Source organism: Yersinia proxima (assembly GCF_902170785.1).
GTDB classification, from domain to species: domain Bacteria; phylum Pseudomonadota; class Gammaproteobacteria; order Enterobacterales; family Enterobacteriaceae; genus Yersinia; species Yersinia proxima.
In genome coordinates, this window is sequence record NZ_CABHYG010000001.1 from 230687 (window position 1) to 333744 (window position 103058).

Genomic DNA, 103058 nt, shown 5'->3' on the forward strand with positions numbered 1-103058 from the left:
AACGAACATAAAAAGCTGATCACTTTTTCAGACTCCGTGCAAGACGCAGCCCACCGCGCCAGTTTCTTTACTGCCCGTACGTGGCCATTAATGGTGCGTGGGCAGATTGCCCGTTTACTCAATGTGGGTGAAACCTTAAGGCTGGACGAATTCGCCCAGAAAGTTTGCCAGCAAACTCGTGAGTCTTCGACCGATGACGCACATTTCGTGGCGAATTTCATCGCGCCAAATATGCAGTGGCTCAACGATTATCAGACATTAAAAATCGAAGGCCAGCTGACTGAAAATTCGGATCTTCCGGAGTTGGTTCGGTTACGTCTCGACTGGGAAGTGTGGAGCGAGTTTACCCTTCGCGCCAGCATCGGGCGAACGTTAGAAACCACGGGGTTTGCTGCTACCGGTGTGGATACTGAACGGCTTAATCCGGCTATCAAAGCGCTACATCAGCAGCTTTGCGAAGAGCTGGGTGACCTGATGAATGGCGTGACGGTTGAGCAAGTCACACATCTGGCTTTAGGGGTTTTGTGGTATCAGCGCCATGCTGGTGCGGTGATGCACCCGGCATTTGAAAGTTATCGCCGGGATGGCACGACCTTTATGATGACGCAAAAAGAGCGTACATCACGCTACATGCCATCTATCGGCCCGAAAACGCGTAAACCCGTTTACGCCTCATTTGAAAAAATCACCGGCTTCCACCGCCTTATCGGCTCTAAAGACAACCCAAGCTGGTATCAGCGTTGGTTAACCCGCTCGTTAAACAGCGGCGATAATATTTTCATCAGTAGTACTTCGGAAACGATACTGCGGTTGCTTTATACGGCGCTGCAACGTGCAGGAATGGTGACATCTTTCGATACCAAAGGCCGTGAAGCCTGGGGATTGAGTACTTCGGCACTGGTTGTTAGCCGCGATGTCACCCAGCTCAACTGCACGTGCTGCCGGGAAATCGTTTGCGCTCCAACCGAACAGGCGTGGCTTTGGGAAAATGCGCCCTGTATGTCACTGCGCTGTGATGAAGGTCGCTACCAGATTACAGATAGCAAGCCGACGCTGCGTTGGGACAATATGGATATTGCTCGCGTCATGGGGGCTGAGCATACCGGCTTGCTGACCCGCGAAGATCGCGAGGCAACGGAAAAATCGTTCTATCGCGGCACTAAGCCCTGGAACATCAATTTATTATCAGCGACCCCTACGCTGGAGATGGGGATCGATGTTGGCGATCTTTCTTCGGTTCTACTTTGTTCCGTACCCCCGGCTCAGGCTAACTATTTACAGCGTATCGGGCGTGCCGGTCGTAAAGACGGGAATGCATTAAACATTACTGTTGCCGAAGGAAATCCACACGACCAGTTCTTCTTTGAAGAACCGCTGGAGATGATGCAGGGGCAGGTTCAGGCTCCCGGTGTATTTCTCAATGCAGTGGCGATTCTCGAGCGACAACTCGCCGCGTTCTGCCTGGATAACTGGGTAAAAACGGGTGTGCCGGGTTCCGCCATCAGTAAAAACGTGAAGCAGATGCTCGATGAATTGGATACTGGCCGTAAGGGCGGTTTCCCATACAATTTCCTGCGCTATGTGCAGGAACATCGTGTGGCGATTGCCGAACGTTTTGCCGGGATTTTCCCGCAACTGGAAGCTGATACCCTGCTGCAACTGACCCATTACCTCACCGGTGAGCAAAATTATCGTTCGCTTGAACAAAGAATAGATACTGCACTGGCGCAATTACTCGAAGATCGCAAGTCACTGCGTGCACGTATTGATAAGTTGAAATACAGCATCGAGAAGTTGAAAGCTGCGCCGCAGGATCAAAATTACGAAGCTGATTTGCGTGAACTGACTTCTGAGCGTTCAGCATTGCAGTCACTGATTCGTCAAATAAACGACAAGCAGACCCTGAACTTCCTCACTGATGAAGGCTTGCTGCCGAACTATGCTTTCCCGGAAGCCGGTGTGACTTTACGTTCTGTTTTGTGGAGGCGTAAAGAAGGGGGGCAAGAACGTGAATTCCAGAATACAACCTACGAGTATGAACGCCCTGCCGCCACAGCGCTGGCTGAGCTAGCCCCCTTGAATAACTTTTATGCTGGTGGGCATAAAGTAGAGATCGAACAAATTGATCTTAACGTCTCGAAGCCTGAAAACTGGCGGATATGTAGCCACTGCAACTACAGCGAAAATATCGATCAAACTGGTGATCAGCATAAGTACTGTCCAAAATGTGGCACGCCTGTTTGGGCTGATGCAGGGCAGAAAACGACCTTACTGAAATTGCGTCAGGTCTATGCTCGTGCCAGTGCACGCGATAGCCAAATCAGCGATGAAAGTGATAGCCGCGAACCGACTTTCTTCCAGCGGCAGTTACTGGTTAGTTATGAACCTCAGGATGTCACGGCGGCCTATGCCATTGACGAAGGCGAAGTCCCGTTTGGCTTTGAGTTCTTGAGTAAAGTGACTCTGCGCGATATTAACTTCGGCAAGATGGCTGATGATGCCAGCGAGTTGATGATTGCGGGTGACAAAAAGCGACGTACTGGTTTCCAGGTTTGCCTGAGCTGTGGGATGGTAAAACGCCCGCGTAACAATGATCCGCGAAAGGACCATGACCTGAGCTGTAAATACCGAAGCGAGCCAGAAAAAGCGAAGTTTGAAGATTATCTCTATCTTTATCGTCAGCTTGAATCTGAAGCGCTGCGTATTTTATTGCCAGTAACCAGTTACAGTAATGACCGTATTGTTGAGTCGTCACTTGCTGCTGCCATCCAACTTGGGTTGAAACATTACTTTAAGGGGAATGTTGATCATCTGAAGGGGATTGTGTATCGCGAACCTGAAAACGAGGGTGAGTCGTGGCGGCAATATCTGGTCATCTACGATACGGTGCCAGGAGGAACGGGCTCTCTAAAAGAGCTGATGAGAACGCCAGACAACCTGCTGAAATTGTTGCAGCAGGCATATAAGGCATTAGTGGAATGTAGCTGTAATCACGATACCAGCAAAGATGGCTGTTACCGTTGTGTATACGCCTATCGTGACCGTGGGCGCATGAAGTTTGTTTCACGTGACCAATCACGCGTACTCTTGGCGCAAATTCTTAAAGCCAGCGATAAAATTCGCCAAATTAAAACCATCAATAGTATTTCGCTCGACGCAATGATGGGGTCTGAGCTTGAGAAGCGATTTATCAGCTGCTTACAGGAGCAAAAGAGCCTGGTTGTTAGCCGCAGCTACGCGCACCAAAGCGCAGGCTGGGTTATCAACACCCGAGCGGAGTCTTCGTCCAGTTGGCATTTAAAAGCACAGGTAGATTTAGGGGTTAAAGAGGGGGTGGGTATTCCATCGCGCCCTGATTTTGTTCTTTACCCTATTGCGCAATCAGCAGATATAAAGCCAGTTGCGATATTCCTCGATGGCTATGCCTTCCATAAAGACACAGTTTTTGATGACGTTCAGAAACGGCAAGCGATCAAAGATAGCGGGAATTACCACGTCTGGACTATTGGTTGGCGTGATCTTAATGAGGCTGGGTGTAAGCATCTGCAGGATGTACTTGGTCTTGGGCATAATCCGGCAATGAAACAGCCTACGATTTATAACCGATTCCATGATGTCAATTTCGTTACCTTACATACTTCCGTTCAGGACAGGAACAGCTTCGATTTGTTACTTGATTATTTGGCAGAGCCTGAGCAAAAAACGACGTTTTGGAAACAGCTGGCTGCCGCACATGCCTGGGTATGGCTGGATGTTAAGCGCTCACAAGAGCCTGGCGTTCAGCAAAAATATGCTTATGAAATGCAGGAAAATGCCTCACCAGTACGCCAGAAGCAAATTTTACCCGACGAACCTTTTGTTTTTGGCGGGCTTCTGGACAGTTGCGGTTCATCTCAACAATTTATTGAGTTGGCATCAGTACTGCTTCAGAGCTATCTCAAGATCACGCCAACTGCTGATCAGCTGTGTGAGGCATTACGACTACATCTCTGTTTTGATGACCGCCATTCAGAGGATAGCGGTTATGAAGCTGGATTTTATGGTTTCTGGCGCTTGGTGAACCTGCTGCAATTTTTGCCTGATATGTCGTTTACCAGTCGTAAAGCAATACACCAGCCACAAGAAAAATTAGTAGTTGTGCCGATAAAAGCAGCTCAAGAAGTGCAGTCAGATGCCAGTTGGGCAGAAATTATTGAGTTTGAATTACTCACCAGTGAAGAAATTGCTTTGCTTCAGGCTCATGACCTTGGAGCACCTGTTCCTGGCTACGCCTTACAAAACGATCTGGGTGAGATTATTGCAGAAGCCGATCTTGCCTGGCCTGAACGGAAACAGGTCATCATTTTCGAAGATGAGAACTTCGCTTCTCATTTCACAACAAATGGCTGGCAGGTCGCTTTAGGCCCAATCAGCGAAGAAACCTTACAACATCTGTCAGGAGGTGATAAATGACGGTTCAGTCGCCAAAAGTGGCACTTTCTGATGGCTTTTTGGGGGCGTTTGCTCGTATCCCAAAAGCGCAGCAGAAGAAAGTTCAGGAGTTTATTTCTAAGTTTCGCCAGGATCCCACCAGTAATGGGCTGAACTACGAAAAGATTCACGATGCTCGAAGTGCCAATGTTCATTCGGTACGCATTGATCAAACTTACCGCGCTATCGTGCTTAAACCAGAACAAGGCGCGATATATATGCTGATGTGGGTGGACAAGCATGACGAAGCCTATGAATGGGCGCGCCGTCATGACTGTTCGATTCACCCATTAACTGGGGCGATTCAGATTATTGATATTAGTTATATCAAGGCTGCGCCTGAACCTGTTGCACCTGATAAATCTAAGCTGTTTGCTGCATATTCAGCCGATCAGATCCTGGCACTAGGTGTTCCTCCTGTATTTATCGATCAGGTTATGGTTCTTACGGATGTCTATGGGCTTAACCAGCTTGAAAACGTTATGCCTGCAGAGGCCTGGGAGCCACTTCATTGGTTGTCTGAAGGATTGGATTACCAAGAGGTTCTGGAAGAGTTTAACGACCGCAAAGATGTGCCTGTCGATACTAACGACTTCATCGAAGCTATTGAACGCAGTAAGCGTCGATTCCATGTAGTGGAAAATGAGCAAGAACTGCTCCAAATGCTTAATGCACCACTAGAAAAGTGGCGAATCTTTTTGCACCCCAGCCAGCGTAAGTTGGTAGAAAATCCAGCGACCGGACCTGTTCGTGTATTGGGTGGAGCAGGTACAGGGAAAACAGTAGTCGCTATGCATCGTGCAAGATGGCTTGCTCAACGTTTGGGTGATCAACCTGGCAAGAAAATTCTGTTTACGACTTTTACTCGTAACCTTGCTGCAGATATTCGCGCCAATTTACAGCGTCTTTGTTCTCGTGAAGAAATGGCTCGCATCGAAGTTATTAATATTGATGCCTGGATGAGTGAACAACTTAAACGTCATGGTTATGATTTCCGTGTAGTTTATGAAAGCGATGAAGGTCGACGTAAATGCTGGAGTTATGCCTTGCAGCAAGCCCCAGCAGAGCTCGGTTTATCTGATAATTTTTACGCGGAAGAATGGGCTCGGGTAGTGCAACCCAATGCGGTCTACAGTCGTGAAGACTACCTTAAAGTTAGTCGGCTAGGGCGAGGAACGGCATTGTCACGTATTCAGCGAGCCAAAATATGGCCTGTATTTGAAGAGTTTCGTTCCCAAATGGCACGCGCAAAGTTGCGTGAAATGGGGGATGCGATGCATGAAGCGATTGTCCTGTTTAAAGAAAAACAGGTTCAGTTACCTTATAGCAGCATTGTGGTCGATGAAGCCCAGGATATTGGTGCTCCGGCCTTTACTCTAATTCGTAGTCTGGTACCTGAGTCGCCTAATGATCTGTTTATTGTCGGTGATGGGCATCAGAGGATCTATCGCAATAAGGTTGTTCTGGGGCAATGTGGCATTAATGTCCGTGGCCGCCGAAGTAAGAAGCTAAAAATTAACTACCGTACAACCGAAGAAACTCGTCGGTTTGCCGTTGGGTTGTTGACTGGAGTTAAGGTAGATAACCTAGATGGTGAAGCAGATGCCAGCAATGATTATTTGTCATTGCTGCATGGTGATTTACCAACCATAACGCATGCTACCGATTTTAAAGAAGAAGCAGGCACCATCGTTAAACAGATTCAGGCGTTACTGGCTAATAATGTGCGTTCCCAGGATATTTGTATAACGGCCCGTACCAAGCACGCCTATGACCGTTATGCTTCTGCGTTAGATGATGCTGGAATTGAAACTTATTCTTTAGGCCAGGACAGCGGTGATACTGATCAACGTTCTGGGGTGCGTATGGCAACGATGCATCGCATCAAAGGACTTGAGTTCCAGTATGTCTTCCTTGCCGGGATTAACGATGGTGTTGTACCTGAGGTGAAAGCAATAACTTCAGATGATCCTGTAGAGAAACGTGATGCGTTGTTCAATGAACGAGCATTGCTTCACGTGGCAGCAACACGTGCAGTAAAAGGATTATTTGTTTCATCATACGGTAAACCTAGTTTCTTACTGGAGCCTGAAAGCGAGTAACACAACCAGATAACCAGAAGCTGTAGCTTCTGGTTATCTGCATTTTAGCCCTAATCAATATCGGCCACTGATTTGCTGATTTGGTAAGGATTAGGAAATCAAGTGGCACATGGAAGGGCTTTCGCAGTGCACAAATTGCGTGTTGTTAGCCCTGTGGGCATAAAGGACTGACGCAACGAAATGTACATAGAAAAATTTCTGACTGAATACGATGACTCGCTAACAGGTGAATTGAATGTTGATCCGCTTGGGCAATTAGTCATCTGGTCGTCCTGGGGACAGGACATCTTTCATAGCCGTATTACTTCTATCGCAAATGATGTGCGGCAATACACGCTGAATCTGATGCATCACAGCGTACTGCGCCAGCTGCTGGCAGATGACAAGCAGCAAACTGCTGGCGCGATGAAAAGCCTCTATCATAAAAAGCAGGCGCGCGAGTTCAGCGCAGCCTGTCTGATCCATCTTGAAAATATCTATATCTACTCCATGCTGGCGGCTGAAAAAAGGGGCGTCATGCTCACCGGTGTGCAGGGTATTAATAAAGCCAGGCTAAGATGGAATGCCGCAGACAAAAATCCTCCGTTACATTTTGGTCATGAGAAGGGCAGTGAGCTGCTGACCAATCAGATTGCGCTTGGCACCAATGGGCGCTACAAATCGCCAATGATGAATATGCAGTTTTTCACTACAGATTACCGCTACGATCTGCCGGGTAATAAGCCTGTGTGGCAGGCTGCAGAGGCATTTATCCAGCATGTGCCAGAGCTGAATAAATTACGTGAAGCGGCTCTGACCCACTTGCAGTCACTAATGCAGGTATCACATAAGCGCGATCTCAGCCCGGTTTACGAAGACATTCCTGCCAGCCTTAAAAAGGCTTATGTGACGGCATTCCGCGCCCCCAAAATGGTGGGTGATTACTCCCGTGAATTCTGGCTGCAAAGAACAGGTTTGGATAAACACGCGGCTGGGGCGATTTATCTGGTACTTGAGCAGGAACGTGAACGTTCGGACGAACCGGAGCTCACAGTCGCTGAGGTTTTCAAACGAGCCGTACAACAGGCTAAAAGCGTGCCTGAAATGAATGAAAACGATCTCATGGCGTTACAGAATATCTGCCAGGCTGAGCCGTTTTTGTCGTTGATCGATCTGATGTTTTCTGGTCTACGCCGACAGGGTAGTCAAACACTGGCAGAGTTCCGTCAATTCTGGCAGTCGCGCGGTCTCACGGAACTACATCTGCCTCAAATGGCGGCTCAGCTTCAACAAAATGGTGCACTACTTTCCTCCCTTTCCGGAACTCCCGCTAGACGTTTTCAGCAGTTATTAACGCTGGCCAGCGAGACATTGCTGGAAGAACAGGTACGGGGTCTGCTGGCCTATCATCACAAGCTAATGGAAGCTCGAGGGCAATTTCCGTGGCTAATGCTGGAAGGCGACGAGATTGTGTTGCAAGTGCCGCCGTATTCGCTTCGTGAAGAACGCCGGAATAGCGACTGGGTAAACCGTTACTATTTGCCACAGTTCAGGCACATGCTGAATGGCTTATGGGGAAGCGCGGCATGAAACTGCTAGAAACTTTTAAAAAGCAGATTGCTGAAATGGGCGATCTAAAGCGCGTTTGGCTTACCACCTTTAATCTGGATATCTCTTTTGTTGAGACTTGGGTGCTACCTGCTGTACTGGGAATGGATGTGCCTGCGAGTCGTATGGACTATGAAGGCCTGCAACGAGCGCTGGACGAGAGCGGCATTGATTTCCGCATTTATTGCGATCCGCACATGATGGCGAAAGATAAGCCGAAAAGAACCTCGATAGCGGTGTATCCGGTTTCGGTGCGTAGGCTGGCTCAAGGCGAAGACTCTTATCTGGACAAGGATCGCGGTCTGTTTCACCCGAAAGTGTTTTATCTCGAAGATCACAACAGAAAGATTATTGTGGGTGCGGGCAGTGCTAACCTTACGCTGAGTGGATGGGGGCGAAATCAGGAAGCAGTAGTTTTTCGTTGCGTTGCCAGTAATACCCAGTACCAACAGGTAAAACAGTTTTTTACCTCTATCGACAACAGTTTGAATAAAGAAGCGTTCTTCCCCATACGCCGTAAGTTTCTTGGCGATGATCATGACTGGTCATTTATTCACAGTCTGGCTGGCACCACGCTGCTGGATACCCTGAAACAGGGTGTTGAGTTGAAAACGCTGAGCGTCTGGTCACCTTATCTTGCTGCGGATCTGGCAGGTTTTATTGGCAGGTTAGGGCCGGAATTACACGTAGAATTAGTTCCTGACTTGGTCGAAGGAAGCTATATACGCACTCGCTGGAGTGAAAGTATTCAGGAGCTAATAACAAGTAAAGCGCTGACCCTTCACGACTCGCCGGCTCCCAAAGACGATCGTGCGTTGATGACCCATGCCAAGCTCTGGCTGGCGAAAAGCAGCAAAAGCACGCAACTGGCAGTGGGTTCCTGGAATTTCACTTCTCCCGGTTGCAGCAGCCTCATGGAGAAAAACTGGAATGTAGAAGCGGGAATTGTGCATCCGGTCTCTCGTAACATCACGATTTGCGGCAAAGAATGGGATTATGTTAATGAGGAGGATTTCGCCAGTGAAGCGCTGTTGAAGGAAGAGGTGCTGGAGCTGGGCGAACTCCCTCCTTTCGATCTCACCGTTATTTTTGACTGGACCCGCTGCGAATATCAGATTGTCGGGCAATGGTTCAGTGGCAAGCCAGAGTCGGGTTACCACTTGATACTGCCGGGTATCAATGGGTCGAATGAACTGGTATGGAAAGCTAATGGTAAAGTTCTGAAGTCACCACAGCAATTGGCAGTATTGAAGAGCGATGCCGTGTTGGATAACCCTTTTTATACCCTGCGTAGAGCAGGAAAAACAGACTGGCAGGGTATGATCGTCGAAACTGGTACTGAACACCGGCGCGCGCTGAGTTTTACATCGCTCGATGATCTGCTTAACAGTTATCTGAGTTCTGCAGATCCCGGTTTGAGCGATCGCCTTATGCTGCGGGGCGTTGGGGCGCAAGACGAAGTGCAAAGTGAGGTAGAGGCAGAAATCGTTAGGCTAGAAGTCACCAGCTATTTCCGCCTGTTTCAGTCCATCCAACAACGTCGCAACTGGCTGGTAGAGGTGGAAGATGGCACCCTGCTTTATCGTCGTCTGTTCAGCGAACCTGGCTGTCTGCAGGAACTGGCAGAAATAGCCAGAAAGCGGGTGAAGCAACCAACCCATCCGGTATTTAACTGGTTCCTGGCGCAGGAAGTTAATAGTCTGGCAGCTCTGGCAATAAAGCGTGTTAAAAGTATCCGACGTAAACAGGGGGCTGAAGCCATATTTGTCGCAGCGCACTTGTGGGAGTCTCTACAGGTTGCCATTCCACCTCTAACTAGCGATGCCGCTAGCCTGCGTTATCTCGCTGCCATCAGGGAAGACTGTAGTTATGGCGAATAAGTTAAAACAGATCATTACCCCGGTTGAGGTTTCAGCCGTGATGAATTTCGATGCGACTGATATGCACTGGCAGTATCAATCCGGTGCGTCCAGCATGGCGGCGAAGCAGGCTGAGGGTGTGGCTGGATTGTGGAATTTGCTGAGTAAACAACGACTGGCGCTTCTCGCCGATGAAGTCGGCATGGGCAAGACCTATCAGGCGATGGGTATAATGCTGCTGTTATGGGAGGCAAAACCCGATGCGCGCATTCTGGTGATGGCACCTAACAGGACGCTCTGCGACAACTGGGAAAAGGAATTCGGCACCTTCACCCAGAAGCACTACCGGGCAGCGAATAATGCGTTTACCTCAGCAGAGGGGAAGGAAAAATATGCTCCGCAAATTCAAGGCAGGCTGGCAGATCTGGCGGCAGCTGCGGAGAAAAAGGCACACCATTTCTACCTCACTACCATCCACTCATTAAGCGGCCTGGTGCCCCAGTCTGAAAAAGAAGATGCTCTGAACGCTGCAGAAGCCTATGGCGCGTCGTATCGTCAGCAGATTAAGCAAGCTCTGGGAAAAGGAGGCTTTGACTTAATTATCATTGATGAGGCGCACTACTTTCGTAACCGAAGCGGCTCACAGCGCGCTGCTGCCGCTCAGGCCTTCTTTGGTGATGCGCAGGATCGGCTGGGTAGCAACGTACTACTGTTGACGGGAACCCCCAATCACTCATCACCGCGAAATATTTATGACATTTTTAGCTACTTCAGTGACTTGCCAAAGCGGTACGCAGTGGATGATGTCAGCGCTCTGATGAATGATTTTGCCATCCGTCGCCTGCGCAAAATGCAGGGCAGGGAGGGCAGTCACAGCAAATATGAATATCGTCATGAGCGCGCCAGCGTTTCCAACTTTACTGACCGGCTGGATGCAGAGCTGTTCTTTGCTCTTTATCAGAAACAACTGGTTGTCCAGCTGGATAAAGAGAAAAAGTCGGGTGGCGGCAGACGTATGCTCTATGGCTATCTTGAAGGGTTTGAATCAACGGGTAGCACAGCCAGTGAGCGGGACAATGGTGGCGATGAAGAAGAACAAATCCATAACGACTTCAACCAAGCCCCGGATTCTTCTCTGCTCAACAGGCTTACCCGGCAGTTTAACGATATCTATCACCGCTTTCCAGATCACCCGAAATACGATGCGCTGGTGGATGCCTGCGTTACCAGCGATCCATTCGAGCAGTTGCAGCCGCTACACAGCAGAAAGCATCTGGTCTTTGTGCGCCGCATTCCGTCGGTGCGCGAAATTACCCAGCGCATCAACGCCCGTTATGACGAAATGATGGCTAAGCGGTTGATGGATGCCTGGCATCTACCCGCTGATGCACGGGAAAAATGGCGAGAATCGGGTTGGTCGCGGGAAATCTTCGTTGATCTTTTATCGGGAAAATCCAGCGGGGAGCCGGATCTGGAAGAGCATATGCAGGAAGATAGCGCGGCAGATGAACCCGAAGCAGATAATGAGCTGAAGCTTTCCAGTAAAATAGCGGAGTTGTTTGTAACGAAGAAAACCGGCCTGCGCAGCACTGACTGTGCCAACGTCAGTTTGCGTTTCCGCCGCCCGGAAAGTCTTTTCTCTCTGTTTCTGGAACCCGCACTGGACGGCACAACTGGTACCTATCGTTATCATTACCGAAAAGAGTTTGGTGAACGTCAGCGCGACAGCTATGGTGATGCAGCGCGCGATGCCCGGTGGTCGCAAACCCCATTAGCGGCGGGGATTGAATATACCAAGGCATTGCCTACCGCCTGGGGACTGATGTTCAATGAGCTCCCGCATCCGGCAAAAGAGCAACTGATAAAGTGGCTCGACCAGCCTAACGGCATGGCAATTATTGAAAACTTTGCCAACTATCTGCGCACTGGTTACCTGTTTGCCAGCTCGGTGATGATTGAGCTCTATTGCTGGTTTACTGAGTTCAGGAGTAAACCTCAAAAGAGCGAAGTTCAGCAGCGCTATGAGCATTTTGTTGAGTGGGTGACCCCCAAACTGAAGAGATCGCTGATGCAGCGTTACTTTGTGGCTGCCATCGAAACTTTCGAAACACTATGCGTGAAAATTGTTGGTCAGAAGCTGGATAGTAATCAGTACAGCTGGCGCGAGTTTACCAGCCTTAACAGCCCTGGCTGGTACGCTAGCGGGCAATCCCACAGCCGTGAACGCTTGATTCGCGGATTTAACTCGCCCTTCTTCCCGAATGTCTTGGTAGCGACTTCAGTATTGCAGGAAGGTGTGAACCTCCATCTTCAATGTCATCAGGTGCACCATTACGGCATTGCCTGGACGCCTGGTGATAATGAACAGCGGAATGGGCGAGTTGACCGCCTCTTTGGCCGTATCAATACCATGCTCAAGGTCCAGGGAGAGGCCGAGATGATAATAAATTATCCTTTCCTTGAAGGTTCATTTGACCAGGATCAGTTGGCATCATTTATTCGCCATAAACATAGTGTTGAAGAGAAGCTTGACAGTTGTGAACCCCAGGATTTCGATAGTGCAATTGATCTCCAGGAGGACACTCAGGATTGGCAACGATGGCTACGACAGCCTTGTAAGGACAAGGATAAAGAAGATCCTTATCCAGCAAGGTTTGATCAGCAGTGATCTACTCTAGGTGATTCCCACACATACGATAATCACCCTCGTATATCAACGGATTATCAAAGAAGGGAGCCACTACACACTGGCCCAGCCGCTATATTGTCTTAAAAATTTGTCCCTATATTATTTCGGTCATGCAGCAGCAGAAATCGGCGCTGCAGTCTCCAGTTGATCAACATATTGGCTGTTGCACGGCCTTGCTCTTTAGCAGCGAAGATGATCTCCAGCGTTTTTGGGTCGAGCACTGCTGCCAGATTCGCATTAAGATTTTCCAGCTCATGCTCTGTAAGAATGAAGCTTGTCGCAAGCCATGTTACTTGCTCCTGAATGAGCGTCAGCACTTTAACCCGATCGTCTTCAACCAGAGCACTAGCAATTTTTTTGGAAATAGCTGTAGCAATCATCCCACCTAGTAAGCTGCCTGCTGCGCGCAAGGTTATGCGCTCCACAATATAACCTGCTAATAGCGGTGGTCCTGCTACAATCAGCACCCCTAGACCTAATACCACACCCAGAATATTGAACGATGCCCGAAATAACGCTTTAAGAATAACAAACCCTATAACCAGAAGAATTAATACACCAATTATCTGTAGCATTATTATTTTTATCCTTGTTTTAACCGGTTTCATCCCGGCATCACGCCATCATAAAGGCGTCCAAATCATCCGCATTTTTAATGATTTTGTTTTTCGCTACTCCATAGGCCTGAGCAAGTGTAATGCTCGCCTCGAGTAATTTACGGTTATTTTCAACATTGAAAGCTGCTGCTGTCAGTTCACCTAATGCCGTGAATTCGGACAAGATGCGCTTGAGTGCCTGCTGCTCAATGTCATTCAACCGAAGAGTAAAATGGTCCATTCTGGCTTGCAGAGCCTGGCGGGCTTTGCTGTCCAGATTTTTGGCTACGGTGACCATGAACTTCCCGGAGATAGAGCCAATCACAGCTCCCAGCACAGGAACAGGGATTAACGCCTGGCCTGCAATGGCCATTGCACCAACAATCGCGGACTCGGCACAAACAATGAGCCCGAGCTCGGTAAACTCATCAAGATCTATTTCACCCTGCTGGTAAGATAAGGCAAGGCTTCCAACCCCCTTGGCGGCGGTGACAAGTGCGCTGGCGAATGGTGCTCCCATCGAGGCATAGTTGGTAAGGGTATAAATCGCTCCAGCGGATACACCTCCAATGGCTGCACCTTTTAGTGTATCTAGCCCCACGTCCTGCCAGTCTTGTGCATCGAACTCACCACAAAATATATTTTTACCGTCACGATACTTGCGGTATATCCCCGTTCCGAGAGCAAAAGCCCCCCCGAAAGCTACTCCCATCGCTGTCGCCCGCATGGCTTCGTTCAGCGAAGGCTGGTGATCCTCGATAATTTCAGCTTTTTTAGTCTCGTTCTGCTTACCTAATTCCTGATCATGCTTATCAAGTGTTTCGTCGATTTTCCCCCATTGAACGTCTTTGTAATCGGAAACACCTGGGCGCACGACATCGGCAAATGGTCGCCCCGTCACGCTTTCAATATCGGCAACTTTATCCTTAATAGCCTGTAATGTTTTTTCGCTCAATCCCTCTACCGGCTTCCCGTCAATGACGTCCTGGATGGTCTGCCAGGTATCTTTCGGGATATGGTAAAACGGTTCACCCTTTGTGAAGTCGGGATAGGTTTCCATGTGCTTCAGGACATGCGTTAGATTGTTATTAATGCCGTTTATAAATTTTGACTGTACTTCAATACCATCAATCTTGTAGTCCGCAGGGGCGGTGCGACCCACCCCGTTAAATGTTGCACCTAAAGCCGACTCATCAACCAATCCCTCATCGAACGCCTGGCGTGCATTGCGTACGCCCACCTCAAGTTGTTCAGCAATCTCACCGTGCTTGGTACTCATCGAACCCAGAATGTTATTCGGTGACGCAATAAAATCACGCACCTTCTGCATCTGTTCGCCCGCAAAAGTAAAGGCGCTATCCTGCTGCGCCAACTTAAACAATTTATCCTTGATGCGGGCCTGATTGAGGGCATCAACTGCACTGCCGATAACTTGGTCGCCAACCGCATCATGACTATTTAAACTATTCATTACTGGATTTTCTTGTTGATCAGTTTTGACAACGCATTGATATGGTTAATCAACGCCCCTAGCTGATCTTTCTGATGCACATTGAACTGGCTATAGTCTCGCGGTGCGGTCTTTTCCAGTGCATCGACGATGCTTTCAGTGCCATGATAATGCTCTGACGTTAACACCTTTAGTTCCTGAGCTCCGCGTTCCATCACTCTCAATTCGCTGGTTTTGGCGCGAACCTGGCGATCTTCGCGCTGAGCTTCGTCAATAATTTTTCCATTCTTACGACGAGCCAGTAAGGTTCCTCCCGCAATACCTACGGCACCAATTCCCCAACCGACTGGACCCGCTAACGCCAGCAATGTGCCTCCAGCGGACATGCCTCCGCCGCCAGCTGCCAGTGCACCACCACCAAGCCATGCCAACGCAGCATTCGTTGCCGCAGCGCCGCTTAAAGTTGCAATTGCGGTACCCGTTGAGGCCGTACCAAAAGTCGTTGCAATGGCTAAGGCTGCCGTGGGGGCAAATGCTGCGACTCCCGCTCCGGCTGCAACCCCTGCGGCAGCGGTCCCTTTTCCAACGTGTGATGTTCGGTATTCTTCTTCCAGTTTTTCGACGACGTTATCGAATTCAGCAATTTCCGCTTTCAGTTCGCTCCAGGACTTATCAAATTCTTTGGGTTTATTCGCCAGTCGGTTTACAAAGCTTTCACCACGAGTAATCAAATTTTTACTGCACTTTTGGCGCAGCAAAAAGAGCGCAGTGATCTTTTCCTGAGTATCTTTTGCCTGTGCTTCATATTGGTTAGTTGCTCTGGTGAGACTGGCTAATGCTTCTTTTCTTTCTGAACCGCGTAGCATGATTTACTCCTGTTGCATGTCGTCAAAAATAGCCATGCCGTATTTTGTTTCCATTTCAGCCATCTGTTGATTGAGCTTCTGCTGAAAACGATGTTGCAGGCTAATAGGGGAAACAATAATGAGATTGGGTAACCAGTATCGTAATAGAGGGAAGAGCTGGTTTTCGTGCGCCATTTCGGTTTGCACAATCAAATCACCGTTTGATTCTTGTCGTATTAATTTCTGCGCAGGTAATAAGTTGCGCCGCTGAAAGTAGTAGCTAACCTCGGCTGCGATTTTGACGTGTACCGTCTGCTTATTCAGAGAAAACCAGACATCATCTTCTTCAGCAAAGTACTGGGTTATGTGCCGCTCTGGCGTGAAATGTACGGGAGTAAGATTCAGCCAGCGAATTTTACTGAGCTGATAACCCTTCACATTTCCTCTATCCACAGCACCGAGATACCAGACACCTTTTATGTTAATGAGCTTATAAGGGGCAACGGTACGGAGTTTGTCTTTATAGTGAAATTCGCAAATATTGTTTTCGCGAATCGCTTTATCAAACAGACTAAAGTTATTCTCAAGTACTCGTTGAGCCTCAGGATCGCTCGGTAAAGCACGGATACTTAACGATGTTAAATCAGGCTGGGAAAAGAGTTTTTTTGCGGGAAATAACGCTTCCATACCTAAAATACGGACGAGATTTTGCAGTTCTTTTAGTGATTGAGGTTTGGCATAAGCAGGTGCCAGCCTGTAAATACCCTCTCCATTATGGATAATACGATCGCCCAAGCGGTTAAGATCCCGATACAAGGTGCGTTCACTTATTTTGAATTCGTTCATCAACTTTTGGCGAGACACAAAACCGTATTGATAAAGTTCTGAGATAATGACGGTTATTCTCTGTACCATGACTTCATGCCCGCTCATAAGTCTTCCCTTGATAGCTTTTCCCTGATGGTAATCTTACTTACTGACAGGTTATGTCAGTAAGCGACAGAAAGATGGAGAGCCTCTTCTTTCTATATCGGCACAAAAACAGTTTTTCTTAAAAATTTCATGCATCAATGTTGCACCCGATACAACCCGGTAAACATGAGACTAATTGCTCTCTGCGGATAACCCATCATAATTGACAAATTGTCCTTTAAAATTAATGACCTGACTGGAAGGTGTGTAGTCCACATCGGAGAGCGACTCATCGCAACGGGCAATCGACGGGTCGCTAATTTTCATCCATTCTGAAAATGTTTCCAGAAAACGTAAGCCGCTGTGTTGTACCGGGATGATAACTCTTTCTGTTTGATTTCTGTCGACGGTGAAAAATGGCACGTCGTAATTCTCGCGGGTTTTATCCCCGTGCGTTAAGTAAGCATTTGCCTTGTCTTTGTTGATGTATGACAGTCCGTGATCCGAAAAATACATCATGGACCAGTCGCCGCCGTGATGCTCTGCCATGTCATGGATCTGTCCCAGCAGCTTGTCAGTCATAGCGATGGATTTGATATAGCATGATATTTCTTTGGCACCCGTATCGATATCATACTGATCTCGTGTTCTCACACAGGCCTGCGGATGTGGCCCCATCAGGTGCAGTACGATGAATTTTTTTCCATCGCCCTGTTTCAGTGCGGTTTTGAGTTGCGGCAACAACTGATCATCCGGGGAATACGTCCTGTCATCAGAGCTGGCTGATTTAGTAAAATAAGGATGGTCTGCACTTTCTCCTATTAATGCCATGGGTGAGTCAAAATGACCTTTCCTGCCCTGATTTGAAATCCACCAGGTTTCAAATCCGGCGCGTGAAGCGAGCGTAACGATATTGTTATTGAGTTCTGCCGCATTACCGCGACTACGGGCCAGTGTATTGGTCAGGGAAAGTACGGTGGAGGGCCCTGCAGAGATATAATGGGTAAACAGCGTGGCTGGTGTGTTATCAAGCCATGGCGTGTTGGGATACTTTTCCCCGTAGGCATGCAGATAATCGCGGCGTGCGCTTTCTCCGATAACCAGAATGTAGGTTTTGTGCTGACCCGGTAAAGAGACCGGCTTCCAAATGCTACCCGTGGTCATTATTCTGGCGAAGTACTGATTGTTGTCACGTACTGCCAGGTAAGACGTATAGATGTCATGAATAAAACGTATCTCAGGTAATCCGCTGCTGAGCACTCGCCCCTGTCGGAGCGGTGACCATAATGCAGAAGCAACGAAGAATATGACCAGAAAACTGTAAACGCCCCGTGTGAAGGGTACGCTTTTATGCCCGGAAAACGATGACACGATAGTAGCTATACCGGAGACAATAACAGACGCAGATAGTAGCCAGGCGGCTGTCGGGATATTACCGACGAACTCATGGGCTTCATTCGTACTGGTGTACATCAGCGAGCCAATGACATTGATATCCGGGAAGCCATAGTTAATGCCAACCGGCGCATAAAATGCACCAGCCAGTGTAAATACCATCACCACGCAACGGTAAATTATTTTCCCTGCATATCTGAGCAGTAATAATCCGGATAAAGCTGAAAAGACATAGATTAATTTATATTGATACCCCAGTGCGTAATGCAGAAGTAATACCCATAACAGCAGGTACAGATTTTCTCTGTTAATTTGTCTGTGACGCCGATACGCTGGGCAGTCACGGTGATGTCTATATTGCGATTTATCAGGAACTGTCTTTGTTACTTTCAGAAAGCGGTGGGCCAGCTGACATTTAAGCCCCAGAGCTGATAGATAAGATGAATGACATTATTGAGAGTCACGATTCGGGGATGTTGGTAAAACCATCTGAACTGCTGTTCTTCAACCTATTTTTCTTTAGTAAATTCACTTAAAATTGTAAAAACTATCTTCTTTTAACTCATTGATATATTAATGTTATTAATCAAAATTTATTGAGTATATAAAGTAGATCTATTGTAATTTATATATTTATAATTCAATGAATTAGATTTGATTGGCGAGTCCGGTAAGCGAACATTGCTGAATTGAGGACAAGGGATCTGCTTGTACCAATCAAAGCAGTCGAGTCATCCGGGCGGCTCGAAGTCGCCGCTCGTTTACAGCAACGAACTACCGCGATTATGCACTTTGCCGTTCAGAGCGGCTTAATCGACTATAACCCCGCGCAAGAGATTGCCGGTGCGATTGCTACGGCGAAAAGACAGCATCGTGCTGCTCTGGAACTTAATCGCATTCCTGAATTACTTCACCACATCGATCACTATTCTGGCAGGCCGTTAACTCGACTGGCAGTTGAACTCACTTTGTTGGTTTTCATCCGTTCAAGTGAGCTGCGTTTTGCCCGCTGGTCAGAAGTGGGTTTTGAAACGGCCATGTGGACGATTCCGGGTGAGCGTGAACCACTTGAAGGAGTTAAGCATTCTCAACGTGGTTCAAAGATACGGACTCCTCATCTTGTTCCTTTGTCGCGGCAGGCTCTAGGCGTTTTGGAAAAGATCAAAAGCATGAGTGGGAATCGAGAGCTGATTTTTGTAGGCGATCACGGTCCGCGTAAAACCATGAGTGAGAATACGGTGAACAAGGCTCTGCGAGTGATGGGTTATGACACGGAAACGGAAGTATGTGGGCATGGTTTCAGGACGATGGCGTGTAGTTCGTTGATTGAGTCGGGGTTGTGGTCGAGGGATGCGGTAGAGAGGCAGATGAGCCATCAGGAGCGCTGCTTATATTCATAAGGCGGAACATCTTGGGGAACGGAGGTTGATGTTACAGTGGTGGGCGGATTATTTGGATGCGAATCGCAATGAGGCTATATCACCTTATCTGTATGCAAAGATTAATGAACCATTATCCTGATTGAATATAAACAGCCATTCAGTTATTTATTTATGAAATGGCTGTTTATATTCATGTTGTGCACTGTAACGTCAACGGCAGTACGACCACCAGGCAACCTTCCTCCTTCAGGGCGGACTTCAACATATTTTGATAATGCTCTTGTTTGATGGCTTCGCTGCGCCGGAGGCCATGTGTAACGTGGTTTAGAGTAAGTAATGTTGGTGATTTATCCAGAGATAGATTCTTCTAGTCACTAACATAAATTGATAACTGTTGGCTAACAACGCTGGACGGCCCTCTGCCAACGGCGAAGATAATCGGCCAGGTGTTGAAGGTGGCATATTCTTCCAGCAGCCAAGTGGATTTGCCGACATTGCTGCCCGTGCTTGCTAGGCTCATCATAAAAATTAATCGCTTAAACGCGGCTCTTGGATTGGATTTTATACTGCCTATTTTATCATCCAGCCAAAACACATAACCCATGTGAATGTTATGGTTTTTATGCTTGTTCTTCAGCTCAGTCACGGTATGATTTAACAATTCGCCCTTCAGTTTATGCTTTTTGCCTTTGCTAATAAAGAAGCAACTCGGGAAGCATGATCAGCTATCAATATCTTGAAATGGCTTATCAAATGTCAACTTACCCCGGTGATATGAGACTGATGCGTAACCAGCATTTTATTTGTTATGGTCGATGCGGGAAGGTAGCCGAAATTGTTAGTGAAAAAAACATCAATGTTGAGGCGAAAAATAGTTGGCAGCCGTCTTTATCAGGTGGTGAAGAGATGTGTATTCATGTTGTTGTTCGTCAGGGACGGTTCACTATTTATTGGAAAGGCGACTACCACATCACAGTGTGTGCTCAAATAGTAAACACGCTGTAGATATGGCCTATCCTGCACGGTTTTAAGACCGTCTCATTTGCTGCCGTGGTTGATGAAGTTGAAAAAACACGTTCGGGAAAGTTAAGCAGACGCTAAGCAATGCACTACAGGAAGGTTTACCCCCTGAGTCCCGTCTTGCCGAGAGTATCGCTGAAAAGTGCCTCGAAAAATATGATGAATATTTATCGGAGACGTTTCTGGCGCGGGAGTATGGGTTACGGGTTTTTGACGTTGAGCGTGTGACAGAGTGGCTGCAGGGGCATTTATATTAAGGGGAAGAAGAATGAGAAAAAGCTGGACTATAGAGGAAGATTATAAGCTGCTTACCTTGATACGTCAGCACTTTTCCGCGTTAGTCAGCCATAACCGGCTAAATGCCACAATGCCATTTAGCCAGCAGCTCCACGATGCATTTGACTCACCTGATCGCGATGCCGCAGCATTGCTGTATCGACTCGAACAGGCAAAAATCCTGGGATTTGCCAGCCGTCCTAGAGGCGATCCCACTAAACAGCTGTTTCGCTGTCTGATAAACAATGATTTGGCGCTATACGATTACAGCCTCACCTTTCCCACTCTCAGAAAAGCATTGCATCCAGATACCGTTGCGGCCGCGCTAAACTACTTCACTATTAGCAATCCGCACGAGCCACTGTCCAATACTATTAATGAAATCGCGACAACCTTGCATCTTGTCCCAATGCAGGTGGAAAAGATTCTGATCGAAAGCGGCCAAATAACCATCAATAGCTATCGTAAGTGTGAACGTGTTGGCGAGAAAACTATCAATAATAATCTGCAAGATCTTATCTCCAGACAAATTCCTGACGTAAATCTAGTTGAAGATATTAACGCTTGTCGCGCCCAAGTCTCTCAACTTTACCACGTACATGAACGTGATAGTGCTGAGGTCATCTTCAGTTCCGATGGCACGGGATTCGGTAAAAGCTATGGAGTGATTCAAGGGTATGTCGAATATCTGGAGCGCTTCGTCAAAACCCAAAAGCCAGATGATCTATTTCCCGAAGTTGGCTTTACCAACCTGCTGTTCATGTCGCCGCAAAAATCACAAATTGACCTAGACAGCAGCCAGAAAGATAAAATTCTTGCCTCTGGCGGCGAATTCGTTTGCGTTCTCTCTCGTAAGGATATTGCCGACCTTGACTTTATGGACTGGGCTTCTGGCCTGAAAAACCGCGACCGCTATATTCAGTGGTACGAAGGGGCGAAAGGCAGCAAATATATCGGCGGTGCCATGCGTTCGCTCAATTATCATGTCTCACAAATTGATCGCTGTGAAGATCAGTTAAAAAAGCTAGCAACATACGGTACTCAGGATACCAACTACGAAAGAGAAATTCTCGAAGAGCAGCTAAAAAACTGCCGTCACAGCATCCGCAATACGATTGAGTCGGCCTGTAAATTGCTATTTGGACCAGATAGTGAAAAAACCTCCATTAAAGAGTACATTCGTCGCGGACTCTTGGCGCGCCAAGAGCGAATGCAAAACGCGGAAACAGCACGAAAACCAGGAACGCCTGAACCTAAGATAAGCATACACGAAGTCTACTTCGAGCTTATCAAACAGGTATTGCCTTTCGAAGTTTGCCAGTACCGCCCGTCGGTGCTATTAATGACCACGAATAAGTTCGACACATCAACTTACCGGCTGGCGCCTCGTCAGCGGGGCGAAGGTGTGCGTTTTGAGTCCGTAGGTTTTGATTTGCTGATTGGCGGCAAGCTGAAACCCAAAGATCCACAGATCAGCACCGTTGCGGCAGCCGGTCATGCCGGGCAGGTTGCCTATCTTCGAGACGAACACTTCAGACGCAATCCAGACTGTACTTTTCGCCAGAAAAATATTCGCTTTACGGTGATCATTGATGAACTACATGAAGCCTATACCCGTCTTGAAGAAACATGCCATGTGAAACTGATCACACAGGAAAATAACCTGGCACACGTTATTTCCGTCGCAGGACGTATTCACAATGCGGTACTCAGCCTGGAGCGACGGAACAAGCCAAAAGAAGCTCAAACGACCTTTGAGCAAGAGATGGTCAAATTCATCACCACCCTGCGCGACCTACTGGCAGAGAAGTGTGAACTTTCATCCGGTACGACGCTGGGATCGATCCTTGAGATGTTTCGAGACCAGTTAGGGGCATTTGAAGTCAACGGCGATGCCGCCGAACGTATCATCTCAATCACCCGGAACGTGTTCAGTTTTAACCCCAAAATGTACGTCAATGAAGAGGGGCTGAAACGCATTCGTATGCGCAACAGCGAAGGCGACATAACGCGCACCGAGCTGTATTACGAAGTTGAAAATGATGCCAGTGACACCAATCCCACCTTGCACGACCTGTTCCAGTTGGTCTCCGTCATCCTTGCCGCCTGCTCTGAAATCACCAACCGACACTTTAAGCGCTGGGTAAAGAATGGCGGCCAGGATAACTCCAGCAGCCAGAATACGCCTTTGGGCCAGTTTGTTGACGCAGCCAATAACGTAGCCGGCGTGGTGCGACATATCTTCGATCGTACCACCGATAAAAACTTGTTGATTGAGCATTTCTACACTTACCTGCAACCCAAAACCGTATTTACAATGACGCCGATAGCTGAACTCAATTACGTAAATAGGGGAGCCGAGCGCACAATTATTCTGGCGTTCGAAATGGATCTGGTACAAGAGTTGCCCGAAGTCATGCTGCTGCGTTTATTAATTGGCACGCACAATAAAGTGATTGGGCTTAGTGCCACCAGCGGTTTCAGCCACACCAAAAACGGTAACTTCAATCGTCACTTCTTGGCACGCTATAGCCGTGACCTTGTATATCGGGTAGTTGAACGCGAAAAAGCAGATATTGATACGCTTAAAGCATTACGCGGGTTGAGGGCCAGTATCCGCAACGTCGATTTCACAGTATTTGATGATAACCAACTCAAATTGAGCGATCTCTACCAAAACTGCGAGCTCTTTCGTAGGACATATGACGACTTTTTCGAAGCCCTGAAGAAACCGCTGGAATACGCCCTGAGAAGCTCTCACAAATCGCGCCAGTACCACCGGGAGTTAGAAGCGTTATTGCTTGCCGCCTACGAGGGTAAAAATAGCCTGATTCTGTCACTTTCAGGTGCGTTTAAGAGGGCATTTATCAGCGCCTGGCGCACGAATCAATCCGACTGGCGTCAGCAGTACGGTATGTGCTCCCGGTGCGATGGAAAAGATAACAGTAAAAAACATGATCAGATACTAACTTTTACCCCATTTAAAGGGCGTCACACGATTCATTTGGTCTTTTTCGATTCACCGTTAGCCAATGTCGAAGATATCAGGCAAGAAACTTATATCCAGAACAGCAACACCGTACTGGTATTTATGAGCAGCTACAAAAGTGCGGGCACCGGCCTCAACTACTTCGTTAAATACCATGACGGCGATATTAATGATACGAATGCATCGCGTCTGGATGTCGATTTTCAACGCTTAGTGCTCATCAACTCTTCGTTTTATAGTGAAGTAAAGGACAACAGCGGTAATCTCAATACATTACCCAACTATGTCACTGTACTTAAACACTACGCCGATGACGATATTACCGTCCACAAGCTGGCCGATTTCAGCGTTAATTTCGCCCAAGGTGAAAATTATCGCCTGCTGATGGCCGAACATGATATGAGCTTGTTCAAAGTCGTCGTGCAGGCCGTAGGCCGTGTCGAGCGCCGCGACACTCTATTGAAAACAGAAATCTTTTTACCTCGCGACGTGTTCCGTAATGTCGCATTCCAGTTCGCCGCTATCAGTGAAGACATCGGCAATGAGGTAGTATCAGAAAGCATGTCCTTGCTTAACCACCGCCTTATGGAGGAGTGCGAAAAACTGAGTCAGAGCCACTCATTTAGTGATACTGAACAGCGGCATGCGTTTGAACAGGCTATCGTAGCAAATGGTCGCCGCATCGATGCAGTTCACAAACGAGTCCTGAAAACCGACTGGATAAATCAGGTACGCGCCAGCAATGTCGATTATCTCGCACTGTGTAATTTATTCCGCGATCCTGACTCCTTTTCCGACCCCCAACGATGGCAGGAAAAACTCCAGGCTAATCCCTTGTATGCCGACAATCGTCAAATGCAGTCCATCCACAACGCCTTGTTTATCGATCGTCGGCAAGGGAATCAAACTATTTTACTTTGCCACAAGCGCGGCTCGGATGGACTTGCCCACAGAGATTATTCCGCCCTGTCGGACTTTGCTGGCGGTGCCAAAGCATATCAGCCAGAACTCACTATCTTTCCACAGTACAGAAACGATGTTGATTTTACTTCCGGCAACGTGGTCGGTGAATTGATTACTGAATGCGACAGAATCCAAAAAACGGCATTCGAAAAATGGGTGCCAAACCCCAGACTGGTTCCATTGCTCAAAGGTAATGTCGGCGAATTTCTTTTTGATAAGGTGCTGAAACATTATGGTGTGACACCTCTCACCGACCAACAAGTGTTTGAGCGCCTTGCTCCGTTGGTATATGAATTCTTTGACCGCTTTATTGAAGTGGGCGACGACCTACTCTGCATCGACGTTAAGCGCTGGGCGACACAGTTGGACGATTTGACACGGGCAAAAGAAACGCTTGAGAAAAGCGACAACAAGATTTGCCAGATCCGAAATATCGCCAGCCAAAAGGCAGATACAGAAGGGCAGAAACAGATTCAGACTGTGCTGGCAGGCCGTTATGAGCGCATTCGATTTGTCTATCTGAACGTTGCTTACAGCCTGAACCCCAATAATCTGATGTGGCAGGATAACGTGGATCACACGATCCACTACCTCAACCTATTGCAAACCGACTACCAGTATTATCAGCCAAAAAATCGAGAGAGCGGACGCGCTCTGGAAAGCTCGAAACTGCGCGCCACGTTGGACATTAACCCGATGTTACGAACCCTACTGGGTATAGAAGGATTACCGACTAAAGGAAAAGATTCATGATCCCTAATCTGAATGAGCTGACAGATACCCCGATTGCCCGCACCAATTTGCTCAAGCTTGAAGAAGATCAGCTGACCACCATCCAACGTCTATTAGCTCCAGTATCTAATATTTATACGATAGATTTTATGGTTCAGCGCTTTACTAAAGAGCGAAAAGAGAAATCCGCCGATTATCATGCGCGTATCCATCAGGAGGTCAAATCCTGTGTGCGGCAGAAGCTTGGACTAGAGGGCGGGGAGGACGTAAAATATGAGCTACATCTTTTACCTACTTATGAGCACGTCTTTTTTTTCCTGGCGCCTGCTGCTGCACCGAATAGCCTAGCTCATCGGACTTTGGCAGAACGCATTGAAACTCTATGTCAGCAGCTCACCACTGAGAATTATGATCTGTCTCGCCTGATTCAGGGATTATTCAGCCTCCATTTGAAAATGGTAATGCTGGAACAAGCCAGCGAGCGCTTTTCGGTATCGCCGACCTACTTCAACTCGACGCTCTATCTCAACGCTCGCCTGAGTCAACCCGTTATGCAAAAAAGCGGCACCGGGGTGATGGAAGCATTCGAGCTCGACATTTACGCCTCAGAATATAACGAACTCGCCTTTACCCTGCACAAACGAAAATTTCTCGTCGAACCGGCGGATGAGTTGCACCTCTCTCTGGATGAGACCAGCGTGTGGTTTAATATCGATAATCGTCGACTCAAAGCCCGGCGCAAACTTGATGCCCGAGATAATAAACTGGACTTTTTCCGTGAACGAAGTGGCTATGGCGAATGTCAGGCCTACACCTATAACGTGGTTATGAATGCCGCCCGAGAGCGCCTCAGTGAACTAGAGATCCCACACCAGCCTATCTCATTTCAGGCCACCCATGAGGTCAATCAGTTTGCTACCGACCTCGATCAACAGCTGGCTAATACGCTGTTGGTGGTTAATAACGGTGTCGAATTCAGCGCCACACAAGAAGCTTATTTCTTTGACGCATTAGCCATCCAGTTCCCCGGATATCAACTCTGGCCGTTGGCGTCGCTTAAACATTCTCAGCAAACCGGCTTTTCTGAGCTGCCTGCCAATACTTCTATTTTGGTGCTCAATGCGGTAGATGAAGAGCGGAGCAACAGCATCCGTCAGCAAGATAATGAATCTGTTGAGTACAGTGATTTCTATGCAGCCTTTGCCGACGCCCGAAAGCAATCTGAACTCAATTGGGATACTTATACCCAGCTTAAGCTGGGTCGATTGCAAGGGTGGCTAAATCAGCAACCGCTGCCTGTGGTCTTGCAAGGTATGAATATTGATCGCAAATTGTTGGATGAAATTGATTTTATTAATGAACGCTTGGTAAGCGACCCTGCTCAATACGAAATCGAAATTACGAAATTTCACAGTCGCCTCAAGTCAGCAGTTACCCTGCTAAACAGTAAGGTACGCCGAACAAAAACCGAACTATGGTTTAAAGAGAGTTTAGTCAATCAGCATCGCATTCTACTGCCAGAACTGGCGGACGGGCACTATACCGCCTATGCGGTACGCAAAACGAAGAGCAATCATTCCCTGCTTGGGTATGTTGAACTGAAAGTAGAGCATGGCCAACTTTGGGTTGTTGATGCCGGGATCGCTGAAGGTAAATTAGATTGGTTATCGGTTGATCATCCCCCATTGGGACGGTTAAAAAAAATATTCGACAAAAGCTTCTATCTTTACGACCACACTGCAGATGTCCTGCTTACCACCTACAACAGCGTACGCGTGCCGCGCCTGATTGGCCCAGCGCAACTTAATATCGTAGATTCATACGTTTATCAGGAGCAAGAAAAAGCGCTGACAGAGCGTAAAGGGGATAAATTTAACGAGTACACCATCACCCGCTCAGCAAAACCGGACCAAAATGTATTGCCCTATCTGATATCACCTGGCCGTTCGAAACACGACCCGTTGACAAAAGCGCAAAAGATGAAGCATCACCATATTTACCTGCAACCGCATGAGAACGGAGTGTTTGTTCTGGTGAGCGATGCTCAGCCTACAAATCCTACTATTGCACGGCCTAACCTGGTGGAAAATCTGCTGATATGGGATGCCCGGGGCAAAGCCGTAGATGTATTTAACCACCCGTTAACTGGCGCTTACCTTAATAGCTTCACCTTGGATATGCTCAGGAGTGGCGAAAGTAGTAAGAGTTCGATTTTTGCAAAGCTTGCTCGTTTGATGGTGGAGAACTAACACGGCCGTAACCCTACGGCTTCCCTCATCACGAATTCTACCCCCATCGACTCAAGGTGGGGGAGTTGACCCAGCTCATTTTTTAACTATCGTTGTTTGAAATATATGCGTGACTTCTGAGTATTACATTCCATTTTATCCCCTTGACACTGCCCTTCATGTTATCTTTAAGCCCCTCTTTTTTATCGCAGTGTGCAGCGTCATATCGTTGGGATAGTGTTACCGCCACTGCCTCATACAGACAGAAGAACCGATGAATAAGCAAAATTATGCGCATGGAATGCGGGTGGTTATTCGTGATGCAGAGTGGCGCATTCGCCGGGCGGATGACAGCGGAGATGGTGGCAGCCTGCTGACCTGTGATGGCATTTCGGAGCTGGTACGCGGTAAAGAAGGGCTGTTTCTGACAAAGCTGGAACAAAAAGTCGAGATTCTCGATCCAGCAAAGACAAATCTGGTTGAAGATGAGTCAGCCAATTACCAGGCGGCTCAGTTGTACATAGAGAGCCAACTACGCCAACGCGTACCGACTGACAGCAAAGTCCATTTTGGGCATCAGGCTGCGATGGATTCAATGCCATTTCAGCTTGATCCCACGCGTATGGCGCTGGCGCAGCCGCGCCAGCGGATATTAATTGCTGATGCGGTAGGACTGGGTAAAACGCTTCTTCATGGGGATGTCCTCATGTGGCTTATGAAGGCATTACTAACATCGGGGTGTACTAATCAACGGGGAGCAGGTCATATGTACTGAAAGTGACGGGAAGGCGTGGTTAACGCAATTTTTGATGAATGGAAAGAATTAGAACAAGATCCGAGTGAATTTCTTCGCTCATTGGAGCTGAATACACGAAAGCGTCTGTTCGCGAGCTGTAATTTTCTAAAAAAACCGTTCCTCGATGCCTGTAATGATCTCGGTTTGTTTGACGTGTTACCACAACAGTCTGAGTAATAATCGGCCTGATGAAACCGAGAGAGAATATAAGATTTGTATTCGTTATTTTAAGTTGTTTTGATTTTTTAATCTGTTATCGACGTCAGTTTATTTTTTATCGTAAGTCGTTAGTCTGTTAGAATTCTTTCTTGATAAAGCATTAAGGCAGAGATGATGGCAACTTATAAAGAAATTATCGCAGATGTCAAAGCCAGAACAGGGAAAACAATACATCATCCCTGTTGGATTGCTCATGTTAAATCAATGCATGGACTGACGACCAGACAAGCCCATAATCGTCAAGATCCTGACAAGCGAGTTAAACCTTGCCCGGATGATTGGGTTCATGAAATAGAAAAATCACTTATAAACCTTGGAATGATGTGTTCATTTTTAGAGCGGAAGAAATGAGAGTATGGCCTGACTGCTTCCCTGATAATATAAATTATGACGTTATCTCAAATATTTAATTCGATATACATTATATTACTGTTTTTGCTTTTTCTAAATTAAACTGATGAAAAGGAATGATAGATGGGGTTGTATAATATTCTTGATAAAAACCTTACGGAATTAAAAGAGACATCGTATACCCTGGAAGGGTTACAGGAACGATATGATTTACAGGAAGCCATCAAGAAGAACATTAAAATTCTTGCTCCTGATTGTTTGATAATTTCTGAAGAGTTTTCCGACTGGGAAGACAGTAAGCGCAGAATTGATTTACTTGCTATAGATAAACAAGCAAATCTTGTCGTGATTGAACTCAAACGGGATGATATTGGCGCCCATATGGAATTGCAGGCATTAAGGTATGCAGCAATGATCTCAACAATGAGTTTTGCTAAAGCATGTGAATGCTATGAGAAGTATTTGCAAAAGCATGATATGGATATTAATGCTAAATCTGCCATTCTTGATTTCGTTGAACTTGATGAGACCGAGTTAGTAGATTTTGGTAAAGATATTCGTATTGTCCTTGCTTCTGCTAATTTTGGGAAAGAGCTGACGACTACGGCAATATGGCTTAGAGATAAAGGTGTCGATATTAGATGTGTCCGACTTACTCCATATAATTTTAATGGTGAAATATTAATTAACGCAGAGCAAATTATCCCTGTCCCCGAACTGGAGGATTATCAGGTTCGATTCAGAGAAAAACGTACCGAACAAATTGTAAGCAGCCAAAAATCTGAAAAAGATTACTCTGAGTATAAATATAACGGAGTGATATATAATAAGCGTAAGCTCGCCCTTGAGCTTTTCACTGATTGGATAAATAAGCATAAACCTGCAGATTTTAATGAACTCAAAAATAAGTTGGGTGCAGTATTAAAAAGTAGAACGATTGCTTTAGTGGATCAGATATCAAAAGAAAGAGAAAATAGATTCCATATTCAAGAGGATTGTTTAATCGAATTGCCGTCTGGGGAGCTTATTGCTATCTCTAATCAGTGGGGTATAGGGAATATCAACAGGTTACTTGACTTTGTTCGACGTGATGGTTTTATCATCGAAAAGGCTGAATAATAGACTAAGAGTAACAATTTTCAGTGTGATAACTATTAATTATGCCCAGGTTTTTCTGGGCGTTTTACTATTATTTTTACAAAAGATATCAATTACTCTTTTCAGACATCAACCTCAACCACGGATTATTCACCGGCACGTTATCGGCAAATAGCCGTTGCGACTCCGGCAACATAAGACCTTTCAGGTTACAGACTCTGTGTGGTGATTTGACTTCGAAGGCCCAGATATAAGTGTCTTCTTCATTACTTCGCTTCAGCATTCCTGATGCCTGTAATGCCCCCATTCATCCCCGACTCCGACCAAATCGATAGACATAGGCGCGCGGATTATTAACCTTGTCGTGGGCGGTGACATGAATTTTTAGCTATTCCATAAGGGACATAGTGCTACCACTAATGGGATGGACGACTGCTGGCATCACGGGCGGGTCGGATATGATTAATTCGGGGATGGGTGCGGCCTTAGTGATTTCCTAATGTTCAATGACCAGAGTGACACTAATATTAAGTAGCAAACTTAATGGATTGGAAGAGAGATGAGCGGCTCCCCCTATGGCAAGTGACTCTTGCTCTGCGGGTGGAGCCGTAAATTATGGATAGATTTCCCCGATGAGGCCCTGGTGAGGCGATATCAGCATTTGCAGGCAGAGCTGGAAAAACACCAATACCATTACAAGTTGTGTTGGTATTTTTTAGCTCCGTCACAATAACTATAAACACTTAACCGGATGGCGGGAACGGGTGAAAACCACTCTTGTAACACTTTAAGGAAAATGATATTACAAGAAGTTGTGATCAATTAATTTAATTGCAATTTGAACTATTAAAATAGGAAGGCATGTTCCGAAAATGAAGATAAACGTTACAGACAAACCAAACCCACAGGACGAAGAGTATGTTATTGATGGCCTATGGGCCCACAATGATAAAACTCAAAAGGTAGACATTCATCCGCTGTTCTTAACTGTGACCGATGATGATGGAAAAATTGTTGCAGGGTTAGTTGCCAGAACTTGGTGGGGCGGGCTTGAAATCCAATATCTTTGGGTGAGTGACGACTATCGTAAAAGTGGCTATGGCCGCCAATTAATGGAAAAAGCGGAAGAAGAAGCCTTGAAGCGTGGATGTCACATGGCTTATGTCGATACTTTCGATTTTCAGGCCAAAGGCTTTTATGAAAAATTAGGCTATCGTGTATATGGCAATTTAGGCGGGTATGCGAAAAAGCATACGCGACACTATCTGGCAAAAGAAATTTAACCCATTCTTCATCGGCGAGGTCGCCATGGATTTGCCCGATAAAAATAATGAAACTTATTTCAAGGGCCTTATTGCCATGATGGAGCACTTAAGTGAGCCATGGGGCATTAAAGATCTTAATTCCCGCCATATCTATATGAATAAGGCTGCCTTTCTCTACACCAATACACCCTTGGATTTTGAGGTTGAGGGGAAGATGGACCATGAATTTCCCGGAAATTGGACGGAATTTGCGCCTGACCTGATAGAGCATGACAAGCGGACAGAAGAAACGCAGGATCGGGTGACGGTAATAGAAACCCATTATTGGTATGGGAAAAACACCCTGACTCCGTTTATCAGCGAGAAACTACCTGTTTATAACGACAGAAAAGAAGTTATTGGTGTGATGTGGAATGCTAAACCATTTAATACATTATCCCCATTAAAATATATCAACCAACAAAAACCCAGTATTCTGACAACTGAAATTAATAACAGTATGTTCACTCGTGCTGAGCTTGACGTTATATTTTTAATGCTGCAAAGACTTTCCGTTAAAGAAATTGCGAAGATATATAATATCAGCACTAAAACGATAGAAAATAGAATATATACAATTTATCAAAAATCTGACGTCCACACGCTGCAACAGTTTGAGGAGTTTTGCAAATTTGCGCATTTGGATAATTACATTCCGGATCGCCTGGTGGCAAAAGGAATCCAATTTATCTAAACAACAAGCTATCTGAACAACAAGGTACAGCTCATCGTGATCAAAATTGAAGATTATCCATTAAGCAGGGTGCCACAGGATAAGAGAGTTTCTTTTTTAAGTGTTGCTATTGTTCATATGGGAATGCTGACCGCGCTGGATCAATTTATGCTCGGTGCCGTACTCGGTAATTCCATGACGCTGACCGATGCGTTTACCGCGATTCTCATCGGCAGCATTATATTTGGTGTGGTGACTTACGGTCTTGGTCTGGCGGGGATGCGTGAAGGGATCTCTGGCAGTTTGCTAGCCCGTTGGTGTGGTTTTGGCCGCTTGGGATCTGTACTGATTGGGATTGTAGTGGCAGTCAGTTTATTGGGTTGGTTTGGTATCCAAAATGCTATTTTTGCCAAATCACTTGATTTTGCTCTGGGCCATAAATTGGGGTTTGGATTAGCTGCGGCTTTATCGGGCAGCTTGCTAACTATCCTGGTTGCTTTTGGTTTTAAGGCATTGCGTATTGCGGCTCGAATTGCTGTACCGATGTTTATATTGCTGGTGGCCTATATCTCCATTAGCACATTATCTGGTCATAATCTGAATGAAATTATCCAGTTGATTCCACCGGGTGAATCCTTGTCTATCAGCGCGGGTATTACTATCGTGGTCGGCGGCGCTATTGTGGCCAGCCTGATGACACCTGATCTGACGCGCTACTCAAAAAACGGCAAACATGTCCTTGGTGTGACGATATTTACCATTGTCGCTGGCGAGTTTGTGGTCAATGGGTTGGCTATATTGATTGCTAAAACCCTTGGGACGGCGGATGTCGTGACGATAATGTCTCAAGCCGCGGGGGGCGCGGGTTTGCTGGTCGTAGTGTTCTCCACCTTAAGGGTCAATGACCTTAATTTGTACTCTTCTTCACTCGGTATTGTTAATGCAGTCGAGGGGCTAACGGGTAAAAAACTCAGATATATATCAACCACATTGGTTATTGGTGTGCTAGGCACCACACTATCAGTGTTGGGAATTCTCGACCGGTTTGTTGATTTCCTGACGGTGCTTGGCGTGGTATTCCCACCGATTATAGGCATCATGCTGGTGGATTATTATGTGCTGCGCTCCCATCGCAAAATTTTGGATAAAACCCGACAGGAAGGGACGTTACCTGATGAAAAACAAACACCTGTCATTGGCTGGGTGGCGATTATAGCCAGTATTATCGGCAGTATTGTTGGGCTGGTAACCGAGTGGGGCATCCCGACTATTAACTCACTGGTTGTTGCGAGCTTTATCTACTGGGCGTTCAAAGTGGCTGTCAGCCGTAATCGACAGTCAATTGAATCGGAAGAAACGGTTTAATAATTTTGTGAATAATACAAACACTCCCTCCTGGGGGAGTGTTATCAATCCCCATTCATCATGCTTCATTCATACACTTTTTCCCGCATACCTGGCATAGTTAACCCATTCAATAAGGCGACTCACTCATTCTGGATGGCGATGCATGGCAGCAGCAAATCACTGGATGCGGGATCAACTGTTAGTTGCTTTCACATTGTATAGTCAAATTCCCTTTGGCAAATTGCACTCCAGGAATCCTGATATTATTCATTACGCCGCATTAATTGGCAGAACGCCGTCGGCATTGGCGATGAAATTAGTTAATTTCGCTAGTCTTGATCCCTATATTATCGATTCTGGTCGCAAAGGGTTAAGCGGAGCTTCTAAGGCTGATCGTGCATTGTGGTTGGAGATGAATGAGAATACCGAAGGTTTTGAACGGCAATGTCAGCAGGTGATGAACCAGTTAGAAATACCCGTGACCAAGCTATTTGATAGTGGTATTAAAGATTTCAGTGGTAAAGAAAAGACTACTATTATTAAGGCGCGGGTTGGGCAGCAGTTATTTCGCAAAAACGTATTACATGTTTATGAGAACCGCTGCTGCATTACCGACTTAGAAGAACCTATATTATTAGTCGCCAGCCATATTCGCCCCTGGAGCCACGGTACAGAGCATCGGCTTAATCCAAGTAATGGCCTATGCTTGTCGAATTTACATGATCGAGCTTTTGATCAGGGATTAATAACCTTTAATGAGCATCTGGAAATGGTGTTATCTCCCCAGATCAAAAAACTTAAAAGTAGTATCAGTGAAGAGAATTTCGTTAAGTATGAAGGGCGAAAACTGCGGTTACCGGTACAGTTTTTTCCTGATGAGGGGCAGATGGCCTATCACCGTCAGAATATTTTCTTAAGCGGCAAATAGGCCATATTTGGAATACAGCCTATTACTTAAGCCAAATTTTTCTATTTCTTATTCCATTATTTCAACAAGAATGACTGGCCTTGTTTCAGCACTAAATCACAGGCTTTGGTTTTAATCTTTTCTGTAATTTGTTCGCTACCCAAGTCGTTCAGATTCAGGCTTTTCCCTTCACCGGTTTTCAGCAACCCACCGAGGCCTTCCTGGTAGTCTTGGCTCTTGGCATTTTCAGTGCTGGTGATCCCCAGTTTGCTCATCAATTGATCTTTAATTGCCGTAGTTCCGTTGGCAGAAAGCACATTATTTTGAACGCAATACTGCAAAATACCGGCCGCATTAGTCATGGTGCTGGCGCTCAGGGCTTTATCGCCACCATTGAGCAAACCGGTTAATGATGACAGTGAAGATGAGCTGTCACCTGATTTACTGTATTGATCTGCCGCGCTTTTTACTGAGTCTAATAAGCTATTTGCGCTAGCAGTACCGGCCAGTAATGTGCTGGAGAAAGCGAAAGCCAGCATCAGGCGATGAGTTGTATTCATAGAAACTCCTGTTTTACGGTGGGTATCACGGCACTGGGGCGTTATACCAGAATCATTATCTTCGGTGCTAAGAATAACTTAATGAATTCATTTTTATGATAGGTGTTATCTGATATCAGCCCGCTCAATCATCTTGAACTTTAAATTTGCCGTGTTGCTCGAACCAGCCAAATTGCTGTGCGGCATAAGCTGACATTTTGCTGCCACTGTGCCCCACACCCGGCAAAATTGTAAATTGCCAGTTAAATGGCACTTTATCGTGCCTGGCTTGTTGTTCAGCAGCCATAAAATAGGCTTTAGCGCGCTGTAAACGGCTATCTCCCTGAGCCAGGGCTTGAGGTGTGCGCCGCAGCAATGGGTGATTAGGATTATTATCTTTGCCGCCAACGGCGATAAGTACTGGTAAGGCAAAATAGTGGGCTAATTGTTGCTGGCTGACCGCGATCGGGGCGTTATCTAAACCATACGGCCACGGAATTTGGATATTTGGCATGGTCCACCAACCGGCTGCCGCGCAAATAGCCGCTTTAACTTTTGTTGCGGGCATCAAAGTCAGCATGCGGTGGACAAACTGGCAGCCGGCACTATTGCCGAACAAGTAATAGCTTTTTTGCCGGGTAATCCCTTGTTTTTGCATTTCTGTAAATAGACCGTCGATGACAGTAAATGCCCATTCTCCCTGCGGGTTCAGCTTTCCGGTCTGGGGATTGATTATGTTGCCCAGATTATAGCTATCACTGCCGGGATAATCTTGTTGGCTAAAATATGGGGCAATCACAATCAGTTTGTTTTTCCTGGCGTTTTCTACCCAGGCATCACGATATTTATCGGCATCGCGGCTCAATCCCGTCAGCACGAATACGATTGGTGTGAGAGCATTCGCCTCCGGCGGTAGATAACTGAAAACTTGAATTTTTTTAGCAGATTGCGGCACAGTAAAATGAAAACTTCCACTACCAGTAGGTAGCACAGCGGCATCGGTTGCCGGACAATTGAAGAGCAGGGTACTCAACAGCACTAAGATATTTTTCATGCAGAATATCCGCCAGGATGATTAAAAAATCATAGCGCAAATTGGGTGTCATATTCAGCGGGGGAAAAGAAAGGGCAGCGTGGGGGAACAACTGCCCATCTCGGTTAAGGCATCAGACCAATAAAGGTCGTTTTCTTGCGCGGGCCGGTCATCAAACCCTCTAGCGCTTCAACACACTTGAGGTAATGAGGTGTTTTCTTATGCGCCGCGACGGCGGCTTCATCAACATAGGCTTCATAGATATAAAAGCGTGTTGGGATCGATTCATCCTGCAAAACATCAAAGCGTAAATTTCCCGGCTCCAGGATAGATCCCTGATGATTAGCGCGGAAAACCTCAATAAATTGCTCAACTTTGTCTTCTTTTACATTAATTTCGACGAGGGTGACATGCATACCGTTCTCCTTATCACAGAAGGTCTCCTTGTCATAGCGGGTCAATCAACGGTCAGTTGACTCAGCCTTTTTCATGTAAAAACAGCTTATACGCCGTTTCTGCATTCTCATTTTTATGCACCACGGCATGAACCGCTTTCAACATGGCAATCGGGGCTTCTGATTGGAAGATATTGCGCCCCATATCCACCCCAGATGCGCCTTGATCAATGGCTTGATAACACATTTCCAGCGCATCCCTTTCAGGGAGTTTTTTACCGCCAGCAATGACGATAGGTACCGGGCAACCGGCAGCAATACGTTCAAAACCACTGTCGACATAATAGGTTTTGATCACCTGAGCGCCCATTTCCGCTGCGATACGGGTCGCCAGTGAGAAGTAACGCTGATCGCGCGCCATATCTTTGCCTACGCCAGTCACCGCCATAGTTGGCATACCGTAGCGAATACCCTGATCGACCAACTGGATGATGTTCTTGATGGACTGATGCTCGTGCTCAGTACCGATATAGACCTGGGCCGCGACGGCGCAGGAGTTGAGCCGCAGGGCATCTTCCATCGCGACCGCCACCGCCTCGTTGGATAAATCAGTCAGAATTGAGTTTGCCCCCGATGCGCGCAGTACCACCGGGCGATTGGCTGCAGCGGGCACGATGCTACGCAAAATACCACGGGTACACATTAAGACATCGGCATATTCAAACAGCGGGGCGATATTGATATCAATTCGCTCCAAACCGGTGGTCGGCCCCTGAAAATAGCCGTGGTCAAATGCCAGCATCACCGTGCGGTTGGTTTTCGGATTAAAAATCCGCGCCAGACGCGATTGCATCCCCCAATCCAGCGAACCGCAGCCTTTAAGTGTAAATGCAGGATTCTGCTGTGGTACGCCAATACCGAAATCTTTACCGTCTTTGATATCGTCTAAATCAGCCATCTGTCATAACTCCCTTAGGTCTGTTCAAGCCCGCCAGTGAGACGGGCCGCCGAGATTAGAAATCGTATTTATCGATGTTTTCTTTGGTGAAGATGACCCGCTGTGGCAGTAACACAATGCCGCTGCCTTTAGCTTCATGGTCATAGCCCTGAACACTGTTTGGCGCGACTTCGACCACGCCTATGTTCGGGATATCAATTTTATCGCCGACATTCAGGTCGCCTTTTTTCAGCATTTCATTGGCGACATAAACTGAGATCTTGCCTTGGTTAACCACATCCCACAGGCCGAACTCTTTGACCGTGCCGCGCTCAACATAGGGGCGCATCACATTCGGGGTGCTGAAACCGACGATAGCCACATTGTCGCGTTTGAGGTTTTCCGCTGCCTGTGCCGCAGCGGGCAGGGCGTTGGCATCAGGGGCAATAATCGCATCGAGATCGCTATAGGCTTTCAGGATACCTTCAGCGGTTTGCAGTGATTTAGTGGCGTCGTTATAACCAAATTGGGTGGTGACAATTTCCCAGCCGGGGTGCTCTTGCTGGATTTTTTTCTTCGCTTCATTCACCCATTGGTTCTGGTCGGTCACCGTCGGGCTGGAATAGAAGAACGCCACTTTGGCTTTATCTTTTTTCACCTGATTTGCTGCCATATCGACCAGCATTGACCCCAATTGATTCGGGGTTCCCTGGTTGATATACACCGAGCGACATTCGGGTTTGGTGTCAGAGTCCCACGTCAGAATTTTGACGCCCCGCTGCATAGCACGTTTCAGTGCCGGGCACAGGCCATCAGGCGAAACCGCAGAGACCACAATGGCGTTATAGCCCTGATTGACGAAGTTATTGATTAACTGCACCTGGCCGGAAACACTTGGCTCGGTCGGGCCATCATAGGTGACATCCACACCCAACTCTTTACCGGCATCGACGGCACCTTTGCCGCCACTGGTGAAGAAGCCAACCCCGACCAATTTGGGGATAAACGCGATGCGTTCCGCCGCTTGCACGGCATTGATAGAGCTAAAAGTGATACAGGCAAATCCGAGGGCACAAACCAGCGCCAGTTTTTTTAATCTTGGTGTTTTCATGGCTATCTCCGATATAGGTAGAGAGGTGTTGGCAATTTTTTATAAAAAAGAGCAGGTTAAACCACGGTATTTCTGCGACGTTGCAGCCATTCATAAATCAAATGCCGGTGCAGGCTGATGGAACGCCCGACTACCACCAGAATCAGTAAGGCACCAGACAGCGCGCTGGATATCTGGTTTGGTGTACCAATCATTTGCAGGCCTTGTTGCAAGTAACCCACCAGTAGAACTGCCAGAGCCGTACCGAGAATGGAGCCGGAGCCACCATAAATATTGGCCCCTCCCAATACCACGGCGGTGATAGCGGGCATCAGGAATGATGCTCCTAAGTCAGATCGTGCCGAGCCAAAGTAAGAAACCAGCAGGACAGCGGCAATGGCGGAGGCCATGCCGGTCAAGGCATACAAAAGGCATAAGGTGCGGGCGACGGGCAGGGCGCTGTATCGTGCCACTCGGCTGTTTTGCCCGATAAGAAAGACGTTACGGCCACTGTGGGTGCGGTGCATCAGCAACCAGAACAGCAACACGCAGACCATAAAGATCACCAGCGGCACCGGCAGACCGAAGAGGGTTTGGTTGGCAAAATCGGTAAAAGCGGTTGGGAAGCCACCAATCCCTTCATAACCGGTTGCGCCGGAAATGCCGGATAACAACAGCGCACTGCCACCAAACAGGTACATGGTGCCAAGCGTGATGACCAGCGGGTTGACGCCGGTATACAGAATTAGCCCGGCATTAATCAGCCCGCACAGCGCGCCAACCAGCAGGGTCAGCGGGATGGCGATGCTCATTGGTACGCCCGCCTGGAACATCACGCCAAGGAATATTGAGCACAACCCAATGGTGGAGCCAAATGAGATATCGATACCACCACTGACAATCACCATCGTTAACGGCAGAGCGACGATACCGATGCAGATAAAATCACTGGTGCTGAATAGCAGCACATTGATATCCAACATGCGTGAGTTGGATAAACCAAACAGCCCGATCTCTAGCACCAACAGTGCAGCCAGAGCCAGTTCCCATCCATAACGCTTATGAATATTCATCGCGCCACCTCTTTCTTAGTGAATGACTTGCCATTAGGCGCTTTGCTATCTGGTGTCTTTGACGGGGCGGCGGCGGATTTTTTATCACTCGCTACCGGACGAGTTGTAAAGCGAGCATATTTTTGCTGGCGGATATTGCGCTCGACGGCGCAACGCAGGCGGCCATCGAACACCAGTACACCCAGTAACACCAAACCGGCGATAAAATCATTCCACCATGCCGGTAGGCGCAGCAGCACCAGTACGCTGTCAATTTGTGTTAGTAAATAAGCCCCGAGGATCGCGCCGATAATGGTGCCGGTGCCGCCGAGCAAGCTGATCCCGCCGAGCACACAAGCGGCAATAGCTTTCATTTCCAGGCCGCTGCCGGTTTGATTGGGGATAAAACCAATTTGTGAGGCAAAGACTATCCCGGCCAGAGCCGCCATCACGCCATTCATGGAGAAAGCAAAAATACGAATGCTATCAGTGCGAATTCCCAATTGGCGTGCGCCCTGCAAGTTATCACCGGTGGCATAGAAGCTGCGGCCAAAGGCGGTTTTGCCCAGCAGCAAGGCCATGGCGACAATCAGCAACATAATCAGCCAGCCAATGGGCGAGATAGAAAACAGAATTGGCGTCGATAAACTTTTCAGATCCGCTGGTAACCCTTCGATCCATTTGCCGCCAGTCAGCAACAGCATCAGGCCGCGATACAACCCCAGCGTACCGAGCGTGGCGACAATTGCCGGAATGCGCAGCCAGGTCACCAGAATGCCATTAAAGAAGCCCGCCCCCATGCCAACCAATAGCGCAAACAGGCAGGATAGCGCCAGCCCGAAACCGGCATTGAGCGCCATGCCGACCGTCACCGCACATAAGCCGGTGATCGAACCAACAGAGACGTCAATATTGCGGGTTAGCATCACCATAGTGGCCCCGATCGCCAGCAGGATCAGGATCTGCGCGCTGCTAAAGATCATGGTGAAGGTTTGCAAATTGAAGTAATTACGGTCGATCACGCCGAGCAGGGCAAATAAGGCGAGGATCGCCAGCAGAGCGGTGCCTTCGCGATTGTTCTGAATGAATTTCAACATGATGCGCCCTCATTTTCAGCCGACTGACGTTCACCAAAAGCTGTCTGTTCACCAAAAGCCAAATGCATAATGGTGTCGACATTCATGGCACTGCCCTCCAGCGCGCCACTGATTTCCCCCTGGTGCATAACCAATACGCGATCCGCCATTTGCACCACTTCTTCCAGATCAGATGAGATAAAAATGATCGCCACATGCTGAGCCGCGATGCTGCGGATCAATTGATAAATATCGCTGCGGGCAGACACATCCACGCCACGAGTTGGTTCATCAATAATCAGTAGTAGCGGGTTAGCCTCCAGACACTTGGCAATCAGCAGCTTTTGTTGATTACCGCCGGATAAGGTGCGAACCGGCTGTTCGAGGTGACTAAATTTGATGTTTAACGCGCGGCGATAGCGCTCTAAAATGGCGGCTTCCTGTGCCGGATGAGTCCATATCCCCTGGTTACCTTGAGTGAGTGAACAGACATTCCAGCTCAATGGGGCGTCGAGATAGAGGCCGGAGGCCTGCCGGTCTTCTGGCAAATAAACCAGGCCGGTAGCCAGTCGATTGACGGTTTTCATCGTGGTGATGTCGCTCTCTTCCAACATGACTTTGCCCCCGCTGACGGGTCGCAAACCATAGAGCGTTTCGGCTAATTCTGTTCTGCCAGCGCCAACCACTCCCGCCAGGCCAAGAATTTCACCGGCGCGTACCTCAAAAGAGATATGAGCAAAACCTTCGCCACTCAGGTCGCACACTTGTATCACCGGTTGATTGGACTGCGCCCGGGCCTGAGAGCGGCGATTGCCCGGCAACTCTAGCCATAACTTCTGGGTATCCGTTAGCTCACTGTTTTTGGCTTGTGGGGTAATTGCCTGAATAATGGTGTCGGTTGAGAACTCTTGAGTGGCACCACTCAGCGCAATTCCACCATCGCGCATCACACTGACCCAATCGGCTAATTGGCGAATTTCAGGGAGTTTGTGGGAGATAAATACCACCCCAACCCCTTGTTGTAATAACATTTTTATTTGGCTGAATAAGCGATTAGTTTCCGCTGGTGTTAGCGAGGCGGTGGGTTCATCAAGAATCAAAATTCGCGAGTCACGCATCAGGCCGCGCATGATCTCGACTAATTGTTGGTCAGCGACATCCAGCGAACCAGCATTGACTGCCAAATCCAAGTGACAGCCTAAACTTTGCAGCAACTGCGCCATTTTCTTTTTGTCTGCTTGATGCTTTGGCAAGCGGAACAGAATATTTTCCTGAACCGACAAATTAGCAAATAGCATTGGCTCCTGCGGCACCAGATAAATACCTAGCTGGTGGGCTTTAGCTGGGGTGAGATTTAGACAAGGTTGCCCATCTATCTCAATGTTGCCGCTGTCGGGGGGAAGCACTCCGGCAATGATCTTCATGAGTGTTGATTTACCTGCCCCGTTGCCCCCCAATAGCGCATGAACCTGGCCCGGTTGCAGAGTAAAGTCGATACTTTTCAATACCACTACGCCGGAAAACTGTTTGCTGATACCACGTACCTGAAGCAGCGGTGGCGGGTTGGTGTGCGGCATCAGTGACCCCATCTAGTGAACAAAAATAATTTAAAATTAAAAGTGTTCAAAAAAGATAGCGTCATAATCCCATTAATGGCGTAATCAAGATCACAATTCTGTGAATAAAAAAATTTAAATTAAAATGTGTTCAAATATGTGGTTTAAGCTGTTAGCGTAGTTATCAATCAAGATTTAACATTCATGATGTACACATTTGAGTCGATAAGTGGTTTGCATCGATAAGCAGTGAGAAGAGAACAGCCGGTAATGATGAAAGAAAAACCAGTAACAAAAGAAAAACCTATGTCGTCCAACGATGAATACAAATATCCGGGTAATAGCATGAGTGAAGAGGAACTGCTCGCTCGCATTGCGTGGTTTTATTATCACGATGGCTTAACACAAGGGGATATTGGCGAACTGCTGGGGCTGACCAGATTGAAGGTCTCCAGATTGCTGGAGAAAGGCCGTCAGTCTGGGGTTATCCGGGTACAGATTAATTCGCGTTATGAGGGTTGTCTGGAACTGGAAAATGCGCTGCAACAGCATTTCGGCCTGAAGCATATCCGCATTTTACCTTCTTTGGCTGACCTTAGTATCAGCAGTCGGTTAGGGATTGGCGCGGCACATTTATTGATGGCATTGGTACAACCACAGCAGCTATTGGCGGTTGGCTTTGGTGAAACCACTATGTGCGCCTTGCAACATTTAAGTGGCTTTATTGCCTCGCAGCAGGTGCGCTTGGTGACTCTTTCCGGTGGTGTAGGTTCTTATATGACTGGGATTGGGCAGCTTGATGCGGCCTGTCAGGTCAGCATTATTCCTGCGCCGTTGCGTGCTTCCAGTGCCAAAGTTGCTGAAACATTCCGCCAGGAAAATAGTGTGCGCGATGTGATGCTGGCGGCGTGTGCGGCTGATGTTGCTGTCGTAGGGATTGGTTCGGTCAATCAACAAAAAGAAGCCACTATTTTGCGCTCTGGCTATATAAGCGAAGGTGAACAGCTGATGTTTAGCCGCAAAGGCGCGGTCGGCGATATCCTCGGTTACTTTATGCAGGCCGATGGCGCGCTCGCCGCAGATATGCAGATTCACCAGGAATTAATCGGTATTTCACTGGCAGATTTGACAAACATTCCTACGGTGATTGGTGTGGCGGGCGGGGTGGAGAAATCTGAAGCCATTGTAGCTGCGCTAAAAGGCCAGTATGTGAATGCTTTGGTAACTGATGAGTTGACCGCAAGATCAATCATCAAACTGATTTAATTGGCTATTTTACTTGCCAGCTTAGGCTTTCGCAGTGCTCACAAAATGCTGGCATTTTGAACGCTCTTTAGAGCGGCCCAGAGGGTGAGCGAAGCGAGTAAAATCCTCACGTACTACGTGTACGCTCCGGTTTTTCCGCGCTGGGCGCACCTAATCTGACGGCGACAATTACGCCAATAGTCAGATTGCTGACAAAGTCGATTGAAGGGGAAATGTTCCGTTGGGGTCGTAGTCGCGTAAGCGACCGAAGTGCCCCTAGGGACAGTCGCTCCTTCACGCACCAGGCTTGATGCTGGGTTTGCCATTAACCTCCAATAGTTTTTGTTTTTTCGAGAAAAGGCAGTAGAGGACAGGTTTATACACGAATTTATATAAAAACACATTGAAGCTGAGGATCGAACAATGAATCAACTCTCATCGGCTGAATATCTGATGGCTTTGGATGCAGGCACCGGCAGTGTCCGGGCGGTAATATTTGATCTTAATGGAAATCAGATAGCAGCCGGACAGGCTGAATGGCTACATTTGCCAGTACCTGATGTCCCTGGGTCGATGGAGTTTGATTTAACCACCAACTGGAAGCTGACCTGTCAATGCATCCGTCAGGCGTTGCATCAGGCCAACTTGCCCGCCAGTGCTATCCGCGCGGTTGCCGCCTGCTCAATGCGCGAAGGGATTGTGCTCTATGACCGCAGCGGTAAACCTATTTGGGCCTGTGCTAACGTGGATGCCCGAGCCAGCCGTGAAGTCAGTGAATTGAAAGAGTTGCACAATAATGGCTTTGAGCTTGAAGTCTATCAGTGCTCCGGTCAGACACTGGCTTTAAGTGCGATGCCTCGATTACTGTGGCTGGCGCATTACCGTCCTGATATTTATCGTCAGGCCGGGACACTCACCATGATAAGCGACTGGTTGGCGAATATGCTCAGTGGCGAGCTGGCGGTAGACCCCTCCAATGCGGGCACTACCGGAATGCTGGATTTAGTCACGCGCAACTGGCAGCCGAACTTGCTGGAAATGGCCGGGCTACGCGCTGATATCTTATCGCCAGTTAAAGAAACCGGTACTTTGCTCGGGCATGTCACGGCAGAGGCCGCACAAGAGTGTGGTTTGTTGGCTGGAACGCCAGTAGTGATGGGCGGCGGTGACGTACAACTCGGCTGCTTAGGATTAGGAGTGGTACAACCGGGGCAGACAGCGGTGCTGGGGGGCACTTTCTGGCAGCAGGTGGTTAACCTACCCAAACCGATTACTGATCCCAATATGAACACACGTATTAACCCTCACGTCATTTCTGGCATGGTGCAAGCAGAATCCATCAGCTTCTTTACCGGCCTGACCATGCGCTGGTTCCGTGATGCATTCTGTGCCGAAGAGAAATTACTCGCCCAGCGGTTAGGGATTGATACTTATAGTTTGCTGGAAGATATGGCGGCGCGGGTGCCTGCTGGTGCTTACGGAGTGATGCCTATTTTCTCTGATGTTATGCGCTTTAAATCCTGGTATCACGCCGCACCTTCCTTTATTAATCTGTCGCTCGACCCTGAAAAATGCAACAAAGCTACTTTATTCCGTGCTTTGGAAGAGAACGCAGCAATCGTTTCGGCCTGTAATTTGGCACAAATTGCGGAATTCTCCGGTGTCAAAGCCTCGTCAGTGGTATTTGCTGGCGGCGGTTCAAAAGGCAAACTATGGAGTCAGATTCTGGCAGATGTGACTGGTATTCCGGTTCGTGTACCGGTAGTGAAAGAGGCCACCGCTTTAGGCTGTGCGATTGCAGCAGGTGTCGGTGTTGGGCTATATGAAGCGCTTGATAAAACCGGAGAGCGGCTGGTGCGCTGGGAGCGAGAATACCAGCCCAATATTGAACATAAAGCGCTATATCAAGCGGCCAAAACCAACTGGCAAGCCGTGTATACCGATCAGTTGACGTTAGTAGACAGTGGGCTGACGACTTCTCTCTGGAAAGCCCCCGGCCTTTAAAATTGACTATCTTACTTGCCAGCTTGAGCTTCGGGGCAGTGCTCATCACCGTCACATACTGATGTATGCTCCGGTTCTTGCGCGCTGTCCGCACTCAATCCGCCTGCGCCGATAACGTCAATTTTCTCTGATTGACTATCTTACTTGCCATTTTGAACGTGAGCAGTGCTCGCCGCCGTCACGTACTACGTGTACGCTCCGTTGGCTGTGCGCTGGTCGCGTCCAAACTGCCTGCGCCGATGACGTCAATTGGTTATATTGTTTGATAAGCGCAGACAACCCCAATGTGAAACGGCGGGGAAACGTGCCGTTGGGGTCGTAGCGACGTAAGTCGCCGGAGCGCCCCTAGGTACGGTCAACCCGTCGCACACGATCAAATAAAGAATTGCCATGCAGTAAACGGCTGATATAGCATTACAGCCCCTCTTTCGTTGCCGATGATGGCGCATCCTATGATGAATACATCAAATAAGACAGAATCACCTGCCGGGCAACTTTCTGCTCCTGCTCGCGTCAGTGCCGTTAATTTACCGGCCTTACTGCGAGAGAAAGAGAATGTTAAACGCATTTTGGTCATCAAATTACGCCATTTCGGCGATGTTCTCCTCACCACGCCTTTACTCAACACATTAAAAGCCAACTATCCACAGGCCAAAATCGATGTGCTGCTGTATGGTGGAACGCAAGATATGCTGCGGGAGAACAAAACGGTTAATCATGCATTTATTGTCGACCGCGGCCTAAAACATGCGGGCTTAACAGCCCAAATCAGCGGCGAAAAAGCGTTGTTTAATGCATTGAAAGAGCACCATTATGATCTGATCCTCAATTTATCTGATCAATGGCGAGCTGCCGCTTACTGCCGTTTATTAAAACCGGGCTTTAGCATCGGCTTTCATTACCCAAAACGCGATACCTGGCTATGGCGCTACTGCCACTCCACCTTGGTCGATATTCCCAATGCCGCCGAACGGCACACGGTTCTCAATAACCTGGATATCCTCGCGCCGTTACAACTGACGAATATCAGCACTGACGTCAGCATGGCTTATGGCCCGTACGATATTGAGCGAGTAAAACAACTGTGCCAGCAACGTAATATTGCGGATTACATCCTGATTCAACCTTCTGCGCGCTGGAAGTTTAAAACCTGGGCCAGTGAATCATTCAGTCAATTGATAAACCACCTCACCGAACAAGGCGAAACAGTGCTGTTAACCGGCGGTAAAGACAACGCTGAACTGGACTATATCGCTGACATTATTGCTGGCTGCGCGCAACCCGAAAAAGTTGTCAATTTATCCGGCCTTTTGGCACTGCCGGAACTGGCGGTTTTGATAGATAACGCTAAGTTATTTATTGGTGTGGATTCCGTGGCAATGCATATGGCGGCTGCATTACAAACTCCCGCAGTGGTGCTATTTGGCCCCAGCAATCTTAACCAATGGCACCCATGGCAAGCCCCACACACCCTGTTATGGGCGGGTCATTACCGCACATTGCCACATCCTAACGAGATAGATACTGACACGACGGATCGCTATTTGAACGCTATCCCTGTCGATGATGTCATAGATGCCGTTGACGCCTGGCGCACTCAAAGCCAGTAGTATGCTAATAATGGGCTTGTGTCAGCCCATTTAGAGTCTTCCAACCAGCTTAAGCTGAGAGAATTATGATAACTCCATCGACTTCCACGCCGGGCATATCCCCGGCTAACCCGCGTGGTGAAATGCTCAACAGTATTGCGGCATTACTGTTAGGTATCGCTTTACCCACCTCCAACCCACTTATCAATATATCGCTGGTTTTAATTCTTATCAGCTTGATCATTAACCGTAAATCTCTGCCATTAAAACCTTTACTGACCAACCCATTAATCTATTTGCCCGCCGCTATGTTTGCACTGTTAGCGCTGTCATTATTGTTCCATCACAACAGCTATGGCCCGGAGATGGTGAGTAAGGATAAGAAATTTCTTTATGTACTGCCGTTGGCACTGTTCTTTATTAACCAACCACAGCGGGTGAAACTGTTTTGTCTGGGGTTCTTACTCGCCAATGCCGTGGCGTTGGTTGGGACTCTGGCTGTAGGGGTGCTACATATTCCCATTGGCCATGTGGATCCGACAAACCCAACCATCTTTAAACTGCAAATTACCCAAAACTTCTTTATGGCATTGGCGGCTATGTTATGGCTGATGCTCGCTGTCAAAAGTCAGGGCTGGAAACGCTGGGGATACGGTTTGCTGGTAGCAGCAGCCTGTTACAGCATCCTATTTTTGGTATTGGGCCGCACCGGGTATGTTGCTCTGGTTGTTGGCTTAGGGGTATGGCTATTTTTCTCGCTAGGCAGTCGCCAACGCTGGCTCCTGGTGCTGCTGGGAGCCATTGCATTTACGGCACTGCTGCTAATTCCCAATAAAGCGACTCAGCGGATCACTCAAGGTGTGGATGAGATTAAAGTCTGCATGGCGGCCTCTGCGGATAACGTCAATGATGCATGCTCAACGTCAATGGGGCAGCGTTCTGCCTTTGCCATCGAGGCGGTTCGATTAATTAAGGAAGCGCCTATTCTGGGCCACGGTGCTGGCGGCTTTTATTATGAGAACCCGGAAATCAACTACAAGATAAACAACCCACATAATCAATATTTGTTGGAAACTATCCAATCCGGTGTTGTTGGTTTGATTATCTTCCTGGCATGGATTGTCTGCTGTTACCGTGTTATTTGGCAACAGGCACCCGCGCTACGTAATGTCTTGCTGGCGGTATTGACCAGCTATATGGCGTGTAACTTCTTTAATTCATTCTTGCTGGATTCTTCTGAAGGTCATCTATTTATGATTTTTGTTGCCATTCTGGCGGGGTATTCTGCCGCCGGTACTCAGCAGAATACTGATAAACGCTTAACAGAATAGCGGTAAGTACGTGCATATAACTGGCTAAGTAACGGCTCCCAATTGGGGGCCGTTTTTCGGTATACCAATGTCGTTATCATACATCGGGTAATGATACTAAATACCCTGAAGTTAAAGAGATCACTTTAATAAAACTCTCAAGATGTATATTGGGATAGTAGGTTATTTAATAAAGTGTGAGTTTTATATACTAAATTAACCAGTTTTATTTACGTTATTTTAGATGAAAAGAGAATAATCAGTTTAAGCATCAGTAAATTCCCACGTTACTTTCATCAACATAGTCTTGCAAACTGTCAGATATTTCAACATGAAACATCAGACTTTCTAATGCCACCATTAAGAAAAGTCGATATTTTCTTTATTTAAATTAACTAGTTATGCTGGTGTTTTATCCTGTTATATTGGGTTAATTTAAAATGAAACACTATTGGTTGGTTATTTGGCAGCGTTAGATTGTAATGATTTCCGTTAAGGAGAATGTAAAAATTAAAAGTTAACCATTTTGTAACAAATGTAAGGCAAACTTAAATGAAATCTAAATGAAATCTAAATAATGACTATCAGATTACATGCATTATTGATTTTTTATGCAGGCATGACTATGCGTAAGGATATAAAGAATGGCTTATAACTTTGTTTCATAAAAATCAAAATGCAGGCTGTAAATGCCGCGATTATCTGATTTTTTGTTTTTGGTTAAGGGAGCCAGGATGGGGGGCTTGGACATGAATGAATAGTTTTTTATTTAAGAAATTGACTATTTTTTTCACAAAAGAAAATGTTAGTAACATATTGAATTAATTGATTATTTTTATATTTATTTTAGTGCTTAATCATTAAGCATAGTTGATGGGGGTATAGCATGCAACTTGACGCTAGTTATATTTTTATAAGCATCATTGATGACAGGAACATATTGAAATCATCCTAAGTCACACGTATTTTAAAAAAAGATTTCTATGCTAATGAAATGGCTTTTATTCAGTGAATTAAACTGGTTTGTTTTTTATTGAATATACGAAATGATGACCTGGATCACTATTAGAAAATTCTGATGTGTGTGATAATTTTTGCAACAATTTACATATTGTAAGATTTGGTCTACTTTCCGGACATTATGCAATAGTTTTAAAGGAAGCTATGATAACTATGTATTTATATCGCTAAGTGGGTCCAGGTGAATCTGTTTGTGGGATATACCTGTCATACTTCAAGTTGCATGTGCGTTGGCTGCGCTTAATCACCCGAATCACTTGCTCATGTAAGCTCATCGGGACTCTCTCGCTTGCCACCTTCCTGTAACTCGAATTATTTAGGGTATAGGCAGAATTTACATTTAACTTAATTTATCCAACGTCATTGAGAACATCATGGCCAATTCATCTACGAATAAATTATCTTTACCGGCCCTAACTTCTTTAGTGGTCGGCTCAATGATCGGTGCCGGTATATTCTCGTTACCAGCAACGTTCGGCAGGGCAACAGGTGGTTTTGGTGCACTCATTGCCTGGTGTATCGCTGGTGGTGGGATGTTAATGCTGGCTTTTGTTTTTCAAACATTAGCTCAGCGTAAACCTAATCTGGATTCCGGTGTATTCATATACGCAAAAGAGGGGTTTGGTGATTATCTTGGTTTTGCATCTGCATTAGGTTTTTGGGCCGGTACTTGTATTGGTAACGTTTCTTATTTTGTTCTGATCAAATCCACATTAGGGGCGTTCTTCCCTATATTTGGTGACGGTAATACCATTCCTGCGGTATTAGTGGCCTCGGTTATTCTATGGGGATTCCATATCCTGATATTGCGAGGTGTCAAAGAGGCGGCGGCGATTAATACCATTGCCACCTTCGCAAAAATAATCCCCATTTTTATCTTCGTCATCGTACTGATTTTTGCCTTTAAAGGTGATGTGTTCGCACTGAACTTCTGGGGCACGCCAGATGTAGTTAAGAGTGTTGATTTATCCCACCTGAATGACTACGGCTATGTTGGTCATGCAGCGGCGGTCATGCCAGCGGTTGTTGAACCTGAATCTCTCTTCTCCCAAGTTCGTAGCACCATGTTGGTGACGGTCTTTGTGTTCCTGGGTATTGAAGGCGCGAGTGTGTATTCGCGTTACGCCAAAGAACGTAGCCATGTTGGTATTGCCACGGTTCTGGGCTTTATTGGTGTGCTGTGCTTGTTGGTATTAATCACCATGTTGTCTTACGGTGTGCTGTTGCGTCCTGATTTGGCGGCATTACGTCAGCCATCCATGGCCGGGGTTTTGGAAGCCATAGTCGGGCGCTGGGGAGCGATCTTTATCAGCGTGGGCCTGATTATCTCAGTATTGGGTGCGTATTTATCCTGGTCACTATTGGCTGCGGAAGTGCTGTTCTCGGCAGCGAAAAGCAAAAGCATGCCAAAAATATTTGGTACTGAAAACAGCAATGCGGTTCCTTCAGCGGCGGTATGGCTGACCAATATCTTTATTCAAGTGTTCTTAATTCTGACACTGTTTACTGATTATGCTTTCCAACTGGCACTGGAGTTAACCAGCTCATTAACCCTGATCCCTTATCTGTTGGTGGGCGCTTACGGACTAAAACTGGCCTGGACCGGTGAAACTTACGAAACCAATGCTCGTGGGCACAGAAAAGATCTCATCTTTGCCCTTATTGCCACTTTCTATTCCGCACTGATGATTTATGCCGGTGGTCTGAAATACTTGCTGCTGTCGGCCATCATTTACGGCCCAGGTACGATTTTGTATCTGATTGCCAAACGTGAACAGCATCAGAAAGCGTTTAATACCTACGAAAGAATACTGTTTATCGTTCTTATTGTGGCTGCGGTTGCTGCGATTTATAGCATTGCCACTGGAATCATCACCATATAATTTATTGGAGTTCTTATGTCAGATAAAGCTAAGAAAACTCACACCAAACCCAAATTTGGTGTTCACTCTGAAGTTGGCCAGTTGCATAAAGTTATGGTCTGCGCACCTGGGCGTGCCCATAACCGCCTGACCCCCAGTAATTGTGATGAATTATTATTTGATGATGTTCTGTGGGTTGAAAGAGCCAAACGCGACCATTTTGATTTTATGACCAAAATGCGCGAACGTGGTGTTGATGTAGTGGAGATGCATAATCTGCTGGCTGAAACCGTGGCAATTCCTGCGGCCAAAAAGTGGATTCTGGATCAGCAAATTGTACCAAATGAAGTGTCACTGGGTATTTTGCAAGAAACCCGCAATTATCTGGAAAGCCTGGAGCCGCGCTTGTTAGCTGAAGTGCTGATTGGCGGTTTATCTACCACTGAACTCCATAAAGATGGCAAATGCGACAAAGAAGAGTTGAAGCTGATCCGCGAGGCGGTTGGCATTACGGAATATCTGCTTCCGCCGCTGCCCAATACCCTTTACACCCGCGATACCACTTGCTGGATTTATGGCGGCGTAACTCTGAATCCGCTGTATTGGCCAGCACGTCATGAAGAAACCATTCTGACCACGGCTATCTATAAATTCCATCCGGACTTTGGCGACGCCAATGTGAAGGTGTGGTGGGGCGACCCAACACAGCATCACGGCAGCGCGACATTAGAAGGTGGCGATGTGATGCCAATTGGCAACAAAACCGTGCTCATCGGTATGAGTGAGCGCACCTCTCATCAGGCTATCACTCAGTTGGCTCAGTCACTGTTTAAAAACAGCGAAGGCCAAGTTGAACGCGTGATGATTGCCGCTATGCCAAAATTGCGTGCTGCCATGCATCTGGATACCGTGTTCACTTTCTGCGACCGCGATGTGGTTACTCTTTATCCGGCGATTGTTAATCAGATTCAAACCTTCTCATTGCGCCCAGATAATGGCCCAACTGGCATTAAATTAAGCCGCGATAAAGGCACATTTGTTGAAGCGGTGGCCGGTGCATTGAACCTGAAAAAACTGCGGGTAGTTGAGACTGAAGGTAATGATTACGACACCGAGCGCCAACAGTGGGACAGCGGTAATAACATGGTTGCGCTTTCGCCAGGGGTAGTGTTGGCTTACGACCGTAATACCAAAACCAACACCCAACTACGTAAAGAAGGGGTGGAAGTGATTGAGATTGTCGGCAGTGAGTTAGGTCGCGGACGTGGCGGCGGTCATTGTATGACTTGTCCAATCATCCGGGATGCCGTTGATTACTAATTCCCTTCGGCCTTGAAGCCACAGGGTTGTTAGCTGCACGCACTTACCCGAATCACTTACATGGGTAAGCTCATCGGGATGCGTTTGCTGGCTGCCTACCTGTGGCTCCAATGACTTTGGGAACATCCTTCGGCCTTGAAGTCACAGGGTTGTTAGCTGCCGCCTACTACAACTCGAATTATTTAGGGATAGCGCGGTTGCTCTTAAAAAAATAGCTGATAGTGAGTAGCAGAGTAGCGCTATTTCGCTATTGGCTATTTGTCCGTTAACTTATCTTTATTTTTCACGCAAATAACACTACCCATTTTAGTGCTAATTGTGCTGATCTACTTTTAGGGATATTTACAGGGGGATTATTAATCACACTTTTAAAAAAACTGGTGCGTGGTATGCCACAGAAAAATGGCGCAGAAAACAGATACAACAGTGTGAATAACTAATCTGCAATAACTTTGAAAATCTGACTCAACGAGATCTTATAGTGAAGATAAAAACAGTCGTCACCTTGCTATTAACGTTTCTTCTCGCTGCTTGCGACAGAACTCCCCCAGAAGTCGTGGAAAGTGTGCGTCCGGTAAAAATATTTACCGTGGAAGACAGTGGACAAAATGGGACTCGTTATTTCCCTGCGCGGCTACAAGCGGGCGATGAAACGCAACTCTCCTTTAAACGTAGCGGGCAACTACAACAACTGCTGGTTCGGGAAGGTGAGCAGGTGAAGAAGGGCCAGGTAATTGCTAAGTTGAATGATACTGATCTGACTCTGCGCGTCAGGGATCGTCAGTCCACCTTCAACCTGGCACGAGATCAGTTTAATCGTTTCAATACATTGCAAGGTCAAAGGGCTGTCTCACGCGCTGAGCTAGATGTTCGCCGCGCCGAGATGGAATCTGCTCGTGCAGCATTGGAAATTGCGCAAAAAGAACTCAGTGATGCCACGATTACCGCCCCGTTCGATGGCATTATCGCCAATGTTAATGCGCGAAACCATCAGGTCATGGCTCCAGGCCAGCCGGTGGCAACTCTAAGCGCATTGGATACGCTGGATGTCGTTTTCAGTGTGCCAGAACGCCTGTTTACCACTCTCGACATTAGCAACCGCAACTACAAACCAACGGTATTACTTAATCATCTGCCGGGGCGTGAATTTGTTGCGGAATATAAAGAACATACCACCTCAACCACCTCAGCTTCCCAGACTTTCCAGGTGACACTCACCATGAAGCGCCCGCCAGATATGCCATTGCTTTCTGGTATCAGTGGCCGGGTCAGAATCAACTCTGGCAATTTGTCTGGTACTGACCACCCGACTATTGTCGTACCCGTCGAAGCGGTATTTAACCCTGACAGTACCCAGTTGAATGATGCGCGCGTTTGGGTCATCAAGAATGATGATGGCCAGATGCATGTTGAAGAGCGCAATGTGCAAGTGGGTCAGCTGACAGCGAACGGCATTCAAATCACTTCTGGATTGGCAGATGGTGAGCAAATTGTCGCAGCTGGCACCGGTGAGCTTCGTCCTAATCAAGTTGTTCGGGCTTGGGTACGTGAGCGGGGTCTCTAATGAAGCTGCTTGATAATTATATCAATAATAGTACCCGTATCTGGTTAACGATTCTGTTGCTGGGTGTTGGGGGTATTATTGCCTATCTCAATATAGGCAGGCTGGAAGATCCAGCCTTTACCATCAAAACGGCAGTCGTTGTCACCCGCTATGATGGCGCGTCGGCACAACAGGTTGAAGAAGAAGTGACGTTACCGCTGGAGAATGCCATTCAGGAACTCTCTTATGTCGATGACGTCACCTCCATTTCCAGTGCGGGCTTATCGCAAATTACTATCAATATTCGTGCGCAATATGGGGCGAATGAGTTACCGCAAATCTGGGATGAATTGCGGCGTAAGATAAATGATAACAGTGTGCGGCTGCCACCGGGGGCCAGTGCGCCGATGGTCAATGACGATTTTGGCGATGTGTACGGCTTCTTCTTCTCTCTCACCGGCGATGGCTACAGTAATCAGGATTTACGCAACTTTGCCGAGCAATTACGGCGTGAGTTGGTACTGGTGCCGGGGGTCGGTAAAGTAGGGATTGTCGGCATTTTACCTGAAGAAGTTCAGGTGGAGATTTCTCGCGCCCAGATGACCGCCGCAGGTATTACGCCACAACAGCTATCCGACTTGCTGGCTCGTCAGAATGTGGTGTCCGATGCCGGCCAACTACAGGTGGGGAGTGAGTCGATTCGCTTGCACCCAACCGGCGAATTCCAGAGTGTGCAAGAGCTGGGGAACTTACTGGTCAGTCAGCCCGGTAGCCCAAAAAGCGTTTATTTACGTGACATCGCGACAGTGACGCAAGGTTTTGGTCATTCACCGACCAATATATACCGCGCTAACGGTAAGCCTGCGTTGGCGTTGGGGATCTCATTTGCCCCGAACGTCAACGTGGTAAATGTGGGTAATGCCATTAAAGCTCGACTGGCGCAGTTAGAAGGTGAACGCCCGTCAGGTATGCATATCAACGTGTTTTATGACCAGTCCCATGAAGTAGAGGGGGCGGTCAACGGCTTTATCCTTAACTTCCTGCTGGCTCTGCTCATTGTTGTTGTCACTTTGCTTATCTTTATGGGGGTGCGCAGCGGTGTGGTGATTGCCATCTCGCTGGCACTGAACGTACTCGGCACCTTGCTCATTATGTGGCTGTTTAATATCGAGCTACAGCGAGTGTCGCTAGGAGCGCTAATTATCGCGCTAAGTATGTTGGTAGATAATGCCATTGTGGTGGTGGAAGGGGTTGTGGTGGGCCGCCAGCGCGGCGAAAGTCTCTCGACGGCGATCGGCAATGTCGTGAAGCGTTCCATGATGCCGTTGTTAGGCGCAACCATTATTGCCATTTTGGCCTTTGCCCCGATTGGCCTGTCCAACGATGCAACTGGTGAATATTGTAAATCGCTATTCCAGGTGCTGTTAATCTCGCTGATGTTGAGCTGGATTACCGCACTGACGCTGACGCCGGTATTTTCTAAGTGGGCATTCCAGAACCAAAAGCCTGCGAAGGTGGATGAGGATAAACCGGCTAAGCAACCTTATGATGGCTGGTTGTTCCGCTATTATCGGGTGGTATTGAATAAATTACTGCAATACCGAGCAGTCACTTTGGTCTTGTTGGCGGCGATGTTAGTAGCATCGGTCGTGGGCTTTGGTAACGTTCGCCAGAGCTTCTTCCCACCGTCTAACACACCTATCTTCTTTGTTGATATTTGGCTGCCGTATGGCACAGATATCAGTTATACCGAAGGAGTGGCGGATAAGGTTGAGCAGTACATCAAGCAGCAAAAAGGGGTGGCTGACACCATGGCGACAATCGGTCAGGGCGCGATGCGCTTTATGCTGACTTATAACGCCCAGCGTCATTATCCTAACTATGCGCAGGTGATGGTTCGAACCGAGCAGCTAGACCAAATTCCGGGTTTGATTGATGAAATCGAAGCCTATATGCATGACGAATACCCACAAGTGGATGCGCAGATAAAACGCATCATGTTCGGGCCGTCAAACAACAGCTCGATTGAAGCCCGCTTTATTGGCCCTGATCCTGAGGTGCTGCGTTCTCTGGCCGCTCAGGCGGAAAAAGCGATCATTGCCGATCCGATGGCCGATGGTGCAAGGCATGACTGGCAAGATCGTAGCAAAATGATCCGACCTCAATTCTCTGATTATCTGGGCCGCGAGCTGGGTGTGGATAAACGCGAGGTTGATGGCACCTTGCGCATGAGCTTTGGTGGCTTGCCGGTTGGCTTATACCGCGATGGAACGCGCCTGATGCCGATTGTATTACGCACACCGGATTCCGAGCGGCTCAATGCTGAACGACTCAATGATGTGATGGTCTGGAGTCAGGCACGGCAGGCCTTTATCCCGATCGATAACGTCGTGACCAGTTTTGAGACTGAGTGGGAAGATCCGCTTATCATGCGGCTGGATCGCAAACGGACATTGACGGTGCAAACTGATCCAACTCAGCAAGGGGGCGAAACCTCGGCTGAGTTATTACAGCGCATCAGACCAGGGGTTGAGTCTATTCAATTGCCGCGCGGCTATGAACTTGAATGGGGCGGTGACTACGAAAGTACCAAAGAAGCACAACGGGGTATTTTCATCAGTTTGCCGATAGCATTCCTGATTATGTTTGTAGTGACCGTCTTGATGTTTAGCTCTGTGCGTAACGCGCTGGCTATCTGGCTGACGGTGCCATTAGCACTGATTGGTGTGACTGTGGGCTTCTTGCTCACCGGTATTCCATTTGGTTTTATGGCGCTATTGGGGCTATTGAGTCTGAGTGGGATGTTGATACGTAACGGCATTGTGTTGGTGGAAGAAATTGGCCTCCAGCGGCAGGAAAAACCACTGCGTGATGCCATTATTGATGCTTCCACTGCGCGTTTGCGCCCTATCATGTTAACCGCATTTACCACGGTCTTGGGGCTGGCCCCGCTGCTCAGCGATGCTTTCTTCCAGAGCATGGCGGTGGTGATTATGTTCGGTCTGGGCTTTGCAACTGTACTGACCCTACTGGTGTTGCCAGTGATATATAGCTGTATGAACCCGGAACCAAAAGAAAAGGCGCATGATGAGCCAGTCAGTGAATAACTGAGCGTTTCGTGTCTGAACTAACTTAAACAGCTCCATTCTTGGGGCTGTTTTTTTTGCTTTATACCCAGTGACGCTGATTTCTCTTGATGCTCATAAAGCATTCTGTGCACTACCTCTCTTCCTGCCCCAGGCTCTTCATTCATTCGTTTCACTATGAAACCTCACTGACCTAACTTGGTTTCATTTTGGAACGTTTTAACTATCGATTCTCAGCCTGTTTTTTGCGCTTATAGTGGTTCCAGTTTCATCAAATTGACCCTAAAAAAAGATTCATTCTTACGTTCTCTCTTACGCTATAGGAGCAAGGTATGCTGAAAGTCATTCAATCTCCGTCTAAATATATTCAAGGTGCCAATGCACTACAGTCCATTGGTGAATTTGCTAAGTTACTGGCTAATAACTACTTTATTATTGCTGATGATTTTGTGATGAAGCTAACGGCGGATGCTGTTGGCACCAGTTTGCAAGGCAGTGAGCTGGAAAATCATTTCAGCCGTTTTAACGGTGAATGTTCCCGCCACGAAATTGAGCGCTTAACGGTTGAACTGAAAAAACACAAATGTAATGGGGTAATTGGTATCGGTGGTGGTAAAACCCTCGATACAGCTAAAGCGATTGCTCACTATCAACATATCCCAGTGATCGTGGTGCCGACCATTGCTTCTACCGATGCGCCAACCAGTGCTTTGTCAGTGATTTATACCGAACAGGGTGAGTTCGCTGAATATCTGATTTACCCAAAAAACCCAGACATCGTGCTGATGGATACCGCGATTATTGCCAAAGCGCCAGTACGTTTGCTGATCTCCGGTATGGGCGATGCGCTCTCTACTTACTTTGAAGCTCAGGCCTGTTTTGATGCCAAGGCCATCAGCATGGCGGGCGGCGCCTCAACATTAGCCGCCGTCACTCTGGCTCGTTTGTGTTACGAAACCCTGTTGGCAGAGGGCTACAAAGCCAAACTGGCTGTCGAAGCAGGGGTGGTTACCGAAGCGGTGGAGCGCATCATCGAAGCCAATACTTATCTGAGTGGTATTGGTTTTGAAAGTAGTGGCCTGGCGGCAGCTCACGCCATTCATAACGGGTTCACTGTATTGGAAGAGTGTCATCACCTGTATCACGGTGAAAAAGTTGCTTTCGGGACACTGACCCAATTGGTATTACAGAACAGCAGCATGGAAGAGATCGAAACTGTGCTTTCATTCTGCCAACAACTCGGTTTACCAATCACATTGGCCGAAATGGGTGTTTCACAGGATATCGAACGCAAAATTCGTGCGGTCGCCGAGGCCAGCTGTGCTGAGGGTGAAACTATTCACAATATGCCGTTTGCCGTCACAGCAGACAGTGTTTATGCCGCTATTATTGTGGCTGACCGTTTAGGCCAGGCTTTCCTCAATTAAGTGGTTCGATAGACAAGCTAACTGACTGAGTTTGCCGGTGCCCCTCATCATCGGCAACTCTATTTCCCGGCATTCCCGTTCGCGGAGCATAAAATGAAAAAATTAATTAACAGCGTTGAGAGTGTATTACAGGAACAAATTAAGGGGTTGGTTGAGGCCCATCCTGAGCTGGTATTGCATCAGGACCCAGTTTTTGTCACCCGCAGAGATGCGCCAGTGAAAGGAAAAGTCGCGCTGATGTCTGGTGGTGGCAGTGGCCATGAGCCTATGCATTGTGGGTTTATCGGTGAAGGCATGTTGGATGGGGCTTGCCCTGGTGAGATTTTTACTTCACCCACCCCAGACCAAATGTATGAATGCGGTCAAGCCATAGATGGTGGCGAAGGCGTTCTGATGCTGATTAAAAACTACACCGGCGATATTCTTAATTTTGAAACGGCGGCTGAACTGTTGCATGCCGAGGGTACTGCAGTGGCAACACTGGTCATTGACGATGATGTAGCCGTTAAGGACAGCTTGTATACCGCCGGGCGGCGGGGCGTAGCCAACACCGTTATTATTGAAAAGTTACTCGGGGCGGCTGCGGTTCGTGGTGATTCATTGGATGAATGCGTAGCACTCGGCCAGAAAATCAACAATCAAGGACATTCTATTGGCATCGCGCTTGGGGCTTGTACTGTGCCAGCCGCAGGTAAACCCTCCTTTACCCTGGCTGAAAACGAAATGGAATTTGGTGTAGGAATTCACGGTGAGCCGGGCATTGAACGGCGACCATTTACTTCGTTGAATGACACCGTGGATGCGATGTTCGATACCTTGATTGAACACGGCCACTATAAGCGCAAACTGCGTCATTGGGACAGACAAGCTGGCGACTGGTGCGAAACAGAACAAAGTAAGCAGCCACTGGCGAAAGGCGATCGAGTTATTGCTCTGGTCAATAACTTGGGGGCGACACCTCTGTCAGAATTGTATGGTGTCTGGCATCGTCTGGCCGCATGCTGCGCTGAATTCGGTTTGACCGTCGAGCGCAAACTGATCGGCTCTTATTGCACCTCACTGGATATGCAGGGTATGTCCATCACATTGCTGAAAGTTGATGATGAGCTGTTGTCACTGTGGGATGCGCCGGTCGATACCCCTGCGCTGGTTAAAAAATAATGTATCAGGAGAAAACCATGGGACTTACCAAACAACAAATTGTCAGTTGGTTGCAGCTCTGCGCGGAGGTGTTCAGTGAACAGCGGGACTTCCTGACACAGCTGGATACTGAAATTGGGGATGGCGACCACGGCCTGAATATGAATCGCGGCTTTAATAAAGTGGTCGAAAAACTGCCCTCTTTTGCCGATAAAGACATCGGTTTTATCCTGAAAAACACCGGTATGACCCTGCTTTCAAGTGTTGGTGGTGCCAGTGGCCCCTTGTTCGGTACGTTCTTTATTCGTGCCGCGCAAAGTACTAATGCCAAACAGAGCCTTGATCTGCCTGCCGTCTGTCAGATGTTTAAAGATGGTGTTGAAGGTGTGGTAATGCGCGGTAAGGCTGAACCGGGCGATAAAACCATGTGTGATGTTTGGTGGGCTGTGGTGGCGCAACTTGAACAGGCAAACCAGCAGGGTGTGCCGCTGGTGGATGCTTTGCAGCAAAGTGTCGAACGCGCACAGCTTGCATTGGCGGGAACCATCACCATGCAAGCTCGCAAAGGTCGCGCCAGTTATCTTGGCGAGCGCAGCATTGGTCATCAAGACCCTGGGGCGACATCGGCCATGTTGATGATGCAGGCTCTATGGCAGGTTGCCAGCCACTAGTGTGGCCAAATCGATAAGATTATCAGGAGGAAAGATGGTCAATCTCGTTGTAGTTTCTCATAGCGCGCTGCTGGCTCAGGGTGTGGCCGAACTGGCACAGCAAATGACACAAGGAGGCTGCCAGTTAGCGGTGGCCGCCGGTGTAGACGACGTGGATCATCCTATTGGCACGGATGCCATCAAAGTGATGGAAGCCATTGAATCGGTTTACTCCCCCTCGGGCGTATTGGTGTTGATGGATTTAGGCAGCGCATTACTCAGTGCCGAAACAGCACTGGAGTTATTAGACCCAGAGATGGCAAGAAATGTACAGCTCTGCGCAGCCCCACTGGTCGAAGGGACTCTGGCCGCGGTGGTGGCCGCTTCATCTGGTGCTTCACTGGCTGAGGTGCGTGCTGAAGCGATGGGGGCATTGGTGGCAAAAGCGGCTCAGCTAGGTGAGGGCATTGCACCGGATGCTAACAGTGCTGTGGCGACCAAGGCTGCCCCCGATGCACAAAGTGTCAGTTGGATTGTCCGCAATCCTAACGGATTACATGTCCGGCCAGCGGCTAAATTGGTCGAAGTATTAGCGCCATTTGCCGCAGATTTGTTGCTGGAAAAAAATGGTCAATGTGTGAATCCGCGTAGCCTGAATCAGCTCGCCATTTTACAAGTACGCAAGGGAGATACCATTCGCCTGCTAGCCAGTGGTGAGCAAGCCGGTGAGGCGCTGGATGCTTTTATGCAACTGGCCCATCAGCATTTTGGCGAGTCCGTTAGCACCATCAGTGATAGTGGATTCACTGGTGTAATGGCTCCTCGTGGCACTATTGCTGCCACTGTATTTCAGTGGTTGCCAGGCAAGCCTGTGTTTTTGCCGCAAACTATCAGTATCGAACAGGTTACTGGTGAACAATTGCGTTTACATCAGGCCTTAGCACACACCGTGGCGGACTTGCAGCATTTAGCGCAGCAGGCAGAACAGCAAATTGGTACTCAGGCAGCGGCTATCTTCCATGCCCATGCCATGTTGATTGATGATGAAGAATTATATGCGTCGATGGACAGGCGGATAGAACAGCAGCTGGTGTGTGCGGAATCGGCATTGCAGGATGAGTTGATGAGCATGGTGGCAGACTATCAGGCACTCGCTGATGACTATTTGCGCGTCCGTGAACTGGATATTCGCGATATTCTTAATCGTACTTTGGGCCATTTGACCGGATTGCCGCCAATTCCCCTTTCAGTCGACAGTAAAATTTTACTGTTAGCGGAGGAGTTATTCCCTTCGCAAATGATTGGCTTAAATCGCCAGCAAGTAAAAGCTATCTGTTTAAGTAAAGGACATATCCTCTCTCACAGCGCCATTTTGGCAACAGAATTGGATATTCCGATGTTAGTCGGGGCTGTTGGTTGCCTTGATGTCAGCCGAAATGGCCAAAACGCCCTATTGGATACCGCAACTGGAGTGCTCAAGCTCCAGTAAGCGGTATAGCCATAAGTTCAGATAGAAAAATAGCGGCCTCAATTCAAGGCTGCTATTTGAGGAATTAAGTGACTTAGCGGTGTTAATATCTGGTTTTTCCAGTTATAGCGCTCTTCTATTAATGTAGCGCTTGCCAGCCTGATGTCCGCTATTTCACGTTCTGTTAATTGGCATACATGATGTATCACTTCTGCTAAATCTATGGCATCCCCCGGAATATGCAGAAATCCATCTATGCCGTGCTCAACTTGTTCTCGTAGGCCACCTGAGTCGGCGACAACTAATATTGCCCCCTGCTGTCTGGCTAACCAGCGCGACTCCATAGGAATTAATCCATTCGGTTCATTTTCGGCAGACAGAACACACACCCGCGTATTACGCCACTGAATCAGGCAGGCCATCAGTTCGCGATCAAATGAATTTATAACCGAAGCGTGTATATCAAGCTGACTGGCTAATACTGATAACTCCGGCAACACAGGATCACTGACGATAACGGCGTGAATATCATCACCCAGATAACTGGCTGCCGTTAGTAACAAATCATAGCGCTTATAATGCACACCTCTCCCAAGCGTAATAGCCAGCGGATTTTCGAGTGGTATTCCGTGAGCGGATAGCGTGTCGCAAATCTCTTGCTCACTGCGTATCCGAAACCATGAGTCGTTAATATTTACCCCTGCTGGAACCGATACCATGGTATGAGGATCAGCACCATATTGTGAAACTAAATGGTCGGCCAGAAAATTACTGATAGTGCCCAGCTTGATATTAGGATCAATCTTTGCCCATTGAACAGGCAATGATTCAGCCATAAGCCTGTCAGGGTTAGGTAATGGCATTTCATGATTGAATGCAGTGCCATGAGACACATAGATAACTTTTAATTTTTCGCCTTCAACAGCGGTATGTAAGCTGACAATTAAAGGCGTAAATGAAAATGGCAGCTCATGGCAAAATGCCAGAGTAATATCGTAGTTCTCACTAATATCAATAATCTTTGCTGCTGCGGCGGCAGAGGATATCTTCCAGTTTTGTAAGTTGCCGAGGAAAGCATCACCGTAAGGCCATAAACATCCAGTTTCGTTACCTAATGTCATGTTGGGTACTGTCGAGAATGAACCCCCTATCTTATGAATTTCTTCTATATAATGGGAGTGGCAATCAATATCAAAAAAGGCATTGTATTTATTGTATGCAATCTCAATAAAATGTGGTTCCAGGCTGATATTATGGGCGGATAAAAAATCTATCACCTCAGGTAGCGCCTGAATTTGTCCTCTGATATAAGAGCCGACACCCCCAACGAAGATTTGGATACCTTCTGTGGATAAATGGATAACGCCTATTTTTAACGTGCTTTTTTTGTGAATGGGAAATATGTTTTCTTGCATATAAAACCTCGCAATTTTAACGAGAAATATTATTTGTTATTTTATTTCTTCGATACCTTATAATTTTTGATAAACAAAACATCTAAACCACAATTCAAAAATAGATCAATTGCATCTTTGGGTGTTTCTACTATTGGCATACCTTTAATATTGAGTGAAGTATTCAGCAATAGAGGTATTCTAGTCTTTTCGAAAAAAGAAGTTATCAATTTATGGAATTTTCTGTTGATATCTTTTTTAACAGTTTGAACACGAGCACTTCCATCAACATGGACTATTGAAGGAAGGTCCGTTCGATATTGTTCTTTTACATAGGCAATGAATAACATGTAGTCACTGTCATGATTTAAGTGGAAATATCCCTGCATTTTTTCATGTAAAATCGCGGGCGCAAAAGGTCGGAAATCCTCGCGAAACTTCACATTGGCATTAATGTGATCTTTCATCTGTATGCTGCGAGGATCGGCAAGAATACTTCTGTTACCCAATGCGCGCGGCCCGAATTCAGACTCTCCCTGGAACCATGCAATGACCTGACCAGATGCAATAGAGTCAGCTGCTATGACTTCAATATTTTCGCAGTAAGTGTATTCAATCTTATCGCTGTGTTTTTCCAGTTCAGTTATTACACTACTATCATTATAGTTCTTACCAAAAAATGGCGAACCCGTATGTTTGACTCGTTCTTTTTTAAGGACTTCCAGCCAACCATAATAACAACACCCGATGGAAAGACCATTGTCACCCGCCGCAGGTTGAATATATAAGTTATCAAAATTACAGCCATTAATGAGCTTTTCATTCGCAGTGGCATTTAACGCAACCCCTCCGGCATAAGCGAAGTTCTTCATAGGATGAAGTTGATAGTAATAGTTAAACAGGTAGAATAAAGCCTCTTCAAGTTTGGTTTGTGCCCAATAGGCCAAGTCTGCATAATATTGGAAGTTATTCCGAAAATGTGCTGGATCAGTATTTAACAATGGATCAATATTTGTCCACCAGTCATTCCGTAATATTATTTTTCCTGAATTGAAAAAGAACGGTTGCCAATCAATCGCATTTGCTCTGCCATAGGGCGCCAGACCCATTAATTTGCCCGCACAGTCAAGTTCACCAAAAATATATAAGGCAATGCCTTCGTAAAATTCACCGATAGAATTTTCTATTTCCCATGTGGAAACGGGATAGATCTTTCTATCCTTTCGATTAACCCAGCGGGAAAAGTCTTTAAAGATGGGCAGCATTTTGCCATTTTGATACACGTAGTAACTGCATGTTTCCCAATAACGGTAACGATTATTATAATGAATATTATTAGAGCCGCAGGCATTATCATTAATATCATTACAGTTATCTACGCTGCCACCATGCCCATCAATAACCACAACTCCCATATCATCAAAAGGAGATGTGCCTACTGCGCTATAAGCATGTGCCAGGTGATGTGAAAGTGTTACCACAGGAACCATAGGAGGTAAGATCCTATTTTTACGGTATTCTAATTGCTCACTAAAGATTGGATTATGCGAATTTTGTTCTACGATTAATGTCAGATCATTATATTCAATACCCGCAGCGTCTAAACAATATTGAATAGTATAATTATCATTAAAACCATCATGTTTTACTCTTGATATTCTTTCTTTTTCTATTGCAAATATAATCTCTCCATCTTTCATTAAACAGCTTGAACCATCATGGGATAGGGCAGTGCCAAGAATGTAAATGGGTTTATGCATAATTAATATCCTTATTAATTTATGATAGAGTCAGTTAAGTATATAAGCGAGGCGCCGAGACAGTGCGAGTGTCGTTAATGACGGGTTGGCAGCACCGGGGCGTGGAAATGTACTAGGGCCGATAGCAAATAAATTACTTATTTGGTTAAACTCATGATTTTCATTTAATACAATGCCTAAAGGGAGTGTACTACTTTCATGGTTTTCAGTGCCTAGGGGGCTAATCCACGTAGTTGGGACATTGTAATTGACGACTCTTGATGGTGAGCGAAATTGGCTGTGTACATCTCCCATTGTGCGGGCATGTATGATAAATCCGTCATCAAAATTTAAAGGTTTAAATGGGATGTTTGTATTTTTACATATTTCTCGCCAGAATATATTTAATTCATACTTTTCTTTTTTTATCAATATATTGTCTGTGTGAATTAAATTACAACTAATATCCAATGGTATTGACTCATGCTGTTTTTTTATAGTGATACTTCCTTGGGTTGATGGGATTTGTTCACCCATTGCCCACGCCTCTAATTCAATACCAAAATCTGAATGGCCGATTGTAAAAAATAAATTGAATCTTTCATCAGATATGCTATGGCTAAAAAATATAGTATCAGGATTACTCTCAATTAACTGACTTATTGTAGATGGAACATTATCATATTCAAATGTAACATTAAATCCTTGAACAATATGGTCAACAAGGCCTGTTATTTTTTTCTCCATAAAATTTCCCGTATCATAAAGTGCTTGAGTGGCTAAGCGTGAATTTTCTATTGTCCCTAAAGCAAGCACACATTTATCTGATAATATGTGATGTACCTCATTGGATTCTATATTTCTTAACTTGGCTCCAACACATTTTCCATTTTTAATAATTAGTTCTTCTGCTTCATATCCGGAGATGATAATTGGTGGCTTTTCGAGTTTGTTATCTTCTTTCCAATAAGATAAAGGAGAATAGGCTTCCCAGCGATCAGCATCTTCAAGTGTTCTGGTCGCTTGAGGTACGATCTGAAATTCAAAATGAGAAAGTTTGAACCGATAATCTGCATTATAGTTTTTTTCAGCCCACGCCAATATGTCAGACTGTACCAGGGTGTAAAGAGGAGGCCCTCCTAACCAGTTTTCTGTTAAATCACTGACAATATTTGCTGGCCAATACCTGAGTGTATCGGATGCTATTGGCAAGATAACGCCATGCCAATAGAGTGAGCGGCCGCCGACTCTTCGTCGCAAACATGTTCCTTTTGAAAAGTGAGGTTCACTTAACGATCGCCATGAGCGGTAGGCATATTTATCGGATTGTTCATTCTTCCAAAATTCATTAGCTCGTAGATATTCTTCTCCTGCATTTATATGATTGCAATCTTCAGCCGGTCCAGCTTCTATAACAATATTCTCTACTTCTCTGGTGTGTAAATGTTTAGCTAACTCTAAACCTGACATACCACCACCGAGTATAAGAATGTTAACTTTGTCAGGAATATCAGCTATATTTTTTGATAGACTCGTCGATACGATACTCATTGTAAACCCTCCGCTAAAAAATTTTATTTAGAAATAAGTGGAGTTGCATTCAAATTACATGATGTGTCTTGCAGTTTATGTATAAAATCTTGCCATGGTCCTTTAGGGAATTTTGAATTAACCAGAAGTTTATTACTGGATAATCGTATTTTAATTTCTGTTTCTCCGGCGGCCAGCATACGCATCCATTCAAATAACTGTTGAGCTGCTTCATTAGGACTGTCTGGTCTGACTTTTATATGATAATATTCTGAACCATAAAATTCGGTGAAAGCTGTGTACTCTGTAACCGCGCAAGGAATGCTTGCAATAGCGGCAAGGGCTGGGCCTAAGCCGACACTTTCAACATTTTCCACATTAGGAGTAAATAAAACGGCACCTGATAATGCATGACAAATTATAAGCAAATCAACTTCATCTAAATACCATTTATTGTCTTCACTCTTATATGTTTGAAGCGGAACCTCATCTAAAAAAATGATGTCATTAGTAAGAAGTAATTCATCCACCTGGACTTTTAGACAATGAGCGTACTCAGGATCCTCATTCATATTTCCAAATATAAGTAATTTCGGTGGAGGGAATCCTTTATTTTTATAAATATTCAGTAATGCACTGAAAACATTAATGGAAATTTCAATACCTTTTACTCGGAATACCCGAACGGGAACAATAATGATTGATGAGCCTGCAGGGATATTATGCTGATTTAAAAACTCACTATGAATATCATTAAATCCAGATTTATCCATACAGGGAAGAATATTAGGAATAACATTTGCTATCAGTTCCGTTGGGTAATGTTTGGATTCATTTGCCAAAGCCTCAGAGGCAACTATCCATTTAGTGTAGGTATTATTCTGTGGTATCGGTGTTAAGATATTTGGTTTTTGGGGATACAATCTTTCAGTCTGTTCATAAATAGCATAACTACCAAAAAGATCATGATCCCAGAAAATAACACCTCCATAACCCTTTTTTTTCCAATAATTCTTGGCAACATTATGAATAGCCAAATTAACTGGAACAGCATCTGAAAGCGTCATGTTTAAAGCAAAAAGCCAGTCAACTTCATTGTCTTCAAGCCAATTAAGGAAATAGTTTTGATAGTATTCTGAAATTAAAAGTATAATTTTCTTAAGTTCTATTATTTCTGATTCTTTCAACGATTCATATTGGGCAACTTTACTTCTTATTTTAGTAAAATCATTGCCAAAGTCTTCGTTTCTTATTTCATATTGATTGATAGAACTAACTTTCATCCATGTTGGATAGTACGATTCATGACTACCATTAGGGAAGAAATTAACTTTATCTGGTCGCCATGAAAACCCAAGATCTGTTGGTATTTCATTAATTATAATATTATTGTTTATTGCTATTTCAGCTACATTTCTGAATATGGTCAATAGACCACTGGTAGGAAGGCCGTCTCCTGATATAATCGCCCATTTCATTTTTTTCATTATTTAACTCCTTATGTCATATATCTAGTCGAATTGACTTTTCTGATAAAACACTAATTAATGAAAATATTAATATGCAACTAAAAAATATAGCAATAAAAGCAATCCTCAATGATGTAACATCTGCTAAAATACCGATTAGTGGAGGGGATATAAGTAAGCCTAGCCTTGACACCCATGTGGCGAAAGTAACTCCACTAGTTGTGTTTATATTTGGTAATTGCCCAATAAATGATATTATTAATGGGAATGTGACAGATATTCCTAATCCAATGAGAGAAAAACCTAGTATGGTAAAAAAAGATGAGTGAATATTTATTACTAATAACATCCCAAATGCAGATGTTATAATTCCTGATTTTAATATTATTATTTTTCCAAACTTATTTGTAAAATAATCACCAAAAATACGGCCTATTACCATGAATATTTGGCATGCAAGATAAGGTAATCCAGAAATAACGAGTGAAACATTGTAATTATCTTTCATATATATTGCACCCCAAATGCTTGCAGTTTCTTCTATACCACATGTAAATACAAGTATGATTAACGCAATGATATATGGGTTTTTTTCTTGTGGATTAGTTGTTTTCTGAATTTTCCCACAAAAATAAATATCACTTCTCATATGGTTGGCTTGAAATGAAAAAATATAAATAGTTATCATAACCAAATTTATAATTAATAATGTAATGCTAAATTCCTTTATCGAAAATTCCAGACCAATAGCTGTGATAGCAACTAATCCTCCCCATATTGTGCCGATGCTACCTGCTCCGTGAAGTCGATTTATCAAACTTTTCCCGTATGATTTTTGTATATTGAGTGCTTGTATATTAATACAAGTATCACCCCAAGAATCAAAGACACCAAACATAAAAAGCAATAATGTTATCTCATACCATGATGATGAAAATGCAATTGTTGATATAAGAATAATTAATGATAAAAATGTTATATTAGTAGCAAAATACAGACCAGTAACCTTGATAAGTTTCTTAGATAATAAACCGAAAATTATAGACCCGGCTGGTATCGCTGACATCATAATACCTACCATGTAATTACTAAGAGCAAATTTTTCTCTTAAATCTGGGATCCATGGAACCAGGCTAGCATAGGCAACTCCATGGATAAAAAATAGTATCGATAATATGACACTTTGCTTTTTTGCATTTTTAATTGTCATTAAATTAATTTCACATGAAACCATAGTTATGATGCGTAATTGAAATCAAATCCCAATATATTTCTGTAACCTATTTTAAGTGATGGTTCTTTTAATTTTATTGGTGTGACTTGGTGCCAAATAGTTGAGTTTTTGTCTATATGAAATAAACCCTCACCACACTCTAAAGTGTGTGATTTAATAAGAGTGTCTTTTTTTGTACAGTATAATTTACTAGTGCCTCCTTCAATATTGTATTTATCGATAACTAATGCGGATACAATATAGTTGCTCCCATCCTGATGTAAACCTTCTGGTGAGTTGGATGCGGTGAGAGTGGAGTTATCAATAATTAAAGATATTTGATGGCAAGTGACTTCAACTTTTTTCAGTTTTCTATTCGGTTCACATTCGGATAGCATCTCGACGAGATTTTTAATCAATATCTTTAATATTGGAGAATGGCACACTGCGTGCTCCATAGGAGCAAAACGGCGTATGAGCTTTCTTAAATCTAACTGGTGGTCAGCCTGTTGAGTAAAATTAACTAACTGGGGAAGGTCAACATTGTTAACTTCCCATTTATTATCAATGCACTCAACCATGAATTGACTAATACTTCTTTTTCTAAAAGGTTTACAGGCATAAAAAATTTTTTTATTAGGTACAGATAAGGAGGATATTAGATTTTGAATACTCTCAGGGACTGAGTTGTTATCAAGGTAGTGTTGAGCCCCCTGCAAAATTATTTTTCTGTGTTTGAAGTTTTTACTAATAAGAAATCTTAATTGAGATAGCTTTATATCATTAATATCCCAAATTAATTTGTCAAATGACAATTCATCTTTGATTGATTTTATATTTAATCCAAACTCATCTATATTGAACTTAACAATATTATGTTTAATTTCCATGGTATTAATATCCTGTTAATTATATCTACATTAGTGCGTTATATTAATTAGAGTAATAAATTAAAAATTATAATTTATTGTTGGCTGACGAGTTTTAATGTTTTTTTATTTTGTCATTTTTATATCTCAAAGATTTCTTTTCAGCAATCCTTTATGAATAAAAATAAAAACATATGTTTATTTAATTATGTATTGTTGATGTTTTTTTATCTATGATTATATATAGAGATATTTAATAAGTAACTTCTTAGAGTAATTTATTTAATTTAGTGGTTTATGTAAGTGGTGATGTCTTTAATTTCCATTACTCAGCTTAAGTTGGGAAATCTTTCTTTATATTATTTTCATAATAATTACGAAAATGTGATGTAAGTAAATGGAATGGTGTTTCATTTTGTGTATCATTATTTCAATGTTAAAGTTATCTTTACATTGTAAATAATAACGCAACGTGAGTTTAATCTGGCGAATATTAGTCACTAAGGATCACGAAATGCCAATTCATTTTCTGAGTAAAGCGCTATTGTTAGGGTTGATGTCATTTTCTGTCTTGGGCGGAGCGAATGCTGCGCAGTATAATGCCGTGGTTTCTACCACTCCTCAGCGAGACGAGTTCTCCTCGATTAATGCAGCACTGAAGTCGGCCCCTGCAGATGAGTCTCCTTTCGTCATCTTCTTGAAGAATGGAGTTTATACTGAACGGCTAGAGGTAACTCGTAGTCATGTCACCCTGAAAGGAGAGAGCCGGGATGGTACTGTGATCGGTGCCGATACTGCGGCGGGAATGCTTAATCCACAAGGCGAGAAATGGGGAACTTCCGGTAGTAGCACTGTGCTGGTTAATGCCCCGAACTTTACAGCAGAAAATTTAACTATCCGTAATGATTTTGATTTTCCGGCCAATAAAAAGAAAGCGGATACTGATCCAACGAAATTAAAAGATACTCAAGCGGTGGCACTATTATTAGCGGAAAATAGTGATAAGGCACGTTTTAATAAAGTAAAACTGGAAGGCTACCAGGATACGCTTTATAGCAAAACCGGCAGCCGGAGTTATTTCACTGACTGTGAAATCAGTGGTCATGTTGATTTTATTTTTGGCTCGGGTATCACAGTATTTGATAATTGCAATATCGTGGCGCGAGATCGAAGCGATATCGAGCCGCCTTATGGCTATATCACAGCCCCGAGTACATTAAAGACTTCACCTTATGGTCTGATATTTATTAATAGCCGATTGACCAAAGAGCCCGGTGTTCCCGCCAACAGTTTTGCTTTAGGGCGTCCATGGCATCCGACAACCACTTTTGCTGATGGTCGTTATGCCGATCCGGCGGCAATTGGTCAGGCGGTATTTATCAATACGACGATGGATGATCATATTTACGGTTGGGATAAAATGTCTGGCAAAGATAAACAAGGCGAGAAAATTTGGTTCTATCCGCAAGATTCACGTTTCTTTGAGGCGAATAGTCAGGGGCCGGGAGCAGCGATTAACGAGGGACGCCGCCAGTTATCGGCGGAGCAACTTAAAGCATTCACGTTACCTATGATTTTCCCTGACTGGGCAGTTCATTGAAACTAAAATGGCAGCGATTCACCCCCCTTGAATTGGTGGATATCCAGCCGGTGAAGTTTCACTTTTCGCCATAATGTGGTGCGGCCTATCCCCAATAAGGCCGCCATTTCATTCAGTTGCCCCTGGCAGACCAATGCGGCACGAATAATGGCCTGCCTTTCTAATTCTTGTAGTGATAAGACCGGCTGAGGTTGTGGCATATCCGGTTCCAATAGCAATCTTTCACCTAGCAGATGTTCCGGCAAGTCATTGAGATTGATGCGGTTGTTGCGACAGGCCATCGCGGCCCGCTCAACCACACTTTTCAGTTCTTGATCATTACCCGGCCAAGGGTATTGGCATAACTGGCGAATAACACTTTCATCTGGCTGATATTGGCAGTGAAAATGTTGCCCAAGGCTGGTCAACGTATGCTGAACCAGTAGGGGAATATCTTGCTGGCGTTGGCGCAGCGGCGGGATATGCAGCTCAAAAGATTGCAAGGTATAGAATAGTTGACGACGAAAACGGCCCTGTTTTACTAACAAGGGCAGGTCTGCACCGGTGGCGGTAATGATCCGTACATCCACTGGTATCACTCGATTAGAGTTTACCCGCATCACCATGCCGGTTTTGACAATTTGCAGCAACGCGGATTGCATTTCTGGCGACAAGTATTCGACTTGCTCCAAATATAAGGTGCCGCCGTTGGCTAATTCAAATTTGCTGGGCTGCCCGGATTCACCTTCACTGGCATCACTACCCAGGAATTCCCGTGCCATAAGATTTTGCGGCAATGCCTGACAATTCAATACGATATAGGGGCCAGCTGCTCGATTACTGGCATTATGAATGGCTTGCCCCAATTGTTGCTTACCCACACCTTCTTCCCCGTGCAGTAAAATGGGGTGTCTACCTTTAGCTGCTTGTTTGCCATAACGAATTAAGCGGCGCATTTCCAGTGATGCCACTGGCATATCGTCAAAGGTATAACTGGCTCGCCCTAATTGGTTGTTAACCATTTGCCGCAGTAATTCTTGTGGATGCAGAAGGGCAATAAATCCACAACGATCGCCATCTGGAATAGGTTTGAGAGTCAACAAAGCAGGAATAAATTGTTGTTGGTTCTCAAAAGTGACTTCCACATGGCTGAGGGGGGTACGCTGCAAAATAGCATGGGTCAGCACAGCGGGTAGGGTGAGCAAATCAGTGACTGGCTTACCGAGACTGTTGGTCTCATTGAGTTGCAAGATGGCTGCTGCCCGACGGTTAAGGTACAACAGACAACCGCGTTGATCCCAGGCCATTACGCCATCTTCAACGCCATCCAGCAGGGCGTTGAGTTCGTTCAGATGACGGTTGGTTTCGGCCAATAAAGTATCGGCATGAAGGTAATTCCCAATTTCTCGGGCAATTGCCAGTGTCAGCGGCAAGTCACTGGCGGCGTTATCAACCAGTAAACTCCCCAGAACAATCACGGCCCGTTGGCGGCCACTGTTGTCATACACTGGCGTGGCGCAGAAGTGCCAGGGATGCAGGGCCTGCTTGAAGTGTTGCTGGCCGCTGACCTGTATCGGATGCCCTTCGGCTATTGCCAGAGCAGGGGCATTGGTGCCGATTAATCCTTCAGCCCAATAGCTGCCACAATCAATACCTAACGCTTTTAACTGATTCATGGTCTGCGGATGACCGCATTGCCACAGGGTACAACCACTTTCATCAAGAATGAGTAGAACGCAGTGGCGCGATTCCATGTATTCATAGGCATCTTCCAGTGCGGCCTGGCCTAACACCAATAAATCGTTTTTTCGCTGACAAATTGACTGGAAAGTTGCCCCTGCTGCGCGATGTGGTGCACGCCATTGCTGGGCTTGCATCAGTTTTTGACAGCGCTGCCACGAACCGATTAGCGCCGGAGTGGCAACGGGCTCAGTGTTGCTCATTGAGTGCCTTGGAACCCGGGTGCCGCCAATGGATTTGGCCCGGCAGAATCAGCTGATTTTGCGCCAAAGGCGTTTCGGCGATCAGGGCGGTGATCATCTCAAAGCTATGGCGTGCCAACCCTTGGCAATCCTGCGCAATGGTATCTATTTTTAAGGGCAAGCAATCAAACAGGTAATGGTCATCAAAGCTACAAAGATGAATATCACTGTCCATTAATTGATGCTGATTGAGATAGCGTAATACCCCTTCCAGCAGGCCACAGGCAGCGGTAAATACTGCTTTGGGCGGGCGGCCTAATTGCGCGCAAAGCTGGGCAATCATTTCATAACCGGAGCTGGGCAAGTAATGGCCATTTAGGATCCATTCGGGGCGGCATTCGATCCCAGCTTGTTGTAGCCCTTGCTGGAAACCCGCCAAACGGTCACGCGTCGGCGAAATCCGGGGCTGGCCGCCGAGAAAGTAAAATTCATTCGGATGTTGGCGAGCCACATTTTCAACCAAGGCGCTGGTAGAGGCGATGGAATCGGTAATCACCAGCGGTAACGTTGATTCACCAATCAATCTATCCATCTGCACTACTGGCAGGCGAGCATTGATTTTTTGATATTCGCCATCATTGAGCTGGCTGGACGCGACAATCAGGCCATCAACCTGGCGCTGTACCAAACTGTTTACCGCCATCATTTCCTGGCCGGGATTCTCGTCGGTACAGGCAATAAGCAACTGTAACCCTGCCTCACGACATAACATCTCCAGCTCTCGCGAAATAAGCGCAAAGCCGTGGTTGGTCATCTCTGGCACCACCAATCCTATGGTGTGACTGCGGGTGGATCGCAGCGAACGGGCGTGGAAACTGGGCTGATAGTTATGTTCGTTGGCCAGAGCAATAATACGATCCCGCGTTTCATCTGAAACACGATATTCCTTACTGCGTCCATTGAGCACCAGACTGGTGGTCGATTTCGACACACCAGCCAGTTTGGCAATATCGTTGATGGTAATACGTTTATTGTTTTTCACAGATTAATGTTGTTCGCCGAGTGAATCTGTCGCCTTGAAAGATAGTTCATTCTAACATGGGCGAAGACAACAGCCAGTGTTGCACTCGCAGTTCAGCACTTCCCGCAAAAATGGCTTGTGGCGGTACTGGTGGGAAGTAACTCGACGTCATCACCGCTTCCCCTTGATTGATAAAAATCTCTATGCTGCAACGATCACAAAGTAACTGTAATTGTTGCAATTGACCGCGCCAGTAACGGAATTCCCGCAATCCGGTGCGCAGATTATTACGGCTTAAAATCAAGCACGCACCATCCCACTCCAACAGCAATGTATTGCCCAATTCGAGGGTAAAAGGCGCACTGACGTCGATTATCATTTCGGCGCTACCGATCGCAAAAGCAGGGGCTTCTTGGGCACGGCCTTGCCACTGCGTATGTTCACACCGCAGCACGGCTAACTCGCGGGCCGGTTGCTGAATCAGTTTATCGCCATTAAGACTCAACTCGCGCGGGCAAGTCATGGTGTGGATCCAGCCATAATCCACTGTGGGTTGATAAAATTCATCTTCATCTGGAATGCCCATCCAGCCGAATAATAAGCGACGACCATCTGCGGCCAGTGTGGTTTGCGGCGCGTAAAACTCAAAGCCAGCGTCCAACTCGTGGAATGCCTGATGATTGAAGGTGGCGTTGGCATAATCCAATTTGCCCAGTAAATAGCCCGCCTGAAAGGTATTACGGAAACGTTCGGCTTCGGCCGGAATACCCTGTGGGCAGAAAATCAAAACGTCTTTATCTGCCAGAGTAAACAGGTCGGGGCATTCCCACATATAGCCAAAAGGCCCAAGCCCCCCCAGACCAGAGCCAGCTATCTCACCGAGGTTATGCCATTCGCGCAAATCATCGGATCGCAGCAGTAGCACCTTACCTTGCAGTTGTTTGTCCTGAGCGCCTAACACCATGTACCACTGGCCGTCGTGCTGCCAGACTTTCGGGTCACGCACATGTCCGGTATAGCCAGCGGGCAAGGGGAGCACTGGCCCTAACTTGTCGAACTGGCCCCGTTCATTTTCCTGTGCCAGACATTGGAATGCGGTACGGGAGCCATCGGGGTATTTCACATTTCCGGTGTAAATCAGGGTAATAAGGTCATCAGCAATCACCGCCGAACCGGAGTAACAACCATGACTTTCGTAGGCTTCGCTCGGCACCAATGCCACTGGTTGATGTTCCCAATGTACTAAGTCAGTGCTGCGCCAGTGACCCCAATATTTACTGCCGTGGCGGCAATCCAGCGGATTCCATTGATAAAACAGATGATAATAGCCAGCATGATAAATAAACCCATTAGGGTCATTCAGCAACCCGACACAGGGAGCTAAGTGCCAGCCCGGCCGGTGTGGGTCTTGTAATGCGCGGCTCTGACCGCGCATTACTGCCAGCGTAAGATGTTTAAGCAAACTGGCTTCTTGCATTATTCGCTGTCCGTTTTGTATTTAAGTAGCAAGGAAATAATAAACGCAGCACCAAAGGCAATCACTAAACCAATCAGATAGTTAACAATTGAATTGCCTTGCACGATGGCGATACCGGGGATGCCGGTCAAGCCCACTGCGGTCATATTGACATGATTGGCCACCACCCATGCGCCACCGAGTGCTCCGCCCGCCAGTGCTGCCAGGAAGGGTTTGATAAAGCGCAGGTTAATCCCGAAAATAGCCGCTTCAGTTATCCCCAGCATGGCGGAAAATGCCGAGGGGATCACAATGGCTTTAATTTTGGCATCGCGGGTTTTAAAGTAGACCGCCAGACAAGCCCCACCTTGCGCAACATTCGCCATCGACCAGATAGGTAGCAGGAAGTTAACACCAATATTGGGATTACCCAATAAACCTGCTTCGATTGCATGGAAACTATGGTGAATACCGGTTATCACGATAACGGAATATAGCCCACCAAATAACAATCCAGCCAGCCAACCGGCATGGGTAATCAGGGTACTGAGTACCAGTGAAATACCATCACCCAGCACACGCCCGGCAGGGCCAATAAATAGCAGTGCAACGAATCCGGTAATAATGACGGTTAAAAATGGCGTGAGAATCAAATCCAGCGCATCTGGAATAATCTTGCGCAGGCGTTTTTCCAATATACTCATAAACCACACGGCGAGCAGGACGGGGAATACCGTGCCCTGATAGCCAATCATCGCCACCTCCATTCCGAAGAAGTTCATGGTATGGAAACCGCCAGCCACTCCCCAGGCATTGGTCAGTGCCGGATGGGTCAGTATGCCGCCCAGCGTGGCCCCCAGATAGGGGTTACCGCCAAACTCTTTGGCTGCGGTAAAACCAATCAAAATCGGCAAAATAATGAAAGCAGCGGAGCTAAACATATCCAGCATGATAAATAGCGCGCTGTTGGCATCGGCCCAGCCATAGGTTTTCACCATGCCGAGCAAACCCATCAGCAAACCGGAGGCTACAATTGCCGGAATGATCGGCACAAAAATATTAGAAAGCAGCCGGGCAATGCGCTGGAATGGATTTAGCTTGCGGGCGGCGGCATCGGCCGCTTCTGATTTACTGGATTCGCTAATCCCTGCCACTTTAATAAATTCGGCATACACTTTATTCACCAGTCCGGTGCCGAAAATAATCTGCAATTGCCCTGCATTACTAAAACAGCCTTTAACGCCTTCGACTTTCTCTACCGCTGATTTTTGTACCAGCGAGTCATCAGCCAATACCAAACGCAGGCGTGTTGCGCAGTGCGCTGCGCTGACAATATTGTCTTTGCCGCCGAGCAATGGGAGTAGAGCCTTTGCGGTCTCATTAATATTCATTATGTCCCTCGCATATAAATTAGGTTACCCGCCGTGGCTGCCAATCCCCTGCCGACGGCGGGGAATGATCAGAACCAGGTCTCCATCTGGATACCAAAGTTCCATTGACCGCCGGCGGCAAAATCATTTTTACCGAAGGCATCATCCTTGGCGTAGTTATCCAGATCTTGACTCCAATCCATGTAGGTCGCGAAGACGCGTATTTCTGGGCGGCTGAAGAAGTTGCTGATATCGCCCGCTTTAAAGGTCGGAGCAAAGGTCAGTTTATAGAAACCGCCGCTGACTTTGTGATAATCCTTATACCCTTGTGGGTCGAGATTCATATATTGATAACTACCCTCATACGCCAAAGCAAAGTTTTCGGTTATTTCCTGAATCAGGCGGGCGTTGAAGGTTACCCACTTATAGCTATCGCCCTCGACATATCGGTCTTTACTTTGTTGTGCCAATATTGCGGGAGCCAGGCTCCAGTTCTTGCTCAGCGCGGTGGTGCCATAAGAGGCCAAGCGCCAGGTATCTGCACCGCTGGTCAGGTTGCCATCGGAGCCAATAGCTTTCACTTCAGCACCCAGGCCGTGGCCATATAACAAGGCAGTTTTGGATGTTCCTTCACGTAGCCCATAGAAGCTATCCCCGTGGTAGGCCACCATGCTGTGAACACCTTTATCTGCGGCGTTGGTGTTCACGGTTTCGCCGCTATTTTGGCGAGCTTCGTTATCTTTAGCGCGCAGACCACTCAGCATCCACTGGAATGAGCCGTTATTATGGGTGGATACATAGTTATTGGTGGTGAAAATATAGCTTTGAATATCGCTGTTAACATTTTCTATTTCGCCGTAATTACGGCCATATAAGGAGAAGTTACTCTTCAGGTTATCAGTCCATTTGATGTCATAAATACCGCCACCAGTACCGGCCAGGAATACCACGTCGGAATCCAACCAATGAATATCAAAGTTATCGCGATCAAAGCGCTTACCGGCCCACAGGGTACTGTCTTTGAAAATACCATTGAAGGTAGGCAGGGTGCCCAATTCAACGAAAGCCTGACGCACATTCAGATCACTGCTGTCAGCTGTCCAGTCGTTATAACTACGTTGACCATCAGCCAGCATCACTTTGTAGCGAGTGGTTGCGCCATTATCCAGCTTCTGTTTTTTCTCCAAATTCACTTCAACATAGGTATCGGGTTCATTACCTAAACGGCCAATTGCTCCACCGGTACTGCCTGCCGGGGAAACATAAGGGCCACCTTGAGTGCCTGTACCGGAAGAGTTCATTAACAAACCGGAGCGTGCATAACCATGGAACTCAAAACCATTGTCGCTTTGTGTTTTGCTTTCTAATTTCTCAGTGCGTTTAGCAACTTGAACGGTTTTTTCTTCTGCCTGAAGGGTACGAGCTTCAAGTTTTTGTGCTTGTTTTTCTGCAATTTCGGCGCGGGTTTCTGCATTTTTCGCCCGTTGTTCTGCTTGCTGCAATCGCTGCTCTAAAGCATTAAGGCGGGCTTCTATATCCACATTTGATGAGGCTGCTGAGGCGGTGGTCGCTGCACAAGAAAGAATAAATCCTATTGATACAGCAAGATAGCTTGGTTTTATCATCATTTTTATATCACTCGGTATGTGATTGATTGTATTTATGCTAAACAGCTAAACCGGTTTTTCATGGCTAACATACGGGTGAACAACTGGAATTAGCAAAACATTTTGCTAACCCGATTCAGCTATTGTGATCTGCTCTGCAAATTGAGTGGTGTAGTGAGGGAAGTGGCGCTATGAAAGGGATGAATCAGTCAGCATTAAGCCGGTAAACGTATTGTCGTGAGCTGGGTGTTTAGCAAGGATGAATGAGTAGGAGAGGAAACCGGATGCCAACGCAGGGCATCCGACAGGCGGGACCGCGGTTAGTGGCTGCGTTGCAGAAAATGCGCCAATTCCTGCGCATTCGGTAGGGCGGTCATTGCCCCTTTGGCGCTGGTAGCCAGCGCACCGCATGCTTGCGCTTGATCGATAGCCGCACTTAAATCCTGGCTTTGGTGCCAGTTGGGTTGTTGCGACAATGCTGCCAGCAACCCGGCAACAAATGCATCTCCGGCTCCGGTGGTGTCTATCGGGGTGATTTTCCGGCTGGCATATTTTTGCAACTTTCTACGGTTATGCACCCAAACCCCCTCTGCACCCAGTGTCACCAGCAATAATTTACAGGAATAGTCAGCCATAATCTGCTCCATAGCTGTCGCAATATCCTGCTGCGGGCAGATAAAATCCAGTTCTTCCCGTGACAGTTTTACCACATCGGCTAACTGCAATGCTTGTTGCAGGCAAGGGAGTAACTCTTGCGGTTGACGCCAGATATCAGCGCGAATATTGGGATCAAAACTAACCCAACCTCCATCGGCTTTGATGCGGCGCATAGCCTCAAAGGCGGTGCTGCGGCTGGGTTCCTGACTCAATGCAATGGAGCACAGATGTAGCCATTGATTTGGTTTAAATTCTGGTAAATCAGTAGGTTGCAGGAATAAATCAGCACTTGGCATCACCATGAATGTAAATGTGCGCTCGCCATGCTGATCCAAATCCACAACAACAGTTGAGGTTCGATGCTCCGCATCCAGCGTCATGGCACGAGTATCGACATTTTCCTGCTGCAAAACCTGCTGCATAAAACGGCCAAAGCTGTCTTGCCCAACCCGACCAATAAATGCACTTTTACCCCCCAATCTGGCAATGCCTACCGCGACATTAGCGGGTGCACCACCTGGGCATTTAAGGTAACTATTTGAATTTTCAGGAACAAGGTCAATAACAGCATCGCCCAAAACCCAAACGGTATTCTCCATGATAAACCCCTATTCTCTTCAATTCTATTTGCTGCTAAAAGTAGAAGAATCGGTTTAGCAAAGCAATAAAATAATCTACAATCCGATAAAAACAGCGAATGGTACGATGAAAAAAGAATTTATCGATACACCGCAGACAATGATTCAATTTCTCAAAAGATATGGATTATCATTAGCGTTCAATTTTTCCTAAAGGACATTTCATGCCCGGTCGCATTGTCAGCAGGTTTTTATCATTAGTCGCTATGTGTCTAGCAATAACGGCATCATTTTCTGTTTTAGCACAGCCGATTGTGGTGACAGATGTTGCCGGCCGGCAGGTGACATTAGCTCAGCCTGCATCACGAGTGATATTAGCGGATGCCAGGGCATTGATGGCATTGAATATTCTCCATCCGCAAACACCGTTAAAAGGCATTATCGCCTGGGATAACTCACTGAAAGTGAAAGCTGCCGATCTGGTAGAGGCGTACGCCAAAAAATTCCCAGAAGTGAATAAGATCCCGATATTTGATAACCCCTATGTCACTGATTTCAGTGTTGAGCGGGCAGTATCAATGCAGCCAGACTTAATTATCTTTGATACTGGATTACTGGCAAAACTCAAAGCCAGTGGCGTATTGGCGCAGTTGGATAAATCGGGTATTCCGGTGCTGTTTATTGATTTCCGCCAACAGCCGTTGACCAACACAGTTCCCAGTATGCAACTGCTCGGAAAAGTGTTTGGCGAAGAAAAGAATGCACAAGATTTTGCCCAGTTTTATCAGCAGCGGCTTAACTTGATTCGCCAACGAGTCGCTACTCTTAAACCTGAACAGCGCCCAAGTGTTTTTATTGAACGCCACGCAGGTATGTCGGGTGATGAGTGTTGTTCGACTTTTGGTAAAGGCAGTTTTGGGCAATTTATTGCCGAGGCTGGTGGGAATAACATTGGCAGCCAACTGTTCCCGGAAATGGGCGGTGAGATTAACGTTGAGCAGCTTATTGCCAGCAACCCTGATTTTTATTTAATGACCGGAGCTGACTGGAGTCGAGGCCATAAAGGTTCTGTGGCAGTGCCTTTAGGCTACAACACTGATACCGCAACGACACAGGCAAAGTTGACCCATCTGATGGGGCGAACTGGTATCAGTATATTGAAATCCGTGCAGGATAAGAAAGTGATGGCGGTTTATCACCAGTTTTATGATAGCCCGCTTAATGTGGTCGCTGTTGAAGCCATTGCCAAATTCCTGCATCCAGAATTATTTGCTGATTTGGATCCACAGGCGGATTTGGAAATGATTCATCAAAAGTATACTGCGATAGATTATAGCGGCGTGTTTTGGGTCACTGCCCTGCGCCCTTGACGCCGCAGCGTTGTTAGCGGCACTCGTTACTCGGCCCATCCCTGGGCCTCACCTCGTTGAGGCCGCTGCAAGCAGCGTTCAAATCTGCTCCCAGCAGATTTGTCACCCGAATCACTTACTTATGTAAGCTCATCGGGATTAATGAGCCTCGTCCCTGAGGCTCCCCCTTCGGGCAGCATAAATGTTGTTCAAATCGGTTCCCGACCGATTTGTTATTCGTTTGCTGCCTAGCTGCAACGCCAATAGCTTTGGGCAGTCAAACAGCTGGCGCCCTTGACGCCGCAATGTGCTGCAATAACTCACGGTAAGTTATTGCAGCATGCACTACTACACTTAACCCACTTATTCCAAATGGTTTTTATTCCCCGCTTCCCTGTTTTAGCAGCAAGAAATAATTCGTCTGTTTGCGACAAAATTGATTTACTTGGGAAATGTAATCATTAAGATTAGCGTTCCCAAAAAAACATAATCAGACACAACTCCTTTCGCAATAGGCCCAAAATGTTAACGTTTTCCCGTTTGTCTCTGTTGGCCGTCTCCGTCGTGCTGGCATTACCCGCTTTTGCCGCAGAGAAATCCTCTCCACCAGTGACTGATAACTCAGCCGAAACTAAAACGAATAAAAGTGACACACTCTCAGTGGTCGGTAACTGGCTTGATAATACGGATAACAGCACGGTTGTGTTAAATCACCCCGGTGCGCGCACTATCGTGACCCAGCAACGTATTCACGAAAAGGGGGCTCAGACAGTGGGGGATTCATTGCGTGGGATTCCTGGTGTTCAAGTGCGTGAAAGTAATGGCACGGGTGGCAGTGATATTTCGCTCAATGTAGGGGTTCGCGGCTTAACCTCTCGTTTATCTCCGCGCTCAACTATCCTGATGGACGGTATCCCACTAGCAGTAGCACCTTATGGACAGCCACAGCTATCAATGGCTCCACTTTCAATTGGTAACCTGCAATCCATCGATGTGATTCGTGGTGGCGGAGCAGTACGCTATGGGCCGCAAAACGTAGGCGGAATCATTAACTTTAACACCAAAGCTATTCCAGAAGACTTTAGTGGTGCGGTTAGTGCGCAAACACAGGGTGGCAGCCACGGCGGTTTGAAAACGCTGAATAGTGCATCATTAGGCGGCACGGCAGATAACGGCTTTGGCGCAGCATTGTTATATTCAGGTCTGCATGGTCAAGGGTATCGTGACAATAACGACAATACTGATATCGATGATTTCATGCTGAAAACCCGTTATCAGTTCACCGAACATGACGAGTTGCAGGCCAATTTTCATTATTATGAAGCACATGCTGGCATGCCGGGTGGGCTGACCAGCGCACAATATGCCCAGAATCCTTTCCAGTCGACCCGCCCTTATGACCAGTTTGATGGGCGTCGCCGTGATATGTCATTCAAATATATCCACCAGGAAGATGATCGCCAGTTTGAGTTGCTGACATATTTCACCAAAAGTTTCCGTGGCAGCAATATTGAATCCGAAGGCACCGGTGCTAGCCTCGGTCAGAAACGCATGGTGGCTTACCCGCGGAATTACACCACCTATGCCATTGAACCCAGTTATTCGCAGCTGTTTAGAATGGGCAGTAGCTCCCATGAGGTTACTGTTGGTTACCGCTATCTGAATGAAACCATGGATGAGAAAGCCTATCGCTCCCCTTGGTATAACCCCGCGACAGTGACTTCAATGCCCGCTACACCGCAGTATTATCAGCACACGTCAGGCGGTACAGAAGCGCATGCGGTCTATATCGACGATGCTATTAATGTATCTGACTGGACCATCACTCCCGGCCTGCGTTATGAGAATATCCGCACTAATGTAGATGATTCTTTTGCCAATACCCGACGTGAGCAGCAGTACAGCGAGCCGCTACCTTCACTTAATGTGATGTACCATATGTCCGATGAATGGAAGCTGTTTGCCAATGCCAATACCTCTTTTGGTAGCATGCAATATTTCCAGCTCAGCAAAGGCGGCAATGGTAATGCACCAGCACCGGGTTTGACGGCTGAAAAAGCGCATAGCTACGAAATTGGTACTCGTTTTGATGATACGGTAATGACCGGTGAATTGACCCTGTTCTATATTGATTTCGATAATCAGCTGCAATACATCAGCAATGATATTGGCTGGACAAATCTGGGGGCGACGACTCATGAAGGGGTAGAACTGGCATTCAGTTATGACTTGAGCGAACTCAATTCAGTGCTGAATGGGGTAAGTGTTTACTCCAGCTACACCTATACCAAAGCAACCACCAAAAGTGGTGATTTTGCCGGTAAAGACTTACCTTTCTATTCACGTCAGGTCTATACCGTAGGTACTCGCTATGAAACCGGTAAGTGGGTCTGGAACCTGGATAGTTATGCACAATCTCAGCAACAGTCACCGGGCTCTGGCCCGCAGTATATTACCGAGGAAAGTGCTGATGGCCAGTTTGGTACTATTCCGGGGTATATGGTGTGGAATACCCGTGCTGAATATAATTTCGGACCAGCCTGGTCAAATCTGACATTGGGTGCTGGGGTAAAAAACCTGTTTGATCAACGCTATTTCACGCGTTCCAATGATAACAACTCAGGTAAGTATGTCGGTGAGCCACGAACCTTCTTTGTGCAGGGGTCAGTTGCTTTCTAAATTAGCCGTTTAAGATAAGCCCGGTAAGTGAGTCATTTGCCGGGCTTATGTATTATCCTGTTCTCTGCGTGAGTTCTTCTAAATCACCTAATATAAATGATAATCATTATTCATATCATGGAGTGTGAATAATATGAATAATGACAATTTCACCAGAGCATAACTTCGTGTGGATAGCTGAAAGCATTGAAATAGAAATAATAAAGAGGGCCACTAAAAAATAAATTTCTTAATGAAGAAGTTAGAATGATTATCTTAAGTAGATGTTTTATACCAACAGATGAACCAGTGATTTATTTTTGTATATGCAATTGCAGGGTTTAATAACAGAATTAAAGTGAAATATAATACCGCAGTATTAAGCTCAACCATTTACGCGAAAAATTAATAATTGAGCATAATAGTTAGTCATTTGATCAGGGAGAAGATTCAATTTTTGATAATTTATCTTCGGCAAACGCAACCTTATTCCGTCCGTCTTTTTTAGCGCGATAAAGTGCCTCATCAGCGGCTTTGAGTGAAGATGCCAGGTCATAGGACTGCAAGGGAGAAATCCCTGCACTTAATGTGACAGTGGTTGATACTTTGTGATTGAAAACATGTGGAATATCGAGTCCTAAAACGCGCTGGCGGACACGTTCTGCCAACTGGCTTGCATATTCTTCACTGACATGAGTCAGCAACACTAAAAACTCTTCACCACCGTAGCGCACCACGATATCCCGTGAGCGCACAGCATCACGAATTGCGGCTGCAACGCGCACTAATGCCTGGTCTCCCATAGTGTGGCCGTAGTTATCGTTATAGGCTTTAAAATGGTCAATATCGAGCAGCAGTACATAATGGTTACCAGGAGACTGGGCTAATAATGTCTCAAGTTTATTCTCCAATCCACGACGATTATATAAACTGGTCAGTGGGTCTATCATGCTTAAATCACTGAACTTTTCTCTTTCATTATAAAGGCGTGCAACGAGTTTACGGGTAAAATCATCGCTGCGACGTAGCATCAAATGATGCAAAGAGAAACCAATCAGAGGCAACATTATCGTGAATATGATACGGAAAATATTATGGAAGTCGTCCAAAAAAATAACAGTGAGTGCTGGTGGAGCAGTATGTAAACAAAAGGCAAGAAAGTTATCAGACAGAGCAATTGTGCTGATAAAGAAAATGGTGAACAAACTGAGTAATAAGTAATTATTTTCATTTGTGCCCAGATATTCAAATTTAAGAATGATTTGCCAGGCCCAGAGAATCCCCATGATAATTGAAAATAAATTCAATTTATCAACATAATTCTTCGAAATAAAAATAAAATACGCCGCAACACTGAGACTGATAACCGTGATCATGACGAGCGGTAATGTCACTGCTGGCGTTTCAGGAGAGGGTAATATCATACTGAAAATAGCGGACGACGCATTAAGAAATAGAAAAAGCAGTAAAGAGAGCCGATGCTTACTTTTCAGAAGCTGATCGTAGGAATGGCTATTCATATTTAATTCACTCTGCATAATGGCGTGCTGTCAGTAGACAAATAAACAATACCCTCATGAAGCCCTTATATTTAGGCACCACGATAAATAGTTCTTTTAAGTAATTATTTTTGTTTGAAGCGTTCTGTTAGCGCTTTAGGAATTTTCTTAGTCAAAATTACCATTTTTGTTTCAGTCTGTCATCATGATGTCGATCAACTAATCAATTTACTCCTCGAAATCTGATATATCGATGGTATCAATGGCTCGGTGTCAGCTAAATCATGTTTTTTTTCATGATAACTTGATGATGCAGACTGCATGATAGTGTTATATGATATTGGTTATCATTATCACTTGAGTGGTGGTTACTATGATTGCAGCCAAATTGACTACTTACCGTTTTGGGGGGATAAGTGGCTTATTGATCCGTGGAATGTCCAGTGGATGGGGAATGTTGCTGCCTTTTGCATTACTTCCGGTGCTGGGGTGGGCTGACATCACTGTGGGTCAGTTGCGAGTGCTGATTGTAGTCGCGATGCTGGCGACGGTGAGTATGTTATATCATGCACGGTTGCGGCACTTTCTATTACTGCCATCTTGTCTGGCGCTTTTGGCGGGAATGGTCGCAATATTGATGCACAATGGTATGCATGGATAAAAAGTGACTATAGAGATGAAGGGGGTTTAAATCGTGTTGATATTAGAAATCATCGTGGTGCGAAGGGAGGGACTTGAACCCTCACGTCCGTAAGAACACTAACACCTGAAGCTAGCGCGTCTACCAATTCCGCCACCATCGCCCAAATGATTTCTTACTATCTTACCTGTTATACTTCAAGCTGCATGTTCGTTGGCTGCCTTCATTCACCCTAGTCACTTACTTATGTAAGCTCTTAGGGATTCACTCAGTTGCCGCCTTCCTGCAACTCGAATTATTTTGGGTATATCTCTTGAAGTGAGTAAAACTTCGGATTTATATCACCAGCTTGGTGCGAAGGGAGGGACTTGAACCCTCACGTCCGTAAGAACACTAACACCTGAAGCTAGCGCGTCTACCAATTCCGCCACCATCGCATGTGCTGTGCAATATAAATCTGTACTACGGGGGCGAATTCTAGAGATTTTCGCGGTCAGGTCAATACTTATTTCCCCTGAGCGGGACGTTTGCTGTAAAAAGCATCATATGTTGATCAAATGATTTGATTACCGACGCTTTTCTTATTCCAGGTTTAACTCTTTATGTGGGCGGATTCGGGTGGATAATGGGCGAATAGCTCAATTAACCAATCAATTAACACTCTAACTCTGGGTGCCAAAAAACGCCCCGGAGGGAACATAATAAATAGCGGCATCACTGGCGGCGGCATATGGGGTAATACTTCAATCAATTCGCCTTGTGCTAATTGGCCCTGAATACCAGCGGTAGGCACCTGAATCAACCCTAAACCTGCCACTCCCGCTGCAATATAAGCGTCAGCACCGCTGACACTCAAAATACTGGGTAAAATCCGATTTTCAATTTTCCCCTGACAAACAAATTCCAACGGGTAATCGCGATGGTTTAACTGGGAGAAATAGCCTACAGCTTGATGGCCAGATAAATCATCCAGCGACACCGGCATACCGTATTTTTCTAAATAAGCCGGCGATGCGCAGGTAATTTGTGGTTGCTGACCAATATTTCGTGCAGCTAATTGTTCATCGTGCGGTAGCCAGGCGCGTAATACACAATCTACACCTTCACGCAGCAGGTCGATGGTGCTGTCATTTGCGCCGAGAATCAATGTGATATGGGGATAGCGCTGATAAAAATCACTTAATGCGGGAATAACAACATTGCGTGCCAGTGAATGTGGCATATCAATGCGTACCTTTCCTTCCGGTTGCAGTCGCTGGTGGCTAAACAACGAATTGGCCTCCTCAAATGCCGATAATAATTGCAGGCAACGGTGATAATAGAGTGTGCCTTCGGCAGTGATATTCACTTGACGAGTGGTGCGCACCAGTAAACGTACACCTAACCGCTGCTCTAATCGCTTTAAGGTGTGGCTGACAGTGGCCCGTGGTAGTTGCAGTTTTTCTGCCGCGCGGCTGAAACTGCCCAACTCAACAATACGGACGAATATCTGCATAGCTTGTATTTGATCCATAATTGCGTTCGCCCATTGTTGGTGTTTTTTGAATAGTGATGAGTGATCTGCATTATTTATCTTTCCTCGTGAAACAACCACACTTTCTTCCGACATCACTAATCGGGAGTATCGCAATGCAACAACGTCAATTAGGTTCGAATGGCCCGCAGGTTTCAGCATTAGGCCTTGGCTGCATGGGAATGAGTGATTTCTACTCCACTAATCAGGACGCTAACGAGTCCATTGCGACTCTACATCGGGCATTAGAGTTGGGTGTCACTTTGCTGGACACTGCAGATATGTATGGCCCATTTACCAATGAGGAGTTGGTAGGGCGGGCGATTAAGGGCAAGCGTGATCAGGTCTTTTTAGCCACTAAGTTCGGTATTGTGCGCGACCCTACCGATCCGACGGTACGCGGTGTGAGCAGCCGTCCTGATTATATCCGCCAGTCGGTTGATGGTAGCCTCAAGCGCTTAGGTGTTGATGTCATTGACCTTTATTACCAGCATCGAGGTGATCCGAGTGTGCCGGTGGAAGATGTCATCGGGACTTTGGCTGATTTGGTCACCGCCGGTAAAATTCGTTACATCGGCTTGAGTGAAGTATCGGCAGCAACATTAGAAAAAGCCCATCAGGTGCACCCGATTACAGCGGTACAGAGTGAATACTCACTGTGGACGCGAGATGTGGAAACTTCTGTTCTGGCAACCTGCCAACGGTTAGGTGTCGGGTTTGTGGCCTATAGCCCATTAGGGCGCGGTTTCCTGACGGGGGCGATACGAAGCCCGAATGACCTGGCTGCTGACGATTTTCGCCGTAATAACCCACGTTTTCAGTGGGATAACTTTGCTCTGAATCTGGTGTTGGCCGATACAGTAACAAAAATGGCGCAGGATAAAGGGGTTAAACCTTCCCAATTAGCTTTAGCTTGGGTGCTGGCGCAGGGGGAATATATTGTGCCAATCCCTGGGACTAAACGCCGCGCTTACCTGGAAGAGAATCTGGGAGCATTGGATGTGGTGCTGAGTGCGCAAGAGTTGGCCGTGCTGGATGCGGTGTTCCCATTCCATGCCGCAGCGGGTGAGCGCTACGGCGCGGAAGGGATGGTTTATCTTAACGCTTAATATTAGTGACTGATAATATTAACGTTTTTTCTTAGGGTCCCGTGGCGGACGCCCGACAGTTGCCTGATAGACCTTAAAACGACCATTTTGCGCCAGCACTTCATGGCTACCAAATGCGGCATCCAGCAGCGCAGGATAAGGCAGGAAGGAGTTCGCCACGATACGCAGTTTTCCACCCACATGCAGGTGTGCGGTGGCACCCCGAATCAGCATCTCAGCTGCAGTCAGGCTGGTTTGAATCCCATCATGGAACGGTGGGTTAGAAATAATCATCTCGAAGCGGCCTTTAATGTCAGAGTAGACATTGCTGGCAATCACTTGCGCCTCGATATTATTTGCCGCCAATGTTGCCCGGCTGGCCTCAATTGCAGCAGCGCTTACATCACTCAAAGTCCATTTGATTTTGGGTGATTGTTGCGCTAAAACACAGGCGAGCACACCAGCACCACACCCGACATCCAGCACACTGCCTTTAAACGGCTCGCTGAAAGTAGAAAGCAGCAGATGGCTACCAGAATCCAGTGAATCACGGCTGAATACGCCCGGCAGGGTTTTTACGATGACATCACCCACCTGATAGCTTTCCCACCAGGCATCGGCATCAAATTCCGGCTGTTTATCCAGGCGACCATGGTAGAGACCACAACGGCGGGCGCTATCAATTTTGGTTAATTGGGCGAACTCTGACAGCATTTCCTCTGCACTGCGCACACCGCTGCGATTCTCGCCCACCACAAAAACATCACAACCGACGGGCAGCAAAGACAGCAGATTGGCCAGTTGGAACTGAGCTTCTTGTTTGCTTTTTGGCCAGTAATAAACCAGCGTATCGCAGGTGGCGACGGTTTCAGGTGTGGCCACAAGACCGAATTGAACATTCTCGTCCAGCGTATTGCTCAGTAATTGCCAGTGGTGATATTGATTGGTGTGAACCCGTATCCCGGCTGCATCAAATTGCGCTGGCAGCGCATCTTGTAAATCACCGGCAAACAACACGTGGCGGGCTATAAATTCATCACTATGGCGCAGTATCACTTCACTGGCTGGGGTTAATGCAGACATCAGTCTTTGGCTCCTTAAGAATATGATCGGGGATTATAGAGGTTTGTTGGCGCATGTTCGATGGGTTTGCTAGCATAGCGTCGAAATACGGGTCGCTTTGACAGGAAAGGGCATGGCATCAAGACGAGACTTACTGTTACAACAGCTTGGTATTACGCAGTGGACATTGCGCCGCCCAGCCGTTTTGCAGGGTGAAATCGCCATTCGTTTACCCGACGATACCCGCCTGTTAATTGTCGCAGACCCGCTGCCTGAGCAGGATGACCCGCTGTTGTGCGATGTGCTGCGCAGCCTTGGGCTTACTCCCCGCCAGGCCTATGCGCTGACGCCGGATCAGGTGGCAATGTTACCTGAGGAGACACAGTGCAACAGTTGGCGATTGGGCATCAGTGAACCGCTTGCGGTTGCGGGTGCGCAGTTATACAGCCCGGCCCTGACCGGACTTTATCAAGACGCGAGCGCTAAGCGCGCACTTTGGCAGCAGATTTGTCATCATGAAGCAGATTTCTATCCTGACGCCAGCCGATCTGGCCACAGCGTACCAAATTGAACAAGCCAGCCATGCTTTCCCGTGGACGGAAAAAACTTTAGCCAGCAATCAAGGCGAGCGCTACCTCAATTTCAAGCTGAATGTTGGGGAACAAATGGCCGGTTTTGCCATTACCCAAATTGTATTGGATGAAGCAACGTTATTTAATATTGCTATTGATCCACAGTATCAGCGCCAAGGGTGTGGCCGTCTACTGCTTGAGCATGTCATTACAGAATTGGAAAAACGCCAGATCGTCACACTTTGGCTCGAAGTTCGCGCCTCAAATGCACGTGCAATCGCCTTGTACGAAAGCCTGGGGTTCAACGAAGTTTCTGTACGTCGTAACTATTACCCCGGTGCCAATGGGCGTGAAGATGCCATCATGATGGCATTACCAATGGGGTAGTGTCTTTTTGTTTTGAAAAAATTGTCTATCCCGCATAAATCAGGGAAAATACCGCGCTATAACCACTTATACCCAAAAGTGATAGGAATCGCTGCTGATAACGCAGTTTTTCACGTAAAAGGGTATAGCGCCATAATCAATGCCTTGCTTTGCTTGGGCCTTGCATCAATAGGATGTGAGGCCCAGAGCAGGGCGGCCTAAAAGTAGAAATTTCAAATTATGTCTCCAAGTGAATATGCACTGGAAGTCGCGAAAAGACGTACGTTCGCGATAATTTCCCACCCCGATGCCGGTAAAACCACTATTACCGAAAAAGTGTTACTGTTCGGGAACGCCATTCAGACCGCCGGTACAGTAAAAGGCCGTGGCTCAAGCCATCATGCCAAATCTGACTGGATGGAAATGGAAAAGCAACGTGGTATCTCGATCACCACTTCCGTGATGCAGTTTCCCTATGGCGGTTGCCTGGTCAACTTGCTCGATACTCCTGGGCATGAAGACTTCTCCGAAGATACTTACCGCACACTGACCGCCGTTGACTGCTGTTTGATGGTGATTGATGCGGCTAAAGGGGTCGAAGATCGCACGCGTAAGCTGATGGAAGTTACCCGTCTGCGTGATACGCCGATCCTGACCTTTATGAACAAATTGGATCGCGATATTCGTGATCCAATGGAAGTGCTGGATGAAGTGGAACGTGAGCTGAAAATTGCCTGTTCCCCTATCACCTGGCCGATTGGCTGCGGCAAGTTGTTTAAAGGGGTTTATCACCTTTATAAAGATGAAACTTACCTGTATCAGACCGGTAAAGGTCACACCATTCAGGAAGTGCGCATTGTTAAAGGACTGAATAACCCGGATCTGGATGTTGCCGTGGGGGAAGATCTGGCTAAACAGTTCCGCCAAGAACTGGAGTTGGTTCAGGGAGCGTCTCATGAGTTTGATCATGACGCTTTCTTGTCTGGTGATTTAACACCGGTATTCTTCGGTACTGCGCTGGGTAACTTTGGTGTCGACCATATGCTGGATGGCTTGGTTGAGTGGGCGCCTGCGCCAATGCCACGTAAAACCGACACCCGCGAAGTGGTGGCGGCGGAAGAGAAATTCACCGGTTTTGTCTTTAAGATTCAGGCCAATATGGACCCGAAACACCGTGACCGTGTCGCTTTCTTACGAGTGGTTTCTGGTCGTTTTGAAAAAGGCATGAAACTGCGTCAGGTGCGTACCAAAAAAGATGTGGTGATTTCAGATGCACTGACCTTTATGGCCGGTGACCGCTCCCACCTCGAAGAAGCCTATGCCGGGGATATTATCGGCCTGCACAACCACGGGACTATTCAGATAGGTGATACCTTCACTCAAGGTGAAGATATGAAGTTCACCGGTATTCCTAACTTTGCACCTGAATTGTTCCGCCGTATTCGCCTGCGTGACCCATTGAAACAGAAACAATTGCTCAAAGGCTTGGTTCAGTTGTCAGAAGAGGGGGCAGTGCAAGTGTTCCGCCCACTGACCAACAACGACCTGATTGTTGGGGCTGTTGGTGTTCTGCAGTTTGAAGTGGTGTCTTCACGGCTGAAAAGCGAATACAACGTCGAGGCGGTGTATGAATCCGTCAACGTATCAACCGCGCGTTGGGTTGAATGTGACGATGTGAAGAAATTCGAAGAGTTTAAACGTAAGAATGAGGTTAATCTGGCATTGGATGGCGGTGATAATTTGAGCTATATCGCCCCAACGATGGTTAATCTCAATATTACGCAAGAGCGTTATCCGGAAGTGCGTTTCCGTAAAACTCGCGAACATTAATCAAGCCGTAAGCCGCATTCTATCGGGGTACTCAGTGCCCCGATTCATTAATTTCCCTCATTATTTTCTCTCTAAGATAACTCTCACTTAGCTGTGATATTCTCGTTTTAGTCCTATTCCGACTGTTATTCTGCTGAAATGCTCTATCTTTATAAAGGCCAGCAGAATTGACTAACATCAATTTCGGGTTAGTTAATCTGCAATAATCGTAAAGTATTCATCAAATTTCCACCCATATAAGGTGGAGTAAGAATCCAAAAATTGAGGCGTTACTCTGGTTTGGGTTCATAACAATGAAGGAAGAAATCGATGACAAACACAAAATTTGCCCGTTCAATGATGGCTGTTGTTTTAGGTACTGCACTGATGAGTGGTAGCGTTTTAGCTGAAGAGACTATGCTCAATAAAGCTGACAATGTCGTAGACAGCACTGGTGCGAAACTTGATAGCTCCATGAAAAAAGTCGACAACTACATGGGTGACAGCGCGGCAACGGCGAAAGTAAAAAGCGCATTGCTGGAAGAGAAAACTCTTAAAAGTACTGATATCTCAGTGGAAACCAATCATGGTGTCGTCACACTGACTGGCTTTGTGACTTCTCAGGCTGAAGCTGAAACCGCAGTTGATATCGCCAAAAACGTTGAAGGCGTTAAATCTGTCAGCGATAAACTACATGTGAAGGATCAAAAATCACAATCCGTTAGCGAATATGCTGGCGATGCAGCAACCACCAGTTCAATAAAAGCCAAATTACTGGCTGATGACATCGTACCATCACGTAAAATTACCGTAGAAACCACTGATGGCGTGGTGCAGTTATCCGGTAATGTTGAAAATAAAGCTCAGGCCGAACGTGCCGAAAGTATTGCCAAAGCCGTTGATGGCGTAAAAAGTGTTAAAAACGACCTGAGCATCAAGCCTTAATTATTATCCGGCTGATGGGTATTTCGTGGAGTCACAATATAACCTGCGAAATACCCTTTAATAAGTCTGTCAGCCAAATAATTCATCCAATATATCCAAAATAATACGACTTCTGTCAGATACGCTACTGTTAAATAGACAGAGGTGGTTAAAGAGTGATTTTCAAACGCGAGTGATGAAATCATTTTTCAAACGGGAAGGAGAGGCTTATGTTTCGCTGGGGCATTATATTTCTGGTTATTGCGTTAATCGCAGCGGCATTAGGTTTTGGTGGGCTAGCCGGTACGGCAGCCTGGGCTGCTAAAGTTGTTTTCGTCGTCGGTATTATTCTATTCCTCATCAGTTTGTTTACAGGACGTAAACGCCTTTAGTTAGGTGTAAGGGTTACAGCAATGGTAAGAAGGGGTATCCTCAAAGCCTGGCTGTAACGGAATTAAGGATGGATGGTGGGATACAGAATACCTATCACGCTCGGTAATATTGAGCCACTCGCCTATAAACCATACCAACCCAGTAAAATGGCGTTGGTTTGCGAGGGCGGCGGGCAGCGGGGAATCTTTACAGCCGGTGTGCTGGATGAATTCCAGCGCGCCCGCTTTAACCCTTTTGATCTTATGATCGGCACCTCTGCAGGTGCGCAAAATCTTTCTGCTTTTATCTGCGGCCAACCTGGTTACGCGCGGCGGGTGATTACTCGTTACACCACCACAGCTAATTTCTTTAATCCACTGCGCTTTGTTCGTGGTGGACATCTTATTGATCTCGATTGGCTGGTGGATATCACCTCACAACAATTACCGCTGGCAATGGATCAAGCCGAACAGCATCTACGCGAGGGGCGTGAGTTTCTCATGTGTGCTTGCCGTAGTGATGATTTTGAACCAACGTATATCGCCCCCACCCGCGAAAACTGGTTACCCGCCGTTAAAGCCTCCAGCGCCATCCCTGGATTATATCGTCAAGGGGTTGATTTAGATGGGGTAAGCTATCTTGATGGTGGTATCAGTGATGCTATCCCAGTGGAAGAGGCTTATCGCCGTGGGGCTGATACGATTGTCGTCATCCGTACAGTGCCTTCGCAGGCTTATTATACGCCGCAATGGATGAAGCGGATGGAGCATTGGCTGAGTGAAAGTAGCTTGCAACAGCTAGTGCGGATAATGAAACAGCATGAGCAGAGTTATCATCGTATTCAGCAATTTATTGAAAAACCGCCGGGTGACTTACGCATTTTCGAGATTTTTCCGCCTAAGCCGCTGGCCAGTAATGCTTTGGGGAGCCGGATCCCTGCATTGAATCGTGACTATCATTTAGGGCGTCGCTGTGGCCGTTATTTTTTGGCAACCGTTGGGCACTGGCTGTTGCCTCAAGAGCAGTCTGAGATAGACAAGGAGAAAACCTCTATTTCTCTTTCTCGTCGCATTATCCAGCCGCAAGATATTAATCAATCAGATGAGATGACAGACTTGATTGATAATGATGATTCTTCATTTGCTATCACTCAATCACCAGAGACTACCGCACCCGCAAACACTGTAAAAATCTCGGGTAATCATCTGCCTCCGCAAATGACGGTAGCCGACAGTGGGTTGATTATCCCGGCGGCGACACGGAGCAAGAAAAAACCACTACAAGCGGAGATTATTTTGCCGCCAGATGTGGCGAAAACCAAGGGTGATACTGCTTAATGGCATTGATGAGCGGGCAAATACCCTATTTTGTCGATACGCATTGTCACTTTGATTTTCCTCCTTTCAGTGGTGCGGAGGCGGCCAGCTTATTAAGTGCCGCACAAGCGAATGTTAGACAAATTATTGTGCCTGCTGTCAGTACAGATTATTTCCCGCGTATTCTCGATTTGGCAGCGAACTATCCGCCATTATTTGCCGCACTGGGCATGCATCCGCTTTATATTGCGCAGCATCAAGACGCCGATTTAGCTACTCTGGCCTCAGCGCTGGCGATTAAAACAGAAAAATTGGTGGCAGTAGGGGAGATTGGCCTGGATCTCTATATGAATGAGCCGCAGTTACCCCGGCAATTGGCACTCTTGAACGCCCAGTTAAAATTAGCCAAACAGTATGATCTTCCAGTGATTTTGCATTCGCGTCGTTCGCACGATCAACTTGCATCAGCATTGCGTAAAGCCGCCTTGCCACGCACAGGAGTGGTTCACGGTTTTGCGGGTAGTCTAGCGCAGGCACAGGCATTCATTCGCTTGGGTTATTATATTGGGGTGGGTGGAACCATCACTTATGAGCGGGCGCAGAAAACCCGTAATGTTATGGCGGCATTACCGTTATCTGCATTATTACTGGAGACAGACGCGCCGGATATGCCACTGGCTGGTTTTCAAGGTCAACCCAATCGACCAGAGCGAGCGGCTAATGTATTCGCTGCATTGTGTGAGTTACGCCAAGAAGCACCACAAGATATTGCTACTCAGCTTTTGCTCAATAGCCAGCGCTTATTTCATTTACCTCCAGCCGATCAATCCACACTTTAGGTTTTGACGTTCCCATACAAACCACACTAATAGTTAGCCAGATCTGCTTTCTTGTTATTTTGATGTGACACCTGTCACGTTAATAGCTTTGCGGTTACTTTTAGTTGTGTTTATTTGTGACAGAGATTGTTTGATCGCCAGATCATGCCGGTATAATCCCACCCACATTATTTTAATACAAATTATTAACAGGATTATCGGCATGCTCATGAGTTTAGTCGGAATGGCAGTACTGATATTAATAGCCGTGCTTCTTTCAAGTAATTTTAGGGCGATTAATATCCGCACTGTAGTTGGGGCATTTATTATTCAGGTCGGTATTGGTGCGCTGGTTTTATATGTTCCTATAGGACGTCGTATCCTGGGGGGGATGTCTGAAGGGGTTGCGAATGTTATTGCTTACGGCAATGACGGGATTTCATTTATGTTTGGCGGTTTGGTTTCCGACAAAATGTTTGAAGTCTTTGGTGGCGGCGGTTTTGTATTTGCCCTGCGAGTCTTGCCCGTCATTGTATTCTTCTCCTCATTAATCGCCGTCTTATATTATCTCGGCATTATGCAACTGGTGATTAAAGTATTGGGCGGTGGCTTACAAAAACTGTTGGGGACTTCGCGTACTGAATCCCTGTCTGCCACAGCCAATATTTTTGTCGGCCAGACTGAAGCGCCATTAGTGGTGCGTCCCTATATTGCCACCATGACACAATCCGAATTATTTGCGGTAATGTGCGGTGGTTTGGCTTCGGTCGCCGGTTCTGTATTAGCCGGTTATGCGCAAATGGGCGTACCGTTGGAATATCTGATTGCCGCCTCCTTTATGGCTGCACCTGGTGGGTTATTGTTTGCCAAACTGATGGTGCCAGAGACTGAAAAGACCCGTGATAATGTTGATGCGGCTACATTGATTGCTGAAGATGAGCGCCCGGCTAACGTCATTGATGCTGCGGCATCCGGCGCAGCGTCTGGCTTGCAACTGGCACTAAATGTTGGGGCGATGCTACTGGCCTTTATTGCATTGATTGCATTGCTAAATGGTATTTTGGGTGGCATCGGTGGCTGGTTCGACTATCCGCAACTTTCAATGGAATTGATTCTGGGCTGGGTATTCTCACCAATTGCATATCTGATCGGTATTCCGTGGAGCGAGGCGATGGTGGCAGGCTCCTTTATCGGCCAGAAGATCATTGTGAACGAATTCGTGGCATTTATGAATTTCGGTCAGTATCTACAGGCAGAAGAGCTGGTGCGCGCTGCCGGTTTGCAGGTGCTTTCTGAACATTCCAAGGCCATTATTTCCTTCGCGCTGTGTGGTTTTGCCAACTTGTCCTCTGTCGCCATCTTGTTGGGTGGATTAGGTAGCATGGCCCCTAACCGCCGCCATGATATCGCGCGTTTTGGTTTAAAAGCGGTGGCGGCTGGAACACTGTCGAATTTGATGAGTGCCACCATCGCCGGCTTCTTCCTGGCATTATAACGACGCCTAATTATTTTAGGATTTTTGCCATAATCCTGCGTGTTTCTGCCCATAAGCTATCCTTGATGCGAGTGGGCGTTTACTGGCTGAAAGCTATAAATCAGGTTATTTTGTGACTCTAATCACATATAATATCAGCGCGTTACAAGTTACTATTGATTAATGTGAATTTGAACACATCTCATGTGCTGGTAACGTGTTCAAATAGAGCTATACACAATAGATTTCAAGACGCAGAAAGGCGGCAAAGGAGAGAATCCCGATGAACTTACATAGGTAAGTAATTCGGGTGAGCGAGAGCAGCCAACACATCTGCAACTTGAAAGATGAAGAGTAAATAAGTTAGTGCGGTGAGATGGATCTCAATTGCCACCCAGATGGGGCTATCTTCAAGGAACCAAGTCCGCTCGCCAACGTATTGAGCCAGAACCATGCGGCTCATAAATAAATGCTCAGTTTTGGCAAGGTGCTGAGGCTGAAATAGTGTTGGAGAGTTTTATGACCGATTTAACCGCCTGCGCGAATCTCAATGATTATGCCAAACGCGCGCTGAGTTTAATGGATTTAACCACCCTGAATGACGACGATACCGACGATAAGGTTATTGCGTTGTGTCATCAGGCTAAAAGTCCTGCCGGTAATACCGCGGCAATCTGTATTTATCCTCGCTTTATTCCTATTGCGCGTAAAACATTACGTGAGCAGGGAACGCCTGAAATCCGCATTGCAACAGTCACCAATTTCCCTCACGGCAATGATGATATCGACATCGCGCTGGCTGAAACCCGTGCTGCGATTGCCTATGGTGCTGATGAGGTGGATGTGGTCTTCCCTTATCGCGCTTTAATGGCCGGTAACGATAAAGTCGGTTTTGAATTGGTGAAACAGTGCAAGGAAGCCTGTGCTGACGCCAATGTATTGCTGAAAGTTATCATTGAAACCGGTGAGTTGAAGCAGGAACATTTGATTCGTCAGGCCTCAGAGATTGCTATCAACGCTGGGGCTGATTTTATCAAAACCTCCACCGGTAAAGTGCCAGTTAATGCCACGTTGGAAAGTGCTGGCATCATGATGCGTACTATTCGTGACCTGGGGGTGGCGAAAACTGTTGGTTTTAAACCGGCGGGTGGTGTGCGCACTGCGGAAGACGCGGCACAATTCCTACAGCTGGCGGATCAATTGATGGGTGAAGGCTGGGCTGATGCTCGCCACTTCCGTTTCGGTGCCTCCAGTCTGTTAGGCAGCTTGTTGACGACATTGGGTCATCAGAGCAACAGCAAAACTACCGGCTACTAATCATTATCTCAGTCTTTGAACTGAGCAGATGCACTGCGGGCTATTTTGTCCGCTGTGCTGCTTTTATTTCATAAGCAGGGGGATACCTTGTTTCTCGCACAAGAAATTATCCGTAAAAAACGCGACGGCCAGGCACTGAGCGAAGAAGAGATTCGTTTCTTTATTAATGGTATTCGCGATAACGTGGTTTCCGAAGGGCAAATTGCCGCTCTGGCGATGACCATTTATTTCCATGATATGAGCATGCCTGAACGTGTGGCGCTCACGATGGCAATGCGTGATTCTGGCACCGTGCTGAACTGGAAGAGCCTAAACCTTAATGGCCCGATTGTGGACAAGCACTCCACCGGCGGTGTGGGTGATGTGACCTCCTTGATGCTCGGCCCAATGGTAGCAGCCTGCGGCGGCTATGTACCGATGATTTCGGGTCGTGGCTTGGGTCATACCGGCGGAACATTGGACAAACTGGAAGCGATTCCTGGTTTTGATATTTTCCCCGACGACAGTGCCTTTCGCAAAATCATTCAGGATGTCGGCGTCGCCATTATCGGCCAAACCAGCTCGCTGGCACCGGCGGATAAGCGTTTTTATGCCACCCGCGATATCACCGCTACGGTGGATTCCATCCCGCTGATTACCGCCTCTATTCTGGCTAAAAAGCTGGCTGAAGGATTGGATGCGCTGGTGATGGATGTCAAAGTGGGGTCGGGTGCTTTTATGCCGACTTATCAGCTATCTGAGGACTTGGCCAAGGCCATTGTCGGTGTCGCTAATGGCGCGGGTTGTAAAACCACAGCGCTGCTGACTGACATGAATCAGGTATTGGCGTCCAGTGCCGGTAATGCGGTTGAAGTGCGCGAAGCGGTGCGCTTCCTGACTGGCGAATATCGTAACCCGCGTCTGTTGGAAGTGACGATGGCGCTGTGTGTCGAGATGCTGCTATCCGGCGGCTTGGCGCAAAATGATGCCGATGCTCGTGCTAAGCTGCAAGCAGTATTGGATAACGGTAAAGCGGCGGAAATCTTTGGTCGCATGGTCGCTGCGCAAAAAGGCCCGAGCGATTTTGTCGAACGCTATGACAGTTACTTGCCTGCCGCTATGTTAAGCAAACCGGTGTTTGCTGAACGGTCAGGAATTATCACTGCTATGGATACCCGAGCATTAGGTATGGCCGTAGTTTCCCTTGGCGGTGGCCGCCGTCGGGCAACAGATCCTATTGATTACAGTGTGGGCCTGACCGATATGGCTCGCTTGGGGGCCAGTGTTGATGGTCAACAGCCATTAGCCGTGATTCATGCCAACAATGAAGATGATTGGCAGCAGGCAGCCGATGCAGTGCGGGCGGCAATCACATTAGGTCAAAAAGCACCGGAAGAAACTCCGGTGGTTTATCGTCGTATTACTGAATAAACGCCATACTTTAAAGGTGCCGCACAGTGTGTGAACCTAGGCAGGAGAAAATGATGAAACGTACATTTATTATGGTATTAGACTCATTTGGTATTGGCGCTAGCGCTGATGCTAACAAATTTGGCGACGAAGGGGCTGACACTCTGGGTCACATCGCCGAGGCCTGCGCCCGTGGTGAAGCCGATGTTGGTCGTAGCGGCCCATTGACACTGCCTAACCTAAGCCGCTTAGGGCTAGGTAAAGCCGCCGAAGAATCTACCGGTAAATTCCCGCCAGGGCTGGATAAGAATGCAGACATCATTGGTGCTTATGGGTATGCCAGTGAGTTGTCTTCCGGTAAAGACACCCCATCGGGCCACTGGGAAATTGCCGGTGTACCGGTGTTGTTCGACTGGGGCTATTTCAGTGATGTGGAGAATAGTTTCCCACAGGAATTGCTGGATAAACTGGTCAAACGCGCTAATTTGCCGGGCTATTTGGGTAATTGCCACTCTTCAGGCACCGTGATTCTTGATCAACTGGGCGAAGAGCACATGAAAACCGGGAAACCGATTTTCTACACCTCTGCAGACTCCGTGTTCCAGATTGCCTGTCATGAAGAGACTTTTGGGTTGGATCGCCTGTATGAACTGTGCGAAATCGCTCGCGAAGAACTGACTGAAGGCGGCTACAATATTGGCCGTGTGATTGCGCGCCCATTCATTGGTGATAAGCCAGGTAACTTCCAGCGCACCGGTAACCGCCACGATTTGGCAGTTGAACCGCCAGCACCGACCATGTTGAAAAAACTGGTGGATGAGAAGGGCGGTGAAGTAGTTTCTATTGGTAAAATTGCCGATATCTACGCCCACGTCGGCATCACGCAGAAAGTGAAAGCGACCGGTCTGGATGCCTTGTTTGATGCCACCATCGAAGAGATGAAAAAAGCCGGTGACAACACCATAGTTTTCACTAACTTTGTTGATTTTGACTCTTCTTATGGCCATCGTCGCGATGTTGCGGGCTATGCTGCCGCGCTGGAATTGTTTGACCGCCGTTTGCCAGAACTAATGGCGCTCGTGAAAGAAGATGACATTCTGATCCTGACGGCTGACCACGGTTGTGACCCAACCTGGCCGGGCACCGACCATACTCGTGAGCATATTCCGGTCTTGGTCTATGGCCCGAAAGTGAAACCGGGTTCACTGGGCCACCGTGAGACGTTTGCTGATATTGGGCAGACGGTAGCTAAATATTTTGAACTCTCCCCAATGGATTATGGCAAATCAATGCTTTGATTGCCGATGGGCAGTTCAGTTATGTAAATTTTAATTCTCTGATTTTTAAGGAAAGTGATTATGGCAACGCCACATATTAATGCTGAAATGGGTGATTTCGCTGACGTTGTACTGATGCCTGGGGATCCGCTGCGTGCGAAATTTATCGCAGAAACCTTCCTGAAAGATGTGAAGCAAGTGAATGATGTGCGTGGCATGTTGGGTTTCACTGGCACCTATAAAGGGCGCAAAATTTCAGTAATGGGTCATGGCATGGGTATCCCCTCTTGCTCCATTTACGCGAAAGAGCTGATCACTGATTTTGGCGTGAAGAAAATTATCCGTGTGGGTTCCTGTGGTGCAGTTCGCGCTGACGTTAAGCTGCGCGATGTGGTTATCGGCATGGGTGCTTGTACTGACTCCAAAGTGAACCGCTTGCGCTTTAAAGACCACGACTATGCAGCGATTGCTGATTTTGATATGACTCGCAATGCCGTTGATGCGGCAAAAGCGAAAGGTCTGAATGTCCGTGTGGGCAACATCTTCTCTGCGGATCTGTTCTATACGCCAGATCCACAAATGTTTGATGTAATGGAGAAATACGGCATCTTGGGTGTGGAAATGGAAGCAGCCGGTATCTACGGTGTTGCTGCTGAGTTTGGCGCGAAAGCCCTGACTATTTGCACCGTATCTGACCATATCCGTACCGGTGAACAAACCACCGCCGCTGAGCGCCAAACCACTTTCAACGATATGATTGAGATTGCGTTGGAATCTGTGTTGCTGGGTGATAAAGAGTAATTTCGTACTGCGTTTCCTATTCAGCGGCAGAATTCTCTGCCGCTGAAGCTGAATCTATTTATCACCCGGTTTCTTGTCTGCTTCAGCCGTTTCCTCTTCACTCTCATCTTCTTTGACTGGTTTATTAGCGGTCAGTAGATAAGGTGATTGCTGCCAGCGGCTCCGGCGACCTTGCAGCAAGGTTCGAGCCAGAATAATGCCGACAGCCAGTGCTACCAGTATCATTAGCCGCAGTAAATTGGTGGTATTATCCACTTGCTTGGATTCTGTGGCGAGTACGTGGGTATCGAGTGTCATGCGCAGAAACCCGGTTGGCCCGCTTTTACCGGGGATCAGTTCAACAATCTGGTGATTGAAATAACTGCCAGGGCGTTTACCATCCAAAGCCAGCCTGTCTCGCACTTTAACGTTCTCTCCGGCGTTAGCAACCAACGTACCGTCAATCTGATATACACTGGCATCCAATATGCGGCTGGATTGCGTCAATTGCTGAAGAATTGCATCGACTTTCTGGCTATCAATATCATCATCACCGGTATCCATAATGGGTGACAGGCTGAAGGCGACTTGTCTCGCCAAGGTTTTCGCCAGTTCTTCAACCTGCTCCGAGCGGGCGAGTTGATGGCTGAGGCTGAAATAGGACGCGCCTTGCATAAGTAACACTAATAATGCCAGGCAAATCAATACAATAGCGGTGCGATGTAAGCGGAATTTTAATTTAGCCTTGGCCATGCAGGTTCCTTGCAAGAATCGATGACTTTATATCCGTCATACTTCAAGCTGCATTTGCGTTGGCTATGCTCAATAATCCGAATCACTTACTGATGTAAGCTCATCGGGATTATCTCGCTTGCCGCTTCCCGCAACTCGAATTATTT

At 46.7% G+C, this 103058-nt stretch carries 73 protein-coding genes, 2 tRNA genes and 5 pseudogenes (1 of these 80 cut by a window edge); 47 read left to right on the plus strand and 33 right to left on the minus strand.

What is annotated here, in order from left to right:
• The 5 genes from FTB31_RS00980 to FTB31_RS01000 form a co-directional block, all read left to right on the plus strand.
• Positions 1-4452 carry the 3' portion of a DEAD/DEAH box helicase gene (locus FTB31_RS00980; RefSeq protein ID WP_227731013.1) on the plus strand. The gene continues 1896 nt to the left of window position 1, outside the view, so the window shows 4452 of its 6348 coding nt (coding positions 1897-6348); its start codon lies beyond the left edge, outside the window; the stop codon is at positions 4450-4452.
• Positions 4449-6572 (plus strand): ATP-dependent helicase, encoded by a 2124-nt coding sequence (locus FTB31_RS00985; protein ID WP_227731015.1) that lies wholly within the window; start codon positions 4449-4451, stop codon positions 6570-6572. The genes FTB31_RS00980 and FTB31_RS00985 overlap by 4 nt, the downstream gene beginning before the upstream one ends.
• Positions 6573-6752: 180 nt before the next feature.
• Positions 6753-8141 carry a hypothetical protein gene (locus FTB31_RS00990; protein ID WP_227731017.1) on the plus strand — a complete coding sequence of 463 codons (1389 nt, stop codon included), beginning with the start codon at positions 6753-6755 and terminating at the stop codon, positions 8139-8141.
• The gene (locus tag FTB31_RS00995; RefSeq protein ID WP_227731018.1) at positions 8138-10039 is read left to right on the plus strand and encodes a phospholipase D family protein; all 1902 of its coding nucleotides are present in this window, start codon (positions 8138-8140) and stop codon (positions 10037-10039) included. Before FTB31_RS00990 ends, FTB31_RS00995 begins: the two co-directional genes overlap by 4 nt.
• On the plus strand, positions 10029-12686 hold the full coding sequence (locus FTB31_RS01000; RefSeq protein ID WP_227731020.1) for a DEAD/DEAH box helicase: 2658 nt from the start codon (positions 10029-10031) through the stop codon (positions 12684-12686). The genes FTB31_RS00995 and FTB31_RS01000 overlap by 11 nt, the downstream gene beginning before the upstream one ends.
• Before the next feature lie 101 nt (positions 12687-12787).
• Here FTB31_RS01000 and FTB31_RS01005 read toward each other — a convergent pair.
• From FTB31_RS01005 to FTB31_RS01025, 5 genes and pseudogenes are all read right to left on the minus strand, one after another.
• Positions 12788-13123, minus strand: a pseudogene (locus FTB31_RS01005) (hypothetical protein); the annotation flags it as partial.
• A 199-nt stretch (positions 13124-13322) separates the two neighbouring features.
• Entirely contained in the window at positions 13323-14774 is a 1452-nt protein-coding gene (locus FTB31_RS01010) for a hypothetical protein (RefSeq protein ID WP_227731021.1), read from the minus strand.
• Positions 14774-15619: a hypothetical protein gene (locus tag FTB31_RS01015; protein ID WP_227720474.1), complete on the minus strand. Its 846-nt coding sequence runs from the start codon at positions 15617-15619 to the stop codon at positions 14774-14776. The genes FTB31_RS01010 and FTB31_RS01015 overlap by 1 nt, the downstream gene beginning before the upstream one ends.
• Before the next feature lie 3 nt (positions 15620-15622).
• Entirely contained in the window at positions 15623-16531 is a 909-nt protein-coding gene (locus FTB31_RS01020; RefSeq protein ID WP_050075747.1) for a helix-turn-helix transcriptional regulator, read from the minus strand.
• 171 nt (positions 16532-16702) lie between these two features.
• Entirely contained in the window at positions 16703-18067 is a 1365-nt protein-coding gene (locus tag FTB31_RS01025) for a phosphoethanolamine transferase (RefSeq protein WP_227731022.1), read from the minus strand.
• A gap of 152 nt (positions 18068-18219) precedes the next feature.
• Between FTB31_RS01025 and FTB31_RS21510 the strand changes: the two are divergent.
• Both FTB31_RS21510 and FTB31_RS01030 read left to right on the plus strand, forming a co-directional pair.
• Positions 18220-18324: pseudogene (locus FTB31_RS21510) on the plus strand (type IV toxin-antitoxin system YeeU family antitoxin); the annotation flags it as partial.
• Between the two features lie 258 nt (positions 18325-18582).
• Positions 18583-19426 (plus strand): annotated as a pseudogene (locus FTB31_RS01030) (tyrosine-type recombinase/integrase); the annotation flags it as partial.
• A 228-nt stretch (positions 19427-19654) separates the two neighbouring features.
• On the opposite strand, the gene FTB31_RS01035 reads toward FTB31_RS01030, so the two are convergent.
• On the minus strand, positions 19655-19948 hold the full coding sequence (locus FTB31_RS01035; protein ID WP_050075750.1) for a hypothetical protein: 294 nt from the start codon (positions 19946-19948) through the stop codon (positions 19655-19657).
• Between the two features lie 56 nt (positions 19949-20004).
• On the opposite strand from FTB31_RS01035, the gene FTB31_RS01040 reads away from it, so the two are divergent.
• From FTB31_RS01040 to FTB31_RS01065, 6 genes and pseudogenes are all read left to right on the plus strand, one after another.
• Positions 20005-20292, plus strand: a complete 288-nt coding sequence (locus FTB31_RS01040; RefSeq protein WP_050075751.1) for a hypothetical protein — start codon at positions 20005-20007, stop codon at positions 20290-20292.
• A gap of 283 nt (positions 20293-20575) precedes the next feature.
• Entirely contained in the window at positions 20576-25288 is a 4713-nt protein-coding gene (locus FTB31_RS01045; RefSeq protein ID WP_227720352.1) for a hypothetical protein, read from the plus strand.
• Positions 25285-27516, plus strand: a complete 2232-nt coding sequence (locus FTB31_RS01050; RefSeq protein ID WP_050075756.1) for a hypothetical protein — start codon at positions 25285-25287, stop codon at positions 27514-27516. The genes FTB31_RS01045 and FTB31_RS01050 overlap by 4 nt, the downstream gene beginning before the upstream one ends.
• Positions 27517-27769: 253 nt before the next feature.
• A pseudogene (locus FTB31_RS01055) lies at positions 27770-28216 on the plus strand (ATP-dependent helicase); the annotation flags it as partial.
• Between the two features lie 408 nt (positions 28217-28624).
• A complete protein-coding gene (locus FTB31_RS01060; protein WP_050075763.1) occupies positions 28625-28861 on the plus strand; it encodes a hypothetical protein in 237 nt (78 codons plus the stop codon).
• A gap of 123 nt (positions 28862-28984) precedes the next feature.
• Positions 28985-29980, plus strand: coding sequence for a PDDEXK family nuclease (locus FTB31_RS01065; RefSeq protein WP_050075764.1), 996 nt, complete (start codon positions 28985-28987; stop codon positions 29978-29980).
• An 88-nt stretch (positions 29981-30068) separates the two neighbouring features.
• Here FTB31_RS01065 and FTB31_RS01070 read toward each other — a convergent pair whose 3' ends face one another.
• A complete protein-coding gene (locus FTB31_RS01070) occupies positions 30069-30242 on the minus strand; it encodes a conjugal transfer nickase/helicase domain-containing protein (RefSeq protein WP_175631670.1) in 174 nt (57 codons plus the stop codon).
• A 589-nt stretch (positions 30243-30831) separates the two neighbouring features.
• Here FTB31_RS01070 and FTB31_RS01075 point away from each other — a divergent pair.
• From FTB31_RS01075 to FTB31_RS01090, 4 genes are all read left to right on the plus strand, one after another.
• A complete protein-coding gene (locus tag FTB31_RS01075) occupies positions 30832-31242 on the plus strand; it encodes a GNAT family N-acetyltransferase (RefSeq protein WP_005159173.1) in 411 nt (136 codons plus the stop codon).
• Between the two features lie 25 nt (positions 31243-31267).
• Complete coding sequence (locus FTB31_RS01080; RefSeq protein WP_026017973.1) at positions 31268-31957, plus strand: helix-turn-helix transcriptional regulator; 690 nt, start codon at positions 31268-31270, stop codon at positions 31955-31957.
• Between the two features lie 36 nt (positions 31958-31993).
• Positions 31994-33301, plus strand: a complete 1308-nt coding sequence (locus FTB31_RS01085) for a cytosine permease (protein ID WP_077174288.1) — start codon at positions 31994-31996, stop codon at positions 33299-33301.
• A gap of 145 nt (positions 33302-33446) precedes the next feature.
• Positions 33447-34211: an HNH endonuclease gene (locus FTB31_RS01090; RefSeq protein ID WP_077293390.1), complete on the plus strand. Its 765-nt coding sequence runs from the start codon at positions 33447-33449 to the stop codon at positions 34209-34211.
• 56 nt (positions 34212-34267) lie between these two features.
• Here FTB31_RS01090 and FTB31_RS01095 read toward each other — a convergent pair whose 3' ends face one another.
• From FTB31_RS01095 to lsrA, 8 genes are all read right to left on the minus strand, one after another.
• Positions 34268-34750: a DUF2501 domain-containing protein gene (locus FTB31_RS01095; RefSeq protein WP_227731023.1), complete on the minus strand. Its 483-nt coding sequence runs from the start codon at positions 34748-34750 to the stop codon at positions 34268-34270.
• A 124-nt stretch (positions 34751-34874) separates the two neighbouring features.
• On the minus strand, positions 34875-35783 hold the full coding sequence (locus FTB31_RS01100; protein WP_227731024.1) for a hypothetical protein: 909 nt from the start codon (positions 35781-35783) through the stop codon (positions 34875-34877).
• A gap of 104 nt (positions 35784-35887) precedes the next feature.
• Positions 35888-36178, minus strand: coding sequence for a (4S)-4-hydroxy-5-phosphonooxypentane-2,3-dione isomerase (gene lsrG, locus FTB31_RS01105; RefSeq protein ID WP_227731026.1), 291 nt, complete (start codon positions 36176-36178; stop codon positions 35888-35890).
• A 61-nt stretch (positions 36179-36239) separates the two neighbouring features.
• A complete protein-coding gene (gene lsrF, locus FTB31_RS01110) occupies positions 36240-37115 on the minus strand; it encodes a 3-hydroxy-5-phosphonooxypentane-2,4-dione thiolase (protein WP_005175220.1) in 876 nt (291 codons plus the stop codon).
• A 55-nt stretch (positions 37116-37170) separates the two neighbouring features.
• Entirely contained in the window at positions 37171-38205 is a 1035-nt protein-coding gene (gene lsrB, locus FTB31_RS01115) for an autoinducer 2 ABC transporter substrate-binding protein LsrB (RefSeq protein WP_046051646.1), read from the minus strand.
• Positions 38206-38261: 56 nt separating this feature from the next.
• On the minus strand, positions 38262-39251 hold the full coding sequence (gene lsrD, locus FTB31_RS01120; RefSeq protein ID WP_272480972.1) for an autoinducer 2 ABC transporter permease LsrD: 990 nt from the start codon (positions 39249-39251) through the stop codon (positions 38262-38264).
• 2 nt (positions 39252-39253) lie between these two features.
• Complete coding sequence (gene lsrC, locus FTB31_RS01125; RefSeq protein ID WP_077174284.1) at positions 39254-40333, minus strand: autoinducer 2 ABC transporter permease LsrC; 1080 nt, start codon at positions 40331-40333, stop codon at positions 39254-39256.
• The gene (lsrA, locus tag FTB31_RS01130; RefSeq protein ID WP_227731027.1) at positions 40327-41889 is read right to left on the minus strand and encodes an autoinducer 2 ABC transporter ATP-binding protein LsrA; all 1563 of its coding nucleotides are present in this window, start codon (positions 41887-41889) and stop codon (positions 40327-40329) included. The genes lsrC and lsrA overlap by 7 nt, the downstream gene beginning before the upstream one ends.
• Before the next feature lie 252 nt (positions 41890-42141).
• Between lsrA and lsrR the strand changes: the two genes are divergently transcribed.
• The 13 genes and pseudogenes from lsrR to dhaM all read left to right on the plus strand — a co-directional run bounded on the left by lsrR (position 42142) and on the right by dhaM (position 61553).
• A complete protein-coding gene (lsrR, locus tag FTB31_RS01135) occupies positions 42142-43134 on the plus strand; it encodes a transcriptional regulator LsrR (RefSeq protein WP_407084046.1) in 993 nt (330 codons plus the stop codon).
• Between the two features lie 402 nt (positions 43135-43536).
• The gene (gene lsrK / locus FTB31_RS01140) at positions 43537-45117 is read left to right on the plus strand and encodes an autoinducer-2 kinase (protein WP_175631668.1); all 1581 of its coding nucleotides are present in this window, start codon (positions 43537-43539) and stop codon (positions 45115-45117) included.
• Between the two features lie 452 nt (positions 45118-45569).
• Positions 45570-46727 (plus strand): putative lipopolysaccharide heptosyltransferase III, encoded by a 1158-nt coding sequence (gene rfaQ, locus FTB31_RS01145; protein WP_050075774.1) that lies wholly within the window; start codon positions 45570-45572, stop codon positions 46725-46727.
• A 65-nt stretch (positions 46728-46792) separates the two neighbouring features.
• Positions 46793-48037: an O-antigen polysaccharide ligase WaaL-ps gene (gene waaL-ps / locus FTB31_RS01150; RefSeq protein WP_077293378.1), complete on the plus strand. Its 1245-nt coding sequence runs from the start codon at positions 46793-46795 to the stop codon at positions 48035-48037.
• A gap of 1373 nt (positions 48038-49410) precedes the next feature.
• The gene (locus FTB31_RS01155; RefSeq protein WP_227720341.1) at positions 49411-50919 is read left to right on the plus strand and encodes an amino acid permease; all 1509 of its coding nucleotides are present in this window, start codon (positions 49411-49413) and stop codon (positions 50917-50919) included.
• Positions 50920-50934: 15 nt separating this feature from the next.
• Positions 50935-52218: an arginine deiminase gene (arcA, locus tag FTB31_RS01160; protein ID WP_005159142.1), complete on the plus strand. Its 1284-nt coding sequence runs from the start codon at positions 50935-50937 to the stop codon at positions 52216-52218.
• A gap of 249 nt (positions 52219-52467) precedes the next feature.
• Positions 52468-52658: pseudogene (locus FTB31_RS01165) on the plus strand (LapA family protein).
• A gap of 41 nt (positions 52659-52699) precedes the next feature.
• Positions 52700-53782 carry an efflux RND transporter periplasmic adaptor subunit gene (locus FTB31_RS01170; RefSeq protein ID WP_077174279.1) on the plus strand — a complete coding sequence of 361 codons (1083 nt, stop codon included), beginning with the start codon at positions 52700-52702 and terminating at the stop codon, positions 53780-53782.
• On the plus strand, positions 53782-56868 hold the full coding sequence (locus FTB31_RS01175) for an efflux RND transporter permease subunit (protein ID WP_050075777.1): 3087 nt from the start codon (positions 53782-53784) through the stop codon (positions 56866-56868). The genes FTB31_RS01170 and FTB31_RS01175 overlap by 1 nt, the downstream gene beginning before the upstream one ends.
• A 311-nt stretch (positions 56869-57179) precedes the next feature.
• The gene (locus FTB31_RS01180; RefSeq protein WP_011815496.1) at positions 57180-58274 is read left to right on the plus strand and encodes a glycerol dehydrogenase; all 1095 of its coding nucleotides are present in this window, start codon (positions 57180-57182) and stop codon (positions 58272-58274) included.
• A 93-nt stretch (positions 58275-58367) separates the two neighbouring features.
• On the plus strand, positions 58368-59435 hold the full coding sequence (dhaK, locus tag FTB31_RS01185; RefSeq protein ID WP_050075779.1) for a dihydroxyacetone kinase subunit DhaK: 1068 nt from the start codon (positions 58368-58370) through the stop codon (positions 59433-59435).
• Positions 59436-59452: 17 nt separating this feature from the next.
• Complete coding sequence (dhaL, locus tag FTB31_RS01190) at positions 59453-60085, plus strand: dihydroxyacetone kinase subunit DhaL (protein ID WP_019080613.1); 633 nt, start codon at positions 59453-59455, stop codon at positions 60083-60085.
• Positions 60086-60119: 34 nt separating this feature from the next.
• Positions 60120-61553, plus strand: a complete 1434-nt coding sequence (dhaM, locus tag FTB31_RS01195; RefSeq protein ID WP_227731029.1) for a dihydroxyacetone kinase phosphoryl donor subunit DhaM — start codon at positions 60120-60122, stop codon at positions 61551-61553.
• A 38-nt stretch (positions 61554-61591) separates the two neighbouring features.
• Here dhaM and FTB31_RS01200 read toward each other — a convergent pair whose 3' ends face one another.
• Genes FTB31_RS01200 through FTB31_RS01225 form a run of 6 tightly spaced genes read right to left on the minus strand, consistent with a single transcriptional unit; the run spans position 61592 to position 69767 of the window.
• A complete protein-coding gene (locus tag FTB31_RS01200) occupies positions 61592-62947 on the minus strand; it encodes a glycosyltransferase family 4 protein (protein WP_175628021.1) in 1356 nt (451 codons plus the stop codon).
• Positions 62948-62988: 41 nt separating this feature from the next.
• Positions 62989-64686, minus strand: a complete 1698-nt coding sequence (locus FTB31_RS01205) for a carbamoyltransferase family protein (protein WP_227731030.1) — start codon at positions 64684-64686, stop codon at positions 62989-62991.
• Positions 64687-64716: 30 nt separating this feature from the next.
• Positions 64717-66216 carry a GMC oxidoreductase gene (locus FTB31_RS01210; RefSeq protein WP_077174275.1) on the minus strand — a complete coding sequence of 500 codons (1500 nt, stop codon included), beginning with the start codon at positions 66214-66216 and terminating at the stop codon, positions 64717-64719.
• 23 nt (positions 66217-66239) lie between these two features.
• The gene (locus FTB31_RS01215) at positions 66240-67682 is read right to left on the minus strand and encodes a glycosyltransferase family protein (protein ID WP_077174274.1); all 1443 of its coding nucleotides are present in this window, start codon (positions 67680-67682) and stop codon (positions 66240-66242) included.
• Positions 67683-67698: 16 nt separating this feature from the next.
• Positions 67699-68874, minus strand: coding sequence for an MFS transporter (locus FTB31_RS01220; RefSeq protein ID WP_227731031.1), 1176 nt, complete (start codon positions 68872-68874; stop codon positions 67699-67701).
• Positions 68875-68900: 26 nt separating this feature from the next.
• The gene (locus FTB31_RS01225; protein WP_227731033.1) at positions 68901-69767 is read right to left on the minus strand and encodes a 2OG-Fe dioxygenase family protein; all 867 of its coding nucleotides are present in this window, start codon (positions 69765-69767) and stop codon (positions 68901-68903) included.
• A 493-nt stretch (positions 69768-70260) separates the two neighbouring features.
• Between FTB31_RS01225 and FTB31_RS01230 the strand changes: the two genes are divergently transcribed.
• Positions 70261-71346 (plus strand): pectinesterase family protein, encoded by a 1086-nt coding sequence (locus FTB31_RS01230; protein ID WP_077174272.1) that lies wholly within the window; start codon positions 70261-70263, stop codon positions 71344-71346.
• Positions 71347-71348: 2 nt separating this feature from the next.
• Here FTB31_RS01230 and dhaR read toward each other — a convergent pair whose 3' ends face one another.
• The 6 genes from dhaR to FTB31_RS01260 all read right to left on the minus strand — a co-directional run bounded on the left by dhaR (position 71349) and on the right by FTB31_RS01260 (position 79957).
• Positions 71349-73268 carry a dihydroxyacetone kinase operon transcriptional regulator DhaR gene (gene dhaR / locus FTB31_RS01235; RefSeq protein ID WP_050075788.1) on the minus strand — a complete coding sequence of 640 codons (1920 nt, stop codon included), beginning with the start codon at positions 73266-73268 and terminating at the stop codon, positions 71349-71351.
• Positions 73255-74289: a LacI family DNA-binding transcriptional regulator gene (locus FTB31_RS01240; protein ID WP_050075789.1), complete on the minus strand. Its 1035-nt coding sequence runs from the start codon at positions 74287-74289 to the stop codon at positions 73255-73257. The genes dhaR and FTB31_RS01240 overlap by 14 nt, the downstream gene beginning before the upstream one ends.
• A gap of 46 nt (positions 74290-74335) precedes the next feature.
• Positions 74336-75745 carry a glycoside hydrolase family 32 protein gene (locus tag FTB31_RS01245; protein ID WP_227723048.1) on the minus strand — a complete coding sequence of 470 codons (1410 nt, stop codon included), beginning with the start codon at positions 75743-75745 and terminating at the stop codon, positions 74336-74338.
• The gene (locus tag FTB31_RS01250) at positions 75745-77115 is read right to left on the minus strand and encodes a sucrose-specific PTS transporter subunit IIBC (protein ID WP_050075792.1); all 1371 of its coding nucleotides are present in this window, start codon (positions 77113-77115) and stop codon (positions 75745-75747) included. The genes FTB31_RS01245 and FTB31_RS01250 overlap by 1 nt, the downstream gene beginning before the upstream one ends.
• Positions 77116-77183: 68 nt before the next feature.
• Positions 77184-78722, minus strand: coding sequence for a carbohydrate porin (locus FTB31_RS01255; protein WP_072081666.1), 1539 nt, complete (start codon positions 78720-78722; stop codon positions 77184-77186).
• A 299-nt stretch (positions 78723-79021) separates the two neighbouring features.
• Positions 79022-79957 (minus strand): aminoimidazole riboside kinase, encoded by a 936-nt coding sequence (locus FTB31_RS01260; RefSeq protein WP_227723049.1) that lies wholly within the window; start codon positions 79955-79957, stop codon positions 79022-79024.
• A 203-nt stretch (positions 79958-80160) separates the two neighbouring features.
• Here FTB31_RS01260 and FTB31_RS01265 point away from each other — a divergent pair, with 203 nt between their 5' ends.
• Positions 80161-81306, plus strand: coding sequence for an ABC transporter substrate-binding protein (locus FTB31_RS01265; RefSeq protein WP_227731034.1), 1146 nt, complete (start codon positions 80161-80163; stop codon positions 81304-81306).
• 501 nt (positions 81307-81807) lie between these two features.
• Positions 81808-83964: a TonB-dependent receptor family protein gene (locus FTB31_RS01270; RefSeq protein ID WP_050075797.1), complete on the plus strand. Its 2157-nt coding sequence runs from the start codon at positions 81808-81810 to the stop codon at positions 83962-83964.
• 416 nt (positions 83965-84380) lie between these two features.
• Here FTB31_RS01270 and FTB31_RS01275 read toward each other — a convergent pair whose 3' ends face one another.
• Positions 84381-85481, minus strand: coding sequence for a GGDEF domain-containing protein (locus FTB31_RS01275; protein ID WP_050075798.1), 1101 nt, complete (start codon positions 85479-85481; stop codon positions 84381-84383).
• A gap of 334 nt (positions 85482-85815) precedes the next feature.
• On the opposite strand from FTB31_RS01275, the gene FTB31_RS01280 reads away from it, so the two are divergent.
• Entirely contained in the window at positions 85816-86103 is a 288-nt protein-coding gene (locus FTB31_RS01280; protein WP_050075799.1) for a DUF1435 family protein, read from the plus strand.
• Positions 86104-86158: 55 nt separating this feature from the next.
• Here the strand turns inward: FTB31_RS01280 and FTB31_RS01285 are convergent.
• The 3 genes from FTB31_RS01285 to FTB31_RS01295 form a co-directional block, all read right to left on the minus strand.
• Positions 86159-86245: transfer RNA gene (locus FTB31_RS01285), tRNA-Leu, on the minus strand.
• Between the two features lie 187 nt (positions 86246-86432).
• Positions 86433-86519, minus strand: a tRNA-Leu gene (locus FTB31_RS01290).
• A 155-nt stretch (positions 86520-86674) separates the two neighbouring features.
• Entirely contained in the window at positions 86675-87595 is a 921-nt protein-coding gene (locus FTB31_RS01295) for a LysR family transcriptional regulator (protein ID WP_050075800.1), read from the minus strand.
• Positions 87596-87711: 116 nt separating this feature from the next.
• Between FTB31_RS01295 and FTB31_RS01300 the strand changes: the two genes are divergently transcribed.
• Positions 87712-88704: an aldo/keto reductase gene (locus FTB31_RS01300; protein WP_227731035.1), complete on the plus strand. Its 993-nt coding sequence runs from the start codon at positions 87712-87714 to the stop codon at positions 88702-88704.
• Positions 88705-88722: 18 nt separating this feature from the next.
• On the opposite strand, the gene rsmC is transcribed toward FTB31_RS01300, so the two are convergent.
• Positions 88723-89766 carry a 16S rRNA (guanine(1207)-N(2))-methyltransferase RsmC gene (rsmC, locus tag FTB31_RS01305; protein ID WP_050075802.1) on the minus strand — a complete coding sequence of 348 codons (1044 nt, stop codon included), beginning with the start codon at positions 89764-89766 and terminating at the stop codon, positions 88723-88725.
• A gap of 112 nt (positions 89767-89878) precedes the next feature.
• Between rsmC and FTB31_RS01310 the strand changes: the two genes are divergently transcribed.
• The 12 genes from FTB31_RS01310 to deoD all read left to right on the plus strand — a co-directional run bounded on the left by FTB31_RS01310 (position 89879) and on the right by deoD (position 102180).
• Positions 89879-90316 (plus strand): DNA polymerase III subunit psi, encoded by a 438-nt coding sequence (locus FTB31_RS01310; protein ID WP_050075803.1) that lies wholly within the window; start codon positions 89879-89881, stop codon positions 90314-90316.
• Positions 90261-90704, plus strand: coding sequence for a ribosomal protein S18-alanine N-acetyltransferase (rimI, locus tag FTB31_RS01315; RefSeq protein ID WP_050075804.1), 444 nt, complete (start codon positions 90261-90263; stop codon positions 90702-90704). Before FTB31_RS01310 ends, rimI begins: the two co-directional genes overlap by 56 nt.
• 219 nt (positions 90705-90923) lie before the next feature.
• Positions 90924-92513, plus strand: a complete 1590-nt coding sequence (prfC, locus tag FTB31_RS01320) for a peptide chain release factor 3 (RefSeq protein ID WP_019080589.1) — start codon at positions 90924-90926, stop codon at positions 92511-92513.
• A 309-nt stretch (positions 92514-92822) separates the two neighbouring features.
• Positions 92823-93437: a molecular chaperone OsmY gene (gene osmY, locus FTB31_RS01325; protein WP_050075806.1), complete on the plus strand. Its 615-nt coding sequence runs from the start codon at positions 92823-92825 to the stop codon at positions 93435-93437.
• Positions 93438-93646: 209 nt separating this feature from the next.
• Positions 93647-93808 (plus strand): DUF1328 domain-containing protein, encoded by a 162-nt coding sequence (locus FTB31_RS01330; RefSeq protein ID WP_004389381.1) that lies wholly within the window; start codon positions 93647-93649, stop codon positions 93806-93808.
• A gap of 72 nt (positions 93809-93880) precedes the next feature.
• Entirely contained in the window at positions 93881-95125 is a 1245-nt protein-coding gene (locus tag FTB31_RS01335; protein WP_227723054.1) for a patatin-like phospholipase family protein, read from the plus strand.
• Positions 95125-95943 carry a TatD family hydrolase gene (locus FTB31_RS01340; RefSeq protein WP_227731037.1) on the plus strand — a complete coding sequence of 273 codons (819 nt, stop codon included), beginning with the start codon at positions 95125-95127 and terminating at the stop codon, positions 95941-95943. Before FTB31_RS01335 ends, FTB31_RS01340 begins: the two co-directional genes overlap by 1 nt.
• 202 nt (positions 95944-96145) lie before the next feature.
• Complete coding sequence (locus FTB31_RS01345; RefSeq protein WP_072081669.1) at positions 96146-97417, plus strand: NupC/NupG family nucleoside CNT transporter; 1272 nt, start codon at positions 96146-96148, stop codon at positions 97415-97417.
• Between the two features lie 498 nt (positions 97418-97915).
• Positions 97916-98713, plus strand: a complete 798-nt coding sequence (deoC, locus tag FTB31_RS01350) for a deoxyribose-phosphate aldolase (RefSeq protein WP_050075809.1) — start codon at positions 97916-97918, stop codon at positions 98711-98713.
• A gap of 87 nt (positions 98714-98800) precedes the next feature.
• Positions 98801-100123 carry a thymidine phosphorylase gene (gene deoA, locus FTB31_RS01355; RefSeq protein WP_032900925.1) on the plus strand — a complete coding sequence of 441 codons (1323 nt, stop codon included), beginning with the start codon at positions 98801-98803 and terminating at the stop codon, positions 100121-100123.
• Positions 100124-100176: 53 nt separating this feature from the next.
• Entirely contained in the window at positions 100177-101400 is a 1224-nt protein-coding gene (gene deoB, locus FTB31_RS01360; RefSeq protein ID WP_050075811.1) for a phosphopentomutase, read from the plus strand.
• A gap of 60 nt (positions 101401-101460) precedes the next feature.
• Positions 101461-102180, plus strand: coding sequence for a purine-nucleoside phosphorylase (gene deoD, locus FTB31_RS01365; RefSeq protein ID WP_050075812.1), 720 nt, complete (start codon positions 101461-101463; stop codon positions 102178-102180).
• A 54-nt stretch (positions 102181-102234) separates the two neighbouring features.
• Here deoD and FTB31_RS01370 read toward each other — a convergent pair whose 3' ends face one another.
• A complete protein-coding gene (locus tag FTB31_RS01370; RefSeq protein ID WP_050075813.1) occupies positions 102235-102912 on the minus strand; it encodes a YtjB family periplasmic protein in 678 nt (225 codons plus the stop codon).
• Between the last annotated feature and the right edge of the window lie 146 nt (positions 102913-103058).

What these genes read in the sequence shown, in the direction of transcription:
- FTB31_RS01295 (WP_050075800.1), bottom strand. Translation starts at nt 87,595, where the DNA reads ATGGATCAAATACAAGCTATGCAGATATTCGTCCGTATTGTTGAGTTG.
- FTB31_RS00990 (WP_227731017.1), top strand. Translation starts at nt 6,753, where the DNA reads ATGTACATAGAAAAATTTCTGACTGAATACGATGACTCGCTAACAGGT.
- dhaK (WP_050075779.1), top strand. Translation starts at nt 58,368, where the DNA reads ATGAAAAAATTAATTAACAGCGTTGAGAGTGTATTACAGGAACAAATT.
- FTB31_RS01080 (WP_026017973.1), top strand. Translation starts at nt 31,268, where the DNA reads ATGGATTTGCCCGATAAAAATAATGAAACTTATTTCAAGGGCCTTATT.
- FTB31_RS01225 (WP_227731033.1), bottom strand. Translation starts at nt 69,767, where the DNA reads ATGGAAATTAAACATAATATTGTTAAGTTCAATATAGATGAGTTTGGA.
- FTB31_RS01370 (WP_050075813.1), bottom strand. Translation starts at nt 102,912, where the DNA reads ATGGCCAAGGCTAAATTAAAATTCCGCTTACATCGCACCGCTATTGTA.
- FTB31_RS01310 (WP_050075803.1), top strand. Translation starts at nt 89,879, where the DNA reads ATGGCATCAAGACGAGACTTACTGTTACAACAGCTTGGTATTACGCAG.
- FTB31_RS01045 (WP_227720352.1), top strand. Translation starts at nt 20,576, where the DNA reads ATGAGAAAAAGCTGGACTATAGAGGAAGATTATAAGCTGCTTACCTTG.
- FTB31_RS00995 (WP_227731018.1), top strand. Translation starts at nt 8,138, where the DNA reads ATGAAACTGCTAGAAACTTTTAAAAAGCAGATTGCTGAAATGGGCGAT.
- FTB31_RS01260 (WP_227723049.1), bottom strand. Translation starts at nt 79,957, where the DNA reads ATGGAGAATACCGTTTGGGTTTTGGGCGATGCTGTTATTGACCTTGTT.
- FTB31_RS01210 (WP_077174275.1), bottom strand. Translation starts at nt 66,216, where the DNA reads ATGAGTATCGTATCGACGAGTCTATCAAAAAATATAGCTGATATTCCT.
- rfaQ (WP_050075774.1), top strand. Translation starts at nt 45,570, where the DNA reads ATGATGAATACATCAAATAAGACAGAATCACCTGCCGGGCAACTTTCT.
- osmY (WP_050075806.1), top strand. Translation starts at nt 92,823, where the DNA reads ATGACAAACACAAAATTTGCCCGTTCAATGATGGCTGTTGTTTTAGGT.
- FTB31_RS01050 (WP_050075756.1), top strand. Translation starts at nt 25,285, where the DNA reads ATGATCCCTAATCTGAATGAGCTGACAGATACCCCGATTGCCCGCACC.
- FTB31_RS01340 (WP_227731037.1), top strand. Translation starts at nt 95,125, where the DNA reads ATGGCATTGATGAGCGGGCAAATACCCTATTTTGTCGATACGCATTGT.
- FTB31_RS01100 (WP_227731024.1), bottom strand. Translation starts at nt 35,783, where the DNA reads ATGAAAAATATCTTAGTGCTGTTGAGTACCCTGCTCTTCAATTGTCCG.
- FTB31_RS01250 (WP_050075792.1), bottom strand. Translation starts at nt 77,115, where the DNA reads ATGAATATTAATGAGACCGCAAAGGCTCTACTCCCATTGCTCGGCGGC.
- FTB31_RS00985 (WP_227731015.1), top strand. Translation starts at nt 4,449, where the DNA reads ATGACGGTTCAGTCGCCAAAAGTGGCACTTTCTGATGGCTTTTTGGGG.
- FTB31_RS01175 (WP_050075777.1), top strand. Translation starts at nt 53,782, where the DNA reads ATGAAGCTGCTTGATAATTATATCAATAATAGTACCCGTATCTGGTTA.
- FTB31_RS01095 (WP_227731023.1), bottom strand. Translation starts at nt 34,750, where the DNA reads ATGAATACAACTCATCGCCTGATGCTGGCTTTCGCTTTCTCCAGCACA.
- FTB31_RS01000 (WP_227731020.1), top strand. Translation starts at nt 10,029, where the DNA reads ATGGCGAATAAGTTAAAACAGATCATTACCCCGGTTGAGGTTTCAGCC.
- FTB31_RS01020 (WP_050075747.1), bottom strand. Translation starts at nt 16,531, where the DNA reads ATGAGCGGGCATGAAGTCATGGTACAGAGAATAACCGTCATTATCTCA.
- dhaR (WP_050075788.1), bottom strand. Translation starts at nt 73,268, where the DNA reads ATGAGCAACACTGAGCCCGTTGCCACTCCGGCGCTAATCGGTTCGTGG.
- lsrF (WP_005175220.1), bottom strand. Translation starts at nt 37,115, where the DNA reads ATGGCTGATTTAGACGATATCAAAGACGGTAAAGATTTCGGTATTGGC.
- FTB31_RS01300 (WP_227731035.1), top strand. Translation starts at nt 87,712, where the DNA reads ATGCAACAACGTCAATTAGGTTCGAATGGCCCGCAGGTTTCAGCATTA.
- dhaL (WP_019080613.1), top strand. Translation starts at nt 59,453, where the DNA reads ATGGGACTTACCAAACAACAAATTGTCAGTTGGTTGCAGCTCTGCGCG.
- dhaM (WP_227731029.1), top strand. Translation starts at nt 60,120, where the DNA reads ATGGTCAATCTCGTTGTAGTTTCTCATAGCGCGCTGCTGGCTCAGGGT.
- FTB31_RS01060 (WP_050075763.1), top strand. Translation starts at nt 28,625, where the DNA reads ATGGCAACTTATAAAGAAATTATCGCAGATGTCAAAGCCAGAACAGGG.
- FTB31_RS01155 (WP_227720341.1), top strand. Translation starts at nt 49,411, where the DNA reads ATGGCCAATTCATCTACGAATAAATTATCTTTACCGGCCCTAACTTCT.
- prfC (WP_019080589.1), top strand. Translation starts at nt 90,924, where the DNA reads ATGTCTCCAAGTGAATATGCACTGGAAGTCGCGAAAAGACGTACGTTC.
- deoC (WP_050075809.1), top strand. Translation starts at nt 97,916, where the DNA reads ATGACCGATTTAACCGCCTGCGCGAATCTCAATGATTATGCCAAACGC.
- lsrA (WP_227731027.1), bottom strand. Translation starts at nt 41,889, where the DNA reads ATGCCGCACACCAACCCGCCACCGCTGCTTCAGGTACGTGGTATCAGC.
- FTB31_RS01245 (WP_227723048.1), bottom strand. Translation starts at nt 75,745, where the DNA reads ATGCAAGAAGCCAGTTTGCTTAAACATCTTACGCTGGCAGTAATGCGC.
- FTB31_RS01065 (WP_050075764.1), top strand. Translation starts at nt 28,985, where the DNA reads ATGGGGTTGTATAATATTCTTGATAAAAACCTTACGGAATTAAAAGAG.
- FTB31_RS01070 (WP_175631670.1), bottom strand. Translation starts at nt 30,242, where the DNA reads ATGCTGAAGCGAAGTAATGAAGAAGACACTTATATCTGGGCCTTCGAA.
- FTB31_RS01205 (WP_227731030.1), bottom strand. Translation starts at nt 64,686, where the DNA reads ATGCATAAACCCATTTACATTCTTGGCACTGCCCTATCCCATGATGGT.
- deoB (WP_050075811.1), top strand. Translation starts at nt 100,177, where the DNA reads ATGAAACGTACATTTATTATGGTATTAGACTCATTTGGTATTGGCGCT.
- FTB31_RS01280 (WP_050075799.1), top strand. Translation starts at nt 85,816, where the DNA reads ATGATTGCAGCCAAATTGACTACTTACCGTTTTGGGGGGATAAGTGGC.
- FTB31_RS01335 (WP_227723054.1), top strand. Translation starts at nt 93,881, where the DNA reads ATGGTGGGATACAGAATACCTATCACGCTCGGTAATATTGAGCCACTC.
- FTB31_RS01200 (WP_175628021.1), bottom strand. Translation starts at nt 62,947, where the DNA reads ATGCAAGAAAACATATTTCCCATTCACAAAAAAAGCACGTTAAAAATA.
- FTB31_RS01255 (WP_072081666.1), bottom strand. Translation starts at nt 78,722, where the DNA reads ATGATGATAAAACCAAGCTATCTTGCTGTATCAATAGGATTTATTCTT.
- FTB31_RS01275 (WP_050075798.1), bottom strand. Translation starts at nt 85,481, where the DNA reads ATGCAGAGTGAATTAAATATGAATAGCCATTCCTACGATCAGCTTCTG.
- FTB31_RS01265 (WP_227731034.1), top strand. Translation starts at nt 80,161, where the DNA reads ATGCCCGGTCGCATTGTCAGCAGGTTTTTATCATTAGTCGCTATGTGT.
- FTB31_RS01215 (WP_077174274.1), bottom strand. Translation starts at nt 67,682, where the DNA reads ATGAAAAAAATGAAATGGGCGATTATATCAGGAGACGGCCTTCCTACC.
- lsrK (WP_175631668.1), top strand. Translation starts at nt 43,537, where the DNA reads ATGAATCAACTCTCATCGGCTGAATATCTGATGGCTTTGGATGCAGGC.
- lsrB (WP_046051646.1), bottom strand. Translation starts at nt 38,205, where the DNA reads ATGAAAACACCAAGATTAAAAAAACTGGCGCTGGTTTGTGCCCTCGGA.
- waaL-ps (WP_077293378.1), top strand. Translation starts at nt 46,793, where the DNA reads ATGATAACTCCATCGACTTCCACGCCGGGCATATCCCCGGCTAACCCG.
- FTB31_RS01220 (WP_227731031.1), bottom strand. Translation starts at nt 68,874, where the DNA reads ATGACAATTAAAAATGCAAAAAAGCAAAGTGTCATATTATCGATACTA.
- FTB31_RS01345 (WP_072081669.1), top strand. Translation starts at nt 96,146, where the DNA reads ATGCTCATGAGTTTAGTCGGAATGGCAGTACTGATATTAATAGCCGTG.
- FTB31_RS01025 (WP_227731022.1), bottom strand. Translation starts at nt 18,067, where the DNA reads ATGGTATTTACACTGGCTGGTGCATTTTATGCGCCGGTTGGCATTAAC.
- lsrR (WP_407084046.1), top strand. Translation starts at nt 42,142, where the DNA reads ATGAAAGAAAAACCAGTAACAAAAGAAAAACCTATGTCGTCCAACGAT.
- rsmC (WP_050075802.1), bottom strand. Translation starts at nt 89,766, where the DNA reads ATGTCTGCATTAACCCCAGCCAGTGAAGTGATACTGCGCCATAGTGAT.
- FTB31_RS01090 (WP_077293390.1), top strand. Translation starts at nt 33,447, where the DNA reads ATGGCAGCAGCAAATCACTGGATGCGGGATCAACTGTTAGTTGCTTTC.
- arcA (WP_005159142.1), top strand. Translation starts at nt 50,935, where the DNA reads ATGTCAGATAAAGCTAAGAAAACTCACACCAAACCCAAATTTGGTGTT.
- FTB31_RS01270 (WP_050075797.1), top strand. Translation starts at nt 81,808, where the DNA reads ATGTTAACGTTTTCCCGTTTGTCTCTGTTGGCCGTCTCCGTCGTGCTG.
- FTB31_RS01075 (WP_005159173.1), top strand. Translation starts at nt 30,832, where the DNA reads ATGAAGATAAACGTTACAGACAAACCAAACCCACAGGACGAAGAGTAT.
- FTB31_RS01330 (WP_004389381.1), top strand. Translation starts at nt 93,647, where the DNA reads ATGTTTCGCTGGGGCATTATATTTCTGGTTATTGCGTTAATCGCAGCG.
- FTB31_RS01230 (WP_077174272.1), top strand. Translation starts at nt 70,261, where the DNA reads ATGCCAATTCATTTTCTGAGTAAAGCGCTATTGTTAGGGTTGATGTCA.
- FTB31_RS01010 (WP_227731021.1), bottom strand. Translation starts at nt 14,774, where the DNA reads ATGAATAGTTTAAATAGTCATGATGCGGTTGGCGACCAAGTTATCGGC.
- FTB31_RS01015 (WP_227720474.1), bottom strand. Translation starts at nt 15,619, where the DNA reads ATGCTACGCGGTTCAGAAAGAAAAGAAGCATTAGCCAGTCTCACCAGA.
- deoD (WP_050075812.1), top strand. Translation starts at nt 101,461, where the DNA reads ATGGCAACGCCACATATTAATGCTGAAATGGGTGATTTCGCTGACGTT.
- FTB31_RS01040 (WP_050075751.1), top strand. Translation starts at nt 20,005, where the DNA reads ATGATCAGCTATCAATATCTTGAAATGGCTTATCAAATGTCAACTTAC.
- FTB31_RS01180 (WP_011815496.1), top strand. Translation starts at nt 57,180, where the DNA reads ATGCTGAAAGTCATTCAATCTCCGTCTAAATATATTCAAGGTGCCAAT.
- lsrG (WP_227731026.1), bottom strand. Translation starts at nt 36,178, where the DNA reads ATGCATGTCACCCTCGTCGAAATTAATGTAAAAGAAGACAAAGTTGAG.
- rimI (WP_050075804.1), top strand. Translation starts at nt 90,261, where the DNA reads ATGAAGCAGATTTCTATCCTGACGCCAGCCGATCTGGCCACAGCGTAC.
- lsrC (WP_077174284.1), bottom strand. Translation starts at nt 40,333, where the DNA reads ATGTTGAAATTCATTCAGAACAATCGCGAAGGCACCGCTCTGCTGGCG.